Origin of the sequence: Bacillus sp. SIMBA_031 (genome assembly GCF_046535225.1) — a bacterium.
GTDB lineage: Bacteria > Bacillota > Bacilli > Bacillales > Bacillaceae > Bacillus > Bacillus velezensis.
Genome location: NZ_JAWRXC010000001.1, coordinates 114,805 through 229,255, shown reverse-complemented (window position 1 = coordinate 229,255; position 114,451 = coordinate 114,805). Strand labels below are relative to the sequence as shown.

The following is a 114,451-nucleotide window of genomic DNA, read 5'->3' as shown; positions in this document are numbered from 1 at the left end:
TGACAGACGGACCCGGAAGAATCGCAAAACTGTCGCCCGAATGGACGCCGGCGCGCTCAATGTGCTCTGTGTAAGTCGGCACGAATACTTCATGTCCGTCGGAAATCAGATCGATCTCCAATTCTTTTCCTGTAATGTACTGATCGATCAAAATCGGATACGGCATGCCCGCTTCATTTTCCAGCAGTTCTGACATTTGCGCTTCTGAATCAACGATGATCATGCCCATCCCACCGATGACATAAGACGGACGGATCAGCACGGGGTAGCCGATTCGGCTTGCTTTTTCCGTTGCTTCTTCTTTTGAATAAGCGGTTTCGCCTTTGGCATGTTTCAGGTCAAGGTCATCAAGCAGCTGATAAAACAGATCCCGATCCTCCAGCGCATCAAGGGTTTCAAAGGATGTTCCGAGCAGCGGAATGCCCGCTTTTTCCAGCGGTTCAGCGGCATTGATCGCGGTCTGTCCCCCAAACTGGACGATGGCAAAATCAATGTTTTCATGTTCCGCCACGTTTAAAATATGTTCTGTCGTCAGCGGTTCAAAATAAAGCCGGTCGGCGATTTCATAATCCGTGCTTACTGTTTCCGGATTGTTATTGATCATAATCGTTTCATACCCCAGCTTTTGCAGGGTCAGAACGCCGTGGACGGCGCTGTAATCAAATTCCACTCCCTGACCGATGCGGATCGGGCCTGAGCCGATGATGAGGGCGCGTTTTTTTTCTTTTCGGCTGATATCTCCGTCGCTTTCCCCGAGGTAGGTGGAGTAGAAATAATTCGTCTTGGCATCAAATTCAGCGGCGCATGTATCTACGATTTTAAACGACGGGACGATGCCTGATTTCTTTCTGAGAGCACGGATGTCTTCTTCCGTTTTTCCCGTGAGAGATGCGATCATGACATCCGTGAAGCCTTTTACCTTCGCCTGCTTTAAAAGCGGGGCAGACAGATGATCCCCTTCTTCCATCAGCTTGTTTTCCAATGTGATGATATTTCGGAACACATGGAGAAAAAACGGGTCAATTTTCGTTTTGGCATGGATGTCTTCTATCGTTTCACCGCGGCTTAACAGTTCCATGACGACGAAAAATCTCCGGTCATCCGGCGTTACCGCTAATTCCCACAGCTGATTGATCGTACAGCCGCCGAGTTCAGGCAGTCGGGTGCCGATCGTTTTCAGCTCAAGGGAGGCCGCCGCTTTTTGAATGGCCGCTTCCATATTTCTTTCGATCGCCATGACCTCTCCCGTCGCTTTCATCTTCGTTCCGAGCGTGCGGTCGGCATGTTTAAATTTATCAAACGGCCAGCGCGGGAATTTGACGATGACATAATCAAGCGCCGGTTCAAAGCTTGCATAAGTAGAGCCCGTCAGCGGATTTTTCAGTTCATCAAGCGTATAGCCGACGGCAAGTTTCGCCGCCATTTTGGCAATCGGATAGCCGGTCGCTTTTGACGCGAGAGCTGAAGAGCGGCTGACACGCGGGTTCACTTCAATGACATAGTACTGTTTGCTGAACGGATCCAGCGCAAATTGAATGTTGCAGCCGCCGACTACATCCAGCGCCGAAATAATCGCCAGGCTTGCTGAACGCAGCATCTGATATTCTTCATCCGTTAACGTTTGGGACGGTGCGACGACGATGGAGTCCCCTGTATGCACGCCGACGGGATCAATGTTTTCCATATTGCAGACGGTGATGCATGTATGATTGCTGTCGCGCATGACCTCATATTCGATTTCTTTAAAACCGGCGATGCTTTTTTCGACGAGGCATTGGCTGATCGGGCTTGCTAACAGCGCCTGTTTAATAAGCGTCTGAAACGATTCTTTCGTTTTCGCGATTCCGCCTCCCTTTCCGCCTAGCGTGTACGCCGGTCTCAGAATGACCGGAAATCCGATAGACTCAGCGAAGCGGAGGGCGTCTTCTTCGTTGTCGACGATTTCGCTTTCCGGAACGGGCTGATCGAGCTCTTTCATCAGGGCGCGGAACTGCTCCCGGTCTTCGCCTTTTTGAATAGTTTCCACCGATGTTCCCAAAAGCTTGACGTGATGCTTCTTCAGCACGCCTGCTTCTTCAAGCTTAACGGCTAAATTCAATGCCGTCTGGCCGCCCAAATTGGCAAGCAGACCGTCCGGTTTTTCTTTTTCAATAATAGCCTCGATGCTGTCGGTTGTGAGCGGTTCAAAATATATTTCATCGGCAAACGCCTCATCCGTCATAATCGTTGCCGGGTTGTTGTTGACTAGAATAACGCGGTATCCTTCTTCTTTCAGAGCCATGCAGCCCTGCGTTCCTGAATAATCAAATTCAGCCGCCTGGCCGATGATGATGGGGCCGGAGCCGATGACTAATATGCTGGAAATGGTTGTATCTTTAGGCATGAGCGATTTCTCTCCTTGCTGGTATCACTTTCTCTAGAAATTCATCAAATATCCACTCGCTCTCAGCCGGTCCGGGGTGAGCTTCAGGGTGGAACTGGACGCTTAATACGGGAAGGCGCTTATGAATGAGCCCTTCCACTGATGTATCATTGACATGATGAAATCTGATTGACAGCTCGTTTTCGTCAATTGATGCTTCATCAACGACATAGCTGTGGTTCTGGCTTGTCATAAACACCCGTTTCGTTTTCCGGTCAATGACGGGATGGTTGGCACCCCTGTGGCCGAACGGCAGCTTATACGTATTTCCTCCGAAAGCCAGGGCAATCAGCTGATGCCCGAGGCAAATGCCGAGTGCGGGGAAATCACTGAGTAATGATGTAATCCGGTTCATGTACGGCGCAATCGCTTTCGGGTCGCCCGGGCCATTTGAGAGCACGATTCCGTCGGGCTGAATGTCGTAAACAGCGTTCATCTGCTGATACGGAATGACCGTTACTTTACAGCCGCGCTTTACAAGTGACGAGGCGATTGATTTTTTATAACCGAAATCAATGAGCGCAATATGCCGGTCTCCGTTCCCCATTGACGTGATGTCTTCAGACTGCGCCAGCTCCGCCGGGTTTTCTGTTCCGGATGCTGCGGGAATCTCTCCTGTTGTTGACACGGCAGCGTTCATCGTGCCGCCGGAGCGGATGGTTTTGACGACGGCCCGTGTATCCACTTCGGTTAAGAGCGGGATGTTCCATTTATTTAAATACTCTCTCAAGCTTGAGACTGCTTCATGGTGAGAAAAATGTTCACACGCTTCATAGACGGCAACAGCCTTGACTTGAGGAATCTTACTTTCGAGGTCTTTTTCATTAATTCCGTAGTTTCCGATCAGCGGATACGTAAAGACGATGATCTGACCCTTATATGACGGGTCTGTAAGCACTTCCTGATAGCCTGTCATTCCGGTGAAAAAAACAGCTTCGCCAACACAGCGGGCCTCTTTTTCAAGTTCACCGCCGAATGATGTTCCGTCTTCCAATACTAAATAGCCTTTCATCTAAAGCCCACCTCTTGATGAATAATTAATTAAAAATATGAATTTTTATACTTTTATACCGAAAAAAAATTACCGTTTCACTGCCGAATGCGCTTCGATCGCTGCTTTCAGCATACTGACGGCCGACAGCATTTCTTCTTCAGAAACCGTAAGCGGCGGGAGCAGCCTGATGACATTCGGTCCGGCCGGAAGCACGAGAAGCCCGCGTTCCTGCAGATCTCCGATGATGCCGGACACGGGACCTGCGCATTCAATGCCGATCAATAACCCTTTTCCGCGGATTTCTTTTACAAAAGGCCCTGTCAGTTCATGGTTCAGCTGCGCTTTTAAAAATGATCCTTTGTCTGCCGCCGCCTGAAGAAAGTCCGGCTGAAACACAATATCCAAGGTTGCTTTCACAGCTGCCATGGCAAGCTTATTGCCGCCGAAAGTCGTACCATGCGTACCCGGCGTAAAGGCGTCTCCAAGCTTCTTTTTGCCGATCACGGCTCCGGCGGGAAAACCGTTTCCAAGCCCTTTCGCAGCAGTGATGATGTCCGGCGAGATGCCGAAATGCTCATAGCCGAATGCCTTGCCCGTCCGGCCGATTCCGGTTTGAATCTCGTCTGCGATAAGCAGCGCCTGTTTGTCTTTGCAAAATGTCTGTAAGGCTTCGATGAATTCCGGGTCGGCGGGATTGACTCCCCCTTCTCCCTGCACCGTCTCAAGCATGACGGCGGCGATATCATCCTCTTTTGAAAGCGTGCTGAATGCCGACGGATCATTGAACGGAAGATAGTGAAAGCCTTCAAGCATCGGTCCGAAACCGATCTTGATTTTGTCTTGTCCGGTGGCGGCCATCCCCGCATAGGTCCGTCCGTGAAAGGATTGATGAAATGTTACAATTTTTGTCTTTCCCGTTGCTTTACGGGCAAGCTTAATGGCGCCTTCATTCGCTTCGGCTCCGCTGTTGCAGAAGAAAACGAGATCTCCCGCGCTATGTTCGGCAAGCTTTGCCGCGGCTTTTTCCTGAAGATCATTTTCAAACAGATTGGAAACGTGCCATACGCTGTCAAGCTGTTCTTTCACTGCTTCTGTGACCTCATCATGACAATGGCCGAGATTGGAAACGGCGATGCCCTGAATAAAATCGAGATACGTTTTTCCGTTTTCATCCTCTGCAATTGTCCCTTTCGCTTTTTTGATATCGATGGGCCAGCGGCTGTAGGTTTGAAATAGACTGCTCATGACACGCTCTCCTTTTCTTTGACGATTTTTGTTCCTTGGAAGGCTTGATCGGTGAAAAACGCTCCTTTTCCGTTTACGATCAGCACTTCCTCGACGTCTTCACTCAGTGCCGATAATGCCGAGTTTACCTTCGGAATCATCCCTCCTGAAATCACGCCGTCATCTATGAGGGCCTGAATCTCTTGCGGCGTCAAAGTATCCAGCCTGTTCTCTCCGTCCATAATTCCTTCGACATCCGTGACAAATAAAAGTTTATCGGCGTGTAAGGCTGAAGCGACGGCCGATGCCGCTGCGTCTGCGTTGACGTTCAGCGTTTCGAAATCACTTGTCATGGAAAGCGGAGCGATAACGGGAATGATGCCTTCTTTCATTAATGCGTGAATGATTGACGGATCGGTTTTTTGTATTTCGCCGACTTCTCCGTATTTGTCTTGATTAAGGTAAGATGCTTGAAGGAGACCGCCGTCCTTTCCTGATATTCCCGCGGCTTTCAGCCCGTTTTTCGCGAGTTCGGTTACGAAAAATTTATTGATCGTCCCTGACAAGACCATTTCCGCTGTTTCCAGCACCGGTTTGGTCGTTTTCCGCTGTCCATTGACAAATTCCGTTTCAATCTGCAATGTTTTCAGCATTCTTGAAATGTCCGGGCCGCCTCCATGGACGACGGCAATGTTCCAGCCCGATTGCATAAGCTCTTTTACATTTTGAAAAAAATCGGCGGATAACTCGCGGATTACGCTTCCGCCGCACTTAAAAACGATGGTTTTCTTCATGCCGCTCCCCTTTGTTATGTGCGATAGCTCGCATTGATTTTGATATAATCATAGGTTAAGTCACAGCCCCATGCCCGGCCGCTGCCGGAGCCTTCCTGCAGGCGGACTGCAATCGTAATCTCATCACCTGATAAGTACTCCTTAGCATCAGTTTCCGAAAACGGCTGAGGTTCGTTGTTTTTAAACAGACACTGGCCGCCGAGGAAAACTTCCACTTGTTCGGCCGTTACGCTTGCCGCACTGTGCCCGATTGCGCCGATGATGCGCCCCCAGTTGGCGTCTGTGCCGTAAACGGCGGTCTTCACAAGGCTTGAACCGACGATTTTTTTGGCGATAATATTCGCCTCAAGGTTATTTTTCGCGCCTTCGACTCTGGCTTCAATTAATTTCGTCGCTCCTTCACCGTCTCTGGCAATATCTTTGGCAAGGTCTTCGCATACAAGCTTTAATCCCTTTTTAAAAGCCGGCCAGTCCGGGTGATCCTCCGCCAGGCAATCATTCCCCGCGCAGCCGTTCGCCATCACAAGCACCATGTCATTCGTCGATGTTTCTCCGTCAACGGTGATTTGGTTAAATGAAACATCCGTAATCTCTCTGAGCGCGTTTTTGAGCGCCTGTTCTTCCACGGCCGCGTCCGTTGTGACAAAGCCGAGCATTGTCGCCATGTTGGGGTGGATCATGCCGGAGCCTTTCGCCGCTCCGCCGATCGTGATGATGTCTCCGCCGATCACCAGTTCATAACACGTCTGTTTCGTCACTGTATCCGTCGTCAAAATGGCTTCTTCAAATGCTCCGGACACGGACGGCGCTTGACCGAGCTGTTCAATGCCCGCTTGAATTTTTTTCATATCTAAAAGCTCGCCGATCACCCCGGTTGACGAAACCGCAACAAGCTCCGGCTCAATGCCGAGCTGGCTCGCGAAGCCGTCCCGCATTTCATAGGCGTCCTTTAATCCTTGGTCTCCCGTACAGGCGTTGGCAATCGCGCTGTTGACAATAACCGCCTGAAGCACACCCTCTTTTTTCAAGCTGGCTTGCGTCACTTTCAGCGGCGCTGCCTGAAAATGGCTCTGCGTATATACCGCTGCACTGACTGCAGGCGCTTCGCTGATAATCGCTCCGAGATCTTTTTTTGAATAGCGCAAACCGCAGTGCACGCCCTTTGCCTCAAACCCTTTCGGCGAGGATACGCCGCCTTTTATTTTCGTGATTTCCTCACTCAGCTGAATCATATTTTCGAATCCCTCTTTCGTTCTATGGATAGACTGGCGTCATCGTAAGTCCCGTTTCTTCCTGCCAGCCATTCATGATATTTAAATTTTGAACCGCCTGCCCTGCGGCGCCTTTCATCAGATTATCTATGACAGAAACGATGGTGGCACGGTTTGTTCTTTCGTCCACAGTGACACTGATATCACAAAAATTGCTGCCGTATACCTCTTTCGTCGCCGGAAATTCACCTTCCGGCCTGATTCTGACAAAATATGAATCTTTGTAGAATTCGGAATACAATTCTCTTACCTGTGCAGCAGACATACCCGGGGGAGCCTCCGTATACATCGTCGCCATAATGCCCCTTGTCATCGGCGCCAAATGAGCGGAAAACGTGATCGGGCCTGTGCCGGGCTGCCAAGCCGCTAATTGCTGTTCAATTTCCGGAGTATGCTGATGCTCATTAACCTTATAAATTTTGAAATTATCATTCAGCTCAGAATAATGAGTGCCCATGGATGCTTTTCGGCCGGCGCCGGATACGCCTGTTTTCGCATCAACAATCAGAAATGAATCTTGTAAAAGCTTATTCTTCGCCAGCGGGGCGAGCCCGAGCAGCACAGCCGTCGGAAAACATCCCGGATTGGCAATCAGCTTTGCAGTCTGAATCTCTTCTTTTTGCAGTTCAGCTAAACCGTAAACCGCGCTTTGAATCGTTCCTTTCGGAGCGCCCTTCCGCTTATACCACTTTTCATACACGGCCGGGTTTTGAATCCGCAGATCGCCGGATAGATCAATGACCGGGATGCCCGCCTCCGCCAGCTTGGGCGACCACTCTCCGGAGACGCCGGGCGGCGCGGCTATGAACATGACATCAATTTCGTTTCGGATCGTTTCTATATGAAGCGGCTGAAGTGATTGTGACGCTATATTCCTCAAATGCGGATATGAAGCGGCATATTCTTTTCCTTCGTCGCTCGATGAATATAATATACAATCCTCTGCATAAGGGTGATGGTTAAGAATCCTGACAAGTTCGGCGCCTCCATAACCAGTAGCGCCTATAATACCTATTTTCAACGGGTTCACCTTCTTGGTTTTTGTGAAATTATTTAACATTATAACATGAATAAAAATTAATTCAATTGTATATTTAATATTTTTTCATTCATTTTCCATCTGTTTTCGCTGACAAAAAAACCCCCTCTCGTTCGAGGGAGTTCCATAAGAAAAACAGGCTGATCGGATCAGCCTGTTTTCTTCAGCATCATCAGCCCGCTTATAAAAAACAGCACGGAGCTGGCGTAAAAAATAATATAAACCGTAAAGAAATCAGCGAGAAACCCGCCGAGAATAATGGCAGCAGCTGAAAATACGGCCGTCCAGAAATGATAGCTGCCGACTTTTTTTCCCCGCTCCCCGCCGTCGGTGTAATCGGCGATCATGATTTTCTCGCCGTGTTTTTGCATCGCGCCAAACAGGCCCAAAAGCACCTGCACAACATAAACCTGGTGCACGCCGGTAATGTGCGGGAGCGTCAGAAGAAGCACCGCCATCCCCCACGAATTTGCCATAAGGAACCAGCGGGGGTCCAGTCTTGCCGACAGCCGGCCGAGCAGCGGATGAATCAATGCGCCGCTCAGGCCGAACAAGCCGTATGAGAGACCGAATTGCGTGTAGCTGGAACCGATGTTTTTAATAAATAAAATATAAAACGGAAAGATCAGGCTGCCGGCAAAAAAGACACTGCTCTGAGACAGGATCAGCCATTTTAAATGGTTGTGTTTCATGATTTGTACCTCTGATAAAAATAATTCATAAACAAGTCATCCGGATCATATTTGTGTTTTTTCTGAAAGAACATATCGCTTTTCGGATATGCCTCACGCATCTGCTCTTTCGTTTGATACAGCATATACGGGAGATAATAACTGCCGCGGTGGCGCAATGCCGTATCCGTCATTTTTCTGACAATCCGCGCCGCACTCGCCTGGCTGTCTTTTGAAAACCCTTCATTGATTAAAAGAACGAGTGAAAACATGTCTTCCTTTGCGTATGACAGATCGGCTTTTTCATTTTTTTGCACGTAGCGGATCGTAATATTTACGAGATTGAGATCTTCATGTGACAGCGTCTTGCGTAAGTCATGAATGTACGGCGCAAATTCGCCGACGGGTACGAAGTATTCTTGTAGCACGTCGGTGTTGTCCGTGTTTTCATATTCCAAAAATTTCGATTCTGACCGCATGACATTGTTCCTGGAGACTTTCACGCCGTTTTGGCTGAGAAAATAAGACTGCTGAGTTGACCAGAACCAATTTCTTCCCCAGTCATACCGGCGGGAGAGGCCGAGCGCGAATTTCGTCAGCGCCGGATGCTCATCTTCTTTCAGTTCATTGTGCCGCTTGAATTCTTTCTGATTGTCTGAGATTGTGTAATCAGTCACATACATGTCATGCAAAAAGCCTTTATCCCCTGTTGCGATCCGCGCGAGATGCATGCGCACGGCGGGGTTGCGCTGAACATGCTGCGTAAAATATTGACTGTATGTATCAGCGTTCATGCGTTTCGTTTTCATTTCATAAAGCTCATCATCCGTCAGCTCAATATCCGCGTCAAGGATGACGCCGAACAGGCCGTAGCCGCCGATGACGGCTGAAAACAGGTCATCTTTCGGAGTAACGGTGATGACTTTGCCGTCCGCCTTTAAAAGATGAAACGATTTGACCGTATCAATCAGCGAACCGTACCGGATATCCCGGCCGTGGGCGTTGGCGCTCAGTGAGCCGCCGATCGTAAAAATGTTTTGCGATTGCATGACTTTTACCGCGAGCCCGTACGGATTGACATAGCGCTGAATATCATTCCACGTCGCTCCCGCCTGCACTCTGATGATTTTTTTCTTTCGGTCGAGACCGAGTATTTTGTTGTAGCCCGTCATGTCGAGAACGATACCGTCTTCATAATACGTCTGGCCGCCCATTGAGTGCTGGGCGCCTGCGATTGAGATCTTCAGATGCTTTCTCTTTGCTTCCTTAATCGTTTCGACCAATGTTTCTTTCTCTTTTCCTTTGACCGTCTGCTTAATTTTCACGGGCATGAGACGGCTGACATCCGTCATTGTCCCTGCCTGCTGCTCCGGCTCTTTGTGAAAAGCGGAAACAGCGAACAGCGCCGTATAAACAAGAATGCTAAGGATAATGAGAAGTAATTTTTTCTTCATGGATTCCTCCCTCGCATGCAGCCGGTCTATTATATCATGCCTCACGTCCGTTTTTTTCCTTTTTAACCCGATACCGGAAAACACACGGCATAAAAATACACAGAAATCCTTAAAATGATTTTTTGGTCAGTATATAATCGATATATACGCAGATGTATTACCAAAGGGATTGTTTAAAACAAACATGTTAAATGAGGTGGGGAAAATAAACATAAAAGGAATCAATCATCTTCTTTTTTCTGTTTCAAATTTGGAAAAATCTATAGAATTTTATGAGAAAGTATTTCATGCACAACTCCTGGTTAAAGGGCAAAAGACAGCATATTTTGATCTGAACGGGCTTTGGCTTGCACTTAACTTAGAGGCGGATATACCAAGAAATGAAATACATAAATCCTACACACATATGGCTTTTTCAATTGATCCAAAAGATTTTGATGCAATACATCAAAGATTAAAAAATCTAAATGTAAATATATTAAATGGACGTCCAAGAGATAAACAAGATCAAAAGTCAATTTATTTTACTGATCCCGATGGGCATAAATTTGAATTCCACACAGGTACACTCCAAGACAGACTGTCCTATTACAAAAAAGATAAACCTCATATGAAATTTTATATATAAAGGTTTGTTTGCGATCCAAAACAAACCCTCACTGTCGCTTATATGCAGACAAAAAAAAGCACCTCCAAACTTTAGGATGTACCTAAAATCCGAGGTGCATTTTCTTATTACTGAATCCCTAATGCGATTTTTGCGTAGCGTGACATTTTGTCTCTTGTCCACGGCGGATTCCAAACGATGTGGACCTCCGTCTCTTTTACATCCGGAATGTCGGCGAGCGCTTTTTTCACCTCGTCGACGATGATCGGAGCGAGCGGGCACCCCATTGATGTCAGTGTCATCGTAACGTGCGTCAGACCGTCGTCATCCATATCAACGTCGTATACAAGGCCGAGATTGACGATATCGACGCCGAGCTCAGGGTCAACAACCTGCTCCAAGGCGCCCATGATGTTTTCTTTTAATGCTTCTTCCACGTTCCATCACTCCTTTTTCCTCAGTATAACGTAAAAGCGGGTTTTGTTAACACCTTTGTGCTTTATAAATGCTTATCGAACCAGGCGACGGTTTCTAAAACGGCGTATCTCGGGACTTTATGGTCAGCCCGTTCGTCTTTCAGAAACTGAAGATGGTCAGGCCGGCTGCTGTAATGAGGTTTAATCGTTTCATAAAAGCCGCGGGTCGGTGCATACGGAACGACTTTGTCTTGAACGCCGTGCCAGAACAGCAGCGGGCGGCTCCGGAGTTTTTCCGGTTCCAGACTGAGATCAAACGGTTTGAGCCGCGCAAACAGTTCATCGACCTGTTCTTTTGTGACGTCAATGTCGATGTCCTGCTTTTGAATGTGGTCAATCTGCTGCTGAAAAAACGCCGTATAGTTCGGGCTTCCCATCAGGCTGACACCGGCTTTGACCCAATCATATGCGGCCATCGCGCCGAATGTCGTAATTCCGCCCATTGACGTGCCCGCAAGACCGATCCGCCCGTCTTCAATCAGACCGCGCGCTTCAAAATCCTTTTTCAGCACGTCAAGCTCCTCGATTTCATTTAATACAATGTCCCAAAAATGGACGGCGAGCTCTTCTGCTGACAGCTGTTCAGCGCGTTCACCGTGGTAAAGAGCTTCCGGCAGCACGGCTCTGAAACCCTTTTCAGCAAGCAGGTAAGCGAAATGAAGATTATGCTCCTTCGCGCTTGTAAAACCGTGAATAAAGAAAACAAGGGGAGCGGGACGGTCCCGATTTTCTTCTTTTACAATATGTAAAAACGGAATGCCTGATACGGTTTGATGATCAATAAGAATCACGTTGACTCCCTCCTTAGGATAACCATAATCATAAGTGTAACATGTAGACAATAAAGATGGTAAAAAGCTACACTGTACATAAGAGAAAAACAGCAAATTATATGACAAAAGGAGTTATTTATGGAGACAAAACCTTACCTCATCGCCTTAGATCTGGATGGAACCTTATTAAAAGATGATAAAACCATTTCCCCTGAAACGGCACGGATGATTCAGACGCTGAAAGAAGCGGGCCATCATGTCTGCATCTCAACCGGCCGCCCTTTCCGTTCCAGTTCGATGTATTATGACGAGCTCGGGCTGACAACGCCGATTGTCAATTTTAACGGGGCGTTTGTCCACCACCCGAAAGACGAGTCATGGGGACGCTACCACACGTCTTTATCTGTCGATGTGGTCAGACAGCTTGCCGAACTTACAGAGACCTATCAAATACATAATGTGCTCGCTGAGATCATTGATGATGTGTACTTCCATTATCATGATGAGCATTTAATTGAGGCGTTTCATATGAATACGGCGAATGTCACATTCGGCGATCTGCGCGAAACGGTCCAAGAGGATGTGACGTCCGTATTGATTCACGCGAAGGAAGAGGACGTCGCGGACATACGCGCGCATTTATCCGATGTGCACGCCGAGGTCATTGACCACAGAAGATGGGCGGCTCCTTGGCATGTGATTGAAATTATTAAACACGGGATGAATAAAGCGGTCGGCCTGAAGAAAATCAGCGACTATTACCAAGTGCCGAGAGAACGGATCATCGCGTTCGGCGACGAAGACAACGATCTTGAAATGCTCCGATTTGCCGGGTGCGGCGTAGCGATGGGAAACGGCACGGATGAAGTCAAACAGGCCGCCGACCGCATCACGGGATCAAATGAAGCGGACGGAATCGCCGAGTTTTTAAAATCCTATTTCTCCCTGTGAGGTTTTGCCGCTCATAACACAAAGCCTTCCGCCCATACTAAAACAGACGACTCATCTCGTCTAAATATGGAAGGGGGACATTGCAATGGGTAAACGAAACAAATCAAAACGGTTTATTCAGCAAGGCAAGGACTCTGTCAGTCTTCATGACGCAAGATTTCCATATCGGTCTACATTAGAGGAAGCACAGCATGATGCAGCAAAAGATTCGGCTGAAAGGCAGGTTGACTTTTAATGAGAAACGAACTGTTTTCTCAAGCCAAGTCATTTGTCCAGCAGGCCGTCATGATTGCTAACGGTTTCGAAGACGGCGATCAGGAAAAAGCTGTCTCACGCGCCAAAAATGCCGTATCTTCCGCGTACGCCAATTCGACAGATGCAGAACGTCAGCAGCTGCACCAATTTCAAGATCAGCTGGAGAAATTGCAATAAAAAAAGGCGCCCCGTTTAGACGAGGGCGCCGCTTTTTTATTTTACTTCAAATGTTTTTACCGTTTTCAGCCTTTTTCCGATCTGATCGGACTTCCCTAAAAACGTCACCGTCACCGTGTATGTTCCCGGACCGGGCACGTTCTTCCACACATCTGAAAAGTCATACGTTTCATTCGGCATTAAGGTCACAGTCTGAAACGCCTGAGTAAACATTTTGTCTTTTGAATAGCGATACAGTTCTTTGTTATGTTGGTCATGTACGGTCAATTCGAATTTCTGCCCTGAGCTGAATGTGAAATCGATCGGGCTTTCGCTCTTGTTTTTTAAAGACATTTGAAATTCGATCTGCTGATCCGTCTGCACAGGGTTTACGGCTAATTCCGCTTGCTGTTCATTCATCTCTCCGGATACCTCCTCAGCGGGCTCCTTCTGCCCGGATTGACTGCTGCATCCGATCAATAAAATGACCGGTAATAACAGGCCAAACAGCCACTTCATTCTATCCGCTCCTATCAGTCTTTCCTGAAGAAACCAAAGATCCCCGTCGTTTGCACGATGTTTGTGAAGGCTTTCGGGTCGACTTCTTTCACGATTTTCTCAAGGTCATACAATTCGTACCGCGTAATGACGATGATCATCATTTCTTTCTGTTCGTTTGTGTAAGCGCCTTTTGCCGGCACCGTCGTAATGCCGCGGACCATTTTCCCGTAAATCGCTTCTTTGATTTCATCGGCTTTTTTTGTAACGATCATGGCGGTCAGTTTCATGTGGCGGGTGTGAATGGCGTCAATCACCCTTGTTGTGACATACAGAGCGACAAGGGTATATAATGCTTTCTCCCATCCTTGCAATAATCCTGCCGTCAAAATGATAATCCCGTTCAAAATGAAGAAATATGTGCCGACCGGCTTATCCTTCCATTTGGCCAGCACCATCGACACGATATCAAGACCGCCTGTCGAAGCGCCGAATTTCAGCGTTAAACCGATGCCGATAGCTGAGATGACTCCTCCGAATACGGTATTCAGAAGAATATCGTGCGACAGTCTCATTTCCGGGAGAATTCCCATAAAGACGGACGTCATCGCTACGCTTAATATGCTGTATACAGTGAATGATCTGCCGACTTTCAGCCACCCTAACACACCGATGGGAATGTTTAAGAGGAACATGAGAACTCCTGTCGAAATATAAAAGGGGGCGTATTGATCAACGACGCTTGACAGCAGCTGGGCGACACCGGTAAAACCGCTGGCATATACATTCGCCGGTATCAGGAATAAATTCAGTCCCGCCGCATACAGAAACGCGCCGATGACGACGATTGCTAATTTTTTTGCTTGTTCTAGTACCATGGCTTGCTCCTCCGCTCATTTTCATTATTAGCTTTTCCCTTAAAACAAAGTTTTGAACACTATTTTGCCACATTTATATGATATAGTTGGCATCACTCTCACCAATCGGAAAGAAGGGAATTATGATGACAGTTCACCTTATTGCTGACAGCGCCTCTGACCTGCCGAAATCTTATATTGAAGAAAACCGGATCGGGTTCATTCCGCTGCACGTAACACTTGACGGAAACGAATATGAGGACACGGTCACCATTCAGGCGGATCATATATTTCAAGCGATGCGGGACGGGAAAGTTCCGAAAACATCCCAGGCATCACCGGATACGATAAAAAAAGTATTTTTACAATACGCGGAACTGGGAGAACCGGCGATATACATCGCCTTTTCCTCAGGTCTTTCCGGCACCTATCAGACGGCCGTAATGATCGCCAATGAAGTAAAAGAGGAATTTCCCGATTTTGATTTAAGGATTGTAGATTCCAAATGCGCTTCATTGGGCTGCGGCCTCGCGGTGATGCACGCGCAAACACTCTGTGTTAACGGGAATACAATACAAGAAATCGAAACGTCTGTAAAGAGCTTTTGCGCACGGATGAAACATATATTTACGGTCGATGATGTCGCTTATCTCGCGCGGGGCGGCAGAATTTCAAAAACGTCCGCTTTTGTCGGGGGGCTTTTGAACATCAAACCGATTCTGCATGTGGATGACGGCAGACTCGTGCCGCTCGAAAAATTGCGCGGACAAAAGAAACTGTTTAAACGGATTATAGAAATGATGAAGGAAGAAGGCGGCGATTGGGCGGATCAAACCGTGGGGATCAGCTATGCAGATAACGAGGAGACGGCGCTTCGAATGAAGGAAATGATTGAAGAAGCGTTCCATCCGAAAGAGATTATTCTTCATTCAATTGGCTCTGCGATCGGCGCGCACTCCGGGCCGGGCACGCTCGCGATTTTTTTCCTGAAGCCATAATTTCAATGCGGGCGGGCATCCTAACGGACAGAAGGGAGGCTTTGCCGCATGAAAGATGATGACAAAAAACCGTTGGACAATAACGCCGTAAATCAGAAAAAGAACCGGCTTGCCGAAAAAAACCGGCAGGCGGGAAAAAACCAGAATTCCAAAAAACCGGACCATCTGTAAAAGCAAAACAGCCCTCTTGTCTTAGAAGAAAGAGGGCTGTTTTTTGTTCTATATGCGTCTAACATCACTTATCACGAATCCGCTTTCAGGCAATGCCGGCATTCTGGACAGGCTGAAGCTCAAATCTTGGGACGGAACATCGTACTCTATTTCATTGGCAAGAAACGCAAGGGAAGTTTTCATGACTTCCACGGTCATTCCCTCACCCGGACAGCGGTGGCCGTTAGCCGGATCACCTCCGCCCTGGGGAATGAAATCAAATTTATTTTCCTCCCGCCCCTGAAAACGTTCCGGGCGAAATTCATTCGGATTCTCCCAAAGCCGGGAATCATGGTTTGTCCCATATAGGTCAAGCATGACGGAGGCACCCTTTTTAAACTCACAGTTCTTCCATACAAAATCTTTTTTCACAACGGCTCCTAAAAACGGGGCAAACGGGTAATACCGCCGAACTTCATGTGCAAATCTTTCGGCCTCCTGATCATCTCTCGATCTCAGTTTGCCCCGATATTCAGGGTAATCATGCAATGCAAGAGCTGAAAACGTAATAAAGTAAGAAATGGCGGCAATCGGGCGCAGAACATTAATAAGCTCAACAGCAGCCATGTGAGAATCAAGTCTGTTCCCGTCAAGTTCTGTATGTAAAGCCATTTCATACAAGGCTGAGCCCTCCGGCGTTTGCAGCTTGTCGGACCGCACATCCTCAATGACCTCCTCTATCCATTTCTCCGTTTTCAGCCTCGCCCTTCTGCCTTTCCAATGACGCGGTCCGACAGCGCCGAATGCGTCTACCATATCGGTGAAATCCTCCGCCCGCTCTTTCACTTCTGAGTCTTTCAGCGGGACGCCGGCCCACTCACAGGCAGCCCGGCACAGCACTTTCTTCGCTTCATCAAAAAGGACAATTCGGTTTGAACCCTCCCACATTTCCGCAGATGCTTTCCACTGTTTTGCCACCGCTTCCGCAAGCCGTTTTTGCCGGGGCGGCGTCATCAGTGACATAAATAGAAGCTTCCTGTGCTTATGCCGTTCACCGTCCATTGCCTGGATTGCCCCTGTTCCGAATAACGTTTTCTGCACCCGTTTGGGGAGGGCCTGCTGCCGCTGAAATCGTTCTGTGTCATAAAAAAGCTTTGCGGCTTCCGCTCCGCTCATACAAATGAATGTCTTCCCTAATAAACGGGCGCGAAACACATCTGAGCGATAATTCTCCGCTCGTTTTTTCACAAATACATAACCATCGCGTAATAAAGCCAGACTATTATCAAGACCCTTTTCCTGCGGAATTTGTTCATCCATCCCGATTCCTCCCTTCTTTTTTCACCTTTCACGAAAAAGAATAAATATAAACACATATATATTCAGTATTTGTGTTTCATTCAGAAGTTACTCATGTCAGGCTGCAAAAATCAGGGGCGGGGCAAAAGCCCGTTACAAAGTAAACCGGCGGACCTGATCGTTTAACCGCTCTGTCAGGCTCACCAGATTATTGACGCTTTCCGCCATTTTATGAAAAGAAGACAGCTGCTCAAGCGCGGAGGCAGAAATCTCTTCGCTTCCCGCAGCCGTTTCCTGAACGACGGCGCTGATGCTTTCGGCATGATGCAGCACTTGCTCACCAAGCTGTTTCGATTCGATGATCCGTCCGTCCAATTGAGTAAGCTCCGCTTTAATATGGGCGGCTTTTTGTTCAATATGGGCGAATGATTCTGACGTTTTCTCCATCAGCTCCTGCTGTCTGTCCGCTAAAGCGACGCCGGTCGTGACAGCTCCGGTAATAGACGTGATGCCGTCTTCAATTTGCTTTACCATATCGAAAATCTGCGCGGTCGCTTTGGCTGATTCGTCTGCGAGCTTCCGTATCTCCTCGGCAACGACGGCAAATCCTTTTCCGGCCTCGCCTGCTCTGGCCGCCTCGATTGCGGCGTTTAATGACAGCAGATTGGTCTGGCCCGCAATGTCAGAAACGGTCTGCGCCATCATACTGATGCCTGCCGCATGCTCTATGAAGAGATCGGCGGCTTCGGAAATCTCTTTTGATGTCTCATTGCTTTTATCAATGGCTTGCTTGGTTTCGGCTAAAGCACCGCGCCCCGCAGCCACCGCCGCAATCGTCTCTTCACTGCTTCTCGTCGTTTGTTTTGAACGTTCGGCGTTCGCCTTTGAATGTTCATCCATTTGTTCAATGAATTGCACCGCATGCTGCAGATCTTCTGAAATGGTTTGGGAGCCTTGCGCCATTTCTTCCGTCGACACGGACACCTGCTCGGTCATGTCCTTCAGCGTCTGGTTTTCCTTCGTCAAACCTTCCGCGAAAGTCTCGACTTCACGGCCGACCTCTCCGATCGCCTGAATTAAGGTGCGGAGCTGTTCAGCCATCATTCCGAATGAGTCATTCAGCTCTTTCAGTTCGTCCTTCCCTTTATAATCAAGCATTTCAACAGCAAGATTCCCTCCTGCAATACGACGGGCATTTTCAGCCATACGGCGGATCGGCCCTGCGATTCTCTTCGTCAGCCTGATGGAAGATATGACGGTGACGGCAAGTATCACGATGGTCAGCACGGCTGCGCTGTAAACGATAAACTGAATCTGGTCAGCCGTCTGCTTCTGCATGTCTTCATAATAATCCCGGCTTTTCAGATTCAGCATATAAATATCATTCAGAAGACCGTTGATGCGGGCCGCCGTCCTTGTCGCTTCAGCCGGGCTTTTCGAATCAAGAGCAGCGTCCGCCTCCGCCTGCCATGTTTCGTATTTTTTGGCGAGTTTGTCATAAGCGGCTTTGTCCGCATCGTCCGTCATCGTTTTTTTGAGCGCCGCCAGTTTGTCTGAGCTGCTTTTCATATAGCTTCGCACATCTTCTTTCTGGGCGTCTGCGAGCGTATAGGAATAGCCGGTGATGCTTTCTTTTAACGTATTAAGGTCAGCTTTTGCTTCCTGGACGTTTAACAGCGCGTCCACTTCATCTTCATTTGAAGCCTGAATCTTCATCATGTTTACGATGGTAAAGCCGATGACGGCGGCGAAGCAAATCATCGTAACGGCTGCGTTAACGAGCAGCCTTGTCCGTAATGTCACTTCAGATCGCCTCCTTTTTCAATCAGACTGTTTTTCATATCCGTGATCTTTTTCGTCAGCCCGCCTGCGTTTTTGACAACTCTGATCTTAGCTAAGTCCATGCCGTTTTCCTTCAGTCCGTAAACGATCTCTCCGCTTTTGATCTCCTTGTTGTCTGTTAAATCTTTCGCCAATTCATAGATGACTTGGTCGACGTTTTTCACTAAAGAAGAGATAACGGCGTGCTCGGCGGTGTAATATTGATCGCTGTCAACACCGATGGCATATACTTTTTGCGCCTCCGCTTCTTTCAGAGCGCCGACACCCGTGAAGCCGGCCGCCGTAAACAGGACATCGGCTTTTTTTCGGATCATGTTTTGGGCGATGCCCTTCCCGAGCTTATCATCATCAAACGTCCCGCTGATGTCCGACAGCACGCGGATTCTCGGTTTGACTGATTCCGCCCCTTTCAGATAGCCTTTTTTAAACCGTTTAATGACGTCGGCATCTGAACCGCCGATAAATCCGATCGTGCCGGTTTTGCTCGTCATGGCCGCCAGCGCTCCGGCTAAGAAGCTTCCTTCATCCTCTTTAAACGTGACGGAGGTGACATTATCCAGGTCTGATACGGAATCAATCAGCACAAACCGCTGCTTCGGATATTTTTTGGCGACCTTTTCTAAATCCGCCTGCATGCTGTAACCGAGCCCCACCACAAGATCATTGCCTTCCCGGACAAGCTGTGTCAGTCCTTTTTCGTATGTACCGGTATCTTTTATTTCCCGATAGTCAAATGTGATGCCGAGCTCGTCTCTCGCTTTCATCAAACCTTGAAAGCCTGAATCATTAAATGATTGGTCGCCGAGGCCGTTGTCTGTCAGCATGATACCGATTGTTTTCGTTTTGTCGGCCGCCGGTTCCTCAGATTTGCCGGCACATCCCGCCGTGCTGAGCGCAAGCAGCAGTACAGCCGCAAATATCGCCATTTTTCTCATTGAAACTCTCCTTTTGTTTTTTTCTATAGTTATATATCGGTTCGGATGTCAGAATATTTTATTTCAATAAAATATGTATGTTCGGCAGGGTGATAAACAAATGAGGGCCATAGGAGCTTTTGAGAAAATAAAAAACATCGGTTTTGGTTCACCGATGTTTTTGCAGAACATTTATTGTTTTTCGTATGTCCAGCCGTCTTCCTGATACACTTTGCCGTTTTTCATCAGGTGCCCGAGCGCCCGCTTAAAGGCGGCTTTGCTTAAATGAAACCGTTCGCGGATATCGTCAGGATGGCTTTTGTCTCCGTATGGCATCGCGCCGTTTCTTGATCTCAGATAGGTCAGAATCTCTTCCGCGTCAACCGAAAGCGCATCCTGCTTTCTCGGCAGCAGAGACATGTTGACCGAGCCGTCTTCCTTCACCTCGATGACACGCCCTGTCACGCGGCTGCCGAGTCTCGGCTCATCTTTTCTTTCTGAAGGGTGAATAAACGCGCGGATGCCTTCATCGGTAATCAGAAAAGAGCCTGATGCGATCAGTCTGTACACCGTACCCGTCAGGTCTTTATTCATGACGTCTTCCTCTGCATCCGTAAATAATTCACTGATGATATCTTCAGGCGCCGGCTTGGCAAACATGCGCCCGCGGCTTGTCACCTTCAGCATGCAATACAGTCTGTCTCCTTTTTGCGGCCAGACGGATTTGTACGGAGGCAGGTGCTCCGTTGCGACGAGCGCGTCTTTTGACAGACCGACGTCGACGAATACGCCCATATCTTCCACAGCGTCCGTCACTTCCACCCATCCGTAGTCATAAAAGCTGATGAGCGGCTTTTTCATCGTCGCCGCGAGTCTTTCCTGATGATCGACGTAAATAAATACGTCCACTTCATCTTTGTCTTCGATATCCTCTGTGATTTCACTGTTATGTAAAAGAACCGTATCCTCGCCGTCGGTTAAAAAATAACCGAAATCGGTTTGGTGATCTATACTAAGCGTGAGCTGCTGCCCTGGTCTCATGTTATCGTCCTTCCTGATTCGCCCGTATGAGGCTGATGTTTTTCTCATTTTTTCCAATATGCATAAATTCATGCCTTATGCTGTTGGACATTTCTCTTTATTCTACTATAATCAACTCATAAGTGAAATGTTATAGGAGGTTTTCTCATGGCAAAAGAAAGTTCTTTTGATATTGTATCCAAAGTTGAATTTCCCGAAGTGCAGAATGCGATTCAGATGACGCTGAAAGAAATCGGCACGCGCTATGACTTTAAAGGATCGAAAAGCGATGTAACTTTAGAAAAGGAAGAACTTGTCCTGATTTCTGATGACGAGTTTAAACTGAATCAGCTCAAAGATGTGCTGAGCGGCAAGCTGATCAAACGGGACGTGCCGACGAAAAACATTGAATACGGCAAAATCGAAAATGCCTCGGGAGGCACGGTGCGCCAGCGCGCGAAGCTTGTACAGGGCATTGATAAAGACAACGCCAAAAAAATCAACGCGGTGATTAAAAACTCCGGCTTGAAGGTCAAGTCGCAGATTCAGGACGACCAAGTGCGCGTCACCGGAAAAAATAAAGATGATCTGCAGCAGATTATTGCAGCCGTCCGCGGAGCAGACCTGCCGATTGACGTTCAATTTATTAATTTTAGATAAATTATGTGATTCCTATTGATTATTGTCTCTATTTTCGGTAAATTTGGAGAAAGGGATTTTCACAGTTAAGTTTTGGAAACCCATGACAATTACATGAACGTTCTTATCAAGAGAAGCCGAGGGACTGGCCCGACGACGCTTCAGCAACCGGTGTAATGGTTTAACCCAAACCATGACCAAGGTGCTAAATCCAGCAAGCTAAAAACAGCTTGGAAGATAAGAAGAGAGACAAATGATTACAAAGTCTTCTTCTTAAGAAGACTTTTTTTATTTCTCTTTTTTCCTTGCTGAATGTGACGAAGGAGGCAAACAATGGGACTATTACAAGACTTAAAAGAACGGATTTTAATCGGTGACGGCGCGATGGGCACTCTCCTCTATTCCTACGGCATTGACAGATGTTTTGAGGAACTGAACGTATCAAAGCCCGAAGAAATCAAGCGGATACATAAGGCTTACGTGGAAGCCGGGGCAGACATCATCCAGACAAATACGTACGGCGCGAATTTTATTAAGCTCTCAAGATACGGACTTGAGGATGAAACGAAAAAAATCAATCAGGAGGCGGTCAGAATCGCGCGCGCTTCCTCAGGCGGCGCTTATGTATTGGGAACGATGGGCAGCATCCGCACCTTTAACAAAAACGCCTACAGCCTGGAGGAGATTAAACGCAGCTTTCGGGAGCAGCTTTATTTATTGCTGCACGAAGAGCCGGACGGCCTGCTTCTGGAAACATACTATGATTTAGAAGAGGCCCGCGAAGTGCTGAAGATAGCGAGAAAAGAAACGGAACTTCCGATTATGCTGAACGTATCCATGCACGAACAGGGCGTGCTGCAGGACGGAACGCCGCTTCGGGAAGCACTCAGGTCCATTGCCGATCTCGGCGCTGACATAGCGGGAATCAATTGCCGGCTCGGCCCGTACCACATGATTGAAGCGCTCACCGAAGTGCCGATTTTCCGTGACGCTTATTTATCGGTCTATCCGAACAGCAGCCTTCCGTCTTTAGAAGAAGGCCGGCTTGTTTATGATACGGACGATGCCTATTTCCGGGAGAGCGCCGTACAGTTCCGCACTCAGGGCGCGCGCATTATCGGCGGCTGCTGCGGTACGACGCCAAACCATATCAGAGCCATGGCTGAAGCGGTTCGCGGCCTTTCCCCCGTCACTGAGAAAGAAGTGAAAATCAGACGGGAAGAAGAAGTCATCTCAGTCCGCAACGAACGGACCGAGCCGGGTTTAAACGAAATCGCCGCTAAAAAACGGTCAATTATCGTGGAGCTTGATCCGCCAAAAAAATTGAATTTTGACAAATTTCTGCAAGCGGCGGCTGAATTAAAAGAAACCGGCATAGAAGCGCTGACGCTCGCTGACAATTCATTGGCGACACCGCGGATCAGCAATGCCGCCTGCGGTTCATTGCTGAAAGAGCGCCTTGATATCCGTTCTCTCGTTCACATTACATGCAGAGACCGCAACATCATCGGCCTTCAGTCACATTTAATGGGGCTGGATACGCTCGGGCTCACCGACATTTTAGCCATCACGGGCGATCCTTCAAAAATCGGCGACTTTCCGGGGGCTACCTCCGTCTATGATTTAACGTCCTTTGACTTGATCAGGCTGATTAAACAATTCAACGAGGGCATTTCTTTATCAGGGAAACCGCTCGGCAAGAAAACGAACTTTTCCGTAGCCGGAGCATTTAATCCGAATGTCCGCCATCTTGATAAAGCAGTAAAACGGCTGGAGAAAAAAATCGAGTGCGGAGCTGACTACTTCGTGTCCCAGCCTGTCTACTCGGAGCAGCAGCTCATTGACATTCATCATGAAACGAAGCATCTCAAAACACCGGTGTATATCGGAATTATGCCGTTAACGAGCAGCCGCAACGCAGAGTTCATTCATCATGAAATCCCGGGCATTAAGCTGTCAGACAGCATCCGCGAAAAAATGGCGCTCGCCGGCGAAGACAAGCGAAAGCAGAAAGCCGAAGGCCTCGCCATCGCCAAATCGCTTCTCGACACGGCGTGCGAACTGTTTAACGGAATTTATTTAATCACCCCGTTTCTCCGTTCTGATTTGACGTCAGAGCTTGCAGCTTATATTAAGCAAAAGGATGAAAAGCGGGCTGATGTATATTTGCATTGACGCGGAAGAGGCCGCCTGATATGACAGGCGGCTTTTTCATGGTACGATACAGAAAAAGAATCAAGCAAAGGAGGATTTTTTCATGGTTGAAGTAAAACCCATCACCGCAGAAGACACATACGCGATCAGACACAGCGTGCTGCGCCCCCATCAGACGATTGAGGATTGTAAATATGATCAGGACAGCGTCAAAGGAGCCTTTCATCTCGGAGGTTTTTACGACGGGACATTGATCAGCATCGCTTCTTTCTACCCGCAGAACCAGCAGGCTTTACAGGCAGCGCCCGCCTACCAGCTGCGCGGCATGGCGACGCTTGAGGAATACCGGACGCAAAAAGCGGGAAGCACGTTAATCGCCTATGCAGAACGGAAACTGGCAGATATGGGGGCGGCGCTTGTCTGGTGCAACGCCAGATGTCACGTAAAGGGATATTACGAAAAGCTCGGCTGGAAAAGCACGGGCAGCCCCTTTGACATACCCGGCATCGGCCCGCATGTGATCATGTATAAAGAACTCGCCTGAAACAGAAAAATGCCCTTGGGAACATGTCTCTAAGGGCATTACTTTTAATGTCACGTCTGCTTTTATATGCGACATTATTGACGCCCTCCCGCTTTTTTAATACCCTTTGTACATTACACAACAGCAAGGATGGCAGGCAGAAAACAATATCTGTCAATTGCCGTTTTCAGCTATTAATTCAGAAAAGGAAGTATGAGATGAATACGATCCAAAAACCGAAAATCCCGAAAGAATTGCCGGTGCTTTCTTTCACAGAAGCGCTTCAGGACGACCTCATCAAAGAAGTCGTCATAGAAAACGCCGTGATAAGCGGCAAACTGGACGGCCTGCGCGCCGAAAAAGTCATTTTCAGAAACACCGTTTTTACGGATGTCTCTTTCAGACATATGGAATATACGGATGTCCTGTTTGACAAATGTGATGTCTCAAACGCTGACTTCAGCGGAAGCATCATCCATAGAACGGCGTTTCAGCATTCAAAACTTCTCGGCTTGAATCTGGCGGATTCCGCCATGCGTCATGTACGGTTTGAAGACTGCCTCGCAAATTACAGCTCCTTCAGCTATTCCAATATGAAGCATGTCCGGTTTGACTCGTGCGGCCTTTCAGAAAGTGAGTGGAATGATGCCGTTCTTGAATACACAGATCTTGACGCCTGTGATTTGAACGGCTCAAATTTTATCGGCACGTCTCTTTTTAATATGGATATCAGCACGTGCACATTTGATCACCTGCACGTCTCACTTGAGAAGCTGAAAGGATGCCGCATCTCTCCGTCTCATGCCGTTACATTCGCAGAAGCGCTCGGAGCCATTGTGACGTGATCTTTTATTAAATGAAACGGCGGGCGATGTCCGCTATCGTTTGAATGCCTTTTTCCAAGTCCGGTAAGGATGCGTACGAATAGGAAAGACGCAGGCTTTGCCGGTCTTCGGGAAGATAGAGAGCTCCCGGATTGATCAGTACGCCGGCCTCCAAGGCACGGATGAAAAGCGTCTGAACGGTGAATGCTTTATGGAAGGTGACCCAGATATAAAAGCCCCCCTCCGGCACACGCCACTCCGCAATATCTCCCGCGTATCTTTCAAGAAAACGCAATGCCGCATCTCTCCTGATTTTGAGTTCCTTTCTGAGACGCAAAAGGCGCGCTTCATAGCGGCCGCTTGACAGCCATTGACATGCCGCCCATTGAGATAAAGCACTGGAGCCGTAATCCGTCTGCATTTTAATATCGGCGAGCCTGTCTGCAACCGGCTCAGGGGCGACGACCCATCCGATGCGCAGACCCGGGCTTACGGTTTTTGACAGCGTGCCGATATACAGTACATTCCCCTCACCGTCCATCGATTTTAACGGAGGCGGCGGTTCTTTATCGATCCATAAATCACCGTATGCGTCATCTTCAATGACAGGCAGGCGGTGGTTTCTTGCGAGCGCGATGAGTTCCTTCCTCCGCTTAAGTGACATTACCGTTCCGGTCGGATTATGGAATGACGGAATGGTGTACAGCAGCCCTGCTTCGTATTGCCGACGGTAAGCGGGAAGATGATCCGTTTTGATTCCGCTCCCATCCATCGGCACTCCCTTAAGCCTGACGCCCGCTGATTGAAACACACGCAGGGAATGGAGATACGACGGGTTTTCAGTCAGCATGACGGAGTTTGGTTTTAGCAGCCCGATTGAAATGAGCTGAAGCGCCTGCAGCGCGCCTGAGACGATTACGATGGATGCCGGGGACGCGTGAATCCCCTTTGTTTTCAAATGTTTCGCGACGCTTTGCCGAAGCTGCAGGCTGCCCTTCGGTTCTTCATAGCCGAGCGCAAAAATGTTAGTTCCACGGAACAGTTCGGCCATCTCCTGCTCAGGCAGCAGCTCTTGACTCAGCTCACCCGTCCCCAGCCTGATCAGATCCAGACGCGGCTCGTTTTGATTAATGGCCTGAATCAAGGATGAATTCGGCTGATGACTCCCCGATGTAACGTATGTGCTCCAATCAAGGGGCTTAACCGCTGCCATGATGCTCCACGTATTGTTGACGACCTTTGTGCCTCCCCCTCTTTTTCCTTCCAGAAGACCTTGGGCGATTAACTCATCAACTGCTGCCGTCACTGTGCTTCGGTTGACCTGAAGCTCCTCGGCGAGCTTTCTTTGTGAGGGAATTTTCGTGCCGATGGTCCATTCGCCATGAAGTATTTTTTCTTTTATATGCTGTTCGATCTGGAGATAAAGCGGTATGTGCGACTCCCGATCCGGACGCCAGCTGTTCATACGTCATCCCTCCTTCTTTATTTATTATACATTTGGCTGGTTCAAGTACCAGCCAAATGGCCGGAGACATCAGCACACAGTGCGGCTACAATAAGATTTAGTTGACGATTGGAGGGTTTTACGAAATGAATGCCATTCTTCACGGAGTGATGCTCGCTTTCGGCCTTATTTTGCCATTGGGCGCGCAAAACGTGTTTATTTTTCAGCAGGGAGTCTGGCAAAAACATGTGTGGCAGGCGTTCCCCGCAGTGATTGCCGCCGCGGTATGCGATACGATTCTCATCAGCGCGGCCGTCGCAGGCGTGTCAATGATTATTGCAGAGATTCCGGTTTTTCAGACCGTCATGCTTATAGGCGGCTTTTTGTTTCTCAGTTTTTTAGGCTGGCAGACTTGGAGAAGCAAACCGCAGGCCGAACAGGCGAAAAAAACGGTTTTCTCGGCAAAAAAACAGGCGGTCACGGCCGCCATGGTATCCCTTTTGAACCCGCATGCGATTTTGGATACCGTCAGTGTCATCGGCACAAGCTCCGCCGCCTATCCGGGAATTGATAAATGGCTGTTTGCCGGTGCTTGTATCGCGGTTTCCTGGGTATGGTTCGCCGGACTGGCATTCGCGGGACGGCTCGTTCAAACGGCGGATACAGGAGGCCGGCTCCTCGGCATCCTGAATAAATGCTCGGCATTGGTGATGTGGGGTGCTGCTTTTTATTTTGCGGCGCTTTTGTTTCGATAAAAGGAATTCGGCCAGGTCATGTTGAATGTACCGGAAGGAAGAGGGGGAATTGGAATGTCAGACATTTTAAAGCTGTATCACTACCACAGATGGGCAAATGAGCAAGTTATTCAGCATTTGAAGACCCTGCCCGCGGCAAGCTTACAGCAGAAACTGGATAGTGTTTTTCCGACTGTGAACGCCGTGCTTGTGCATATATACCGGGCTGATTACATTTGGCTTCACGTGCTTTACGGAGAAACTTTCGAACAAATCGTCTCGCAGTTTGATCAATTTGAAAAGCTTGACGGAGATTTTGAGGCGATTGAACATAGAATGACTGAACTGGACAAAGAATACAGCGAATTTTTAAGAGAATTGGAGAACTTGGAAGGTCCGATCTCCATTTCTCATCCGCGTATGGGAACGCTTCAGACGACATATGCCGATGTGATCCGGCATGTTGTGAATCACAGCACATACCATCGCGGCAATATCACCGCGATGCTTCACCAAATGGGCTATAAAGGCGTGCCGACTGACTACATTTTTTTCTCATACGAATCATAAAAAAGCAAAGGCCTCCCGGGCCTTTGCTTTTTTACTTCGAATCTATCATAATCCGGCATAGCCGGAGGCGCCCGGGGTGAGCTTTACAAGCCTTCCGGTTTTAAAAGATTCCGTCGCGGCGATCCCGATTTCTAAGTTAATCGCGGCATCGATGTCTGTCACAATCGGCGTTTCCCCTTTTTTTACACATTCGGCAAAGTGCTCAAGCTCCAGAGGGTAAGCGTCTTTAAAACGTGCTTGAAAATCCGGAATAATTTCGCAGCTGCTGCCGGACTCCGTTAAAACGGTGACATGGCTTTTCCGCAGTGTACCGACCAAGATGCTTCCCGCCGTCCCGATCACTTCGGCGCGGATAAACCGCCTCCTACTTTTTGTTCTCTGGTTTTAGGTCAGTCCGTTTTCCGGCTTACGAATTTGCGGTATTCAAGCGGCGAAATGCCTTCAATCTGTTTAAACAGTTTGGAAAAATAGGTCGGGTCTTCCATACCGATGGCATCCGCGATTGTCCCCATTTTGTCATTGGTTGCGGACAAAAGACGTTTCGCCTCCGTCATTCTGACTTTGTTCGTATACTGGCCGGGCGTGACGCCGAGCACCTGCTGCATACAGCGGGTCACGTAGTCTTGGTTGTAATGAAGAGCCGAAGAGAGCGCTTTAATGGTTGTTTTCTCCTGATAGTGCTCCTGCAGGTACCGGGCGGCCTCCCATGCGACTCTTTCCTTTGCGGACGGGATTTGGAACGCTTCCTTCTGAAGATGGAGCAGCAGCTCTTCAAACAGAATCTGCTTTCTGAGCGGCAGGTCGGAATTCTCGGCGCTGTCATCTGTCAGCACACTGAATTGCCCGGCCATAAACTGCGGACGTCTCACCTTCCCTTTTTGCGGCAGGGACAGGCGGTAGCGGGACGGCTCTTCAAAGCTCCCTTTTTTTCGCCTCAGCTCTGACCAGTTGTTCCCGGTTGTTTCCGTCACCTCGTAATCCGCTCCTTCAAAATGAAGCCACGAATAGGATGTCGTTTCTTCACTGCCTTTTGTCCCGTAATGTTCAAGGCCGGGAGAAAGCAGAATATATTCTCCGGCTTCAACGGAAAAGGCGTTTTCGTCTTCTGTAATGTAGAGGACGCCTTCTTTCACATACAGCAGATCAAACACCGGGAAGACCCGTCTCACATGGGTTTCGCCTTTTTTGAACACTCCTTCTCCCGCAGCGATAAAGACCGGGAACGGAGGAACTGTGAACTCGAGAAAGGACATATTTTCGGCCCTCCTTTTTAAGTCGGATTTTTGCAAGAAGTTTCGTTTCTCTCCCTTTTTATTATAAGGAAATGGAGGTACACTTTTAAACGTTGATTTTTTCAGGAAAGGGGTTAAAAGAAATGAAACAAGCGATTTTAAAACGGGCTGCATTCAAACAATCCTCTGATCACAAACTCTCATTATACGCGCTGACTTGGCCGATATTTATTGAGGTTTCATTATATATGTTTATGGGAAACGCCGACACTCTTATGCTTAGCCAATACTCTGACAACAGTGTGGCGGCCGTGGGTGTCAGCAATCAGATTTTAAATTTAATTATCGTGATGTTCAGCTTTATCGCAACGGGTACGACAATTGTGATTTCACAGTTTTTAGGATCTAAACAGAAAAAAGAGGCGCAGGAAGTGGCTTATGTATCAATAGGAGCGAACTTTGTCATCAGTCTCGCCATCAGCGCCGCCATATTTTTTGCGGCCGTTCCGCTGCTTCATGTGATGGGTCTTTCCAATGAATTGATGCCGGATGCCAAAGTCTTTTTGCAGGTGGTCGGCGGGCTGTCCTTCATTCAGGCTTTGATTATGACGTTCAGCGCCATTTTAAAAAGCTACGGTCATACGAAGGATACGATGTTCGTTACGATCGGGATGAATATTTTAAATATTGCCGGAAACTTTCTTGTCATTTTCGGGCCGCTCGGCCTTCCGGTGTTAGGCGTCGCCGGTGTTGCGATGTCAACGTCCTTTGCGCGGTTCATCGGGCTGATCGCGATGATTGTGATCGTCAAAAAACGCATCGGACTCGGTCTGACATGGCAAAAGATTTTTCACGTCCATAAAGAGCACTTGCGGAAACTCCTGAAAATCGGGATTCCGTCTGCCGGCGAACAGCTGTCTTACAACATTTCACAAATGGTTGTCACTTATTTTATCGCCATTATGGGCGCTCAGGCGCTTACAACAAAGGTTTATACACAAAACATCACCATGTTTATCCTGCTGTTCGGAACGGCGATCAGCCAGGGCACACAGATTTTAATCGGCAGATATATCGGCGCCAAACGGTTTGACGACGCTTATGACCGCTGCATGAAAAGTCTGTACTGGGCGCTTGGCATTGCCGCTTTGACATCCGTGATCATGACCTTGTTTTCAAAGCAGCTGATCGGAATTTTCACAAGCAGTCCTGACATTATTGCGACGGCGAGCATGCTGATCGCCATGACGATCATTCTTGAGCCCGGCCGTTCATTTAATGTCATTATCATCAACTCACTGCGGGCTGCCGGAGATGCAAAATTCCCCGTCTACATGGCGATGATTTCCATGTGGGGTATCGGACTGCCTCTCGCTTATCTGTTCGGCATCCATTTCGGATTAGGGCTTATGGGCATCTGGATTTCATTTATCGCGGATGAATGGGTCAGAGGCATTCTTATGTACAGAAGATGGCGGTCGCGGATTTGGATTCAAAAAGGGATTGCATAAACGCCCGAAGCTTCGTTATGAAGCCGGGCGTTTTTTTATGCTTGCGAAAGCTGTTTTCTCATGTCACCGAGCTCTGACCGGTAATGTGCCAGCAAACCGGTAACGGCGGGCCTTGAGTATAACGGAAACAGCTCCAGCTCTTCAGACGCCTCCTCGAAATACGCCTCGGCCTCGAATGCGATGTACTCCCATACATTCATAAAAGCTTTGTTGACGGTATAGCTCTCCAGCTCTTCTTCCGTATAGCCGAATTGCTTCATCACCTGGCGCGGGAGACGCTTTTTCGCCCGCTCGTCCGTATGGACCCCCAGAAGCACCCGGGTCAGCTGAATGGCTGCTCCTAATGAAACGGCTGCATGGCGGAGTTTCTCTTGGTTCCGGCGCGCACAAACCGGCAGCAGCAGCAGGCCGAGGGCTCCGCCTGTTTGGCCCGCATACATCAGCAGGTCATCAAACTCTTGATACGTTACTTTTTCTCTGTCAGAGATTTGGCCGGCGATAAACTCACGTAACGGCTCTTCTTCAAGCGCAAATTGCTGCCGCACATCGGTGAGCGCCTCCCACAAAAAGCCGTCGGCGCGTGCACCGTTCAGAAAGTCTTGTGCCGCCTGTTCAAATCCCCCAAGTTCCTGCACATCAAGCCGATCAGCTTCGTGAAACAAAGCAAGCACCGCCCATGCGGCCCGCCTGTTTTTTGGCGGCAGGGATGAGAAAGTCCGTTTATATAAAGGAAAGTGCGCCTCGGCAAGCTGGGCGCATGTTTCGTATTCGGTCATGGTATCACTCCTCTGTTTTTTAGTGTACCACATGTTTCACAATAAAAAGACCGATATCCTTCAGCGGAAACCGGTCGCGGCACTGTTATTCTTCTATATCGATACGGTACGCCTCAAACCATGTATGGATCTGGGCAAGATGGGCGATCAGCTGCGGGCCTTTCATCAGCTGGCCGAACCACGGAACCTGAAAAGATGAACCTTCTGTCTCCAGCAGCATTTCCAGCTTCTTTCTGTCAAGCAGGGTGTGAAGCACGGAATCTTTCTGTTGTAAAATCGTTTTCAGCCATTCTGTGACCCCCTGCGTGTATTTCGGATGATGCGTTTTCGGATAAGGGCTTTTTTTGCGGTACAAAATATCTTCAGGAAGCAGTCCTTCAAGCGCTTTCCGCAAGATGCCTTTTTCCCGGTTGCCATGCATTTTCATTTCCCAAGGAATATTCCAAACGTATTCCACAAGTCTGTGGTCGGCGAACGGCACCCGTACTTCAAGACTTGCGCCCATGCTCATGCGGTCTTTGCGGTCGAGCAGATTTGTCATAAACCAAAGCATATTTAAGTAGAACAGCTGCCGTCTCGCTTTATCTGTTCCCGTCTCACCGTCTAACAGCGGCGTTTCCGCAATGGTTTCTTCATATCTCGCATTCACGTATTCTCTAAGATTCAGCCGTTTTTGCCACTTTTCATCCAAGAGCGTGATTCTCTCCTCAGTCGACCTCATCCAAGGAAATCCGTCTTCTTCTGCCGCGGTGTGAAACCACGGATATCCGCCGAAAATTTCGTCCGCACATTCTCCGGAAAGGCTCACGACAAAATCTTTTTTAATTTCCCGGCAGAACCATAATAGCGAGGAATCAACATCAGCCATGCCCGGAAGGTCTCTGACGAGAACGGATTCCTCCAGATGTTCAACCAGCTGATCCTGCGTAATCACGCACTTATGATGCTGTGTGCCGAATGCATTTGTCATTTTATCGATCCACGGGCCGTCATCATTCGGCTGAAAGGCGCTCGCTTTAAAAAATTTGCTGTTCTCCTCATAATCAATTGAATAAGTATGAAGGGGATCTCTGCCTTGTTTCTCAAAATGAGCGGCGGCTATCGCGGTTATCGCGCTCGAATCAAGCCCCCCTGATAAAAACGTGCAAACCGGCACGTCAGATACGAGCTGGCGTGTCACTGCATCCTGAAATAAGTACCGAATGTGAGCCGCGGTTTCATCGAGGCTGTCTGTATGCTTTTCGCTCTTTACATTCCAATAACGCCATATGGACAAACCGTCCTTTGAGAAAGTGAACGCATGGGCGGGACGCACCTCGTGAATTCCTTTAAACACCCCGCAGCCCGGAGTTCTGGACGGCCCGAGTCCGAATACTTCCGCAAGTCCGCCGCTGTCTGTGCGGGCTTTCACATCAGGATGAGCAAGGATGGCTTTCAATTCCGACCCGAACAGAAAGGAAGAGCCGTGTTCTTTATAAAAAAACGGTTTGACGCCGAGCCGGTCTCTTGCCCCGAACAGCCGCTTGCGCTTTTCATCCCAGATGGCAAAAGCGAAAATACCGTTCAAGCGGTCCACGCACTCCTCCCGCCACTCAATATAGCTGTGCAGCAGCACTTCTGTATCAGAGGTCCTCTCAAAACGGTGGCCCCTCGCCTGAAGCTCCTTCCGCAATTCCTCCGTGTTATACAGCTCGCCATTATAAATGATGGTGTACGTTTCCTCTTGATGCGTGCAGGCCATCGGCTGGCGGCCGCCTTCAATGTCAACGACCGAAAGTCTTTTATGTCCGAATAAAACATGGGGCTCTCCCCAGACGTTTGAATCATCAGGCCCTCGTTTTGAAAGAGTGTCTATCATATTGTTCATAATATGTTTCTCTTGGACGAGCTGCTTTTGAAAATCGACCCAACCCGCAATTCCACACATGTGATATCAGCTCCAATCCCGTTTCTGTCGGTATCAAATTCGTTTCTATCAGCACTTTACCCAGTTTATGCAAAGAAACGCAGATAGTTGATTTGTCCCACTAAGAGTTGTATGAGACAAGCCCGATTTGGAAAGAACGGAAGAGAAGAAACAAACAAAGGAGACCGGCACGGTTATGAAACGAAAACAGCTTTTCTCAGAAAAAAACAAATGGGGGCGCGGCACCCTGATGATAGAGGACGGCATCTGCCTCGTCGAAAACGATGAAGGCGATATCCTGCTTGCAGACAGTCTAGGAAACGCAGACGTATTGATGAAACGCGGCGGCAGATGGCAGCCGGCACGGATTTGCGGCGGCGCGGCCGAAATCGGCGCAGACACCATCCCCCTGCTCGGCGGGGAAGAAATCCATTATGAAAAGGCGGTCAAACGGCCGCTGTTAACCTTGCTCGATTCGCTGGACGATGAAACGTTTCTGCTGTTTCTCAGCCATCTTCACGGGTTCGGCCTGTCTGTATATGATTGCGTATTTTCCTACAATCAGGCGCTGTTTTCCGGTGAAGGCGTTTCGTTTTATCACTTCTCGGCGGATGACGCACAATGCGCCCTGCAGCATTACCGCGGCAGCTCGGGTAAACACGACAGATTTGAATGGACGGCATCTGACGGGCGGCGCTCCATTATGTATTCAGCGGCAAAACAAGACGGCACCGCGTAACAAAAAGGCGGCACCTTTTAAATAGGTGCCGCCTGATGTATTCAGCTTTGTTTTTCACGCTGATTGACGGCCTGCGTTTGCTTTTACCCTTCACAGCCGTAGCTTTTGCGGTAACAAGAGTGATTGACGCTTTTGGCATCCTGCACATCACCTTCGCCTCATCAACATCCCCTTGTCACGGCATTTCTCATTCAGCGGCACAGTTGCGCAAAATGTATGCGCAACTAAAAAAACCCGGATACATCCGGGTTTTTCAAGCGATTGATTAAAATACGTGAAAGCCGATCGGCAAGTGAAGGCCGAGCAGCACCGTCAGGACGAGCACGATAATAAAACCGATCCACAGTCCGCCGGTTGATTTGCCTTTTTTCTTGCGGATGACGAGCATTTCCATCAGTCCGATGGTAATGATGCCGAGCAGCATTTTTCCGGCGTACTCTCCGTTCCAATTCGCAAAACGGACGAAAAGCTCAGCTCCGGTCAGAATAATAATAATGTAGAATAAGCGCAGAATCATATGCGTAATTTTTGCGCCCTTCGCTTTTCCGGAACCGTACAGCCCGTAGCTGACAAACACCAGGATAAGCGCAACGACCCATGAAGTAATATGCCAATGTGTCATTATGTTCAATTCCCCCTATCAGATCAATCTGCCTCACTTATGGTACCACAACAAGCCGCTCGGAGCATTATCAATCGTGCGAAAGACACACAATTATCCGATTTGGTTCGACAGCGTGCCGATCGGTTCAATTGTAATGTCAATGCGGTCCCCCGGCTTTAAAAATTTCGGCGGCTTAAATCCTTTTCCGACACCGGACGGCGTCCCCGTCGCTATAATGTCACCGGCTTCAAGCGTCATTCCTTTTGACAGCGTTTCGATTAATTCAGCTATCGGAAAAATCATGTCACCCGTTGATCCTGATTGGCGCAGTTCTCCGTTCACCCGCGTTTCAACTTTCAGGCTTTGCGGATCACTGACGGCCGACTTATGTACAATGACCGGGCCCATCGGGCATGTCGTATCCAGGCTTTTGCCGATAAAAAACTGTTTATGTTTTTTCTGCAGATCGCGCGCTGTTATATCATTTACAATTGTATAGCCGAATATATGGTCAAGCGCATGTTCTTTGGAGATGTGCGATCCGCTTTTTGATATGATTACCGCAAGCTCCCCTTCATAATCAAGCTGCTCCGTTACGTCCAAGTGGCTGTCCACTGTTTCTCCGTGTCCTGTAACGGCAGCGGGGGCTTTCGTAAAAACCATGGGATGCTCCGGTATATCCGCCTCACTCCCCATTTCAACGGCATGATCACGATAATTTTTCCCGATGCAGATCACGTTCTTTGAAGGTCTCGGAATAGGCGCACAAAGCTTTACGTCTGACAGCGCATACATAAATGAACCCGACTCGTCATTCGGTTTTTTCGCCCATTCCGCAAGCTGTCCGGCATGCGCGACAAACTTATCTCCTTTTTGAATGCACTCGATCAGCGAACCCGGAATCGTCTCAAGTTCAAACAATTTTTTTTCAGCCTTTTGCAGATCTAAGATTTTGTCATCATCAATGATCAGACCGACAAATGTTCGGCTGTTCAGTTCCCCTGTCGCAAATTTCATGTTAATCCCCCATCATTTTTAAATCTGGCATTCCTTTATGTATTCTTCCTCCGGCGGGAAATTCCTCTTTTAAACAGGCTGAAAATAAGTGTAAAAGAGTATCAAAAATTGTCACTTTTTTAGTCATATTGACGAAATAAAACCTTCTTGCGCAAAATGGGTTATACTATTATCATCCTATGTTTTCCAAAATAATCGAGAATTGGAGATCACACGATGAACAAAATTGAAGAAAAAAGATTAACTTTATTCGAGACAGCGCAAAAATTCGGAATCAATGCGACGGAGACCATCAGGTGCAGCCAGGAGCTGGACAGCCTTTTAAACGGGTGCCGGGGCGGGCTCATCCAACAAACGAAAGATAGCGGGCTGAACCCGTCCGCACAGATTGAGCACGGCCGCACCGCAGGAAAAAAAGAGGTTTTCTCATAAACGTGATATGTATATAAATCTGTATCATTTATGTATAAGACCCGGCATGCATAAAGCGCCGGTGTTTTTACGTCTAAAGTTTTTTCCGCTCACAAAAATGTGCATTTGTCATAAGCTATTTTAGGCAGGCAGCCCAGATAAGCTCCTGGAGTGCAGTCATGAAAATCTTCACGAAAAGGATGTGCTCGTATGCCCGCAATTGTCGGAGCGTTTAAAATTAATGCCGTCGGTACGAGCGGAGTCGTTCATATAGGCGACTGCATCACCATTTCTCCAAAAGCAGAGGTTAAGACATTTGCCGGAGCGGGCAGCTTCAATACCGGAGACAATCTCACACTGACGAATTACAGGAATTCAACGAATGTGTACGATAATGATGTAATCGATCAGCCGATGGCAGGAAATGCATAAAGGAGGCGCCGTATGAATTTTTACGTCAATCAGTCGATCCATATCAATTACATGCGTGTAGAATCTGTCAGCAATTCCTCCATACTGCAAATCGGAAGCGCCGGTTCAATTAAATCTCTTTCCAATCTGTACAATACAGGGAGTTATGTTGAGCCGGCGCCGCCTGTCACCGCGGGGCAGCAGACTGTAACAACAGGGGGAGGTCCCGGCACCTCATCATTTGTACCGCTCCAGCCGCCAAGCCGGTAGTTTTAATGAAGGAAACGAGACGCGAGGTGAATGTCATGTATGATCAATCCGTTTCATCCTACCTGCAGAATTTAAATTCTTTCGTCCAGCAGCAGGCGCAGCAGATTCAGGAGCTCGAACGGCAGCTGAAAGAATTCCAAAATGAAATTTCAACGCTGAAGCAGCAGCCTTCTACAAGAATCGATCGGCTCGAGTATAAATTTGATCAGCTGAAAATTGAACGGCTGGAAGGAACGCTGAATATCGGATTGAATCCGACTGATCCGAATGCCGTGCAAAACTTCGAAGTCGGCCAGACATCTCCGCAGGTCGGAATGATGCAGCAGGAACAGGCGGGCCAGCAAATGCAGCAAATCCGCCAAAACGTCGATATGTACCTGAATGAAGAAATCCCCGCGCTTTTAGAGCAGCTCGAAACTCAGTATGAGAGCAGGCTGGACGAAACGAACAAATATCATATTATTGAAGATATCAGAAAGCAGATGGACAGCCGGATTCAGTATTATCTGTCCCATGTCCCGAAAGAAGAAAACACGGCGCCCGCGCAATATGCCGAGCAGATTGCCGAACATGTGAAGCGTGATATTGTCAGGGCCGTTGAGCACTTTATTAAACACATACCTGGTGAAATGAAAGGTGATGATCCGTCATGATTTTTACAGTGATTAACCGGAATATTGAAGTCGGCGACATCCGGTCTACCGGTGTGTCCAGTTCTTCCTTATTATTAATCGGCGACACCGATTCCGTCTATCTGTCTTCCATCTTTGACACGCCTCCGGAATCTCTTATTATCGGGCCTTATGTGCCGCTGGCGCCGGAATAATGTTAAAGCGCATTTCACGCCTCCGGAACGCCAAAATCAATTCAGTCGGGATTGCGAGTGTCTTTCAAGCAGGCGATACGAATGAAATCAATATGCGGATCAAAGTATTGGCCGATCAGCGTACTATTGCCTTATACAGAGACGATGAAGGCTCATTTAACAAAAAAGAATACCAGATCTTTCGGCAGCCGGCCGTCATGCCGTTACCGGAAACGGGAGTCCAAAGCGCATTCTGCCATGAAAACCCTTCAATTCGGGTAAGGAATGTGAAAGTTCAAGGGGTATCGTCAGCGTCCGTGGTTCAAATCGGATCCACGTCGATCGTTCTGGGAGATTCGCGGCTGAAACATATTAGGCAGATTGTCACACCAAGCTCACAATCACAGCAGCCCTGACATATAATGACGGTGAGACTTCTATAAAGGGTGTCGTTTATGCCAGCAATTACCGGACCTATAGCTATCAATTCCATATCGGGCGGAGTCGTAAACTTTGGTGATTCCTTTTACCTTTCTCCAAAAAGCTCTTCTAAATCTGCGCTCGGTTCGGGAGCAGGCAATACCGGAGATTTCCTGTTATTAAACAACGTTGTCAATGCGACAAACTATATAGACCCCGATGTCAGCGATCAAAATGTGGTAGGAAACGCCTAAAAAGCAGCCGCTCTTTCAGAAGAGGGCTGCTTTTGGTTCAGCGTTATGTTCGTTCATTTGCTTTTTTTGTTTTTACAAGCTTTTCCGGCGGCTGTTTTCTGATCCATTTCACAAACCGCGCGAGTTTCGGGTCACGCCGCAGCTCTTCTATTCCCGCGAGCCTTGCCGCAAGCTCCTGATTCGTATAGAGCGCGTGAACCTGTTTATGACAAGGGGTGCAGAGCATTGCGGTCGGAAGGAATGTCCCGCCTTCTTCCTTAGGCGTTAAGTGGTGCTCCGTCAGCCGCACATGATGGCGGCCGCATAATTCACATGTGCCCTCGGCAGAATCGGCCATGATTCCTTCTCCTTTCTACATGATCTCCAATGTGACCCGGGTGCCTTTCCCGCCCGGTTCGGACGGATGAACGATTAATTTTTTCGGCAGACGCGCTCTCAGCTCCTGCACATGGCTGATCACCCCGACGGATAAGTTGTCCGATTGCAGCTTTTCGAGCGCTGTGACAACGGTGTCTAAGAGCCCTTGGTCAAGAGTCCCGAATCCTTCATCTAAGAAAAAGAATTGCAGCGGATATTGCCCCCGCAGCTGAATCTGGGCGGACAAGGCAAGCGCAAGCGACAGCGATGTCAGAAACGTCTCCCCGCCGGAAAGGCTTGATACGGGCCGTTTGACGCCTCCGTTAGCGTCATCACGCATGACGAAACCGCCTTCTGAATCGACTAATATGGCATACCGCTGCCTTGTCAGCGCTCCGAGACGGGCAGAGGCGTCTCGAGCCACGCTTTCCAGCTGTTCTTCCGCTAAAAATTCGACGAATGTATTGCCTTTACATACAGACTGGAGCTTATCAAGCCTGTCAATCTGTGTCTGCCAGCTTTTCAGTTCGGCTTCAATCTCTTTAAAGCGCTTATGCTGTTTTTGCATAACCGCGAAGGCTTTTGCCTGTGCTCCTTTTTCCTCCATGGCGGCGCCTGACTCAGCCTCTGCCTGCTTCAGCAGAGAAACGGATGCTGTCCATTCTTCCTCCGATATCCGGCGCTCGGCTAATTTATCAGTAACACGGCTGATATTTGCCGATAGCTGTTTTGAGGTGTCCAGGAACTCATCAATTTCTTTTTTCATTTCCTCTGCACGCCCTTGCGGAAGCAGACTTTTTTTGACTTGGTCCGGGTCGGTAAACCCGGTGTCTTTTGACCTCACGCGCCAGTCGTTTTGCGCTTTCTCAAGGGAGGTCTCAGCATCCCTGAGTGACATGAGACTGCCGGATTCCCGGCCTTTTGCGTCATTCAGTGATTGCTGCGCCTGCTTCAGCGCGTCGAATAAGGACTGTTCTTTCGATTTTAACAGCTGTAATTCCTGCCGCACCGCTTCAAGCTTTGCGGAAATTGATGTTTCTTCAGCTGCTGTTCCGAGCTCTTGTTCATATCCGTCAATCACCTGCTGCAGGCGCTCAGACGCATAGTGAAGCTCGAGCCGTTCCCGTTCAAGCCGATGCTTCATCTCCTGCAGGCGTTCTTTCTCCTCTTCATGTTCCTTGAGGAATGCGATGCTTGTTTCAATGCGCTTCTCACATTCTTCTGCCTGCCTGTCCTTCTCATCTATCGAAGCCTGCCAGGCCTCAATCCGGTTTGGCGGAATATCACCGCAGACTTCGTTGTACTGATTCAATCGGCTTTCTGACAGCGATTCAAGCTCTTCTAATGAATGTCTGAGACGGTCGGCTTCTTTTTCCTCGTAGCGGATTCGTTCGGCAAGCTGCTCAGCTTGTTTCACCGTCTGCTGATGCGCGCTGATCAGTCTTGTGACCTTCTCTTTTACCGACAGCATATCCTGTTTCATTTGTTTCCACTCCAAGCGGACGGCGCTGAACGCTTCATCAAGCGGGCGTCCGCTGATGGAGGAAGCGGCTTCCAGCTCCGGAACCCGGGCGCTTTGCAGAAACGGACATTCTTCGGTAAAACGCCCCGACTGTTCTTCTAATGCAACCTTGGCTGTCAGCACTTCCTGAGAAAGAGCCGCCGCCTCAGAAAGCAGCGCTTCAACCTGCTGCAACTGTTCCTGCACAGCTGTATCAGGCGAGAATGTTTCATGAGCGGAACGCGGGCGGTCATGCTGCGTTGAGCCGCATACAGGACAAGGCTTTCCTTCGATTAGTTTTTCCGATAATTCTTTTGTTAATGCAGCCGTTCTCGCTTCCTCTGAGCGCCTGCGGAGATCGGCTTGCGTTTTGTCAGCCCGTTCGGCTGCGGCTTTCAGTGAACGCTCCGTTTCACAGACCATATGGTAAACGGTTTGAAGCGTTTGATAAGCGTGCGTAATGTCTTCCTCTTCCGTTTTCGCTTTCGCTGTGAGCGACTCGCTTTCTCCGTTCAGCTTCTCCACGTTTTTCAGCTGCGTTGTCAGATTGGCCTGTTCTTTCGTGATTTGTTCCTGTGTCTGCTGAAAGCCCGCCGCCAGCTGTGCTGCGGTCTGGCATTTTTTCCGTTCATCGGCGGTCACTTGAACTGCTTTCAGCTCTTCTTTCAGCTCATTCTGCCTGTTTTGGCCGCGGGTCAGGCGGTCTTTCACTGCGGCCAGCTGTTTCGAGACGGCTTCGTATTCTTCCTCTTTTTTGCTGTGTTCCGCATTTGTTTTTTCCGCTTCTTTTTTCGCTTCAAGCAGTTTTTGTTCAATGGCTGAAAGTCTTTGATACAGCTCTTCTTCCTTGACAAGCTTCGGCTCCTGTTCGGCCTTATGGGCCCGCCATGCTTCATAGGCTTCATTTTGCCGGGTAAATGAAACGGTTTCCGCCTCTGATTTCCGTTTGGCCAGTTCGTGTTCCTGTTCGGCGCGCTGCTTCCGGCGGACGGCTTCTGTGTAGCGGTCTGCGTACGGCTCAAGGGCGAGAGCTGTTTCCGCCTCTTTAAGACGCTCAGTCAAATCCGTGATGTACGGGCGTCTTTCCTCAAGCTTTTTCTCCCGGCGCTCATATTCATCTCTTTCTGTCTGCAAGTTCCAAATTTCCTGGTGATTCTCAAAACGCTCTTTTGCCCGGACCCGTTTCTTCTCAGCTGCTTCAAGCCGTTCGTTCGCTTCGTGGAACTGCTGTTCAGCCTGCTTCAACGCATCTTCTCCTGCGTCTCCGAGGCTGGATTGTTCGGCCAGCATTTCATTTTTTTTCGCTGCCGCTTCCTGCGCCCGCCGCCGCAATTTTTTGACAAGCCTGTCCCCGTACTGTTCGAGATTAAACAGGCGCTGGAGCATATGTCTTCTTTCCGCGCCTTTAAGCGACAGAAACTCGGCAAACTTTCCTTGCGGCAGCACGACGGCTCTTGTAAAGTCGTCAATGGTCAGGCCAAGAAGCTCTTCCACCTTTTTGTTCACTTCATTCGCCTTATCGGCCAGCACTGTTTGTTCATCTTTGATTTCAATCAGGCGGCAGAGGGCGGTTTTTACTTTCGTTTCATCCGTTCTCTTAAAAACGCGCTCGACCTTGTAGGAAACCCGGTGGCCGGATTGAAGCGCGAATGTAAATGAGACGGCGAGCTGATCTTCGGCATGATTCAGGATGCCGTGCGTATTATTTGCGGCGCGCTCCACTTTTCCGTATAAAGCGAGTGTCATGGCATCAAGGATCGACGATTTTCCGCTTCCGGTCGGCCCGAAAATCCCGAACACCCCGGCTCCTGACAGTCCGGCAAAATCAATGGTCTGTTCCTCCCTGAAGCTGTGGAGCCCTTTTATCGTTAACAGAATCGGCTTCATGTCGCATCCTCCTCATCATCTGCTGACGCAAGCTCTAAAAACAGCTTGACCATCTCCTCATCCGGCACGCCGCCGCCCGTTTGTTTTTCATAAAACTTCTTAAATCGATCCTCAATTGATGTGTGTTTCACTTCAATCCGGTCATTTTCGGTCTCTTTTTCTTCAAAAACCGGCCTGATATGGATAAAGCCGGGATGCGCCTTTCTCAGCCGATGAATTTCCTCGAGAGAAAGCTGATCCGTCAAATGGATATCAAGATCGATCCAGGCATTCCGGTCACGCCCTTCATCGAGCCAGCCGTGAACTTCGCTCAGCCCCTGCGCTTTCCATTTGACGAGCGGTTTACCGGAAGACAGGAAAATCTCTTCCCACTTCGCTTCTCCGCCGGGCTTCGCTTCTACCACCGTCACCGATTTGGCATAACCGGCTTCTGAAAAGCTGTATGCGAGCGGAGAGCCTGAATAACGGGCAGCCGTCTTGGCGCGCTTGATCGTTTGCGGACGGTGGAGATGGCCGAGAGCCACGTAAGCCGCATCAGCCGGCAGGCTGTCAGCGGCAACTGTGTAAGCGCCCCCGACTTCAATCGGACGCTCTGAATCGGTCTGATTTCCCCCCGCGACATAAATGTGGCTCGCCGCGATTTTCACGGCATCGTCCCGGCACAGTCCGCACATGTGAGCAAACGCCTCTCTGATTTTGACATCGTAATGATCGCGAAGAAGCTTTTCCTCAAACGTATCAGAAAGCACTTCGTTTAATCTCGCCTCTGACGGATATGCCAGCGCGGCTACGGCTAACAGCTCGTCCGCCGACGGTACCTCAATATGCACGGGTTCTGTCCGCGGATAGCCGATTAAATGAATGCCGCGCTCATTTGTTAACGGAGAAGCCGCCGCCAGCCTGTCGGGATTGTCATGGTTTCCGGCAATGACGACAACCGGGCGCTTTCCGCCGTCAGAAAGCGCGGAAAGACTTTCGTAATACAATTGTTCAGCGAGCGCAGGCGGGTTGACCGTATCAAATACATCCCCCGCCATAACGACCGCATCAATATTTTCTTCCTTGACAATGGTATTCAGCTCTTCCAATACCTCGGCCTGCTCGCTCAGCCGGCTTCTGCCTTCCAGCGTTTTGCCGAGGTGCCAGTCAGCTGTATGTAAAATGCGCATACCGCATTCACCTCACTTTTTGATAGAAAAAAAGATCCGCTCCAAAAAGGAGCTTCGGATCTTGTTACAGTGTAAGAACGTGACCTCCATCGAAGAAATAGAGCGCACGCCCTTTCACTTTCGTTTTTGTAATTTGTTCAACCGCTTTTGTATACAATTCGATTTGTGTTTCATACCTTTTTTGCAGAATCGGAGCCGCGCCTTCAAATCCGTTCCGGAATTTCCCCTCTATCCGATCTGTTTTATAGTCCAGCAAATAGAGACCGTCCGCAGTTTCGTAGAGGCAGTCAATAATCCCTTGCACGAGCAGCGGTTCACCGGCCGTTTGGGCATCCTTGTACACCTCGCCGGCCGGAAGCGCCATACTGAACGGCACTTCCCGGTCAATCCGCAGCGCCCCGAGAAGGTCTTTACCGATTTCAGTTCCGAAAAACTGAACAATTTCTTCTATATCAATAGCTTCCTGCTGTTCTTCTGTCAGCAGCTCTTTTTCGTAAAGCATCCGGACCGTCCGCTCCGCTTCTTCGGCAGTCGGAACGTGCGTCAGCGGTATGTGCTGCATCACCGTATGCATCGCCGTTCCTTTTTCGGCGGCTGTCAGCCCTTTTTTCATCATAAAACCGGGACGCCTGTATAAAAGCGTGTCTCCTGATGGTTTGATGAGAGAGTGGCCGCTGTATTCATCCTCGTATTCTTGCTTTCTCTTCAGCTCAGAAACTGACTGCTTCGTTCTGATAGCCGTCAGCTCTCGGTACGGATATTCCCATTCAAGCAGACGGCGCGCCTGATCATCAAATGAAAACGAATCAGGAATCGGCTCGCCCTGCTGTATCGCTTTGAGACGTTTGCTCTTTTCTTCAGCACGTTCTTTTGGATTCTCTTCCAGCAATTCACTTTGCTGCAGCATCCGGATGTGAAAACGCGACGGGTCGCGCGCGATATCCTCAGATGAGGAAAGTCCCGGCGTCCTGTGCGCCTCCATGTCACGGTGGCGGATGAGCGCAGGCCCGATAAAGTCCAAATAAGATGACGCCTGATAGCGGTCGAATTCAGAAAGAAGCCAATCAGCCCGGTCTGCTTGCGCCTGCCATTTGGCCAGCTGTTTTTCCCGGTTTTTGCAGGAACCGACGAGAAACAGCTTTTCCTTCGCTCTGGTCAGCGCCACATACAATACACGCAATTCTTCGGATAAGAGCTCTCTGCGCATCTTTTTCTTCATCGCCACAAGCGGAAGAGTCGGATAGCTGATTCTGAGTTCCGGATGAATGTACTTCGTGCCGAAACCGAGCTCTTTATCAAGCAGGTATGATTTGTTGAGATCCATCATATTAAAACTTCTGCCGAGTCCGGCGGTGAAAACGACTGGAAATTCAAGTCCTTTGCTGCTGTGGATCGTCATCAGCCGAACGACATCCTCCTGCTCGCTGAGCGCCCGGGCCGTCCCCAGATCATCGCCGCGCTCCTGCATCCGTTCAATGAACCGCAAAAAGCGGAATAACCCGCGAAACGCCGTCGCTTCGTACGAGCGCGCCCGGTCATACAAGACGCGCAGATTGGCCTGGCGCTGCTTTCCGCCAGGCATGCCGCCTGCATAGTCAAAATATCCGGTATCGCGGTATACTTCCCAAATCAGCTCAGACACCGAATGATTCGTCGAAAATGACCGCCACTTTTGCAGACTGTCATAAAAGGTTCTCAGTTTTTGATACAGGTCACCATGCCTGTCACCGTTCGCTATATATGCTTTCAGCGCTTCATAAAACGGCGCTTTTTTCTTTTCGAGGCGTATCAGCGCAAGTTCATTTTCGTCACATCCGACGATGGGCGAGCGCAGCACGGAAGCAAGCGGAATATCCTGATACGGATTATCAATCACCTTCAAGACTGAAAGCGCCGCAGCCACCTCCACGGCTTCAAAGTAACCCGACGTCAAATTGGCGTAAACCGGAATGCCCTGGTTTTTCAGCTCTTCCATTAATTGCGGCGCCCACGGCATGGAGCGCAGCAAAATCACGATATCCCGGTACTGGATATTCCGGTGTGTTTTTGTTTTGCCGTCATATACCTTAAACGGAGATGAGACAAGCTTTCGGATCTCCCCGGCTATCGCTTTCGCTTCCCAATGCACGGTTTCAAAGTCTTCGGCATCCTCGGAGCTGTCTGCGTCATCAGCGCTGTCAATCAGCAGCAGTTCCGTTTTTGCCGCGTCATTCGGCGGATACGATGCGCCGAGCTTCAATGCCGCCTGTTCATCGTAGTCCACTTCGCCGATTTTTCCGCCCATCAGCTGCTTAAACAAGAAATTCGTACTGTCCAAAATATCGGAGCGGCTGCGGAAATTTTGGTTCAGGTCAATTTTCTGCCCCGCGCCTTCCCCGCTTTCTGTAAACCTTTTATATTTCCCGAGAAACAGCAGCGGCTCAGCAAGTCTGAAACGGTAGATCGATTGTTTGACGTCGCCTACCATAAACAGATTTCCCGCCTCTTCATTCCCGCTTTTAACAAGCTGCAGGATAGACTCCTGCACAAGATTCGTATCTTGATATTCATCAACCAGAACTTCATGAAACTGGTCTTGATAATAAACGGCCGCTTCGCTCGGCACCCGCCGGCCTTCTTCATCAACCGCAGTTAAAATCGCCAGGCAGTAATGTTCCAAATCTGAGAAATCAATAATTGATTTTTCTTGTTTCGCCGCTTCAAATCGTTTTCCGTACGATATCACGAGCTGAACGAGCGTTTCGATGACAGGCTTCATATCTGCTAAACTCTTTAAGTGATCTTGCGGACTTCTTGTAAAGTAATCTGTCTTTACCTTTTCGATCAGTTTCTTGGCGCCGTTTCGCAAATCGGTCGCTTCGTCCAAAAGCGCTTTGTCAAATTCATCACCCTTTACCGCCTTCGCCCGCTTAAATGAGACTGCGGGAACCCGTTCATACAGCGCATCGAAGTCATGCCGGCAGCTGATCAGCTCTTCTATCTGCTGAATGTCATCCAGAAAATTATCAGCGCGCGGGGCCGGCCCGCCGGGCGCTTTTGTCAGTTCAAGCGCCTTTTCAAGCTTTTGTTTTGCCCCGAAGAGCGCCATTTCAGCATCTTCTCTCACATATTGGTAAAACGGAAGCTCTTCCATTTTGCTTTCTTCCGTCACGTCATACAGGCGGACAAAGCTTTGCAGCCACGCTTCCGGGTCAGGATGCGACCGGGAATACTCGTACACCCGTTTGACAAGGTCTTGAAGATCCAGATCATGCCTGTCTGTCGTATATCTGTCCGCAAGCTCAAAAAACGCCTGATTCCCTTTTGCGTATTCATCTTCAAACAGCTCATCAAGCACTTCGTCTCCGAGCAATTCGCCTTCCGTCTGGTCAGCCATCCGAAAACCGGGGTCAAGATCAATCATATAATAATATTTTTTAAGCACTTGCAGACAGAAAGAGTGAAGCGTCGAAATGCTCGCCCGATTTAATAGAGAGAGCTGCCGTCTGATATGCAGAGATCCCGGATTTTTGGCGAGCTCTTTTTCTAATGCATCCGCGATCCGATGCTTCATCTCCGCTGCTGAGGCGTTTGTAAAGGTCACCACAAGGAGCCTGTCAACATCAACCGGATCTTCTTCCGCGGTTATCTTTCTGATCATCCGTTCCACGAGCACGGCCGTTTTACCTGATCCGGCTGCGGCAGCGACCAAAATATCGCGGCCGGAAGAAACGATGGCGCTCCATTGGTCATCCGTCCATATGCTGTCTTTCGGTTTAGGAATTTGCATCATCATCCGCCTCCTTCTTCAGCCAATCCAGTATGGTGCCGTCTTTTTCCGCTTTCAGGCTGCGGTATTCATTTTCCTTAAGCGACTCATCAAACTGGCACACCGACTTAAACGCACAGTACGTACAAGGCGTCTTATCTTTCAGCTTATACGGGGTAATGGACACAAGCCCGTCCGTTATCGCTTCGCCCGCCTGTTCAAATGTCCGCCGCACATGGTCTGTCAGCAGATGAAAGTCCTGTTCGCTGACCGCGGCTGAGTCCGATCTTAAAGAACCGTCCTTTTTCAAACCGGCATTGACGATATTTGAACGCCCTTCCTCCAAAGTCGTGTCCATCAGGCTGATCGCCTCCCGGTCACCGAGGAGAAGGCCTTTCATCTTAAATTTCTTAAAAATTTCCTGCTCGATTTCATCAAGCCCCATCGGCAGACTGGCCTGAATCATCGGATCATGGATATGGAAATACAAAACGCCTGCCGGGGTCGCTTTCATGCCGAGCCAATCCGCGGAATGTGTAATCGATAAGTCAAGATATGTGAGCATTTGCAGAGCGAGCCCGTAATACACTTCAGCCAGATCAAGCCCCCTGTCGCTTGATTTATAATCAACGATTCTCAGCAGCAGGCCTTTTGAACTTTCCGCTTTATCCACGCGGTCGATCCGTCCGACGAGTTCCATCGTACAGCCGTTTTTCAGCGTGAAAGTGAGCGGAGGCAGCGGCCCGCTTCCGCCGAAACCGAGTTCAAGACCGACCGGGACGAAACCGCTCGCCTTCGCATGCTCGCTTAATATGCCTGAAACACGCGTGACGATCTTCTGCAGTTTTTCCTTCACATAAAAGTGTCTGTTTGAGCTGAGCAGAATCTCTTTTTGCAGCTTTGGCGCAAGCCGTTCCACCGCTTCATAGGAGAAATTCCGGCACTGATCTTTCGTCAGATCGCGCCATTCCAGCTTCTGCTCACGAAGCCGGTCTGAAATCAGCTTCAGACTGGAGTGAAACAGCTGGCCGATATCCGGCGCTTCCAGCTTGAAAAACTGGCGCTCTTTTAATTGAAGCCCGTGAGATGCAAAATGAGAGAACTGGCAGGCATTAAACGCCTCCATCCGGGAGACGCTTCCTTTAATATGCTCGCCGTAAAGCTGGCGCGAAACAGGCCGTTCAAGACGTTTCGCCTCATTGCGGAAAAACAAGCTTGAAAACAGCTTTTTCGCGCGCCGGTGATCAGACTCTTTCATCAGCACATTGTATGCGCTCCACCATACGTCACTGATCTCGTACTCTCTTGTCCACAGCCTGAGCTGACTTGCCGTATATGTCTGAGCCACCTGTTTATTGACGAGATACTGAAGCTGCTCTTCTTCGCTTACCTGCTCGGGATCAGCCGCTGACAGCTTTTCCTGATGATCGGGAAACAGCTCGCCAAGCCTGTTTACAACGATTGACGGCAGGAGCGTTTTTCCTTCCGCATCGGCAATCGGGTATGACACATAAAGACGGTCAGACGGACTCGACAGCGCCATATAGATGAGAAAATGCTCATCAAGCAGCCGCTCACGCCCCGCGGAAGACAACTCCACTCCGACCGCTTTCAGCCACTCCCGGTCATCATCAGACAGCACGCCGTTCTCATCCGGGCGCGCCGGAAGAACACCGTCATTGGCTCCGATGACGAATGTGCAGGACGTGCCGTACATTCTTGAGAGATCCATATTCCCTACAAATACTTGGTCAAGCGCAGGCGGAATTAAAGAAAAATGAAGCGATTCCGTTCCCGTTTCAAGCATTTGCTGAAACAGCGCCAAAGATATTTCATCTTCACCCATCATGCCGGCAAACTCCTCGAGAAGCTGGATAACGGCATCCCACGCCTGGCCGTGCTGCTGCGCTTCGATCATGTTTCCGGCCTCTTCGGCCCGCTGCCTTTTCCGGTCCAGCTTCAGGGGAACATCGGTATCTTCCAAAAAGAGATAAAGAGCCTCCGCCATGCTTTGAACCGTTTTCGCTTTTTTCATCCGGTTTTGAAGCCGGACAAGGGGCGCGGCTATCCACTCTCTCGTCTCATTCAGCATGTGTTCCATCTCTATTTCCTGATCCGTCTGCGCGAAATCCTCATCGAGCGATACGAAGCGCCTGTATACAAACCGCTCGCCGCTCGTCCAGCGCTCCCCTTTAACGCCGTAGGCGATACAGTAATTTTCAAGCTGATCGACCTGCTCTCTTATTTTCTGCTCCGGCTGATCAAGCGGGAATAACAGTTCGGTTTTCGCACAGCGGAACACCGCTTCATATCTCCAGTTCCCCTTCACGACATCGAGGCTTGAACGGATGAATTCAATAAGCGGGTGATGCTGCATAGAAGCTTTTCCGTCAATAAAATAAGGAAGCCCGTAATCGGCAAACACTTCCTTCAGCAAATCTTTATAATCTTCCGGCTGACGGATGAGAATCGCCATATCTTTGTACCGGTATCCTCCGTCCCGGACAAGCGATTGAATTTCCCGGGCAATACCTTCAAGCTCAGCTCTTCTGTTTTGCGCCTGCATGACGGTAAAAGCTTCCTGTCCGCCGGTATACGCCGCGGCGGGACGCACATCGTACTGCGACTCTATACAGGCAAGCTCCGGCGCATGCTGATGCCGCTTCGTGCCATGCAGTTCCTTGCAGGAAATATCAGCATTCAATTCCTTTGCCGTCTGATAAAGCTTATAGTATGTGCTTCCCGTCATTCTGAACAGATCGAGCTCATCCGGTGCCTGTTCCGCCGAAGGGCTGTCCGCCGTCAGCGAGAATGTGACATGTTCAGCATGCATGATCAGCTGCTCCAGCACCCTTAATTCCTGCGGCGTAAATTGATAGAATCCGTCGACGTAAACACGGGCGCCTTTTACAACGTCCGCCAAAGGAATCTGCTGAGCGAGCAGCGTCAAATAGTCCTCTGAATGCAAATAGTGTCCGGCGAGGCTTCTTTCCATCTGCTGATATAAAATGCCTAAATCATGAAGTTTTTCAGACAGCATCCGCTCTCCGCGATATTCTGACGCCGTTCCGCTTTCCGCCATGCGGCGGACGTCTTCAGGCTCAATACAGTACCGCTTAAACTCTGTCAGCATCCGTTCCACCTGCTCAGTGAACCCGGTTTTGTCACTCGCTTTTTGATACACTTTAAACTCGTGCTTATATTCTTCAATCAGTTTCCTTAAAAGCATCTGCACACCCGTCGTCGTCACAAACGGGCGGTTCATGCCCCCGGTATGCTGAAGCACGCGCCACGCCAAACGCGAAAAACTGAACACTTGAGCGCGTATCATGCCGCCGATATCCGGCGTTTTAGCAAGCTCATATTCCATTAAAAACGTCATTTGATCCGGGACTAGAAAAATGATCGGTTTCCCGAACGGCTCCCGGCGCAGTTCATCTTGAATGCTGTCGATAATCAGCCTCGTTTTCCCACTCCCCGATCTGCCTACTAAAAACTCAACACCCAAATTAAAAGACCCCTCTCTTTTTATCTTTCTACATTTTATCGAAAGTTGACGAAAATGACCAATCTCATCTGCTGGTAAAAACGGGATGATTGTTTTAAAAAATTTCGTTTTTGACCAAAATAAAGAAAAAAGGACTAATGATGATGTCAGAATATCCCGAAGTAATTGTACGGACGGCTCTGTCGTTCAGCATTCTGTTTATCGGCGCCCGGATACTCGGTAAACAAACCATTTCACAGATGACGCTTTTTGATTTCATTGCGGCCATCTCGCTCGGCGCCATCACGGCAAATCTGTCGTTTAATACAAAGCTGCCGATTCATTATCATGTCATTGCCTACATTATTTTCGTGGCAATCATTTACCTTGTCGCATATCTTTCTATGAAAAACAGGGTCCTTAGGGGTTTCTTTGCAGGCAAACCGACCATTATTATTCAAAACGGTAAAATACTTGAGCATAATATGAAAACGATGCGTTATACCATCGACTACTTGAACCAGCAGCTGCGTGTAAATGACGTATTTGACATTTCTCAGGTTCAGACTGCCATCATTGAAACAAACGGCAGCATGTCAGTGGAGGTCAAGCCGGAATTTGCGCCCGTTACAAGACAGGATCTCGGCATCTTTGCCGGACATGAAAAGAACTTTGCCGTTGAGCTGATTATGGACGGCAGGCTGGTGATGAAGAATCTGGAAGAAAACCACGTATCGGAAAAATGGCTGAGAGAAGAATTGGACAAGAGAAACCTCAAACCGGAAGACGTCGTATACGCTGTGCGCGGAAGCAACGGCCGGCTTTTTGTCGACACATACGACGACCATATTACATCGCCGCTGGATCAAGAATAAAAATGACATCCGCACATGTCACGGGCTGCCGCCGTATAATACCCTATAAACATCCGGGGGTGAGTCCAATGCACGAGAATTTTTTTCATTATACAGCCATCTGCAGTGACGATTCTGTGCTTATCAAGGATCTGGTAAAATCCATAAACGGGGAATACAGCGCTGTGATTTGCTACTCAATATTAGCCGAAAAAGCGCCGACCGCAGAAATCAGAAGACGAATCGAACATATCAGAGAAGAAGAAGTGCGCCACCTGCACGCTTTTTCTTCACTGTATACGTCAATTACCGGAAAACAGTTGACGCCGAAACAGACGGAGCATTGTCCGCACACATACAGAGAAGGACTGAGGGCGGCGTTTTATGATGAGCAGAAAACGAATGATTTTTATTTGCAGGCATCCGATAGAGCGGTGCACCCTGAAGCGAAGCGGTTATTTGCCCGCACGGCATTTGACGAGCAGCGTCACGCCGTGTGGTTTTTATACGATATGGCCCACTCTCCTTCCCACCATACAGGGGGAACGGTATCAAACGCGCCGAACACAAGCTACACCGAGGTAAATACCGGAAAATAACGGTTCAGGCAGATCACGCTCCCCCGCCGGGAGTCTTCAGACCGCAGACAAACCCCGTTCTTTCAACATGAGAGAATGGGGTTTACTTTTCGAGCTGCGTGATACTCTCTAAAAAGCGGATAACTTCTTCATTGTATAATCAGCAAAAACCCTTTATAATAAAATAAACCAACCGGTCGGTTTTTAAGGAGCCGAACCTCATTTGGCGGAAAGGATCTGTGTGAAGTGACAAATACAAAAGGCGGCGCCGGAAAGAGCGAAAAGACGAAGAACAGGCTCGTATCCGCTTCGCGTGACTTATTTGCAAAAAAAGGATATTCAGAAACATCGATTCGGGATATTTTAGAGGCGGCCGAGATCAGTAAAGGCAATCTATATCACCATTTTAAAGGAAAAGAGTTTCTGTTTCTTCATATCATGGAAGAGGATCACCGCGTTATGATCGAGACGTGGAGGGAAATGGAAGCTGATCTGAAAGATGCTGCCGAAAAACTGGCGGGCTTTGCGGAGCTGCTCAGCCGGATGAGCATCAATTACCCGCTTATGAGAGCAAGTGAAGAGTTTTATGCGAGTGCGTTTACGTCAGAGGGGGTCGTAAAGCGGCTCAACAAAATTGATATTGAATATGACGATGTGATGAGAGAGATCTTAGAAGAGGGAAATCAAGACGGCAGCTGGTCCATTCATCATGTCGAATCAAAAGTAAAAATCCTGCTATCCGTTTTTTACGGATTGGATGTCTTATATAAAAACGATACCATTCAGCAAAGAATCGAATTGCAAAAAGAAGCCATCTCCGTGTTTATTCACGGGTCGATCAGCGCTGATAAACAGAATGACAGCTGACAAAGGAGAAACAACATGCAAAAACCGATCAGAGAACAAAAAGCTGTACTCATCATCTTATTAAGCAACATATTTATTGCGTTTTTAGGCATCGGATTGATCATTCCCGTTATGCCGCTGTTTATGAATGTGATGCACTTGACGGGCAGCACAATGGGATACCTTGTCGCTGCCTTCGCCGTCGCGCAATTAATTGCATCCCCCATTGCGGGGAGATGGGTTGACCGCTTCGGCAGAAAAATCATGATTCTCGCCGGACTGTTTTTATTCGCATTATCCGAACTGACCTTCGGATTGGGCACACATGTCTCCATTTTATATTTCGCAAGGGTGCTGGGGGGCATCAGTGCCGCTTTTATCATGCCCGCTGTTACAGCGTATGTCGCAGATATTACGACGGTGCAGGAAAGATCGAAGGCGATGGGCTATGTATCTGCCGCCATCAGCACAGGGTTTATCATCGGGCCCGGCATAGGAGGATTTATTGCCGATCACGGCGTTCGTATGCCGTTTTTCTTTGCGGCGGGAATTGCATTTATCGCAGTGATTTCCTCTGTCTTTATGCTGAAAGAGCCGTTAACTAAAGAAGAACGCGCAAAGCAGCTGGAAAGCGTCAAAGAATCAACCTTCTTAAAAGATTTGAAAAAGTCGATTCATCCAAACTACTTGATCGCCTTTATCATCGTTTTTGTTTTGGCATTCGGACTGTCGGCGTACGAAACGGTATTCAGCTTATTTACAAACCATAAATTCGGCTTCACGCCAAAGGATATCGCCATTATTATTACGTTCAGCTCCATTGTGGCGGTCCTCATTCAAGTGCTCGCGTTCGGCAGACTTGTCAACTTCCTCGGGGAGAAAAAAGTCATCCAGCTTTGTCTGGTCATCGGCGCTGTGCTGGCTTTCGTTTCTACGGTGATGTCAGGATTTTTGCCGGTGCTCGCTGTCACTTGCATCATTTTCCTTGCGTTTGATTTATTGCGCCCGGCACTGACTACTTATTTATCGAAAATCGCAGGAAATCAGCAGGGGTTTGTTGCCGGTATGAACTCAACATACACGAGTTTGGGCACCATTTTCGGCCCGGCTCTGGGCGGTATTTTATTTGATATGAATATTCACTTCCCGTTTCTGTTCGCAGGTGTGGTTTTATTTCTCGGTCTGGGATTGACCTTTGTGTGGAAAGGAAAAGCGGGCGAGGTTTCGGAGTAGGGTGCACTCACCCATCTCCGGAGCTTTTTTTGCGTTTGCGATAAGAAAAATGAATGGATTATGAGAAATAATTCATTATTTATTTATCTCAAAATCTATACTATAGTAATAGTAAGGTTAACGAGCTTAACAATTTAATATGAATGTTTCAGGAAGAAGGGTTTTCATTGAAGAAAGACAAACATCTCCTTACGGATATCTGGTTTATTCTCATCAGTGCGGCAGGGGGGTTTCTTCTTTCGCTTACAGGGATGTCGATCGCCTGGATGCTCGGAACGCTGGCCGGCGGCTGCATCCTCTCCATGACGAGGCCCCGCTGGCTGTTCATGGCGCCTGACAGAAGAGGGATTCACCGCAGATGGCTTGCGGCGGGACAAATGATCCTCGGTATCGAACTCGGCCAGAAACTGAACCTGTCCGTTCTGTCGGTTTTAAGGGAGCATTGGCTTCCGGTAGGCTTCATGCTGATTTTCTCTATCGTGATGGCGCTTGTTTCCGGATATGTGCTCTTTCGGTTCAGCCGGACGGACATGATGACAAGCTTTGTAGGCACGGCGCCGGGCGGTTTATCCGCTATGCCCGGTATCGCCCAGGAAGTCGGCACAAACACCGCTATTGTAAGCCTTATTCAGCTGACGCGCGTCCTTTTGGTCGTCATGACAATACCGTTTCTCGTCATTTTCTTATTTACCAAACAAAACGGTGCGGCTCAGACATCAGCCGGAGCCGTTTCAGCAGGAGCTTCACATCCGGGCCTTACTCCCGTCTTGTTAACAGCCGGATTTATTTTGGCTGCCTGGCTTGCAAGCAAAGGCGCAAAACGGCTGAAATTCCCCGCCCCTTGGCTGCTCGGCAGCATGATCGGCGTTGCTGCTGCGGAAATCGGCGTGTCCGCCTTGGCGGGCAAAGACATGCTGGCCTGGTGGCCGCCGGAAGCAAACCAGCTGTCACAAATTTTTCTCGGCGCCACAATCGGATCAAAAATGTACAAAAGCATGTTCACCGGCGTGACGAGAGTGCTGACCGTCGGATTTATTTCTTCCGTCGGATTAATCGCCGCCATGATTCTGAGCGCGGTTGCGGTTTCTAAATTAACGGGCATCTCCATGATTACATCTGTTCTCGCCTTTTCTCCCGGCGGGATCGCCGAGATGGCGGCGACTTCGATCACCCTGCACGAAGACTCGACTTTCGTCGTCGCGGTTCAGGTCATCCGGATCGTTCTCGTCATCGCCATGCTTCCTCCCTTCTATCGGCTGCTGCACCACCTTTCTCAGCTGAAACGGGCACACGGCGAAAGAGGCCGGGCAGAAAGAGGAACATGATCCGAATAAAAAAACACGCATCCATATGCGTGTTTTTTATTTGAACAGCTCTCCGCCGCCATTTACAGACCGCCAGTTTGCTGAAAGATCACGGAACAGCCGTTCAGCAAATAACAGTTCTTCATCTGTATAGCGGTCTAAAAACGCCAAGAGCCGCTTTTTTATCAATTCATGATATTCATGATGAAGGGAATGCAGCTCTTTCCCGGCAGGAGTCAGCCGGAAATAGACTTCTTTTTTATTGTCGCTCAGCCGAGTCCTGCGCAGAAAGCCGGCTTCCAAAAACTTCGCGCAGCTTCTCGACACGGTCGGCTTTGTCGTCTTCATTTTTTCCGCTATTGACGTGACATTGATCGGTTCATGATCTCCGATACACGACAAAATGTGAATTTCCGTCAAGGTCAACTGTAATTTTTTCCCATTTCCTTCACGGAGTTCGTCCATCCGTCCGGCCAACGACGCCCTGATGTCCTCCTGACACCTCTCCTGCTCGTGAAAAATATCTGTCAGCCCTTCAAGAATCATGTGTTTTGCATGGTCTGGCTGTCTTCTGTTCAACTGCTGAGTCACCCTTCCGTATTGATTGTTTCTTTTACTATAACGTTTTGTTACACAAGAAACAATCACACAGGCGCACAAAAGGGTATCAGATGAATCCCCATCTCTCCAAACCGGCCAGAACGGCTTCTTCTGCTTCGCGTCCCGAGCCGCCGGCTGCCCATGCCGCGTGGCCGTCCGGCCGGATCAAAACGGAGTGGACGTCATTCCAATCGGCACGTGTTTCAGCAAGCTCCGCTCTGACAGCTGCCACACTGTCCGTATCAATACCGGCGGGAATGCTTCCTCTTAATGACAGAAGCACAAATCCGCCCTTATGAAGAAAATCATACAGCCGGGCCGGCCGCCCGTCATGAAGGGTCAATTCGATATCCGGCAGACGTTTCCCGTTCAGGGTATGCGGCGGAAGCTCCGCATCCGGTTCATAATGCAGATCAAGCGCGGATACTTTCCCCGCCAATAAACGGTTGGACTCCTGAAAATCCAGCAAAGCGGCCATCGTTTCTCTTAATGCCATCCCCGACTCGGTAAAATCCATGAGCTTTATCTGCGTTTTGATATTGTGCAACACTTCTGTTCCTGTGCTGTGCCTTTCCTGATGATAGCTGTCCAGAAGGTGAGGCGCCGCTTTTCCCTTCATTTGCGCCGCCAGCTTCCAGCCGAGGTTGAAGGCATCCTGAAGCCCCGTGTTCAGCCCTTGGCCGCCTGCGGGAAAATGAATGTGCGCCGCATCCCCGGCCACAAAAATCCGGCCGGAGCGGTATCGTTCGGCCTGACGCTCGGCATTGCCGAACCGCGACATCCATACCGGATCACTCAATCCGAAATCAGTGCCGCATATCCGCTGCAGGTCTTCTTTCAGCTCATTTTCAGTGACCGGCTCATCCTTCCGCTTTTGCGGAGCGTGCGGAGAAACGATGAGGACGCGGAAAAGTCCGTCCGTAAGAGGGATAATCACAACCGATCCCTCCAGGCGGCACGTTGAAAAAAAGGAAGATTCGGGCGGGTGTTTCAAAGCGGCATCACAGAGGGCTCCTGTTAAGTCGGCATCAGTGCCCGAAAAAGCGATGCCCGCCTGTTTCCGGACAATGCTCCCCGCTCCGTCTGTACCCGCGGCATATAAGCTGTGAAGAGTGCGGATCCCGCTTTCGTCCCGGAACACCGTCTCCACTCCGTCATCCGTCTGGGTGACAGCCACCGCTTCCGCCCCGCGGATGATGTCTGCGCCGATACTTGATGCATACTCCTCCAAAATCCGCTCCGTTTCTGCCTGAGGCAGCATTAACGAATAATTCTGCTTCGTATCCAGCCGAGAAAAATCCAGCCGTGTATCCAGCATGGAAAAATGGCCGGAAGACACCTTCGTCCCTTTTTCCAAAAAGCGTTCCAATATGCCTCTCATGGCAAAAAGCTCAAGTGTGCGCGGATGCATGATAAGCGCTTTGGAATATGGCACCGTCTTCTTCAATCGTTCAATGACAGTCGTTTTCACTCCGGCCAGCGCCAGTTCTGATGCAAGCATAAGCCCGACCGGACCTCCCCCGATAATGGCAGCCTGTATTTTCATCTCATCAGCCCTCTTTCATATTTTTTGTTACACACGTAACAAAACCACCAAAAAATAAACGCCTCCTTTTTTTGTTTCGCGCGTAACAATTTTCATTATAGTCTTTCCTCTGCTTTTTTACAATCATTTCCGAAAAAAAGACGCCGTTCACTTGGCGTCTGATTCACTGATGACTCCGACAATGTCTTTATCCTTAATCGGACCGAAATGACGGCTGTCGAGGCTGTATATGCGGTTGTCGCCAATAACAAAGTATTGTCCCTTCGGTATGCTTTTGCGCCCGGTCGTTTCCTTCAGCGTATAATCACCGGTCACATGGCTCCCGGCGGACAATGATGACTTTAACGGTTTTAAAAACGGTTCCGCCACCCGTTTTCCATTCACATACAGCTGATCCTCCCTGTATGCGATTGACTCGCCGGGGAGCCCGATAACTCGTTTGATCAGCACTTTGCGGTGCGGGCCTTTAAACAGGACAATATCGAAACGGCGGATCGTTTTGTAACGATGGGAAAACTTGTTGACCAGCAGCTCATTTCCTTGTTTAAAGGTCGGATTCATGCTGATTCCTTCGACTTTATAATCAATAAAAATGGCATTCTTTAATTGTATGGCCAAAACAACGATAAGCACGCCGGCTATAAACCAAAATCGTTTTTTCAAGATTCCTGTCTCCCTCCGTCTTTCTCATGCTGACTGATTCTCGTCTGTAAACGCCGTTCGATATGCTTTCCGGCATACCACAGCACCCCGATCACCATTATGGCGCCCGCCATCCTGAAAGGCTGTGTCATGAGTGCGTGAAGATCATACCCGATAAAGCTGATCATAAAGATCATGACCATTTTCCCCAGGGCGGCTGCTGATATAAACTGCAGCGCCCCCACCCGTGACAGACCGGCAACGATATGAACCGCAGCGGACGGCGTAAAGGGGAAGCAAAGCAAAATAAACAGCGGACCGAAACCGTGCCGCTCAACCCAGAGCATCATCCGCCTTATGGTCTGATGCCTGCGGATGAAACCGAAAGCTCTTTTCTGTCCGAAACGGCGGACGGCATAAAACATCAGCATCGATCCTGCCGCAGACCCGAGCCATGACAGAAAAAAACCTTCCCACAAACCAAATGCATTCGTATTCGCCACCACAAATACAACAAGCGGCAAAAACGGAAGAAACGCTTCAATAAAAGGCAGTGCAGCCGCAGCCGCCGGGCCGAAAGCTCTATAGCTTTGGAACCATTCCGTCAGCTGTTCCTCAGTCAAATATGATAAAAATTGCTCCAACGTTTATACTCCTTAACGAGTTTGTCTATCCTTATTCTACACATTATCTCCAAAAAACGAAAATATTTACGAGATTTTCCGACTTGAAATATCGTGTAAGCGAGTATAAAATAGGAACAAACGTTCTCTTTTTTTAAGAAAGAAGGAGTATTTATGCCTGACATCCAGAGCGGCACCCGCGATCTCATCGAAAAAGGGCTGTTTCTGCCCATGGCGGCTGCCATCCTGAACCGGGACCTCGAAGCGCTTGATTCGTGCCCGTTTAAATTAAAACAACCCTATAAACAGCTTATCGGCTGCTCTTTAAAATTAGCACAAAAGGATTTGAGTGATGTTCGAAAAGAGTTAAGAAAGCGTAAAATTAAAATATACGAAGCGGAAAGAGACGAAGCATTTACGCTTTATATATGCACCATTAACGGCTATGAAGAAAAACACCGTTATTTCAACCCGAGAATACGGGAACAGGTAACCGCCTTATTGGAATATTACCTGTCTCTTGCGACCATTTAAAAAGCAGCCGGGACTGCTTTTCCTTTTCAGCTGGTAAATTTCAGACTATTCACACTATACATTCGACATGATTTTCTTTATAATCGGGACACGCTGTTTTCAATGAAAAGGAGGAATGTTATGAAACTGATTCATGTTCTCGCCGCCCTGCCCTTTTTCGGAATTCTCGCCGGCATTCCATTTGCCAACCGGGTGACGCCTTATCTTTTCGGAATGCCTTTCATTCTTGCGTATGTCGTCATCTGGGCGGTGCTGACTTCCGTTCTGATGGCCGCCGTTTACAAACTGGACAAAGAAAACAAGACGGGTGAGGCGGAATGAACGCAGCATTTCCCGTAATGGCCGCCGTGCTCCTGTTTTGTGTATATCTCGGAATCCGGGCCCGAAAAGGAAAAAATATGGACCTTGAACAATGGACGGTGGGCGGACGCGGCTTCGGCACGATGTTTGTCTTTTTATTAATGGCGGGAGAAATATACACGACCTTTACATTCCTCGGCGGAAGCGGATGGGCTTACGGAAAAGGAGGCCCCGCCTTTTATATTATCGCGTACGGCTGCCTTGCCTACATTTTGTCATATTGGCTTCTGCCAGCCGTGTGGACTTACGCCAAACAACACAAACTGATGTCGCAATCAGATTTTTTTATTTCAAAATACAACAGCCCGCTCCTCGGCATTCTCGTATCGCTCGTCGGCATCGCATCCCTCATCCCCTATCTCGTCCTGCAGCTGAAAGGACTCGGATTAATTGTTTCAGCAACGTCATACGGACAGATTCCGCCCTCAGCCGCTGTCTGGATCGGCGCTGTCTCCATCACGATTTATGTGATGATATCAGGAATCCACGGTTCAGCATGGATATCAGTCGTTAAAGATATCATGATTTTAGGCATCGTCCTGTATTTAGGCATTTATCTGCCCATTCATTACTATGGCGGGTTTACGGAAATGTTCAAACAAATTGACGCCGCAAAACCCGGATTTCTCACGCTGCCGGAAACCGGACAGAGCGTTTCCTGGTTCAGCTCAACGGTTTTGCTGACCGCCCTCGGCTTTTATATGTGGCCCCATACATTTGCCGCTTCCTATTCGGCGGAGCATCCGCGGGTGTTTCGGAAAAACGCGATCATCATGCCTCTTTATCAGCTCGTCCTGCTGTTTGTCATCTTTACCGGATTTGCGGCGATTCTGCAGGTGCCCGGTTTAAAAGGGGCGGACACGGATCTCGCCTTATTAAAGCTGTCTGTGAAAACCTTTGATCCCTGGTTTGTCGGACTGATCGGATCGGCGGGCATTCTGACGGCGCTTGTACCCGGTTCAATGATATTAATGGCCTCAAGCACGCTGTTCGCCAAAAATGTGTACAAAGCCATTCTGCCCGGCACCACTGACGAAAAAGTCTCACGGCTCGCGAAATACGCCGTACCCGTCATCGCGCTGATATCCGTATATTTTACGCTGAAAGGCGGAAATACCATCGTCACCTTGCTTTTAATGGGCTACAGCCTTGTCACCCAGCTTTTCCCCGCCCTCTTATTCAGCCTGCCGAAGCGGCGTTTCATCACAAGCCACGGCGCTTTTGCCGGCATAACGGCCGGGGTCGGAACGGTGGCCTTCATTACGCTGACCGAATCAACCATCGGAACCCTCTTTCCGTTTCTTCCGCAGATCGTTAAGGATATGAATACAGGCATCATCGCACTGGTTCTGAACATTGCCGTCATGTTTGCAGTCAGCGCCGCAGTCAGAAAAAAACAAATCGGCGCAGCCGAAAAGGCGGCTTAAATGGTAAGATAGCGGTAAGATACACGAAAGGGGAAAAACGCATGATCATGACAACGACCGAAACCGTCGCCGGAAAACAGATTACGGAAGTGAAAGGCTTGGTGACAAGCAGTATCGTCCAGTCCAGACACATCGGCAAAGACTTGCTTGCAGGCTTAAAATCTGTCGTCGGCGGCGAATTGAAAAGCTATACTGAAATGCTGGAAGACTCCAAAAAAGCGGTGAAAGAGCGGCTGATCAGAGAGGCGGAGCAGCTCGGAGCGAACGCCATCGTCGGCCTGAGGTTCGAACTGACCGCAGGACAGAACACATCCGAATTAATCGGATACGGAACCGCCGTCACCGCCGAATCCATTTAAAAAAACAAGCCTCTTTAAAGAGGCTTGTTTTTTTATTTCTCACATGCGATATAGTCTTTATCTCGGTCAAGTCTTTTATTTGCATTGTAAAGCGCTTTTGATACATACGGCTTGTACTTTGTTCTGCCGCCCTTGTTTTTCACTTTCGACGATTTGGCCACGCCGCCCTTATACACCTTATTCAGCGCCTTGCAGTTTTGATACGTTTTTACCTTTGTTTTCGCTTCTGCCGTCTGCCCCGCTCCGTATGAACAACCGAACACCAGACCGAAAGACAAAAGCACAGCTGCCGTCTTTTTCATTTCTATCCTATCCCCTTTCCTGAATCATGCTGTATTGCTGAACATATCATAGTTCAAATAATCTCCATTTACAAGATAAATAGGAAAATAGTTTTAATTTACGTCCGCCCGTATATCTTTTATGGAATTTTTCCCAAAACCTTTTATAATATGAATTGATAGCGCTATCTGACTATGATGATAGGAGGAGAAATGATGATGAAAAAAGGGCTTCTTGCGGGTGTTCTCACTTCAGCCGTTCTATTCGGGGCATGTACGGCGGATATTCCGGGGGTGATCAGTCCCAATACGGCGGAAGCGGCGTCCCAGCTCAGCAAAGGAATCGGCGGAAGGGCCTACCTGAACAGCACGGGCTCAGTTCTCGTCACGAAAATTCAGCTTCCAAGCTCGATTCAGGTGTCAAATGGGACAGCCTATATTTACTCAGGATTTACCGGAGGCACAGAGGCTGATATCGGGCTTCAGTACAGTGACACCTATCATGTATGGAAACCAATCATGAAAGTCGGTTCAAAGGGACAAGGCCAGGTCCGGTATCTGGAAGGAGAAAGCCAATTCACCTATACGAAAGGCTTCCGGCCCGGCAGCACCGTACAGCTGACCATTTACAAAAATCTGAACGGCAATACCCGCGCCACATATTGGGGCACGAATAATGACGGATACACCGGCCGCATCATCTCAGAACTCGCCCAAACAAATGTAGGCTCTGTCTCAAAATGGAAAGCGCTCGCCACCGTCGCGGTCACATCAGAGGATCAGCGCCCTTACATCAAATCAAACTTCTCAACAGCCTTTACGAACATCACGATCGACAATAAAGCAGTCACACCTGTGATTGATACACAGGATTTTGCCAAATTGACAGTGTCAGGCAGCAGCGTCAGCATGTCTGTCGTCAAATAAAGAATGTTGAACGCACGATTTCTGACATCGTGCGTTTCGTGAGGGTCTGCCGGATACGCAAATCCCTTATTTTTCGGATGACGTTTAATAAACAAACTCTGTTACATTCAAAATGTCGATTTCTATATAACAATTAGAGGAACCTCATTTGCTGAGGTTCCCCGTTATTCTCCAACTCACGCACCGGTTAACTTCACATACTGTCAGCCGGCTCAGGGCTGTCCAATTTTAGTTAGAATATAGCTTTAACAGGTCTTGTGCTGGAAAACGATCTGCATCGTTCGCCTCAACAAAATATGCCAACTGCCATTTTTGTGTTTCGATAGCTTGTTTGCTAGTGGGATTTTCCCATTCAGGGTAAACTCTAATTGCCATTTTCCCTTTTGCAGCGGCTGTTTTAAGGATATTTTGCTTTACAAGAACTTCTTTTGGAAAAACAAATTGTCCAAAATGATGATTACTGGCAAAAGTATTGATAACCAATAAATCAGCAGCTTTTTCATATGAAAAGGCTTGGTTTTTACCATCTCCGTCTTTTTCCCAAAAAGCAACAAACTGTCCTATCTTGTTTGGCGTTATTTTTGCGACTCTGAATCGAACTGATGTTGAATGCAGTTGAAACATACCGGCCCCATACTCTGAGTTTTGAGCTTCTTCTTGAATATCATGTATCGTTAAGTGATTTGGTTCATAAAAAATTTTATTTACATATGTTAACGCCTTATAAAATTCATTCACTGCTTCGTACTCCTTATTTTTTATAGTACGTCATCCATTGCTTCTTGATTAAAATGGGCTGATCATGTGTTTCCAATAAAAAAACAGCCCTCCTCAGGATTGTTTTTTTAACATTTCTTTCATTATTTCCGCCAAAATACTGAGCAGTCCGCCTTATCCTGAATATTGAATTGAATCATGCGTTCAAGCAGCTCATAATGCACCGGTTCAGTCCATTGAATTCTGAACAAACGGGAAGTGGCGCTGTAGCCGGCACGGGCAATGTCGTCGGCAAAATGCGCAATTCCCGCTTCTTCGGGGGAAACACTTACATGATGCTTTGCTGCCGCAAAGCCGATAATAAAGGTGCCGTGATCGGTAAACATCGGCGTGTTCCACTTGATCTGCGCTTCTAAGTTCGGAAATTGGTCAGCCGTCCACGACAGGATTTCCTCCATTCGCAGACGATGATCAGGGCTGTCGATACTTGATAAATAGTCTTTGAAAACGTCCATGTCTTCCTCCTTCAACATCACGTCCGCTAGCGCCAAAACCCCGGATTTTCAGCTTTTTCCTTGATGTTAAATTCGATGATCTTCTTAAGCAGATCATAGTGCACCGGATCAGTCCATCGAATTCTGAACAGGCGCGAAGAAGCGCTGTACCCGGCTTGAGCGATGTCATCGGCAAAATGCTCCATCGTCTCTTTTTCAGGCAAAATGCTCAAATGATTTTTTGCCGCAGCAAACATAATGATATAGGTGCCGTGATCGGTAAATGTCGGTTTGTTCCACTTGATCTGCGCTTCTAAATTCGGAAATTGGCCAGCCGTCCACGACAAAATTTCCTCTGCTTTGAGACGGTGATCCGGGTTATCGATTCCTGATACATATTTTGCAAACACATCCATGCCCATCTCTCCTAAAATGAAATATCATTACTCTTTACATCATCATAGCCAACAGACGGACACGATACAACTCTGCCCGGGCATGTAAATCGAAAAAAGCCCTCCCCAAAAGGAGAGGACCCGTCCCTTCACATCACAGCTTTCTCTAATATCTCTCCCCCAGCTCCCGCAAAATAAAGTCGTAGATCATTCTTGTCCGCTCTTCTTTCGGATACAGCATGAATTCCTGCCGCTTCGGGATATGACTGCCCATCCTGTCCTGAAAAGTGGTTCTGAGATAGGCGGTTCTGTAAACCTGATTTTCAAAAGAATGATAGGATACTTCCAGTTCCATCGTTTTGCCGTTTGAGAACGTGACCGCTGTGTCATCAAATGCCGTCGGTTGAAAATCTTTAACGTGCACATGCGATATCCAGCCGCATTGAGGCCTTGCAGAAGAAAGTGTAGGGAATAAAAAGATGTGATTTGAAGGGTCCACCATAATCGGCGGCTTGTGAGAAATTTTAATCGCTTCATATGTTCCCGCTTTTCTCCCGGCATAGCTGGAGCCAAAGTAGCGGCAGCTTCTGTCGATGATGTGAATCGGCTTCATGCTGACATACAGAATGCAGTCTTTTTCAATGACCTTCGACCCCATTTTACCGTCTATTTCCTCAGGCAAAACAGCGATGGTTGAACGATTTACTTCATAGCTTTCTAAGGGTGCGTGTGTTTTCTGGCACATGATGTGCAGCCTCCAATCCTTTTCTTGAAAATTTATACTAATAATCTATCATCTGTCATTGAAAAACGACAGGTTTTTTTTGAATATAGCTAAAAATCACCTTTTAAAGATGTAATTTAGTCTTAAATTACTATTTAAATATTATTTTTCTTTTTCATTTCATCTCATTTATACAATGATCATTTTCGTTTTTTCGTCAATTTGCAGGATATGTCGATATATTTCCAAGTATTAGTTGTCTAAAGATTATAAAAATTAATTGATTTTTCCGGCCGTTATCCATATACTATAAAAAAGGCATTGGGGGGATTCTTTATGAAAGAGAAAAAGTCGTACACTGAGCTCATGAAGTCCCGCAACACGCAAAAAGCAAACGAATTCGATGTGACAATGGCCGATATTTACATTCAAATGGTGCTTGATGAATCCTTGTATAAACGCCGGATCGCCATACTGACAATGCAGATTAATAAGGCGCTTGATGATAAAAATAAAGAAGCGTTCCTCACGCTTTCAAAAGAATATGCAGCACTCAAACAGAGTGAATAAGCCAATCCATATGGATTGGCTTTTTTTACATTATCCGTTTACGATGGTGCCGCCGTTCACATGAATCATCTGTCCCGTGACATAGGAAGAATCATCGCTTGCTAGGTACAAATAGCTCGGCGCCACTTCAACAGGCTCTCCCGGTCGCTGCATCGGCACGTCTGAGCCGAAGACTTCCACTTCCTTCGCCGAGAAGCTCGCCGGGATCAGCGGCGTCCAGATCGGCCCCGGCGCCACTGCGTTTACCCTGATGCCCTGAGTGACAAGAGATTGGGAAAGAGATCTTGTAAACGTGACGATCGCCCCTTTTGTCGCTGAATAGTCAATCAATGTTTTGTGGCCTTTATAGGCGGTAATGGAGGCCGTATTAATGATTGAACTTCCTTTTTTCAGGTGAGGGAGCGCGGCTTTCGTTAAGTAAAACATTGAAAAAATATTCGTCTGAAACGTTCTGATGAGCTGGTGGCTCGTGATTTTCTCAATCCCCGGCTGTACGTGCTGCTCACCTGCGTTGTTGACCAGGATGTCAATGGAAGGAAAGGCTTGGCCCGCCTGGCGGATGACATCGTTGCAAAAGGCTTCGTCGCCGACATCCCCTGCGATCAGCAGACACTTCGCCCCCTCTTTTTCTACATATTGCTTCGTCTCTTCGGCATCCTGATGCTCATCAAAGTAAACGATGACCACATTAGCGCCTTCCTTCGCGAATAAAACGGATACGGCGCGGCCGATCCCGCTGTCTCCGCCCGTGATGATCGCCGTTTTCCCTTCAAGTTTTTTCGCCGCTTTCGGTTTGTCAAAAACGGGGCGCGGGTCCATTACATATTCAAAGCCCGGCTGCCGGTTTTGATGCTGCGGCGGCAAGGTTTTCTTCTTCTGGTTAGCCATTTTTATCACTCCTTTACATTAATTACTATATTATGAGTAATTTGAGCATCTTATACGAATTTCATGTATGAATAGAGTCTTATTGGAAAAATTAAGAATATACAACAGAGGAGGTAAATCTGAATTGACTACTTTTTCAAACGAGGAACCGGCTTCCTATTGGAAAGCAACAGCTGACATTCCTTCCTTTCCCGCCCTCACTGAAGATACGGAATGTGACGTTGCGGTTATCGGCGGAGGAATTACGGGCCTGACAACGGCATACGAACTGACGAAAAGAGGTTTCCGTGTCGCTGTCATTGAAGCAGACCGGATTTTAAACGGGACGACCGCGGGCACGACCGCAAAAATCACCGCCCAGCATGATTTCATCTATGCCGATCTTATTCAGCAGATCGGCCTGACCAGCGCAAGGCTGTATTTCGAAGCCCATCTCCGCGCCATGGAAGACATGAAGCAGATTATGAAGGACCTTTCGATTGAATGCAGACTGGCTGAACAAGACGCATATCTTTACACCAATACAGAATCAGGCGCCAAAAAAATCCGCAGCGAGCAGGAAGCTTATACCAAGCTCGGCATTGAACACGAGCTTGCGAAAGAACTTCCCGTCCCCGTTGATTGCAGTCTCGGTCTCGCCATGAAGAATCAGGCGCAATTCCATCCGCTTTTATATGGTGCGGCGCTCGTCAAAGAGATCGTTAAAAACGGGGCGCGGATTTTTGAACAGACGGCTGCGATCGACATAAAAAAAGAACCGCAGCCGGAAGTGGTCACGAAAAACAGACACGGCATCAAGTGCAGCTACATTGTCTGCTCTTCCCACTTTCCTTTTTATGACGGAGGGGGGCTTTACGCCGCCAGAATGTATGCCAGCAGGTCCTACGTACTCGCGGTAAAACCGAAACAAGCCTATCCGGACGGGATGTATCTCAGCATAGACAAGCCGTCCAGATCACTGCGATACACCGATTTAAACGGTGAAAAACTGGTTCTTGTCGGCGGCGAAAGCCACAAAACAGGCCAAGGAAAAGAAATGTCCGAGCATTACGAAGCGCTGAAACAATTTGCGGAAAACACAATCGGGGTTGAAAGCATCCCATATCATTGGTCTGCACAAGACCTTGTCACCATTGACAAAATTCCGTTCATCGGTCCCATCTCAGGCGATGAAGAACATATTTTGGCGGCGACCGGTTTTAAAAAATGGGGTATGACAAGCTCAGCGCTCGCCGCGAAGCTTTTGGCTGATCATATTCAAAACAAAAAGAACCCGTTTTCCGGCCTGTTTATCCCGTCACGCTTCCACGCAGATCCGGGACTGAAAAAACTGATCTCCTATAATGCCGACGTGGCCAAACACCTTATCTCGGGCAAACTTGAGAGGCCGGACGCTTCACCTGAGACTCTTCGGCCCGGGGAGGGAAAAATCGTAACGGTAAACGGCAAACGGGCCGGCGCCTATAAAGATGAAAAAGGCTGTCTGCATCTTGTCGATACGACATGCACCCATTTAGGCTGTGAGGTTGAATGGAATGACGGCGAACGGACGTGGGACTGTCCTTGTCACGGGTCCCGGTTCACACCTGACGGCGGGGTTGCCGAAGGTCCCGCCATCAAGCCGCTGAAACGCCTCACCCAAGATTGACTAAACCATTCGTACAGAATGGTTTTATTTTTTTCTGCATTAAAATATTTTTATCAGATTCCTTCATTCAAGTTCCTTCCATACCGATAAAAAGAAAAAGAGAATATCTGGGGGAACTTATATTGTTATTTAAAAAAGACCGCAAAAAAGAAACAGCTTATTTTTCAGAAGCCGATGAAAAAAAACGCATCGCGCTTTCAAATCAATATGCAGATGTCCAAAAACAGCTGAAAATGGTCAAGCTCGGAAACGAAGAACTTCATGTGCTTGAAGAGCTGCAGCCGTTAATTAAAGAACATATCTCAACAATCGTCGATTCCTTTTACCGAAATCTGGATCATGAAAAATCATTAATGACGATCATTAACGACCACAGCACGGTCGAGCGCCTGAAAAAAACATTACGGCGTCATATCCATGAGATGTTTGCCGGCACGATTGATGATGAATTCATTGAAAAAAGACAGCGCATCGCTTCCATCCACTTGCGGATCGGCCTTGAACCGAAATGGTATATGGGAGCGTTTCAAGATCTGCTTCTGTCGATGATGAACATATATGAAGCAGCAATCCCGGATTTGCATGAGCTTTTAAAAGCGATCAAAGCGACGACGAAAATATTGAATCTTGAACAGCAGCTCGTCCTTGAAGCATTCCAGACTGAATATAACTGCCAGCGTGACGAACAAGAGGAAAAGAAAGCCCGTCTTCATCAGAAAATCCAGGAAACATCCGGATCACTCGCTGATTTGTTTTCAGAAACGAGCAGAGCCGTGCAGGAGCTGGTCGACAAATCCGAGGGCATTTCCGAGGCGTCAAAAGCCGGCACCGTCACTTCCGTACATGTCGAAGAAAAATCAATCGGCGGAAAAAAAGAGCTTGAAAGCCAGCAGAAGCAGATGAATAAAATCGACGCCAGCCTTCTGCAGATTGAAGAAGAAATGGACAAGCTGAATGACATCGCCCAGCAGATCGAAAAAATCTTCGGCATCGTGACGGGGATCGCCGAGCAAACGAATCTCCTGTCACTCAACGCTTCAATAGAATCTGCGAGAGCCGGTGAGCACGGCAAAGGGTTCGCCGTTGTCGCGACGGAGGTAAGAAAGCTTTCAGAGGATACGAAAAAAACCGTTTCCACCGTATCAGAGCTCGTGAACAATACCAATACACAAATCGACATCGTGTCCAAACATATTAAAGATGTAAACGGACTTGTAAGTGAAACGAAAGAAAAAATGGCGCAGATCAACCGTCTGTTTGATGACATCGTCCAAAGCATGAAAACGAGCAAAGACCAGACAGGCAAAATCGACGTTGATTTGCAGGCCTTTCTCGGCGGTCTTCAAGAAGTCAGCCGCGCCGTATCCCACGTTGCATCATCCGTTGATTCACTTGTTATCCTTACAGAAGAATAAAGATAAACCGACCGGCCTTTTTCATAAAGGGCCGGTCTTTTTAATGTTAACTAAAAATATAATATAGTTGACATATATAATGACTCGCTTTATTGTATAAACATATTTTGATAAGCTGGAGGAATACATAATGAAATTGACAGAAATGATGCATATTGCCGTGTTTACCGCCATTATGGGACTTTTGGGACTGCTCCCGCCGCTTTTCTTATCCTTTACGCCGGTTCCGATTACGCTCCAGACGATCGGTGTGCTCTTATCGGGAAGCATCCTAAAACCGAAAGCGGCGTTTTTAAGCCAATTGCTGTTTTTGCTGATTGTGGCATGCGGAGCGCCTCTCCTTTCAGGCGGCAGAGGCGGGTTCGGGGTTTTTTTCGGGCCGAGCGCCGGATATCTCATCGCATATCCGCTGGCGGCATTACTGCTGAGCCTCAGCATCCAAGGCCTTCGCTCAGCTGCTGTCCCCCATTTGTTTATCAGACAGTTCTTGTTCGGCGTGCTGTTTTTGTATGTCATCGGCATTCCCGTTCAGGCTTTTATAATGCACATTGATATCTTGACTGCCGTAAAGCTCAGCCTCATCTATGTGCCCGGAGATCTGCTTAAAGCGGCCGCAGCCTCATTCGCAGCCGTAAGAATCAGAAAAACTCTTCAAGCAAGCCGGCTTTTGCCGACGAAAGGAAGCTGATTTTAGTCATCATGATTACATCATCATATTCAGATACAGCCGGACAAGCGCCGGAACAGATCGCAATTCAGACAGAAACAGAACAGATCACCTATCAAACTTGGAACAGGCTAGTAAACCAAACCGCAAACTGGCTTGGCAGCCTTTCAGGTAAGCCGGAAAACATTGCAATATTACTGCCGAACGGCATCCCTTTTTTACAACTTTTCGCAGGCGCGGCGCATGCCGGCTGCACGGCGGTTCCGTTAGATCCCCGCTCGGCTGCGGCGGAACTCGCGGATCAGCTGCACATCAGCAAAACCGACCTCGTCATCTGTGACCGCCGGCTGAGCGGCAGACTGGACGGCGTCAAAACGCCTGTCATCCTGTGGGATGAATGCAGGCCTTTGATTGAGGCCGAAAAAACGGAAGGCGCTTTGATCAAAAACGCCGGCCTGCCCTTTTATACCGGGTTCACCTCGGGATCGACCGGTAAGCCGAAAGCCTTCACCCGCTCTCACCGTTCGTGGCTGGAGAGCTTTTCTTGTACGAAACGTGAATTCGGCATTTCCCCTGATGACAAAGTGCTGGTACCGGGCACGCTTCGCTCGTCACACTTTTTATACGGCGCCGTCAGCACTTTGTTTATCGGCGGAACCGTCATCCTTCAAAGAAAATTCAATCCGGCCGGAATGAAAGACCGGCTCAGACAAGCTGACGTTCTATATACCGTTCCGACAATGACGGACGCCCTGCTCTCACTAGAGGCGTTTCCGGATACACCGCTCAAGGTGATTTCTTCCGGTGCAGACTGGCCCGCTTCGTCAAAACAAGCGCTGTCAGAGCGCTATCCCCATTTGCGGTTGTACGATTTTTACGGAACGTCTGAGCTGAGTTTCGTGGCGTTCTTATCGCCTGAAGACAGCGCCCGAAAGCCTGACGCCGCGGGCCGTCCGTTTGAAAATGTTACAATCGAAATCCGCCGCCCCGGAGGAGAGCGCTGCATGCCGGGCGAAACGGGGAAGATTTTTGTGAACAGCCCGATGAAATTTTCCGGATACATCAACGGCGCAAAACCTGATGATTCCGGCTGGATAACGGTTGATGACATGGGATATATCGATCGTGAAGGCTATCTTTATATCGAAGGACGTGAAAACGGGATGATCGTATCAGGCGGCCTGAATGTATTCCCCGAAGAGATAGAACGTGTGCTCAACCGCTGTCCGGGCGTCAGAAAAGCGGCCGTCATCGGCATTCCTGATGATTATTGGGGCAGTATCGCCGTTGCGGTGATCGACGGACATGCAAATGTAAAGGAACTGAAGAAACAGTGCCGCGAGCAGCTGGCAGCATATAAAATCCCGAAAAAATGGCTGTTTTCAAAAATACCGGAAACAGCCGGCGGAAAGATCGCCCGTGCCGCCGTACAAAAGCAGGCAAAGGACATGATGGAATGGAAGCTGTAATTACGGATGCGAAACGGACGATTTTCGCCCGGGAAAACGGCCTGTTAAAAGACTGTCTCCCAGAAGATTTGGCAGCTCCGCTGATCCGCCATTTGAGCCGGAACATGCCCGAAGACATTGATGAAGTCCTGATCGGAAACGCGACGGGCCGCGGCGGGAATCTCGCCCGGCTGTCAGCCTTGGCCGCCGGACTTCCTTTGAGCGTGTCCGGTACGACCATCGACAGGCAGTGCGGCTCCGGACTGGACGCCGTGAGGGTCGCGTGCCACTTTGTCAAAGCCGGCGCGGGGAGCACGTACATCGCGGGAGGAGCGGAGAGCAGCAGCCGTTCCCCTTTCTCATCCCGGGCGCGCTTTTCTCCTGAACACATCGGCGATCCTGATATGGGCATAGCAGCCGAGTATACGGCACAGGCTTACGGCGTAACGAGAAAGATGCAGGACGAATATGCCCTTCTCAGCTATGAACGGAGCGTCAAAGCGCACGAAGACGGCTTGTACAGCCGGGAAATTCTTCCCTGTCACGGATTCGCCGCTGACGAAAACATGCTGAAAAAGCGGAACATGGAGCCTCTCATCTCCCGTGCCAAACCCGTCTTTCAGTCCGGAGGCTCTGTCACCGCCGCCAACAGCTGCGGAATTTCTGACGGGGCGGCGGCAGTTTGTGTGATGGAAGAACAAAAAGCGCGGTCTCTCGGTTTAAAGCCGGGATTGCGTTTTATCGGAAGCGCGGTAAGCGGCGTCCATCCGCATTATCCGTCAGCAGCCCCGGTTTATGCCGTCAAAAAGCTTTTGAAGGAACGGAACCTGTCACCGGATGATATTGATATATACGAAATCAACGAGGCGTTTGCCGTCAAAATATGCGTTTTTTCACAGCAGCTTCGAGTGCCGTATTCTAAAATAAATGTCCGGGGCGGCGCTCTGGCGGTCGGGCATCCGTACGGGGCTTCCGGGGCGGCGCTTGTCACCCGGCTTTTTTACGAAGCAAAAAGACGCCCGGATGCCCGCTACGCAGCAGCAGCAATCGGCAGCGGAGGGGGAGTCGGACTGGCGCTTCTCTTTGAAGTGTTAACGTAACGGCAGTATAATAGATGATATCGATAAAAAATTGATCGGAGTGGAGACTTTATGACTGCCGTTTGTTTAGTAAGACATGGAGAGACTGATTGGAATGCCCAAAAGAAGCTTCAAGGCAAATCGGATATTCCGTTAAATGCGACGGGAGAGCGTCAGGCGAAAGAAACAGGAGAGTACTTAAAGGGGTCCGAATGGGATGTCATCGTCTCAAGCCCGATGAAACGGGCCAGAAAAACAGCTGACATTATTAACGGGTTTTTGAATCTTCCCATTGTCGTCATGGAAGATTTCAGAGAACGGAGCTACGGTGATGCGGAAGGAATGTCTTTATCGGAACGGTCGAAGCGCTACCCGGATAAAAACTACCCGAACATGGAGACCGCAGAAGAGCTGACAGACAGAATGCTTGCCGGTTTAGTGAAAGTTCAGGAGCGGTTTCCTGAGCAAAAAGTACTGATCGTCGCTCACGGCGCAGCCATTCACGCCCTCTTGTCCGCCATTTCTGACGGTGATACCGACATACAAAACGCTAAGCTTGTCAATGCGTGCCTGAGCAATATAGAACGAATTGAAAATAAGTGGCGCATCAAAGATTACAATGTAAGCAGCCACCTGTCAGAATCATAACAAAAAGGCCCGAATTCAGTTTTGGGCCTTTTTGGCGAGCATTTTTTTCTGAAGATCATGTAATATGGCGTCCGCACCGTCAATGCTCCGGCGCTCCGTCCATACCGCCCTGTCCGCGCGGTAAACGTGTCCGTTTTTTACGGCCGTCAGCTGTTTCCAGAGGTGATTTTTTTCGGGTTCTTTCTCACCGTCCAACAGCACGATGTAATCAGGATCGATATGCAAAAGCTGCCCGGGCGTCATTTTGATACAGTCTGATTTCCCGCCGGAATCCGTCTGGACGGCATATGTAAACCCTGCAAGCGTCAAAAGCCGGGACGTAAAAAACCGATCATCCTTTACGGAAATGCTGTCATTTGCAGCGTCAATTAATAAAATCGTGCCGCCTTCTGCATCCAGCTTTCTTTTGATGTCATTCAGCTTTTCTTCCTGAGCCGACAATTGTTTCTCTATGATGCCCTCTTTACCGACCGCCTTTTCAATGGTAAGGGCAGCGTCAACCGCATCCTGATAATCCGCAGCTTCATTTTTTAAAGCGATTGTCGGAGCGATCTTTGTCAGTTTTCGGTATATCCCCCTGTGAAGGCTTGAGTCTGCAATGATGAGATCGGGTTTTAACGAAGTGATCTTTTTCAAATCGGGATATGACGGGGCCCGACGGACGGACTGCCGTCGTTTCGCTCTGACCGGCTATCCGCGGCGGCCGCCGGCTTTATGCCGAGATCATGGAGGGTGTCAATAAAGCCCTCATTCAATACGGCGATGCGCTGCGGGTGCGCAGTCACATGCGCGGTCCCCAGATCGTGCCTGACGGCGGTTTCATGTTCCTGTTCTGAGCATGCCGTTATGAAGAGAACGGATAAGATCATCAGCATACTGAAAATTGGTTTCATCTGTTCCTCCTCTTTCGTTTTTCCGCAATTATATCATTGACAATATAAGTATCAATGATATTCATTATCATTATTTTTATAAAATGGTTTCACAGCTTTTCTCCGTCAAGAAAGCCGAAGACTGATTCATGCCGGCCGCTTTATTTCATTCCGCTTTCGTTTCCATCAGACTTCTGCATTCAACAAAAGGTGACATTTATCCTGTTTTTGCCTCAGATTCCAAAAATGGAATCAAACCGTTCGACCCAGCAAACAAGAGAGCGATTGCGGCTGTGTACAAATACTCATGTCCTTCCATCGGTTTTTTCCATTAAAATTTAAATATTTCGGGTTCCTATTAAACGAAAGAGAGATGATATACCTAAATAGAAATAAAACAAACTGAAAAAAATTGGGTCTACTAAAATATTATTCCATGCTATACAATTAATCCACAGAATAATCTGTCTATTGGTTGTTCTGCAAATGAAAAAAGGAGTGGATAAAGAGTGAGAGGCAAAAAGGTATGGATCAGTTTGCTGTTTGCTTTAGCGTTAATCTTTACGATGGCGTTCGGCAGCACGTCTCCTGCCCAGGCGGCAGGGAAATCAAACGGGGAAAAGAAATACATTGTCGGATTTAAACAGACAATGAGCACGATGAGCGCCGCTAAGAAAAAAGATGTCATTTCTGAAAAAGGCGGGAAAGTTCAAAAGCAATTCAAATATGTAGACGCAGCTTCAGCTACATTAAATGAAAAAGCTGTAAAAGATCTGAAAAAAGACCCTAGCGTCGCTTACGTTGAAGAAGATCACGTTGCACAGGCGTACGCGCAGTCCGTGCCTTACGGTGTATCACAGATTAAAGCCCCTGCTCTGCACTCTCAAGGCTTCACCGGATCAAATGTTAAAGTAGCGGTTATCGACAGCGGCATCGATTCTTCTCATTCTGATTTAAAGGTAGCAGGCGGAGCCAGCATGGTACCTTCTGAAACAAATCCTTTCCAAGACAACAACTCCCACGGAACTCACGTTGCCGGTACAGTTGCGGCTCTTAATAACTCAATCGGTGTATTAGGCGTTGCGCCAAGCGCATCTCTTTACGCTGTAAAAGTTCTCGGCGCTGACGGTTCCGGCCAGTACAGCTGGATTATTAACGGAATTGAGTGGGCGATCGCAAACAATATGGACGTTATTAACATGAGCCTCGGCGGACCTTCTGGTTCTGCAGCGTTAAAAGCGGCAGTTGACAAAGCCGTTGCTTCCGGCGTCGTCGTCGTAGCGGCAGCCGGTAACGAAGGCACTTCCGGCGGCTCAAGCACAGTGGGCTACCCTGGTAAATACCCTTCTGTCATCGCGGTAGGCGCTGTTAACAGCAGCAACCAAAGAGCATCTTTCTCAAGCGTAGGTTCTGAGCTTGATGTCATGGCACCAGGCGTCTCTATCCAAAGCACGCTTCCTGGAAACAAATACGGCGCGTACAATGGTACGTCAATGGCATCTCCGCACGTTGCCGGAGCGGCTGCTTTGATTCTTTCTAAGCACCCGAACTGGACAAACACTCAAGTCCGCAGCAGTTTAGAAAACACCACTACAAAACTTGGTGATGCTTTCTACTACGGAAAAGGGCTGATCAACGTACAGGCGGCAGCTCAGTAAAACATAAAAAACCGGCGTCGGGCATGGCCCCGCCGGTTTTTTTATTATTTTTCTTCCTCCGCATGTTCAATCCGCTCCATGATCGACGGGTGGCTCCCTCTGAAAATTTTGACGAGAAACGGCGGGTTGACCCGGCTCAGTCCCGTATCGGCCAAGTCCTGAAACGTCTCAATCGCCGCTTCCCGGTTTCCGGTCAGCTCGATGCCGTAGCGGTCGGCGGCGTTTTCCTGATACCTGGAGACGGCATTCGTAATCGGATCAGAAGCAAAGCTGAGAACGGATATGAGCAGCAATAACAGCGGGAGGGCGGCCAGATCTTCAGGCCCCTTTATATGAAGCATTCGGCCGAAGAATTTGGACAGCCGCTTATAAAGCTTGTCAATGATATAGAACCCGGCTAATGACAGCAGCAGATACCCGGCCAGTCCGATGTACACGTGCTTCATCACATAGTGCCCCATCTCATGCCCCATAATGAACAAAATTTCCCGATCCTTCAGTTTGTTAAGCGTCGTATCCCACAAAACGATCCGCTTATTCGAACCGATCCCCGTCACATACGCATTCAGCGCATTCGTTTTCTCCGACATATTGACTTCATAAACATGGCTGGCCGGAATATCGGCCTTGTCGGCAAGCGACAAGATTTTGCTTTCCAGCTCCTTGTCTTTCAGCGGATAGAAATCATTGTATAAAGGATCAATCACGACCGGCTGCAGGAAAAACAAAAACAGGGTAAACGGCACAGTAAGACACCAAGCGTAAAACCACCATTTTTTTGTATGCTTTGTGATCAGCCAGTAAAACACAAGCACACACACGGCAAACAGCGGAAAACTGATCCAGAAATCAATGACATGGTCTCTTATCCAGCTTGCTGTTGTCTGCGTCGAAATATGATACGCAAGCGAAACCCGATATCCGATCCACTCAAGCGGAAGCGAAGCCGCCGTAACGATGAGTGAAATCACAAATACGAAGCTTACGATTTGCAGCACCCGAAAGCGCACCGCTGCTTCGAGCCAATGCTTTATTTTTTTGGCAAGCCCCGTAATGAGCAGCAGAAAAAATAAAAACCAATCTAACGGCGCTCCGATGAAAAATAAAAAATCCTTTACATTTGAAAAGTTTTCAGCGGCTGCCAGGCGGCCCGGGTCCATAAACGAGGACGGATCGGCTTTCGTTCCCTTTACGGCCTCCGGGACGGCGGAGTCTCCTGTCATAAAGAAATACCAATAGAAAAAAAGGCCGTACAGCACATAGGCAAGCCCCGCTGCCGCTATCCATTTGCGCATGGAAGTCTCCCTCCTTAGCCTTATGACTTACTCCTATTGTAAGCATAAATGCAAATAAATAGAACCAAGCCTCCGAAACGGATGTTAATCTTTTCACAACAGAAAAGAATGGAACAACAGGAAGCGGGAAAGACTAAAAGACGGAGTGATGAATATGAAAAAAATAATCGCGTTTATTGTAGTAATCGCCCTTTTGGTTATTGCTTTCTTCTATGTATACAGCCGGACCGGCGATGTGTTTCCATCAAGCAACGCAGATCTGATTATTCTGTCTGAGCACGGAAAAAAAGAAATCAAAATTAAAGACAGGCAGAATGTAAAAGATATGCTCGATATCTTGAACCAAGGAAAACAAGTCAAACTGACCAAAAGCGTATCTCCCGATTACGACGGAACGGTCAAATACCATGAAGACCGTTTTGATTCATTCAGCATGTGGCTCGAAAGCGGCAATTATATGATGTACAAGTATAAAAACACGTATTACAAACTGACCCGGCATGATACGAAGCTTGTGCAAAGCATCATTAAGGAAGAATCACAGAGCTGACCGGATCAGCATGTAAAAGCGAAGCCCCCCGGCTTCGCTTTTCGTCCGTCATTTCGGAAGCATGTCCCGGACCGCCCGTCTCAGCAGCTTTCCGGTCGCGTTCTTCGGAATCTCATCAAGAAAAACCACTTCCGCCGGCCGTTTATATTTTGCCAAATGTGTTTCACAGTAATCAAAAACCGCCTGCTCTGTCAGCTCACCGTCCCCAGGCACTATATAAGCATGCACCGCTTCCCCCGTTTTGGCGTCAGGAACGCCGATGACCACGGCTTCTTTAATGCCCTCATGGCTGTAGAGCACTTCTTCTACTTCGCGCGGATAGACGTTATATCCGCCGACGAGAATCATATCTTTTTTTCTGTCGACGATATAAAAATAACCGTCTTCGTCGCGCTTCGCCAAATCACCCGTGTACAGCCAGCCGTCTTTCAGCGCGTGCTCCGTCTCCTCGGGCATCTTGTAATAGCCTTTCATTACATTCGGCCCTTTCACGATCAATTCTCCCACTTGATGGTCAGGCAATTCGCGTCCGAGTGTATCGACGACTTTATTTTCGACATGTAAAATATTCGTCCCGATCGAGCCGGGCTTTCTCCCCCGGTCAAACGGATTAAAACAAGTAACCGGAGACGCTTCAGAAAGTCCGTACCCCTCCAGAATGGTGACGTCAAAGGTTTGTTCAAACGTCTGCAACAGAGCGACCGGCATGGAGGCCCCGCCTGAAATGCACAGTCTGACGGACGCAAAATCCTCCGCCTTGCCGTGCTCGTATTGATACAGATAGTTATACATCGTCGGTACGCCGGCAAAAATGGTTGCCTGACGGCTTTTAATCAGTTTAAACACAGAAGCCGGGCTGAATTGCGGCTCGATTAAGACACACGCTCCGCTCATCAGAGGCGCATTCATACAAACGGTTAAACAAAACACGTGAAACATCGGCAATGCCGCCACAATTTTGTCTTTCTCATTCATTCCTAAGTATCCGGCGACATCATTTGCATTGGAGAAAAGATTCTGATGGGTGAGCATGGCGCCTTTCGGTTTTCCGGTCGTCCCTGAGGTGTATAAAATGACGGCAGTATCATCTTTGGACAATGTCGGATAAGTTCTGCTGCGCTCCGCCGGGCGGAGCATTTTTGTAAACGTTGTCATTTTTAAGCGCAATTGAGGGTCTTGTGTCGATGGAGCGTTCTCTGCTGTCTGGCTGATAATGATATGCTCCAGCAGCGGCAGCGAGCCGTGCAGGCTTTCAAATACGGGAATTAAAAGGTCGATGCCGGCGATCGCTTTGACATCGCCGTTTTTCAGCATGTATGCGATTTCTGAAGGTGTATATGCCGGATTAACAGGTATGACGACAATTCCCGCTTTTAACGCGCCGAAAAACGCAATAACAAAATCAGGCGTATTTCCGAGCAGCAGTGCGAGATGATCCCCTTTTTTCAGTCCCCTGTCCTCCAAGCCGTTTGCAAATGCTTTGATTTTACCTGCCAGCTCCTCATACGTCATGTACTGATCTTGAAACAGACAAGCTGGTTTTTCCGGTTTCTGCGATGCCGTTTCTTCCAATTTGGAAACCAGATTCATTTTCCCACCCCTTTAAAAAAGTAATGAATGAATAGTCATTCATTTATCCGGAATAAACGTTCACTTTTATTATAGAAAAATATAGAAAAACACTCAAGGGCAAAAAGCCCCGAGTGCCGTAAAACCGGAAACTATAATTGTTTCAGCGCTTCACTGACCGGCGTGCCGCCCGCCGTCAGATCGAATGCTTTTTCATACGTATTCGGTTCATCAAGGGATGCGATAACGGTCTTGGCGACATCGTCTCTTGAAATGGAGCCTCTTTCTAAATCGGCCGCGGCTTTGATATTTCCCGTGCCGGGATCATTTAATAACCCGCCCGGCCGGATAATCGTATACGTCAGACCGCTCGCTTCAAGAATTTTATCCGCATAATGCTTTGCGGCGTAATACGGCTTCAGCGCTTCATTCCAATTGCCGCGGTTATGAGCCTGCAGGGCGCTTACCATAATGAACCGCTTGATGCCGGCTTTCTTTGCCGCTTCTATCGCTTTCGCCGCTCCGTCAAGATCAATCAAAAGCGTCTTATCGTATCCGGTGCTTCCCCCTGATCCGGCGGTAAACACAATCGCGTCACAGCCTTCAGCGGCTTTCGCGATGTCTTCCGTGCTTCCTTCCAAATCTGCGAGAACGGCTTCTGTTCCCGCGGCTTGAAGCGCTTCTTTCTGCTCTTGTTTCCGGACCATCGCCCGCAGCGTATGCGTGCCGTCTTTTTGAAACAGCCCGGTCAGCCGCTGTCCGATCTGTCCGTTTGCTCCGATGAGAAATACTTTCATCATGATCCCTCCCCATTCATTATGGTTCTATCATTTCACAAAAACGGGCGCTGATTCAAATCGTGCGTTCGGCAAATGTTCTAATAAATCAGCTCGAGGAAATCTTCCAGCTCTATTTTGCCGAAATACTGTTTCAGATCGATTCCGGCCAGCGCCTCCTTGATAGCAGTTCTGTCATACTGTTTTCCGGTCAGTGCCTGTTCGACTTCACTCACATCTTTCGCACCGAAGAAATCACCGAAAATTTTGCAGTCCTGAATGATTCCTTTTTTCACTTCAAGACGCAGATCAATCGATCCGACCGGATAACGTTTCGAATGCTGAAGATTAAATGCGGGCGACCTGCCGAAATTCCAGTCCCAGTTTTGATAGCGCTCTTCGGAAATCTTCCGGATCGCTTTCCAGTCTTCATCGGTCAGTTTATATTCCGGCACTTCGGAGAGATCATTTGTATTAAAAATATGGTGAAGCAGGTGCTTTTTGAATTCATCGGCCGTCATTTTGTCATCAAGAAACTCGCTGATGTTGGCGACACGGCTTCTGATTGACTTAATGCCTTTTGATTCGATTTTGTCTTTTTTCACTTTCAAGGCTGACACAACATGATCAATGGCGGAATCCAGCATTAATGTTCCGTGGCTGAAAATACGCCCTTTCGTCGAAAATTGAGCGTTGCCGGAAATTTTTCTGCCGTCCGCGACGATGTCGTTTCGGCCGCTTAATTCAGCTTCCACACCGAGCTGGCGCAGCGCCTGAATAACGGGTTCGGTGAATTTTTTGAAATTGTGAAAGCTGTCGCCGTCATCCTTGGTGATAAAACTGAAATTCAGATTCCCGAGGTCATGGTAAACCGCACCGCCTCCTGACAGCCTGCGGACGACGATGATTCCGTTATCTTCTACGTATTTCGTATTGATTTCTTCTATTGTGTTTTGGTTCTTCCCGATGATAATCGACGGCTGATTGACATAAAACAGCAGGTATGTCGGTTCAGGGTCGAGATGCTTCACGCAATATTCCTCGATCGCGAGGTTGATCCTCGGATCGGTTATGTTTTGGTTGTCGATAAATAACATGGTGCTCCTCCTTTATTTCTCCCACTTCAATCCGGAAGCGGCGATTGTCACTTCGCCCCCGAATACGGATTCCGCTTCTTCTTTCAGCTTCCGGTGCTCGCCGAAATGAGGCAGATGCGTGAGAATCAGCTCCCCCGCTCCGGCCTCCTTCGCGATACGTCCGGCTTCCAAACTGTTCATATGGCCGGCTGACGTGCCGTCCTGGTCTGCGTAAAAATTGCACTCGCAGATCAGCAGATCGGCATTTTCCGCAAACGGGATAAACGCGTCCTGGTAGCTTGAATCAGCCGTATACACAACAGAAGCTGAACCGTCAGTAATCCGCATCGCATAACAAGTGACCGGATGCACCGTTTTCAGAAAGGTAATGGTGAACGGCCCGGCAGAAAGCGGGCGGTCCGGCTGATAGGCCACTCCTTTTGTATGCGTTTTATATGTAAGACGCTCAAACTGTTCTATATCAGCATCATGCCCGTAAATCGGCAGTGCATGCGTCCCTTTTCCGAGAAAGGAGCCGACCTGTTTGGCAAATTGAAGCGGCCCGATATCAGCGATGTGATCATGGTGATAATGGGACAAAATGACGGCATCAAGCTCTTCTGCCGGAACATAGGCAAACAGCTTTGATAATACGGCGCTTCCGCAATCGACGAGCAGAGAATAGCCGCCGGACTGAAACAGATAGCCTGAAGTTGCTTCGTTTGCGGCCGGAAATCCGCCGCAGCATCCAATGACTGTAACTTTCATATAATCCTCCGAATGTTTAGGATAAAAAGATCCTTTCCTCCAATATACCTATTTTTCGTACAAATTGCATGTTTTAAACATTGTGCCAAAACAGCCGTTGATTTTCCAAAACTGTTATAATACAATATAGAGACAAAACAATGAAAGAGGGATGGGTATGTTGGAAAAGATGTCGGATTTTTTCAGAAATTTACCCGGTAAGAAATGCGAAGAATGCGGAAATGAGATTGTTGAGCAGTATGAGTATCACATTAATTTGTGCAATGACTGCTTGAAAATTAAGGATATGTGACAATAGGGCGCCGCACAATTCTAAGTTGTGCGGCGCCCGTTTTTTCGGCCGTCATCATACTTTCTGAATAGGGCGTTATTCACCATTATTAGCAATTATCTGTACGTTTTAAAAGATTCAGTATTTTCAATCTATATTTTTCTATAGACGGATTGTTTTCTTTTCTATTATAATTTGTTCTAATAGCTATCTTTTTAGATACTTATTGCACTTTTTTCTTCGGGAGGTAATCTATGAAAAAATTACGCTTTGGACTAGCGACGCAAATTTTCGTCGGACTCATACTAGGGGTTGTAGTCGGTGTCATCTGGTACGGCAATCCCGCCATTCCAACATATTTACAGCCTATCGGCGATTTGTTTTTACGCTTAATCAAAATGATAGTGATTCCAATTGTCGTCTCCAGCTTAATCATCGGCGTTGCCGGCGCGGGAAGCGGAAAACAAGTCGGAAAATTAGGCTTCAAAACGATTTTGTATTTTGAGATCATTACCACTTTTGCCATTATTCTCGGGCTGGCTTTGGCGAATCTGTTTCATCCGGGAACAGGCGTTAATATACATGAAGCTCAAAAGACAGATATCAGTCAATATGTTGAAACAGAAAAAGAACAAAATAACAAATCTATCGCAGACACATTCCTGCATATCGTACCGACAAACTTCTTCCAATCATTAGCCGAAGGAGATCTGCTTGCCATCATCTGCTTTACCGTGCTGTTTGCACTCGGCATCTCGGCAATCGGTGAAAAAGGAAAGCCTGTCTTGGCCTTCTTTGAAGGTGTTTCTCATGCGATGTTCCATGTTGTGAACCTCGTCATGAAAGTTGCGCCGTTTGGTGTTTTTGCGTTGATTGGTGTTACCGTTTCCAAATTTGGGCTCAGTTCCCTGCTTTCACTCGGTAAACTGGTCGGTTTAGTATATGTAGCTTTGGCTTTCTTTCTCATTGTTGTATTCGGAATCGTCGGAAAGCTTGCCGGAGTAAACATTTTCAAATTCCTCGCCTATATGAAGGATGAAATTTTATTAGCGTTCAGTACGTCAAGCTCCGAAACCGTACTCCCCCGCGTTATGGAAAAAATGGAGAAAATCGGCTGTCCGAAAGGTATTGTTTCCTTTGTTGTGCCGATCGGATATACCTTTAACTTAGACGGATCTGTGCTGTACCAATCTATCGCCGCTTTATTCCTCGCTCAGGTATACCACATTGACTTGTCCATTTGGCAGCAGATTACCCTTGTGCTTGTCTTGATGGTCACTTCCAAAGGAATGGCTGCCGTGCCCGGGACTTCTTTCGTCGTCCTGCTTGCGACATTAGGCGCATTCAACATTCCTGCAGAAGGCCTTGCATTCATCGCCGGGGTTGACCGGATTATGGACATGGCCCGTACGGTCGTCAATCTGACCGGAAACGCGCTGGCATCCGTTGTGATGTCAAAATGGGAAGGCCAGTATGATCCCGTTAAAGGCGCGAAGGTCATGAGCCTCGCCAAAACAGAACAAAACACAACCATCTCAGGTTAAAATGAAAACCCTGCACGGAATGATTTCCGCGCAGGGTTTTTTATGCCATCGGCGATAGAACATACCGGTGCAAAAGCTTCGCCGTATTAAGAAGCGATAATTCATGCGTGCGTTCAAAAGCGTGTGAAGCGTCAATTCCCGGGCCGATCAGCCCGTGGACGATGTCATGGCCCGAACGGATGGCTGCTGAGGCATCAGAACCGTAATACGGATAAATATCAAGCTGATAATCAATGCCATAGCGCTCCGCAAGCCCGGCCAGATGTTTTCTGAGCTGATAATGGTACGGGCCGCTCGCATCCTTCACGCAAATGGAGACGGTATATTCATCCGTAGACTGGCCATCGCCGATCGCTCCCATATCAACAGCCAAGTATTCGACGGTCTCAGGAGGAATGTTGGAATTGCCGCCGTAGCCGATTTCTTCATTATTAGAAATCAGAAAATGCGTCGTATACGGAAGTTCGATTTTCTCTTCCGTGATGCGGCGGATTAAATTCAAGAGCAGAGCCACGCTCGCTTTATCATCAAGATGCCGGGACTTAATAAAGCCGCTCGGCGTAATCTGCACGCGCGGGTCAAATGAGATGAAATCGCCGACCCTGATGCCGAGATCGGACGTCTCTTCCTTCGTCCGGACAGGCTCATCAAGGCGGACTTCCATATTCTCCTGATTCCGCTCTGCCTTGCCGGCGTCCTTGTAGACGTGCACTGAAGTCTGATGCATTAAGATGGTGCCTGTATAGGTTTTGCCGGAAGAAGTTTGGATCTCGCAATATTCCCCTTCAATCGAGTGATATCGGAAGCCGCCGATCAAGTCAATCTTCAGCCGGCCGTCCGCCTTTATCTCCTTTACCATCGCGCCGAGCGTATCGACATGCGCCGTCAGCAATCTGTGTTTCTTGTCATCACGGCCGGGAATTGTGACAAAAAGACCGCCTTTGCGGTTTCTGTAAGAGGAGACGCCCCATTCTTTTAAAAGACTTTCTGTATAGGCGATAACCTCGTATGTATTGCCCGTCGGACTCGGAATCGACACCAATTCTTTAATCAGTTCCATCGTATGTTTCATATTTTCCACAGGTCATTCCTCCTATCAATTTTATTCTTCTTAAAATATACTCTTTTGATCCACAACCCGTCCAATCTTTTCCTTCTCTTTTTTCATAGAATGAAGGGAGCATGAGCATAGGAGGGAAATGTATGATCAGCCGTAAACCGCACAAGCGGAAAAGATTTCATAATGATTGGTTTGAGGATTGGTTTGAGGATGATTGGTCTGGTGCAGCCTTCTGGGGCTGTAAAAAAGAAAAAGATCACTGTAAAAAGAAAAAAGAAGACCCTTGTAAAAAGAAGAAAGACAAAAAGAAGAAAGAAAAAAAGAAGCATCATCATTCATGCCGCCGCTGCTGCCGTCATTGGTAATCGTTCACACAAGCCCGTTTTACAAATAGATTCTCATGCTCCCCAAACAGCGGATGCTGCTTGGGTTTTTTTATTAAAATTAGTACCAAGTAATAATATCAGGTGTTATAATCTGATATAAAGGAGTGATTTTTTCATGTCAAAATCTAAAATTACAGCAATCGGTACATATGCTCCGGCACGCCGATTAACAAACGCGGATTTGGAGCGCATCGTCGATACATCTGATGAATGGATCGTCCAGCGCACCGGTATGAAGGAAAGACGCATTGCCGGCGAACATGAATTCACATCGGATTTGTGTGTGGAAGCGGTGAAAAACCTTGCAGAACGATACAGCGGAACTCTTGATGATGTCGATATGATCCTTGTCGCCACAACGACGGCGGACTATGCGTTTCCAAGCACCGCGGCACGCGTGCAGGCTTACTTCGGCTGGCCGCACACGGGGGCGCTTGATATTAACGCCACATGCGCCGGACTCACTTACGGCCTTCAGCTCGCAGACGCATTAATTACCGCCGGTTCCCATCAAAAAGTGATTGTCATTGCCGGTGAAACATTATCAAAGGTAACGGATTATACTGACCGGACGACCTGCGTTCTTTTCGGAGACGCTGCAGGCGCCCTATTGGTGGAACGCGATGAATCAGCGCCGGGCTTTTTGGCAGCCGTGCAAGGAACAGCGGGAGGCAGCGCGGACGTGCTGTATCGCACGGGACTGAGCGCAGAATTAAACGGCGAGCCGCTTAAAGGCGGAGGAAACATGGTGCAAAACGGGCGCGAAGTATATAAATGGGCGGCCAGAACCGTGCCTGAGGAATGCAATGCCCTTTTAGAAAAAGCCGGCTTTTCAAAAGACGATCTGGATTGGTTCGTTCCTCACAGCGCCAACATGCGGATGATCGAATCCATCTGCGAAAAACTGCCCTTCCCGCTTGAACGGACGTTGACAAGCGTTGAATATTACGGCAACACTTCATCGGTTTCTATTATTCTCGCATTGGATGAAGCTGTGAAAGCAAAAAAACTGTCGGAAGGCCAGACGCTGGTATTATTCGGGTTCGGCGGAGGATTGACGTATACCGGACTGTTGGTGAGATGGGGATTTTAATGGTACGACGATCGAAATCTAAAAAAAGAGGCCCTGAGCATCTGCTCAGAGCCTCTTTTTCTTATGCTGTTATTTCTTCTTCCGTTTTGTGTTCTTTTTTGCTTTGCACCGTAAAATACACGATGGTCAGCGCGATCATGACAACGGCGATGCCCAACAGAATGGATGCCTGCTGCCACATATAGCCGTAATCGCCATTTGAAATGACGGCGCGGAACCCGTTGATGCTGTAAGTCATCGGCAGTGCCCCGTGAATCACTTGATAGAATCCCGGCAGGAGTTCAAGCGGGAAGGTTCCTCCGCTTGCCCCGAGCTGGAGCACCAGAATGATGACAGCGATAAAGCGTCCCGGATTTCCCATCGTTGTCGCCAATAATTGAATCATGGACAGGAACGCGATGCTGGTAATCATCGTAAAGAGATAGAATCTCCAAGTGCTCTCCACATCAAGCCCGATTCCTTTTAACAGAACCGTGGCGACTATAACGGATTGAATCAGTCCGACGAGCAGAATGACGCTGAATTTGCTGAGGAACCATTCAAAACCGTTTCTCGGACGCCCTGAAGCTTCACTCAGAGGGAATACGACCGTCAGCATCAATCCGCCGACATACAAGCCCATAGAGAGAATATAAGGCGTCAGTCCGGTACCGTAGTTAGGCACGGAATGAATCGCGTTATCGTCCGTTTTTACCGGATCGGCAAACATGCTGTACGTTTTGTCATCTGTCTTAATGTCCCCGGTTTGATCGGCCGCATCTTTCAGCTGGCTGGACAATTGTCCGGTGCCGTCTAAAAGCTTGCTTAAACCGGTGCCGAGAGACGCTTGCCCCTGCTCAATTTTGGACGAGCCATCATGGATTTTGTTTTGCGCGTCCAGCAGTTTCGTTAAGCCGCCTGATACTTGGCCGCTCCCTGACACTAACGCTTCTGATCCTGATTTGAGCTGTCCGAACTTGCTGTTGTATTCGCCGATGCCGGCCGTCAATTTGTTTTGGCTTTCAAAAACGGTCTGCGCTCCGCTGTATAATTTATCAGTTCCGGCCGTCAGCTGGTTAATCGCGTCTTGTACCGCCGCTGCGCCGTTATACAGTTTCGATGTGGACTGAGGCAGTGCTTTCAGCTGATCAGCCTTCGCTTTTACATCTTTGAGCGCGCTTTTTATGGCTGACATATCCGGAAGCTGAATATCTCCGCCGGACGGAAGCTGGCTGACGATATTGTCTAAATCCGGAAGGTCGGCCTTCGGAAGCTTCTCATTCAGAAGCTGAACAAGTTTCGCTTTTTGCTCATCCGTTAAGAAATCACTGTCCTTAATCACCTTTTTGACCGCGTCATCCCGGGCATCCAGGTTGTTTTTCAGATCAGAAAGCTTCTTCTTAAACTGCTGCAGGTCCTTTTCAGTCTGCTCGAGCTGCCCAACCGCGTTTTCAATGTCTGACAGGTTGACTGAATTGATCGCATCTTCAAATGCCGCCGCTTTTTGCGACACTTCCTGCGCCTTGCTGTTTAACGCGCTTAATCCATTCGTTAAATCCGGAAGCTTTTGCTGGAGCTGCTTTTGTGCGTCAAGGCTCGTTTTCAGCCCGCTGGCCACTTGGCCTCCTCCTGAAGCAATCTGTCCTGATTTATCTTGAATTTCGGCGCTTGCGCTCTGAAGTTTTGCGATAGAGCTGTCAAGCGTTTGAATTCCGCTTGTCACTTTCGCCGCTCCGTCTGCAAGCTGCTGCGTTTTATCGCTGATGGTAGCGGTGCTTTCAGTAAGCTTCGCTAAATTTTCCTTCAGCTTGGCGCTGCCGTCTTTCGCGTTTTTCGTGCCGTCGTCTATTTTCTTGGCTCCGCTGCTGGCTTTGCCGAGCCCTTTGGCAATATCTTTAAAGTTATCAAAAATGACTTTTGCGTATTGCTCCGTCACTTCTTTCGACACGGAGGCTTTCAGTTTGTCGATCGCCTTTTCCCCGATTGTCGCGCCGACATAGTTTGATCCGGCATTCGTATGATATTTCAGATCCAGCTTCTTCGGATTTTTATCCATTACCGTGCTGGCGTTTTTAGAAAAATCTTCAGGAATCTCGACCAATAAATAATATTTAGCATTTAATAAGTCCTTTAACGATTGATCAAGATCGCTTGAAAAATGCCAATCAAAATTATCATTTTTCTTTAACTCTTTCACAAGATCGTCACCGATCTGAAGATGTTTCCCTTCGTAGTCCGCCCCTTTATCCTGGTTGACAACGACAACCGGCAGCTGATCCACCGTGCCGTACGGGTCCCAGTACGCCTTCAAAAACACTCCGCTGTAAATCAGCGGAACGAATAATATGGCAATGATGGGGATTAACAGTTTCTTGTTCGTTACAATGTCTTTCCACTGGCTTTTTATTGTATTCAACCCTGTTGCCTCCTTCCGCAAACTGACTCATTTGACAAAACGGTCACGGCACCTAAAAAGTGAAGGATCATCTATTATTTAGATAATCCTTGACCAACATACATTTCCAGCAATTCAGCGATCGTCTCTTTTTCAAGAGGCGGATGGTTTTTTTCCCAGTCAAATATCAGCGCGATGTAGAGCTTGAGCATCACAAAAGCGGTCAGTTCCGGATCACACGGTTTAATGCTTCCGTTTTCAATGGCTGTTTCTATCTTTTCTTTAATGTATGACAGAATGGCCCGCTCCATTTTCACAATGACATCCTGAACGGCTATTGTACCAATCTCGGCGTTCTCCTGAAAAATTTTAATAGTCAGCTGGTGTGTTTTTCTGAATTCCAAAATCGCGACAAGCGCCCGGTGGACATTTTCGTGAAATGAAAGCTCCGGTTTCATCGCTTCGTCTGCGTGTTCCTTCATTTCTCTTAAAATAGTGGTGAAAATATCATCAAACAGTTCTTCTTTGTTTTTGAAAAACGTGTAGATGGTTCCCTTCCCCACATTTGCAAGCTTTGCCACCAGATCCATTGTCGTTGCTTTGTAGCCGAATTGTGTAAAAGACTTAGTTGCCGCTTCCAGAATGAGCTTTTTCCGATCGACGGACATGTTTCCCACCTCGTTAAATTGACCGTTTGAACGTTTTAGTCATTTTGTACATAAGATAACTTATCACAGTCGCAAAGAAGATTCAAATGTTTTTTCTCATTATTGGTGTTCCCTTTACAGAACGGGAACATGCAAAAAAACCTCCGTTTTACGATAACGGAGGCTGGTACGTTTCAAATATATAAGCCAGTGAATCATATACGGCGGCTTTTCCCTGGTCGATACAGTCGGGGATGCCCACCCCTTCGAAAGACGCGCCCGTCGCGTATACGCCCGGATAGGAAGCTTTCAGCGCATCTCTGAACTCTTTGATGCGCTCCTTATGGCCGACATGGTATTGCGGCATGCTTTCGTTCCAGCGGGTCACACAGGTCATTTCCGGTTCGCCATTTATTTTCATTACTTTTTTCAAATCTTCCATTACGATTTTAATGATCTCGTTATCTGAAAGATCTACGATGGATTCATCTCCGGCCTTTCCGACGTACGCTCTGAGAAGCGTTTTGCCCTCCGGCGCCGCGTGCGGCCATTTTTTATTCGTCCATGTGCAGGCCGTGATGGAGAAGTCGCTGTTTCTTGAGATAACGAATCCCGTACCTTCATGCACCATTTTGACGGCACCCTCAGGAAAACCTAAGGCGACGTTGGCAACGGACGTAGAATGCATGTCTTTGAGACATGAAACCGCCGGCAGATCAGAAAGCATTTTCGCCGCGGCTTTATGCGGGGCTGTCACTATGCATCCTTCCGCATAGAGCACTTTGCCGTTATCAAGCGTCACGGAATATCCTTTCTCCTCGCGGCCGATATGGGTGACTTTCGTTCCTTTCATCACCTTTGTCAGCGTAAGCTGCTTTTCCAGCTCCTCCACCAACGTTTGAAGCCCTGTCGTCAGCGTTAAAAACTGGCCCTGCTTTTTGGCCGTCAGCTGCTGTCCCGAAGGCTGCGGACGTGATTTTTTCATACCGAGAATCAGGCTTCTGTGCTTCTGCTCAGTCTGATAGAATTGCGGAAACGTGGACATGAGGCTCAGCTTATCAATATCTCCGGCATAAATCCCTGATAATAGCGGTTCTATTAAATTCTCAACGACTTCGTCACCGACGCGTCTGCGGAAAAATTCACCCAGAGACTGATCTTCCTTCGGTTTGCTCGCAGGCAGGACAAAGTCAAGCGCCGCCCGCGCTTTTCCGGGAACAGAAAATAAACCGGTGGAGATGAACGGAGCGATTTTGGTAGGAATACCCATCACCGCGCCCTTCGGCATCGGATGAAGCGTCTCGTTGACGAGCACATAAGACTGGCCGGTCGCATTGTTGACGAGCAGATGCTCAAGCCCCAAATCCTTGACGAGCTGCGGCGCGCTTTTTTTCCTTTCCAAAAAAGAATCCGGGCCCCGCTCAATGATGTAGCCGTCTTTATGCGCCGTCTGAATTTTGCCGCCGGCTCTCGGGCCTGCTTCGATCAGGGTGACCTCAAGCGGCAGCTGTTTTTCTTTGATTTCTTTTTCCATGTAGAAGGCGGCGGCTAATCCCGTTATGCCACCGCCGATGATGACCAGATGTTTTTTATCGCCACTCATTTTTATCGCCTTCTTTACCGTTTAATTCTACTTGTCCAGCTCTTTCAGCACGACCGCTGCAAGCGCGTCGATAAATTCAGGCTGTGCGTTCGGCATAGCCGGACGATAGTAGCTTGCGCCGACTTCTTCGGTCACAGCTTTGCATTCATAATCATTATCGTAAAGCACCTCTAAATGATCGGCAACGAAGCCTGCGGGCACGTATACAAATGCTTTATAAGGATGCTTTTGATACAGCTCGCGCGTGAGATCCTGCACATCCGGCCCGAGCCACGGATCAGGGGTGTTCCCTTCGCTTTGCCAGCCGACTGCGTAATCGGTAATTCCGGCGCCTTCGGCAATCAGTTTTGCGGATTCCTCCAGCTGGTCAGGATACGGATCGCCGTATTCTTTTATTTTTTCAGGAAGGCTGTGCGCTGAGACGATCAGCATCGCGTCATCCCGTTCTTCTTTCGGCATTGATTCATATGTTTTCTTCACCTGGCCGACCCAATAATCAACGAATTTCGGTTCATCATACCAGCTTTCAACAGACTTGATGGTCAAGCCGCCGAGCTTCTCCGCTTCTTCTTTCGCGCGTTTGTTGTATGACTGGACGCTGAATGTTGAAAAATGAGGGGCGAGCACAAGGCTGACAGCTTCTGTAATGCCGTCTTTATGCATGTCCGCCACCGCGTCTTCAATAAACGGTTCAATATGTTTTAATCCGATGTACACTTTGAATGTTACGTCATCCTGGATTTCATTTAAACGCTGTGCGAGCTTCTCCGCCTGCTCCTGCGTAATTTTTGCAAGCGGCGAAATGCCTCCGATCGCTTCATATCTGTCTTTTAAATCTTGAAGCATATGAGGCTCCGGCTTTCTTCCGCGTCTGATATGCGTATAATAACGTTCTATGTCCTCTTCTTTGTAAGGCGTTCCGTAAGCCATGACAAGAAGTCCCATTTTCTTTTTGCTGCTCATTTTGTTAAACACCTCGTTTGATGGTCTGTCTACCTTGATTTTGACAGGAAAATCTTCTTATAACCAACGATCTGCTCAGGAAGATTGTTCCGTTTTTTTGGCCGCGGAATATTCATGTACAAACGCCGTCAGCTTTTTCAGCGTTGCCGGATTGACATCAGGGAATACGCCATGCCCTAAATTGAAAATAAACCCGTCCGTTTTCATGCCTTGATCAAGTATCGCTTTCGCTTTTTTCTCGATGACTTCCCAAGGCGCAAGAAGAAGCGACGGATCAAGATTGCCCTGAACCGTTTTTGTAATGCCTTGTTTTCTGGCGTCATCTATGCCGAGTCTCCAATCAAGACCGACGACATCAAGAGGAAGGTCATGCCAATCCCCGGCCAGGTGGCTTGCGCCTACGCCGAACATGATCAGCGGAACTTGCTCTGCTGAAAGCTCCCGGAAAATTCTGTCCATCACCGGTTTTATAAACTGCCGGTAATCTTCGCGGTTCAGCGCGCCGACCCATGAATCAAAAATCTGAATGGCTTTTGCGCCGGCGTTAATCTGCGCTTTCGCATAAACGATAATCATGTCCGCGAGCTTGTCCATCAGCATTTGCCACGCTTGCGGCATACTGTGCATAAACGCTTTTGTTTTGTTGTAATTTTTAGAAGGCCCGCCTTCAATCATATAACTGGCCAGCGTAAAAGGCGCTCCCGAAAAACCGATGAGCGGAACATTCAGCTGTTCGTTTACGAGTAATCGGATCGTTTCCAGCACGTAAGGAACATCCTGTTCGGGATTCAGTTCGCCGAGCTTTTCAATATCCGCAGCAGAGCGCACCGGCTGATCGATCACCGGGCCGATTCCGTTTTTTATTTCAACATCCACTCCGATATAAGGAAGCGGCGTCATAATGTCTTTATATAAAATGGCAGCGTCCACTCCGTACTGCTCGACCGGGAGCCTCGTCACATACGCGCACAGCTCGGGCTGATGCGTAATTTCGACTAAGCCGTACTTTTCCTTCAGCTTGCGGTATTCCGGCTGAGACCTCCCCGCCTGTCTCATGTACCAGACAGGGACGTGATTTGTTTTTTCTCCCCGTGCCGCTTTTAAAAACGTATCATTAAACGCTTCTCGTTTACTCATCTGAATTTCCACCTTTCCTCCTGCAACCATACGTTCGTGTTCTTCGCCCATTACACTATACCTTGTTTTTTCAAAAGCGTATAGAATTGAGGCTTAATGTTCAAAAAATCGCCGAATTCATGATTAAGAAGAAAAAAGCTTCGGCTGAACGTATTCCGTTCCCTCTCCTTCTTGATCCGTCTGTGAATTATATGGAACGACTTTGTATGAAGCCCCTGAAAACAGATTGGCGTACGGTATGTCAAAGCTGCCTTTTCCTTTCACAGAATCCAGAAGCTTGTCTTTTCCGTCTTTCTTCTCATATATTCGGTAAACAACCCGATCATCCTTTTGAATATCCCATTTTAATTGAACCGTAATCAGTCCCATCGCCTTAAATGTATAACGGGCCGACAGGGACTTTACCGCCTCCAGCTCAATCGGGCTGCCCAGTTCCTTCACATTTTCAGGCTTTTTGAATGTCCGGCCGTTTTCCCCCGCTTTTGTGACGATATCTTTAAAGAGTCTGACCGGGTATTGGCTTCCGCCGTTCAGGTAATGGGTTTTATCCGTTTTGTCATAGCCCATCCAGACGGCTCCCGTCAGTCCGGGAGTGTATCCCGCAAACCAGGCGTCCTTTGTCGCGCCGGGGACGCCGGGAAATGTGGTCGTGCCGGTTTTCCCCGCCAGGTCACCTTGATAGCTGCCTTGTGAAGCGGTTCCTTCTTTTACGACCTGCTGAAGCATTCTCGTCATATTCCATGCCGTCTGTCCGCTGAAGACGCGCGTTTTGCCGTTTTTAGGCCCGGACAACGTTTCTCCGTCTTCGTCCGTGATGTTCTCTATAAAAAATGGCTTCGTATACATTCCGTTTGCCGCAAAGGTATGATAAGCTCCGGCAAGCTGAAGCGGGGTGACGCCTTCAGACAGACCGCCAAGCGCAATCGCGAGTCCGTTGTCAGAAACGTTCATGCCGTTTTTCTCAAGATACGATTTTCCCGTATCTACGCCGATCTGCTTCAATGTCCAGACAGCGGGCGCATTTATGCTGTAAGTGATCGCATCCTGCATCGTCACTTCCCCCTTGTACTGTCCGTCATAATTTTTCGGTTCATACCCGTCGTAGGACGTCAGTTTGTCTTGGAGAAGCGAATACGGTTTGAACTTGTCTTCCTGCATGGCGGGCCCGTATACGGCAATCGGCTTAAACGTTGAGCCCGGCTGCCGCTTCGCCGTAACCCTGTTGTATCCTTTTGTCACGTAGTCGCGTCCGCCGACCGCCGCGCGCACGCCTCCGGTTTTATTATCAATAAAGACGGCGCTTCCCTCTGCCGCCTGATCCGTCCCCGGAAAATAGCCGCTTTCCTTCATGAGGGTGTATGCCGTTTTCTGCAGCTTGGAATCAAGTGACGTCCGGATCGTATAGCCGCCTTGAAGCAGCTGTTCACCTGACATCGAATAACGGTCTTCCGCCTCCTTGATGACAAGATCAATATAACTGTCAAACCAAGGCGTTTCTGATGTTTTCTTGACATGAAGCCCCAATGTCCGGCCCTGGGCTCTGACGGCTTCCTTAGCGCTGATATAGCCTTGGTCGTTCATCATTGCAAGAATCGTATCGCGGCGTTCTTTATTTTTATCCGGATGCTGAATCGGCGAATAAAGAGATGGCGCCTTCGGAATCGCTGCCAGAACGGCTCCTTCCGCAACGGTTAAATCTTTTACTTCTTTATTAAAGTAGTAGTGGGACGCGGCTTGAATGCCGTAAACGCCATGGCCGAAATAAAGCTGGTTCAGGTACATTTCAAGCAGCTTGTCCTTGCTGTAATCACGCTCAAGATTGATGGCGATAATGACTTCCTTCGTCTTGCGCAAAAATGTTTTATCATGAGTCAGAAAAATGTTTTTCGCTAGCTGCTGGGTGATCGTGCTTCCGCCTTCCACCTTGCCGCCTGCTAAAACATCCCGGAACACCGCCCGGCCGACAGACTTCACATCAATGCCGTGATGTTCGTAAAACCGTTTATCTTCAACGGCGATAAAGGCATCTCTCACATCTTCCGGAACCTGCTGAATGGATACCGGCTCGCGATTTTCCGTATAGAGGCTCGCGATTTCATCACCGTTTTGATCGACGATTTTTGAAGATGCGTGCAGTATTAATTTCTTTTCATCGATGACATAATGACCGAGAAATATGATGATAATGTATCCGATTAACGCGAGAAAAGCGGTTGCCGCCGCAATTACAGCCGGAATAAAGAATCTTTTTTTCTTTTTCAGCATAAGTCACCTCGCCTTTCTTAACTTGTAGTATGGGAAATATTGTTTCGAATTATGTCAGAATGAGTCGCCAATAGAAACTTATACCACTCTTTTGATATACTAGCAAGCAGGAGGTGGCTGATATGAAGGTTTATATTACATACGGGACAGCCGATTTTTTAAAGACGATTGCAAAGAAACACCCGAGTGAGAATATGGTGCTGATGCAAGGGGAGGAAAATGCGGTCTTAATTCATGAAACAAATGGAGAAACCGTTTTTCAGGCGCCCCATTCATATGAGAGCATCGACAGCGTCGGGGAAATCAAAAAGCCGGGCTACGCCGTCCTCAACAACATCGCCGTTACCCAGGAAGGCCGTCCGCTGTTTGAAAACCGGTTTAAAAACCGCGCCGGCAAAGTGGAAAATGAACCCGGTTTTCAAGCCATCCGCGTATTAAGGCCGCTCGAAGGCGATACGTATGTCATCCTGACCCTGTGGGAAGAAGAAAAAGCCTTTCAGGACTGGCAGCAGTCAAACTCTTATCAGGAAGCTCATAAAAAACGCGGAACATCTGCCGGCATCGACACGACGTCTATTTTCTCCCGTCCGTCTTATGTAACCGCTTATTACGCAATAGACTGAAAATCGCCGGAGATTCTCCGGCTTTTTTAATGTCCCGATTTTACGCTTCGTTCTTGCACCTTCCGCCCGCCTATGAATACCCTGTATCAATCCTATTTATAAACGGAGTGGTTCAATTGGGGATCGGCGTCTACTCGGTACATCTGCTTTATGTTGCTTTTATCGCGGCCATTATCGTTTTTATGCTTCTCAGAAAAGATACAACCTTTATTTCACTTGCCGGCATTTTTGTGATTGCGCTATGGACGACGCATTCATTCTCCGCTTCGGTCAGCAGCCTGTTTCACAGCTTCACGTATGCCGCCGGAGAATTGCTGCCGACGATTTTTATCATTTGTTTTATCGTGGCGATGAGCGGCCTTTTGACCGAAACCGGTATTAATGAAGCGATGATTTCTCCGTTTGCAAGGCTGATGAAAGGGCCGGCTGTCGCGTATTGGGTTATCGGCTGTCTGATGTTTGCCATCTCTCTTTTTTTCTGGCCGTCACCCGGGGTGGCGCTGATCGGCGCTGTGCTGCTTCCCGCAGCGATCCGGGCGGGCCTTTCTCCGATCGCCGCGGCAATGGCGATGAACCTGTTCGGCCACGGATTCGCTTTATCGGGGGATTACGTCATTCAGGCGGCCCCGAAATTAACGGCCGATGCCGCGGGCATTCCCGTGAGCGATGTCATGCAGGCAAGTATTCCGCTCGTTTTGATCATGGGGTTAACGACGACAATCACCGCTTTCTTCCTCATCATGCGGGATCGAAAAAAAACGAAGGCCCCCCTCTCCTTGGACAGCTCCGGTTCTTTGGACACAAGTATGTATCTGCCGAAAAAACTCAGGGTGATCCTGGCGGTTTTCATTCCGCTTGTTTTTCTCGCCGATATTATCTGCATGATCGTATACCGTCTGCAAGGAAACGATGCGACGGCACTCGTCGGAGGAACCGCGATCGGCATTCTCCTGATCATTCATTTCATTGTATATAAAGAGCGGCATTTAGAAAAGATCACCGAGTATTTTATCGGCGGTTTTCAATTCGGCTTTAAAGTATTCGGCCCCGTTATTCCGATCGCGGCCTTCTTTTATCTCGGTGACGCGGGGTTTAAAAGTATTTTGAACACCCCGCTGCCGAAAGGATCTGCGGGGATCGTCAATGACCTCGGATTGGCCCTGTCCCATTCTTTTCCGATGTCCGGAGAATTCGCCGGCATCGCCCTGACCGCAGTCGGTGCGATTACCGGGCTCGACGGGTCAGGGTTTTCCGGTATATCTCTTGCAGGCTCGATGGCAAAGCTGTTTTCCGCCGCGCTTCATACGGACCCGGCCGTTTTAACGGCGCTGGGACAGATTTCAGCGATCTGGGTCGGGGGCGGAACATTGGTCCCTTGGGCACTGATTCCCGCTGCGGCTATTTGTAAAGTTGACCCGTTTGAGCTTGCCAGGAAAAACTTTATCCCGGTTGCGGCCGGACTTGTGGTCACAACGATCGCCGCCATCATCATTCTCCCGTAGCAAAAGGATTGAAATCTTCTGACATTTTCTATACAATCATGGGAAAAGCAGACGAGGGGGCATCGCTTTTGACGTTAACGACACTTCAAAAAAGCTTAAACGCTCAGCTTGACGGGCTGTATGAGGAAATGGTTGAAATCAGGCGTCACCTTCACATGAATCCCGAGCCATCCTTTAAGGAGAAAAAAACACCGGCGTTCATTGCCTCATTTTATGAAAAGCTTGGCGTTCCCATCCGGACGAATGTCGGGGGCAACGGTGTCACAGCCTGTATTGAAGGGAGTGAACCAGGACCGGTCGTGGCACTCAGAGCTGATTTTGACGCTTTACCGATACAGGATGAAAAAGATGTGCCCTATGCTTCACAAATTCCCGGCGTCATGCACGCCTGCGGGCACGACGGCCATACGGCGGCTCTGCTTGCGGTCGGAAAAGTGCTGTACCGCAACCGGGAAAAACTGAAAGGGTCATTTGTGATGATCCACCAGCACGCCGAGGAATTATCTCCCGGCGGAGCAAAAGCAATGATTGAGGATGGCTGCCTCGAACATGTCGATGCCATTTTCGGCACACACCTATGGGCGACTGAACCCGTCGGAACGGTCTTATGCCGCCCGGGCCCAGTGATGGCCGCCGCTGACGGCTTTACGATTAAAGTCATCGGCAAAGGCGGCCACGGCGCGATTCCTCACGATACGAAGGACGCCGTTTTAATCGGCTCACAAATCGTCACGGCTCTTCAGCATATCGTCAGCCGGCGGGTAAATCCGGTGCAGCCGGCCGTCATCTCAGCCGGCTCGTTCATCGCTGAAAATCCGTTTAATGCGATTGCCGATCAGGCAGTCATATCAGGCACCGTCCGCTCGTTTGACGAAAGTGTGCGCAGCCTGCTCGAAGCAGAAATAGAAGCCGTCGTAAAAGGAATCTGTTCCATGCACTCCGCTTCCTATGAATATCGTTTCAAGCGCGGTTATCCCGCCGTCGTTAATCATCCTGAGGAGGCAGCGCACGCGGCGGCAGCCGCAGCGGAAACAGAGGGCGTCACGAAGGTCATTGAAGGAGAGCCGCAGATGGCCGGAGAGGATTTTTCCTATTATCTGCAGCATACAAAAGGCGCATTTTTCTTTACGGGCGCCGCTTTAGAAAACGCGGAAACCATTTATCCTCATCATCATCCGAAATTTGATTTTAATGAAAAAGCGATGCTGACGGCCGCCAAGGTGCTTATCGGTGCGGCGGTGAGCTACCCCCGCTGACATAAAAAAACAGCCGGTACATTACGTACCGGCTGCTGTGATTCTTAAATGAAAAACGTGCCTTGCCGTCTCACCGAGCTGTGACAGCAGTTTATAATTGGCCGCTCCGCCCACGGCGGCTCCGACGACCGGCAAAAGCTGAAACAATTTCACCACGTCCAGATAATCGCGGTATTCCTGCTGAAAAACTCTCCAATCGACATCATGCTTCTTCGAATCCCATTGTTCAATCATTGAGTATATGCGTTTCCGCTGTTCACCGCTTGAGAAAGCCAGCTGAAAAATAAACAGCAAAAACAATCGCTCATCCCTGTCTTTCACATCATAGCCGTAAATAGAGGCAAGATCGAACAGACATTTCATTTTAATGGATAGCAGCAAAGGAAAATCAGCCATCCCTAAAAAAATTCCGCCGGCCCCCGTACCGATACCTTCGGCTGCCGCGACCTTTTGGTACGATACGATGGTTTGTCTGGCGAAGGCATCTTTTTCAGCAAGCGTCATACCGTGTGTATCCCGCTTGCTTTTCACCAGATTTGAACCCGCCATTGTTGCTTCGGTCATTTTTTTTATGCTTTCTGTGATGACGGCATGAATTTTATCGGGAATCCGCTCATTTATTTTCGCCTGCATTCCTTTAGAAAAACGTTCAAGCATAGAATCTTTGCGCAAAAAACGCGCTTTCCATTGCAGTGCTTCCTGTATCAGCTGCTGATCGTCGGTCATCTGTGTCTCCTTCTTTCATTGAGGTTTCAAAAACCCGATTGATTACAGCTTGCCGTACTTTTTCAATCTTCCGCCCATATACGAAGGCATGATCACAAAAATCAGAACGGCTGAAGCAACAGCCGCATACAGTGCCCCGCTGACTCCCGCGGCATAGGCTGACGCTGCACAGAACAGCAGCGCCTGCACGGTTAATGCCGATTTCATCAGCGAAAAGAAACTTTGCAGCTTCGCTTTCTGATTGACCGGGTAAAGCTCCTGCAGAGAAAGGTGATGAAAATGCCCGAACAGCGGCAGAAGCTGTATTCCCGTAATAAAGACGGTAAATACGGTTAACGCCGCCGTGATCCACGGATTGGCGGAAACGAGCATAATAATCAGGATAAAAATAATCGTGAGCCTGACCTGAATGCCAAGATAATCATTTGAACGCAGAAAGGCCCGCGCATACATATAGGAGAACGTTTTCCGCTGTTCAAACGGAATCATTCTGAGCAAAAAGTCGAGATACGCCCGGCGTTTTGCCTGTTTTTTGAGGTGAGGCACATCGGTAAACAGATTGGCGATTCTGTAAAACCGCTGCTTCCTTCTTAATTCATATTCAATATGAGCTTCCCATTTTAATGATTTATGTTTTGCGGCCGATGTAAAATACACATAAAGGCCGGCCATCACAATGTAGACGGCGGCAGCGTACACATAAAACGACTGTAAGACGAAGTATAAAAGCAGCATATTGCAGATAAAGCGTATAACCGCATCCATCATTTTCATGCTTCTGTCATTCATAAACGTCATCCGCCACTCCATGGCCTGATTCCACGCTTTTACCGCCAGCATCTGAATAAATACGGCGGCATACGACGCAAGCGACGCCCCCGGACTTACAGCGAAAAACAGAGGCATGCATACAAGCGACAGAGCAAGAAGCGGAAACAGCTGTGACAGATAGCTGTACTTAAATGAATGTTTAAAGTATGTCCCCATTTTCGGTTCAAGCGGCAGCAGAAACACGAGGTCCGCTTCCTTTAACAGCGTCCGGACGTATGAACCGGTCAGCACAAATGAAAAGAGCACCGCCATCACCCAAAATGACGGAAAATGAACGGGAATGTCTTTGACCCACTTGCTGTACCAGCTTGCCGCGCCGGCAATAAAAAAGATCAGCACAATGACGAGATGATCATTGAGCATATATTTCATATACATTCTGGTTTCCTTTATATGCTCTTCAAGCCGGGACTGCCAAATAGTAGACATATTATTCATGGCCGGCGTCTTCCTTCGTCAGTTCAATATACAAGTCATCAAGAGCTGCGTCTTCCATGCCGAACTGCTCTCTCAGTTCTTCCAGTGTGCCGCTTGCCCGCACTTCGCCGTTATGTAAAATAATGAAAGCGTCACAGTAGCGCTCTGCCGTAGCCAGGATATGTGTTGACATCAGCACGCTTGATCCGGCTTTTTTCGCGGCGTCCATCCGCTCCAGCAATGCATTGATCGCAAGCGGGTCAAGGCCGAGAAACGGCTCGTCAATGATATAAAGCGAAGGCTCCGCGAGAAACGCGCACATGATCATGACCTTCTGCTTCATCCCTTTGGAAAAGTGAGCGGGAAACCATTTCAGCCTTTTTTCCATTCTGAATTCTTTCAGAAGCGGAGGAAGCCTTTTTTCAAGCGTTTCTTTGGAAAGGCCGTACGCCATGGCCGTCAGCTCCAAATGCTCCTTGAGCGTCAGTTCTTCATACAGCACCGGCGTTTCTGGGATGTACGTAAATTGCGAGCGGTAGCTTTCCTTATCCTCCGAAAACGTCTTGCCGTTCAGCTCGATCGAGCCTTTATGCGGGTCCATTAATCCGATAATATGCCGGATCGTCGTGCTTTTGCCCGCGCCGTTTAATCCGATGAGTCCGACAATCTGGTTCGGCTCAAGGGTGAATGAAACATTTTTTAAGACCGGGTTTCTCGTATAACCGCCGGTTAAGTCTTTTACCGATAGCAGAGACATAATTTCTCCCCTTCTGATTCGTTTTTCTTCATAGTACCAAAAATAAAGTCTGATTTGAAACGATTCCCTTTTTTTCTCACGTGAAAAGTGTGCATAGTTATCGTTTTGGCGGACATCATAATGTATGTAGAAGGAAACAGCTTTAATCAACTGAAAATGAGGTGTTTATAAAAGACGTCTTAGAACAGTTGGATGAAAATCAACATGTCCTGTGCTTACAATTTCTTCACACACTGCTTTGATGATGTTCTTCATTCATGATGAAATAATCAAATGAGGTGTTTGTCCCAGGAATGATTAAGCAGACCCATAAGTCTTCATTTTAAAAACAAATGAGGTGCTTACAAAAGGCATATTCAATTTTCTGTGATAAAGCTCGTACTTCTGCATCAGGGTGAACGCGCAGCCGTTCATCCTGTTTTTTGTTTTGGCCGTTTTTGTGGTACGATGAGAATATACATATATTTCTTTTCAGGGAGGAAACCCATCTATGCACAAAGCGGACGATTGTATTTTCTGCAAAATCATTGCCGGTGACATTCCGTCTTCAAAAGTATACGAAAATGAACACGTCGTGGCGTTTCTTGATATCAGCCAGGTCACAAAAGGCCATACGCTCGTGATTCCGAAAACACATATCGAAAACGTGTACGAGTTTACGCCTGAGCTTTCTAAAGAATATTTTGAAGCGGTGCCGAAAATCGCACGCGCCATCCGCGATGAATTCGAGCCGATCGGGCTGAATATTCTCAATAACAACGGTGAAAAAGCGGGCCAATCGGTGTTCCATTTTCACATGCATATCATTCCGCGTTACGGAAAAGGCGACGGTTTCGGGGCTGTCTGGAAGACCCACGCCGATGACTATACGCCTGACGATCTTCAGGAGATCGCTTCAACCGTCAGAAAACGGCTTGCCTCATCTTAAAGATGAGGTTTTTTTGCGTCCGGAAACACAAAAAACATAAATTATATTTTTTTATATCAAAAAAATCAAAAAATTGTGATAGGATAATTGTATTATTTCTTACACTAAAGCGGAAAACAGGGAGAGATCGTAAACATGGATCGTACAACGAATTTCAATGCAGGACCCGCAGCCCTTCCACTGGATGTGCTGCAAAAAGCACAAAAAGAATTTATCAACTTCAATGATACCGGCATGTCCGTCATGGAGCTGTCCCACCGGAGCAAAGAATATGACGCGGTGCACCAAAAAGCCAAAAGCCTTCTGAAAGAACTGATGGATATTCCCGACGATTATGATATTTTATTTCTTCAAGGCGGCGCAAGCCTTCAATTCTCCATGCTGCCGATGAACTTTTTAACGCCGGAAAAAACGGCGCACTTCATCGTAACGGGCGCATGGTCTGAAAAAGCACTCGCCGAGGCGAAACTGTTCGGAAACACATCCGTCACGGCAACAAGCGCAGATTCAAACCACAACCACATACCGGAAGCGGACCTCTCAGGAATCAAAGACGGCGCCTACCTGCATATTACGTCCAACAACACGATTTTCGGAACGCAGTGGAAAGAGTTCCCGAATTCACCGATCCCGCTCGTAGCCGACATGTCAAGCGACATCCTGAGCAGAAAAATTGATGTCAAAACGTTTGATGTCATCTATGGCGGAGCCCAAAAAAACCTCGGGCCGTCCGGCGTCACGGTCGTCATCATGAAAAAATCATGGCTTGAAAACGAAAACGCCAACGTCCCTAAAATTTTGAAATACTCCACTCACACAAAAGCCGATTCACTGTATAATACGCCGCCTACATTTGCGATTTATATGCTGAGCCTCGTCCTTGAATGGCTGGCTGAAAACGGCGGTGTCGAAGCGGCTGAACGGCGCAATCAGGAAAAGGCCGACGTCCTGTACGGCACAATCGACGCAAGCGGCGGGTTTTACGCTGGGCATGCCGCAAAAGACAGCCGTTCTCACATGAACGTCACGTTCACCCTCCGCGACAGCAGTCTCACGAAAAAATTCGTTGAAGAAGCGAAAGCGGCTAAAATGACCGGACTCGGCGGCCACCGCTCAGTCGGAGGCTGCAGGGCGTCTATCTACAACGCCGTCAGCCTGGCTGATTGTGAAAAACTGGCTCAGTTTATGAGAAAGTTCCAGCAGGAAAACGAATAAATTTCTTCTAACATAACGGTTCCTTTGATATACTGTTTGCATATCAATTTTTCCGGCCATCGCAATAAATGACGAGCATATTATTGGATGGCGAAAAAGCTTAGCAGAGGAGAGCTTAGTATGAAAACAAAAGAATTAGTCATTATGGCCCTGTTTGCGGCAATCGGAGCGGTGCTTCATTCCATTATGCCGCCGGTATTATTCGGAATGAAACCCGATATGATGCTTGTGATGATGTTTATGGGTATTCTGTTATTCCCCCGTGTGCAGAACGTGCTGATGATCGGGATTGTAACGGGAATCATTTCCGCACTCACGACATCTTTTCCAGGCGGACAGCTTCCGAATATCATTGAAAAACCGATAACGGCGTTTCTGTTTCTCGCGCTGGCGCTTTTGGTGAAAAAGAGCGTGAAAACAGCGGCCGCCGCCGTCATTACGATAGCCGGCACCTTCATCTCCGGTTTGCTCTTTTTGGCGCTGGCCCTTCTGATTGTCGGCCTGCCGGGCGGATTCACCGCATTGGTGCTCGCGGTCGTCCTTCCGGCGGCTGCGCTGAATACGATCGCCATTATCATTATGCATCCGATTGTGCAGACGATCTTAAAACGGTCCAATATGATTGAAACGGTGTAATAACCGCATACCGAAACCTCTTCCGGCCGGAAGAGGTTTTTTAATGTGTTTCAGCATGTTTTATACGAGAAGTTTTGTGAAAAAGATAAGGAACAATGCGAGGGCGGTTCCTGCTGAGCAGACAATGGCCTTTTGGCGGACGACCCGCTTCGGCGGATAAGAAGCGGCCTGGCCGAGCAGTTTCAGATAATAAACGGCGCCCGCCGCAAAGACAAGAGCCATACAAGATAAAACAATCATAAAGACAGACAACCTTCTCCCTCCTTTTCCCTTAAAAAATATGCTAAAATAAAGCAAGCTATGTATAGAAGTTTATTCTTCTGAACAAAAATGATAAAAGTTATGAGAAAAAAAACGGGGTGATTTCAAATGGCTGACGGACGTTCCCTTTTAACAGGCCTTTTCGTAGGCGGATTGATCGGAGGCGCAGCGGTGTTACTCTCGGCTCCTTCATCCGGAAAAGAGCTGCGGGGCAAAATCAAAGCGAATTGCAATTCAATTGAGGACACAATCAAACGGTTAAAAAAAGACGGAATGGCGCTTAAGGATCAGCTTGTCCAAACGGCGAAAGAAAGCGCAGAAGTCATTAAAGACGTAGGCGGAGAGCTTCAGACCAGCATTAAAAGGTGGCAGGAGGAAATCAAGCCGCACCAGCAGGATCTCCAAAAGGAAATCGCTGATATCGAAGAGAAAATCAGACAGCTGGAGAAAACCTTACAAAACTAATATCCTATACAACCAAAAAAAGTGCGGACATATTGCGTTCCGCACTTTTTTTTGCGGTTTAAAGCCTTTCCCAGCAACGGATTAAGAATTTATTATAAAATTCTTAAATTTTCATCTTTATTAATCTTTATTTTATTGGCATAATAGAGGAAAAGAAAATGTGAAGCAGGTGATCTGTATTGAATCGTGTTGAACCGCCTTACGATCTAAAAGAAGCTTTAATCTATACCCAAAAAATGGCGCAGCTGTCCAAAGCGCTCTGGAAATCTATCGAGAAAGACTGGCAGAATTGGCTGAAGCCGTACGATCTTAATATTAATGAGCATCATATATTATGGATTGCCTATCAGCTTAAAGGAGCTTCTATTTCAGAAATCGCCAAATTCGGCGTTATGCACGTATCAACTGCATTTAACTTTTCAAAAAAGCTTGAAGAACGGGGATATCTGAAATTTTCCAAGCGGCTGAATGATAAACGGAACACGTACATTCAGTTAACAGAAGAAGGGGAAAATGTATTCGAAAGCCTGCTTGAGGAGTTTGATCCATCGAGAAACGCTGTGTTTAAAGGCTCACAGCCGATCTACCACTTATTCGGGAAGTTTCCTGAGGTTGAAGAATTAACCTGTGTCATCCGCCACATTTACGGCGAAGATTTTATGGAGATATTCGAGAAATCATTGACAAACATAAACAATGATTTTGATAGTGAAGACGGAAGGCTGAAGAAAAAAACAGACGAATCGGCTGCCCATGAAACGGCTGAAGAGCTGGAACCGATCAACAGTTAATCAAAGTGCTTCATAATCTCAATAAATTCTTCCATCAGCGCTGTATAAAGCCCCTGCTCATACAGAGCAAAAATCGTTTCATGAACATCTAATTTTTCGTTCAGCTGTCCCGCAAAAAGCGCAAGGAGCTTGTCAAACGTCACAAAGCCTTGCGCTTTTTGCGACTCCAGCTCGTCCTCCAATTCGCGGCAGATCCGCCCGACCTCTTCTCCTTCTTCTTCGGTCAGCCCTTTTTCAATCATCATCGCATAAAAAGGGTACTTATCCATATCCACCGTTTTCACCAGCAATTGTATGTAATATTCTAAACGCCCGATACGCTGATCCATTGAATCCATCCGTTTCACTTCTTTCTATCTTTAATCTTATTTTAGCTGATAATGAATGGAGAAGAAAGGTTAAACCGTACATTTCCATGTTTCACCGAGCTCTTCTGTTCTTCTCTTTCCAGGTTTATTTTTTTCTTTAAAAAAGGATTGATTTTTTCTCCTGAAGAGAGTAAATTATTTTGAGATTGTATTCCATCTTTGTACGGAAGGATGACTCTGATGAATTGCTGGAAAACCATTAATCTGATCAAAGATTATGGTGCGGTTCGTTTATTATTGACTGCTGTAGGTTTTATGATCCTGTTTTTTATATGCAACTTCTTGGCATTCGGGCTGCTGCGTCCGAATATCAGTTTAAGTGACGGGCACGTGTTTGCTTTTTGTGTTCTGCTCGTTGTTACTTTATTTGTACATAAAGTCATACATGTCCTGCCGATGATCTGTAAAAAAAGAAAAAAGGAAATGAAAATGTACTTCTTGCGGATGCCGACATGGAAAGGCATACCGAAAACGACGATGCTGATTTCAACGATCAGCCCGTTTTTATTCATTACGCCGTTATTGTTTTATGCCGGACTGGCTTTTCCGAGACACGCTCATTACTTTTATATGATTTCGAGCATTCATGCGGGGTATTGCCTGCCTGATCTTCTGTTTGCGCTCCATCTGGTCAAAGCGCCCAAATCATGTCTGATTGACCAGGAATCCGACGGTTTTGATATTTTAGTAAAAAAAGTGCCGGAGTCTTGATGTCCCGCTGATTTTTCAGGTTACATTCTATCTTTTTTAATAAATATTTGGTAATGTAATATGGGAGCAGTTCAGAGAGAGGGGGAATCTCCCATCATTTTATTCTATTTTATCGTGGCTGCCCTGTTTATTCTTTATTTCATAAACAGGCTCACAAATACATTATGCCTTGTCAGAGAGATTCCTGAAGACCGGCAGGATAAGGTATTCCGTTTTATTAATGTATCTATTTTAATTTTACTGATCTCTTCATTCGTCGAGATCTCCTTTACTGTGTAAACAGGCAAAAAAATATGGCTGACGGAGGTCTGACCCCCGACAGCCATATTTTTTTCTTAATAAAGCCAAGAAGCGCCGATGATGATCAATAAGATGAACAGAACAACCAATAATGCAAAACCGCCTGCAAATACTTCACCCATCTCCAAAAGCACCTCCTACAAAACGTTTTATTTTTCCAATTACATCATATGCAATTTACTTCTGAAACGATTAGGCGCCCGGGTAAGAAAACGGACCGCTTTTGGAAAAAGCGATCCGTTTCGCTTAACAAATGTAAGCTGCACCTACGATAATAAGCAATATGAACAGTACTACGAGCAGTGCGAAACCGTTTGAATATCCTCCGCCCATGGTTCATTACCTCCTTTTCATGATCAATATATTTGTATGTATCAGGAAAAAGTTTGACTAGACGAATGCCCTTTATTTAAAATCTTTTTACAGAAAGCCACAATATGTTATGATACGCATATGCAATTTAATTTGGATGATTAGGAGTGTTTAATGGAATGAAGAAAATCGCGATAGCAGCTATTACAGCAACGAGCGTCCTGGCTCTCAGCGCTTGCAGCAGCGGCGACAACGACGTGATTGCCAAGACGGATGCCGGAAATGTAACAAAAGGCGAGCTCTACACGAATATGAAAAAAACCGCGGGCGCAAGTGTGCTGACACAGCTCGTACAAGAAAAAGTATTAGCAAAAAAATACAAAGTATCGGATAAAGAAATCGATACCAAGCTGAAAGAGTACAAAACGCAGCTCGGCGATCAGTACAGCGCCCTTAAACAGCAGTACGGCGAAGATTACCTGAAAGATCAGGTGAAGTACGAACTGCTTGCGCAAAAAGCGGCGAAAGACAACATCAAAGTGACTGACTCCGATACGAAAGAATATTACGACGGCTTAAAAGGTAAAATCCGCGCGAGCCACATCCTTGTCGCTGACAAAAAGACAGCTGACGAAGTGGAGAAAAAGCTGAAAAAAGGCGAGAAGTTTGAAACGCTTGCGAAAGAATATTCAACTGACAGCTCAAAAGACAACGGCGGCGACCTTGGCTGGTTCGATAAAAAGTCAATGGATGAAACATTCAGCAAAGCTGCATTCGGCCTGAAAGTCGGACAAGTCAGCGATCCGGTCAAAACAAAATTCGGTTATCATATCATCAAAAAGACAGAAGAACGCGGCAAATATGATGACATGAAAAAAGAACTGAAAGAAGAAGTTCTTAAGCAGAAATTAAACGACAACTCAGCTGTACAGGCGGCGATTCAAAAAGTCATGAAAAAAGCTGACGTAAAAGTTGAAGACAAAGACTTAAAAGACACGTTTAACACTTCAACATCATCATCTTCTCAATCTAAATAAAAAAAACTGTGCGGGCTCTCGGCGAGCCGCACAGTTTTTTTATGCGATCGAATGATTGGAGTTTTCTTCCGCATCCCCGTTTTCACTTGCGGGCGCCGCCATACGGCGCTCGCGTTCCTGTTCCATCCGTTCAATATACACCCTTCCTTCTTTTTCAATAAACGACTGATCAAGCTTTTCCTCTTCTTTAGCTGTTGTGAAAAGCTTATAAGCGCTGAAAATAATTCCGATAATGCAAAGGTATACCCACCAAGGAAAAAATAGCACGTCGGTTTCCTCCCTTTTTCACCCAGAGTCTTTATTCTAAGCTATGCTTGATAAAGACAAGTTATGAGAGCTGAACGTAAAAAAGACCGATCATAGAGAATCGGCCTTTTTATCTTATTGATGGAAAGTCGGTTTGTAGAAAGAACGGTTTTCAAGCGCAAATACACGCTCTGTGTATTCGCCCGGCTTCACCCGTTCCAGCGCTCTGTCCATCATGATCATTTTTGCATCCAGATTATCAATGTAGTGCAGAATTTCCGCTTCTTTCACCATCGGCGGTTTCGGGCTTCCCCATTCCGCTTTTCCGTGATGGCTTAAAATCAAATGCTTCAGAATCAGCACTTCTTCAGCGTCAATCTGAAGCTCTTCGGCTGCTTTTGAAAGCTCTGTCACCATGATCGAAATGTGCCCGAGCAGATTCCCTTCCACGGTGTACGTTGTGGAGACGGGGCCCGAAAGCTCTTTTACTTTGCCGAGATCATGCAGAATGACTCCGGCATACAGTAAATCCCGGTCAAGAGACGGATACAGATCGGCAATCGCTTTTGCCAGGTTCAGCATGGACACTACATGATACGCGAGCCCGGAGACGAACTCATGGTGGTTTTTAGCCGCAGCCGGGTAATCCATAAACTCAGCCGCATATTTTTTGACCAGATGTCTCGTGATCCGCTGGATGTTTGGGTTTTTCATTTCAAAAATGTATTGAGTGACGGTTTCCATCATTTCATTTTTCGGAATCGGCGCCGTTTCCAGAAAATCATCAATGCTGACATTTTCATTTTCGCCGGCCGGCCGGATGTTTCTGAGCTTAAGCTGGTTTCGTCCGCGATAGTGATGGACATCTCCGATCACCTTCACGATCGTCTGCGCCGCGTACGTTACTTCATCAGTCGGCTTGGCATCCCACAGCTTCGCTTCGATATCTCCCGATTGGTCCTGCAGCATTAACGTCAGGAATGGTTTTCCGTTGCTTGCGATTCCCTTAGTCGAAGATTTAATCAGAAAGTATTGATCGACCTGCTCGCCGACCTCGTGCAGCATAATACCTTTTGCCATTCTATTAAAAGCTCCCTCCATATCTTACATAATACCAGTATAGCACATACCTCTTTTTTGAAAATAAACTCTTTTATGACAGGAGCCGCATGACTTGTCCGCTGTGAAAAGACCGGCTGACATGCTCATGGCAGGTGAAATAAAGTATCTGCCGCCCGCCTTCTGAAAGCTGATTCAGCACATCAAACAGCCGCTGCAGCCGCTGCCTGTCAAAATGGACAAAACTGTCATCAAGTAAAAACGGCAGTGATACCGCAGATTCCCTCTCTGACGCAAGGGCAAAACGAATCGCCGCATAAAGCTGCTCGCATGCCGCCTGTGAGAGTTCGCCTGCAGAAAACACCGTTCCGTCTTTCCGCATGACCATAATGGAATCATCAGCCTCGGAGAAATACAATTTGTGATAGCGTCCGTCCGTAAGCGGTCCGTATAAGGCACCGGCGGTTTCTAACAGACGGGGAAGCGTCACTTTTTTATGCCGCTCCATTTTTTCCCTTATAATGTGTCTGACCGTCTGTAATGCAGCCCACTCTTTTGCGGTTTTTTTCACGCGCTCCTTCTGCATTTCTGTCTGCTGTTTTAAATCGGATACAAGCCCCGAGGACTCCAGCTGCTCTTGTTTCACCGTTAATAAAGCGGTTTGCTCACGGAGCTGGGCGCTTTTTTCCTCAAGCGTTCTTTTCTCTGTTTCCTTCTGAACGACTGTATGTTCAAGTTCGGACACTGTGCGGCTCATGTACGTCTCCAGCTGTTTTCCGCCTATGCCGGACAAGTGCGTTTTGATTTCGCGCAGCTGCCGCTCTGTTTCCCGGCGGCTTTCATTCAGCCTGGCGAGTTCACAAAAGTGTTCGCGGTTTTTTGCGCCTGCCGCCATGAAAAGCTGTTTGACCTGCTGTTCGTAGTAATGAACTTCTTCGTTTAATTCACGCATTTGCTCTTGTGCATGCAGCAGATCCGTTTCGAGCGTCTGTTTTCGTTTTGCTTCCTCACGGGCCCGTTCCGCCTGTGCCAGCAAAACGTGCAGTCTTTCTTTTACGGACAGCTCCCTTCCGTCTGAAGGACTCAGCTTTTTGACCCGGTCCTCAAATGCTCTTTGCAGCTTTTGCAGCCTGCCCGCTTCAATGGTCAGCTCATGCTTGTTAAGGATTTCTTTTTTGACATCTTTCATCACATGATATGCGTCAAGAAGATGGGCAGGACTTCCTGAAAACCCCAGTTCCTTCATAAAAAGTTCCGCCTGTTTTTCAGACGGCGCCATTTCGGCCTCCCATTCTTCATATTGGCGGATGACCCTTTCATATGCCGATTCTTTCTGTTCAAGCACGGCTTGATCCGCAATCAGCTGCTGCCGGTGCCGGCCGTCACGCCAAAGCTCTTCCTGCAGAAGATCAGCCGCTTCTTTGGAGATCGCCGGCTTCTTTTTCTTGTGTCCGGGCCTTCCTCTTTCTGACGGCAGCGGTTTTTGCGTGCCGGACAGCATATACAGCAGCAGAGCACCGGTAAAAAGGGCGGCGGGCAGCCATTCCTTTAACATAGCGAAAATCGCAATGAACAGAATGCCCGCACCGAGAAAGAGCTTTTTTTGTTTGGCGCGCTGTTTTTCCAGATGCTGAACATGTGCCTGCCATTCGTTTCCTTCTGTATCAGCCGTTTGCTTATATGCTTGTAAAGCGGCTTCTTTTTCTTTCCTGACAGCGGGGTCCAAAATGTTTTCCGCCGTCACGGCATGTTTTCGTTCGGCTTCTTCCAGCTCCAGCCGCGCTTGTTCGAAAATCGCATCAAGCTGTGTCTTTCTTTCTCTAGCCTGTCCGGCGCTCTGCACGGCTTCCTGCAGCCGCCATTCATATTCATAATCGGTGTTCAGTGAAAGAATGCCGTCTTCCTCATGTCTTCCGAGCTGCTGCAATCCTGACGAAACGCGGGCAGATGTCTGCCGGATCTGTGATTGGATGGCGGCAAGCTGTTCGCCGCGCGATTCATACATATGCTGCTCGCCGGAAAGCTCCTGCAGCTGCCGCTCTTTTTGCAGCAAGTCCTCATTTGGAGCGAGCAGATCAGCCTGCCGTCTGAGTTCAGCCGCTTTTGCCCGAAGTCCCTCAAGACGGGCCGCTTTCGGATGGAGATGCGATTCGTATTTTTCAAGCTGATGCATTCCGTCCTTCGGGAATTGCTTCAATGCTTCCGGATAAGAAGAAAGTTCGCTTTCCAAGGCTGTTTTTTTGTCTGCGAGCGGCTTTGCTTCTATCGCCGATTTTACTGTTTTGATTTCTTCAGTTATGTCTTTCAATCGTGCTTCGGCATCCTGCAAACGGCCGCCGGCGCTTTTTTTCTCTTCCAGAAGGCTGTGATAGCCCGCTTCCGCAGCTTCCGCCTGTTTCAGCTGGGCGCTGAGCCGCTTTAATGTATCCAACTCCTGATTTAAGCGGGGGTTCCGCCCGTTCGGCTTATACATCCTGTCAAGTTCTTTTGCCAGTCGCCCGTCAAGCTTTGCCGCCGCTTCCGACCCGAATAAGCTCGAATACAGGAGAAACTCGCCGATTTTGTCCCGGTTAAAAGCTTGAATCTCCTGCAGTCCGAATACATCGAACGAATAGATCGCTTCGTACAGCGCCCGGTCTGTATCGGAGAGAAGCTGTTTGAGCCATTCTCCGTCCTTGATTTCGCCTGAAGCCGTATACACTCTGACTTTTTCGGCAGCGCCTTTTGTCCGTTCGATTTTGACGGCACCGTGATCGCCATGCTTCAATTCCACAGTGCCGCCGTAAACCCCGCCGTTTTTCGGTTCGTATTTTTTTGATTTCGGAAAACCGAACAGCACGCTTTTGATGAAGGACATCAATGTCGTTTTCCCCGCTTCATTTAATCCGTAGATCACTTGCACGGGAGAATCTGACAGCTGAAAACTTCGGTCAGAAAATTTTCCATATTGGTAAATATGCATCGCCGTTATTTTCATCGCTGAAGCTCCTTCATTTGGCGTCTTAAAACGGCTTGAGCCTGCCGCTTAATATCCAGTATCTCTTCATCTGTAAATGAAGCCATCTGACGCCGGTATACGGGATGACGCTCAAGGGCTTCAAATACACCGCTCATGTCCGCGCATTGTTCTATGTCCTGAAGCAGCCCTTTAAAAAACGGATCGGGCGGCACGCTGTCTGTTTCGTCCGTCCGATCCTCAAACGCAAGCGGCCAGATGAAACATTCCTCTTCGGCCTCTTCCTCCTGTAAAGCGGAAAGAAGCTCCTCCGCGATGCCTGCGGGCGCCTCCGTCCAAAAGCGGGGCGCTGCGCCGCGAAGCACCAGCCTGACACATGCCGGACGGCCCGCCGCGCGCAAGCCGGAGAATGTATCTGATGCGGCTTTCAGAAGTGAAGTCATATGTTCAGCTCCGGAGATATCAAGATCAATTTCCTCCCATAACACATCATGCGCTTCTTTGAATTCCCAAGACATCTCACCGTTTGCCGCCCGGACGAGATAATATCCCTTAGGCCCGGTTTCTTTTAAATGCCGTGCTTGAATATTCCCGGGGTAAATGGCGGCGGGATGCTGGGCGGACAGAACCTGCCGTTTATGAATGTGTCCGAGCGCCCAGTAATCCATGCCGCTTTTTTCAAGGTCTTCTTTCGTAAACGGGCAGTACGGGTCATGCCCTTCCGCTCCTGATAACATGCCGTGGAGCATGCCGATATGATAAGGCGCGCCGGTCATTTTGCGGTAACGGGCCGCCTGATTGACCGTTACGCTTCTTTCCTGATAGCTGCATCCGTATATGCTTGCCGCAAGCTCTCCGTTTTTAAAGAAAGATTTTTCCTCCGGTGTATCCGAGGTGAAGATATGTACATTTTCCGGCCATTCAATCGGCGTCCACTTACCGCCCAAATGATCATGGTTGCCGAATATGACGAACACTTGGATATCCGCTTCCTGTAATCTCGCAAACTGTTTTCTCAAAAACAGCTGGGCTTTTAAACTTCTGTTGGCTTCGTCAAACAGATCCCCCGAAAGCAGCACGAAATCTGCCTGCTCCCGGAGTGCCCCGTCCGCCAGTCGGCGGACGCTGTGAAATGTGCTTTCTTTAATACGCGCATATACCGGTTCAGGCAGATTCGAAATGCCGTAAAACGGGCTGTCCAGATGCAGGTCAGCGGCATGAATAAACGTCAGATCAGCCATCTCGCCCTCCCCTTTCTGCAAATTGAATTACCCTTATTTTAGCACCGTTTTTATACGAATGCTCGTTCTGCAAAATAAAAAAACAGCCCGGCTGTTCCGGGCTGTTTCACTTATTTTTTGGAGATGCGCAGCGCTTGTTTGATCGCTTTGAATCCGCTGGCGTTTCCGTAAATCAAAACGCCGCCTTTGTAAATTTTCGCGCCGACCGCCGCAAAGATCACGATAGTGAGCAGTGTCAGGGCGATTCCGGCCGCAGCCTGCCAAAACGGGATATCGAGCATCCCGACGCGTAAAAACATAATCATCGGCGTGAAAAACGGAATGTAAGATGTAACGGTAATAAAACCGGCGTCAGGATTGCCGATGCCGAACATGGCGATCATAAAACCTGCCACGACTAAAAAAACCATCGGCTGAATCGTCTGCTGTACGTCCTCTATCCGGCTGACAACACTGCCTAGAAACGCGGCAAGCGTCGCGTAAAGAAAATAGCCGAGTAAATAGAAAATGACGGCATAGACTATCGTCGAGACGGGAACATCCGTAAAATTGAGAAATGCACTGATCGGCGACGACGCATCATTTTGAGGGTTCAGCTTCAGTGAGAGATAACCCGCTGCAATCAGCACCGCAAACTGTGTGATCCCCACGAGCGCGATACCGAACAGTTTGGCAAACATCTGCTGAATCGGCGGCATGCTTGAAATTAAAATTTCCATGACGCGGGACGATTTTTCCGTCGCCACTTCCATCGCAATCATGCTTGCGTACATGATAACTGAGAAGTAGATGACAAACAGCATGATGTATACAAGCCCCATTACCTGACCGAGCTCTTCCTCAGACTTCGCCCCTTTTTCCAGCGCGTCTTTGCTGACTTCCGGCGGAGTGTAGAGGCTGCTGACTTTTTCTGCCGAAATGCCGAGCTTGGCGGTTTCGACAGCGGTTTTTGTCTGGGTTAAAGCCTGCTTGAGCAGTTTATACGCTGATTCATCGGAAATGGTCAGCGCCTTGTAGGCTCCTGTTATCGTTCCTTTTTGA

Annotated in this window: 117 protein-coding genes, 3 pseudogenes and 1 riboswitch (2 of these 121 running past the window's edge); of the genes and pseudogenes, 57 read left to right on the top strand and 63 right to left on the bottom strand. The window is 48.2% G+C overall.

Going from position 1 to position 114,451, the window contains the following annotated elements; translation table 11 throughout:
- From carB to SB724_RS01175, 8 genes are all read right to left on the bottom strand, one after another.
- A protein-coding gene (carB, locus tag SB724_RS01210) for a carbamoyl-phosphate synthase (glutamine-hydrolyzing) large subunit (protein ID WP_061581905.1) crosses the window boundary here: on the bottom strand, positions 1-2,383 show its 5' portion. Its footprint begins 713 nt before the window's first position; the window shows 2,383 of its 3,096 coding nt (coding positions 1-2,383); it begins with the start codon at positions 2,381-2,383; its stop codon lies beyond the left edge, outside the window.
- On the bottom strand, positions 2,376-3,434 hold the full coding sequence (locus SB724_RS01205; RefSeq protein WP_012117273.1) for a carbamoyl phosphate synthase small subunit: 1,059 nt from the start codon (positions 3,432-3,434) through the stop codon (positions 2,376-2,378). The genes carB and SB724_RS01205 overlap by 8 nt, the downstream gene beginning before the upstream one ends.
- 69 nt (positions 3,435-3,503) lie before the next feature.
- Positions 3,504-4,661, bottom strand: coding sequence for an acetylornithine transaminase (argD, locus tag SB724_RS01200; protein WP_265972227.1), 1,158 nt, complete (start codon positions 4,659-4,661; stop codon positions 3,504-3,506).
- Complete coding sequence (gene argB / locus SB724_RS01195; RefSeq protein ID WP_265972228.1) at positions 4,658-5,434, bottom strand: acetylglutamate kinase; 777 nt, start codon at positions 5,432-5,434, stop codon at positions 4,658-4,660. Before argB ends, argD begins: the two co-directional genes overlap by 4 nt.
- Positions 5,435-5,448: 14 nt before the next feature.
- Positions 5,449-6,666 carry a bifunctional ornithine acetyltransferase/N-acetylglutamate synthase gene (gene argJ, locus SB724_RS01190; protein ID WP_032874440.1) on the bottom strand — a complete coding sequence of 406 codons (1,218 nt, stop codon included), beginning with the start codon at positions 6,664-6,666 and terminating at the stop codon, positions 5,449-5,451.
- A 22-nt stretch (positions 6,667-6,688) separates the two neighbouring features.
- Complete coding sequence (gene argC / locus SB724_RS01185; RefSeq protein WP_061581901.1) at positions 6,689-7,726, bottom strand: N-acetyl-gamma-glutamyl-phosphate reductase; 1,038 nt, start codon at positions 7,724-7,726, stop codon at positions 6,689-6,691.
- Between the two features lie 167 nt (positions 7,727-7,893).
- Complete coding sequence (locus tag SB724_RS01180; RefSeq protein ID WP_003155082.1) at positions 7,894-8,436, bottom strand: MFS transporter; 543 nt, start codon at positions 8,434-8,436, stop codon at positions 7,894-7,896.
- Complete coding sequence (locus SB724_RS01175) at positions 8,433-9,869, bottom strand: FAD-binding oxidoreductase (protein WP_410569806.1); 1,437 nt, start codon at positions 9,867-9,869, stop codon at positions 8,433-8,435. The genes SB724_RS01180 and SB724_RS01175 overlap by 4 nt, the downstream gene beginning before the upstream one ends.
- A 184-nt stretch (positions 9,870-10,053) precedes the next feature.
- Between SB724_RS01175 and fosM the strand changes: the two genes are divergently transcribed.
- Positions 10,054-10,497, top strand: coding sequence for a FosM family fosfomycin resistance protein (fosM, locus tag SB724_RS01170; RefSeq protein WP_038457588.1), 444 nt, complete (start codon positions 10,054-10,056; stop codon positions 10,495-10,497).
- A gap of 107 nt (positions 10,498-10,604) precedes the next feature.
- Here the strand turns inward: fosM and SB724_RS01165 are convergent, their stop codons facing one another.
- Positions 10,605-10,913, bottom strand: coding sequence for a metal-sulfur cluster assembly factor (locus SB724_RS01165; protein WP_003155088.1), 309 nt, complete (start codon positions 10,911-10,913; stop codon positions 10,605-10,607).
- A 62-nt stretch (positions 10,914-10,975) separates the two neighbouring features.
- Positions 10,976-11,743 carry a prolyl oligopeptidase family serine peptidase gene (locus tag SB724_RS01160; RefSeq protein WP_007409140.1) on the bottom strand — a complete coding sequence of 256 codons (768 nt, stop codon included), beginning with the start codon at positions 11,741-11,743 and terminating at the stop codon, positions 10,976-10,978.
- A 120-nt stretch (positions 11,744-11,863) separates the two neighbouring features.
- Between SB724_RS01160 and SB724_RS01155 the strand changes: the two genes are divergently transcribed.
- The 3 genes from SB724_RS01155 to SB724_RS01145 all read left to right on the top strand — a co-directional run bounded on the left by SB724_RS01155 (position 11,864) and on the right by SB724_RS01145 (position 13,108).
- Positions 11,864-12,676, top strand: a complete 813-nt coding sequence (locus tag SB724_RS01155) for a Cof-type HAD-IIB family hydrolase (protein WP_410569803.1) — start codon at positions 11,864-11,866, stop codon at positions 12,674-12,676.
- 85 nt (positions 12,677-12,761) lie between these two features.
- The gene (locus SB724_RS01150) at positions 12,762-12,911 is read left to right on the top strand and encodes a hypothetical protein (protein WP_003155094.1); all 150 of its coding nucleotides are present in this window, start codon (positions 12,762-12,764) and stop codon (positions 12,909-12,911) included.
- Complete coding sequence (locus SB724_RS01145) at positions 12,911-13,108, top strand: DUF3813 domain-containing protein (protein ID WP_003155097.1); 198 nt, start codon at positions 12,911-12,913, stop codon at positions 13,106-13,108. The genes SB724_RS01150 and SB724_RS01145 overlap by 1 nt, the downstream gene beginning before the upstream one ends.
- Positions 13,109-13,144: 36 nt before the next feature.
- On the opposite strand, the gene SB724_RS01140 is transcribed toward SB724_RS01145, so the two are convergent.
- Positions 13,145-13,606 carry a BsuPI-related putative proteinase inhibitor gene (locus SB724_RS01140; protein WP_105937880.1) on the bottom strand — a complete coding sequence of 154 codons (462 nt, stop codon included), beginning with the start codon at positions 13,604-13,606 and terminating at the stop codon, positions 13,145-13,147.
- A gap of 14 nt (positions 13,607-13,620) precedes the next feature.
- Positions 13,621-14,463: a YitT family protein gene (locus SB724_RS01135; protein ID WP_007610547.1), complete on the bottom strand. Its 843-nt coding sequence runs from the start codon at positions 14,461-14,463 to the stop codon at positions 13,621-13,623.
- Positions 14,464-14,588: 125 nt separating this feature from the next.
- Between SB724_RS01135 and SB724_RS01130 the strand changes: the two genes are divergently transcribed.
- Both SB724_RS01130 and SB724_RS01125 read left to right on the top strand, forming a co-directional pair.
- Positions 14,589-15,440 (top strand): DegV family protein, encoded by an 852-nt coding sequence (locus SB724_RS01130; protein WP_029325952.1) that lies wholly within the window; start codon positions 14,589-14,591, stop codon positions 15,438-15,440.
- 48 nt (positions 15,441-15,488) lie between these two features.
- Positions 15,489-15,611: a hypothetical protein gene (locus tag SB724_RS01125; protein WP_003155105.1), complete on the top strand. Its 123-nt coding sequence runs from the start codon at positions 15,489-15,491 to the stop codon at positions 15,609-15,611.
- A gap of 48 nt (positions 15,612-15,659) precedes the next feature.
- On the opposite strand, the gene cypC is transcribed toward SB724_RS01125, so the two are convergent.
- The 4 genes from cypC to SB724_RS01105 form a co-directional block, all read right to left on the bottom strand.
- Positions 15,660-16,910: a CYP152 family fatty-acid peroxygenase CypC gene (gene cypC, locus SB724_RS01120; protein WP_410569800.1), complete on the bottom strand. Its 1,251-nt coding sequence runs from the start codon at positions 16,908-16,910 to the stop codon at positions 15,660-15,662.
- A 132-nt stretch (positions 16,911-17,042) separates the two neighbouring features.
- A complete protein-coding gene (locus SB724_RS01115; protein WP_410569798.1) occupies positions 17,043-18,692 on the bottom strand; it encodes a methyl-accepting chemotaxis protein in 1,650 nt (549 codons plus the stop codon).
- Complete coding sequence (locus SB724_RS01110) at positions 18,689-19,666, bottom strand: BMP family lipoprotein (protein WP_410569796.1); 978 nt, start codon at positions 19,664-19,666, stop codon at positions 18,689-18,691. The genes SB724_RS01115 and SB724_RS01110 overlap by 4 nt, the downstream gene beginning before the upstream one ends.
- Positions 19,667-19,837: 171 nt before the next feature.
- The gene (locus SB724_RS01105; RefSeq protein WP_180960760.1) at positions 19,838-20,734 is read right to left on the bottom strand and encodes a CvfB family protein; all 897 of its coding nucleotides are present in this window, start codon (positions 20,732-20,734) and stop codon (positions 19,838-19,840) included.
- Positions 20,735-20,833: 99 nt separating this feature from the next.
- On the opposite strand from SB724_RS01105, the gene SB724_RS01100 reads away from it, so the two are divergent.
- From SB724_RS01100 to SB724_RS01085, 4 genes are all read left to right on the top strand, one after another.
- Positions 20,834-21,325 carry a YajQ family cyclic di-GMP-binding protein gene (locus SB724_RS01100; RefSeq protein WP_012117263.1) on the top strand — a complete coding sequence of 164 codons (492 nt, stop codon included), beginning with the start codon at positions 20,834-20,836 and terminating at the stop codon, positions 21,323-21,325.
- 100 nt (positions 21,326-21,425) lie between these two features.
- A riboswitch (SAM riboswitch) is annotated at positions 21,426-21,548 on the top strand.
- A gap of 89 nt (positions 21,549-21,637) precedes the next feature.
- Positions 21,638-23,479 (top strand): bifunctional homocysteine S-methyltransferase/methylenetetrahydrofolate reductase, encoded by a 1,842-nt coding sequence (locus SB724_RS01095; protein WP_410569794.1) that lies wholly within the window; start codon positions 21,638-21,640, stop codon positions 23,477-23,479.
- An 82-nt stretch (positions 23,480-23,561) separates the two neighbouring features.
- Positions 23,562-24,002 carry a GNAT family N-acetyltransferase gene (locus SB724_RS01090; RefSeq protein ID WP_007409151.1) on the top strand — a complete coding sequence of 147 codons (441 nt, stop codon included), beginning with the start codon at positions 23,562-23,564 and terminating at the stop codon, positions 24,000-24,002.
- 197 nt (positions 24,003-24,199) lie between these two features.
- Positions 24,200-24,826: a pentapeptide repeat-containing protein gene (locus tag SB724_RS01085; RefSeq protein ID WP_061581892.1), complete on the top strand. Its 627-nt coding sequence runs from the start codon at positions 24,200-24,202 to the stop codon at positions 24,824-24,826.
- A 7-nt stretch (positions 24,827-24,833) separates the two neighbouring features.
- Here SB724_RS01085 and pdxR read toward each other — a convergent pair whose 3' ends face one another.
- Positions 24,834-26,270, bottom strand: a complete 1,437-nt coding sequence (pdxR, locus tag SB724_RS01080; protein WP_410569791.1) for a MocR-like pyridoxine biosynthesis transcription factor PdxR — start codon at positions 26,268-26,270, stop codon at positions 24,834-24,836.
- 125 nt (positions 26,271-26,395) lie between these two features.
- Between pdxR and SB724_RS01075 the strand changes: the two genes are divergently transcribed.
- Together SB724_RS01075 and SB724_RS01070 are read left to right on the top strand one after the other, a co-directional pair.
- Positions 26,396-27,004, top strand: a complete 609-nt coding sequence (locus SB724_RS01075; RefSeq protein ID WP_410569789.1) for a LysE/ArgO family amino acid transporter — start codon at positions 26,396-26,398, stop codon at positions 27,002-27,004.
- Between the two features lie 54 nt (positions 27,005-27,058).
- Positions 27,059-27,553, top strand: a complete 495-nt coding sequence (locus tag SB724_RS01070) for a DinB family protein (RefSeq protein WP_410569787.1) — start codon at positions 27,059-27,061, stop codon at positions 27,551-27,553.
- A gap of 45 nt (positions 27,554-27,598) precedes the next feature.
- Here SB724_RS01070 and iolX read toward each other — a convergent pair.
- Positions 27,599-27,907: pseudogene (gene iolX, locus SB724_RS01065) on the bottom strand (scyllo-inositol 2-dehydrogenase); the annotation flags it as partial.
- Between the two features lie 35 nt (positions 27,908-27,942).
- A complete protein-coding gene (locus SB724_RS01060) occupies positions 27,943-28,806 on the bottom strand; it encodes an AraC family transcriptional regulator (RefSeq protein WP_032874405.1) in 864 nt (287 codons plus the stop codon).
- A 122-nt stretch (positions 28,807-28,928) separates the two neighbouring features.
- On the opposite strand from SB724_RS01060, the gene SB724_RS01055 reads away from it, so the two are divergent.
- A complete protein-coding gene (locus SB724_RS01055) occupies positions 28,929-30,296 on the top strand; it encodes an MATE family efflux transporter (RefSeq protein WP_032875187.1) in 1,368 nt (455 codons plus the stop codon).
- Between the two features lie 35 nt (positions 30,297-30,331).
- On the opposite strand, the gene SB724_RS01050 is transcribed toward SB724_RS01055, so the two are convergent.
- Positions 30,332-31,072 (bottom strand): squalene/phytoene synthase family protein, encoded by a 741-nt coding sequence (locus SB724_RS01050; RefSeq protein WP_265972248.1) that lies wholly within the window; start codon positions 31,070-31,072, stop codon positions 30,332-30,334.
- A gap of 85 nt (positions 31,073-31,157) precedes the next feature.
- On the bottom strand, positions 31,158-32,999 hold the full coding sequence (gene asnB / locus SB724_RS01045; protein ID WP_265972249.1) for an asparagine synthase (glutamine-hydrolyzing): 1,842 nt from the start codon (positions 32,997-32,999) through the stop codon (positions 31,158-31,160).
- Positions 33,000-33,174: 175 nt separating this feature from the next.
- Between asnB and SB724_RS01040 the strand changes: the two genes are divergently transcribed.
- On the top strand, positions 33,175-33,717 hold the full coding sequence (locus SB724_RS01040; RefSeq protein ID WP_265972250.1) for a DUF2777 family protein: 543 nt from the start codon (positions 33,175-33,177) through the stop codon (positions 33,715-33,717).
- A 35-nt stretch (positions 33,718-33,752) separates the two neighbouring features.
- On the top strand, positions 33,753-33,986 hold the full coding sequence (locus SB724_RS01035; protein ID WP_410569784.1) for a hypothetical protein: 234 nt from the start codon (positions 33,753-33,755) through the stop codon (positions 33,984-33,986).
- Here SB724_RS01035 and SB724_RS01030 read toward each other — a convergent pair.
- Together SB724_RS01030 and SB724_RS01025 are read right to left on the bottom strand one after the other, a co-directional pair.
- Positions 33,983-34,339, bottom strand: a complete 357-nt coding sequence (locus SB724_RS01030; RefSeq protein WP_007409161.1) for a YisL family protein — start codon at positions 34,337-34,339, stop codon at positions 33,983-33,985. The genes SB724_RS01035 and SB724_RS01030 overlap by 4 nt on opposite strands.
- A 93-nt stretch (positions 34,340-34,432) precedes the next feature.
- On the bottom strand, positions 34,433-35,338 hold the full coding sequence (locus SB724_RS01025) for a fumarylacetoacetate hydrolase family protein (protein ID WP_031378473.1): 906 nt from the start codon (positions 35,336-35,338) through the stop codon (positions 34,433-34,435).
- 216 nt (positions 35,339-35,554) lie between these two features.
- Here SB724_RS01025 and SB724_RS01020 point away from each other — a divergent pair, with 216 nt between their 5' ends.
- From SB724_RS01020 to SB724_RS00990, 7 genes are all read left to right on the top strand, one after another.
- The gene (locus SB724_RS01020) at positions 35,555-35,770 is read left to right on the top strand and encodes an aspartyl-phosphate phosphatase Spo0E family protein (protein ID WP_007610516.1); all 216 of its coding nucleotides are present in this window, start codon (positions 35,555-35,557) and stop codon (positions 35,768-35,770) included.
- A 189-nt stretch (positions 35,771-35,959) separates the two neighbouring features.
- Entirely contained in the window at positions 35,960-36,181 is a 222-nt protein-coding gene (locus tag SB724_RS01015; RefSeq protein ID WP_003155135.1) for a spore germination protein, read from the top strand.
- A gap of 12 nt (positions 36,182-36,193) precedes the next feature.
- A complete protein-coding gene (locus SB724_RS01010) occupies positions 36,194-36,430 on the top strand; it encodes a spore germination protein GerPB (RefSeq protein ID WP_007409164.1) in 237 nt (78 codons plus the stop codon).
- Between the two features lie 35 nt (positions 36,431-36,465).
- Positions 36,466-37,083, top strand: coding sequence for a spore germination protein GerPC (gene gerPC, locus SB724_RS01005; RefSeq protein ID WP_003155139.1), 618 nt, complete (start codon positions 36,466-36,468; stop codon positions 37,081-37,083).
- The gene (locus tag SB724_RS01000) at positions 37,080-37,256 is read left to right on the top strand and encodes a hypothetical protein (protein ID WP_003155141.1); all 177 of its coding nucleotides are present in this window, start codon (positions 37,080-37,082) and stop codon (positions 37,254-37,256) included. Before gerPC ends, SB724_RS01000 begins: the two co-directional genes overlap by 4 nt.
- Positions 37,256-37,651, top strand: coding sequence for a spore germination protein GerPE (locus tag SB724_RS00995; RefSeq protein ID WP_007610514.1), 396 nt, complete (start codon positions 37,256-37,258; stop codon positions 37,649-37,651). The genes SB724_RS01000 and SB724_RS00995 overlap by 1 nt, the downstream gene beginning before the upstream one ends.
- Before the next feature lie 39 nt (positions 37,652-37,690).
- Positions 37,691-37,909, top strand: coding sequence for a spore germination protein (locus SB724_RS00990; RefSeq protein WP_003155143.1), 219 nt, complete (start codon positions 37,691-37,693; stop codon positions 37,907-37,909).
- A gap of 43 nt (positions 37,910-37,952) precedes the next feature.
- Here the strand turns inward: SB724_RS00990 and SB724_RS00985 are convergent, their stop codons facing one another.
- From SB724_RS00985 to addB, 5 genes are all read right to left on the bottom strand, one after another.
- On the bottom strand, positions 37,953-38,246 hold the full coding sequence (locus SB724_RS00985; protein ID WP_410569781.1) for an HNH endonuclease: 294 nt from the start codon (positions 38,244-38,246) through the stop codon (positions 37,953-37,955).
- Positions 38,247-38,261: 15 nt separating this feature from the next.
- Positions 38,262-41,654 carry an exonuclease subunit SbcC gene (sbcC, locus tag SB724_RS00980; protein ID WP_410569779.1) on the bottom strand — a complete coding sequence of 1,131 codons (3,393 nt, stop codon included), beginning with the start codon at positions 41,652-41,654 and terminating at the stop codon, positions 38,262-38,264.
- Complete coding sequence (gene sbcD / locus SB724_RS00975; protein WP_137987991.1) at positions 41,651-42,823, bottom strand: exonuclease subunit SbcD; 1,173 nt, start codon at positions 42,821-42,823, stop codon at positions 41,651-41,653. Before sbcD ends, sbcC begins: the two co-directional genes overlap by 4 nt.
- A gap of 64 nt (positions 42,824-42,887) precedes the next feature.
- Positions 42,888-46,592: a helicase-exonuclease AddAB subunit AddA gene (addA, locus tag SB724_RS00970; RefSeq protein ID WP_410570525.1), complete on the bottom strand. Its 3,705-nt coding sequence runs from the start codon at positions 46,590-46,592 to the stop codon at positions 42,888-42,890.
- The gene (gene addB, locus SB724_RS00965; RefSeq protein WP_410569776.1) at positions 46,579-50,079 is read right to left on the bottom strand and encodes a helicase-exonuclease AddAB subunit AddB; all 3,501 of its coding nucleotides are present in this window, start codon (positions 50,077-50,079) and stop codon (positions 46,579-46,581) included. Before addB ends, addA begins: the two co-directional genes overlap by 14 nt.
- A gap of 140 nt (positions 50,080-50,219) precedes the next feature.
- Here addB and SB724_RS00960 point away from each other — a divergent pair, with 140 nt between their 5' ends.
- The 5 genes from SB724_RS00960 (at position 50,220) to SB724_RS00940 (ending at position 54,894) form a co-directional block, all read left to right on the top strand.
- Positions 50,220-50,933: a DUF421 domain-containing protein gene (locus SB724_RS00960; protein ID WP_079891472.1), complete on the top strand. Its 714-nt coding sequence runs from the start codon at positions 50,220-50,222 to the stop codon at positions 50,931-50,933.
- Between the two features lie 68 nt (positions 50,934-51,001).
- Entirely contained in the window at positions 51,002-51,511 is a 510-nt protein-coding gene (locus tag SB724_RS00955; protein WP_007409173.1) for a ferritin-like domain-containing protein, read from the top strand.
- A gap of 225 nt (positions 51,512-51,736) precedes the next feature.
- The gene (locus SB724_RS00950) at positions 51,737-52,357 is read left to right on the top strand and encodes a TetR/AcrR family transcriptional regulator (protein WP_265972262.1); all 621 of its coding nucleotides are present in this window, start codon (positions 51,737-51,739) and stop codon (positions 52,355-52,357) included.
- A 15-nt stretch (positions 52,358-52,372) separates the two neighbouring features.
- Positions 52,373-53,569, top strand: a complete 1,197-nt coding sequence (locus SB724_RS00945; RefSeq protein WP_252052727.1) for an MFS transporter — start codon at positions 52,373-52,375, stop codon at positions 53,567-53,569.
- 167 nt (positions 53,570-53,736) lie between these two features.
- Entirely contained in the window at positions 53,737-54,894 is a 1,158-nt protein-coding gene (locus SB724_RS00940; protein WP_410569773.1) for an AbrB family transcriptional regulator, read from the top strand.
- 36 nt (positions 54,895-54,930) lie between these two features.
- On the opposite strand, the gene SB724_RS00935 is transcribed toward SB724_RS00940, so the two are convergent.
- The 4 genes from SB724_RS00935 to SB724_RS00920 all read right to left on the bottom strand — a co-directional run bounded on the left by SB724_RS00935 (position 54,931) and on the right by SB724_RS00920 (position 58,305).
- The gene (locus tag SB724_RS00935; protein ID WP_410569771.1) at positions 54,931-55,452 is read right to left on the bottom strand and encodes a MarR family transcriptional regulator; all 522 of its coding nucleotides are present in this window, start codon (positions 55,450-55,452) and stop codon (positions 54,931-54,933) included.
- 88 nt (positions 55,453-55,540) lie between these two features.
- Positions 55,541-57,019: a monooxygenase gene (locus SB724_RS00930; protein ID WP_410569769.1), complete on the bottom strand. Its 1,479-nt coding sequence runs from the start codon at positions 57,017-57,019 to the stop codon at positions 55,541-55,543.
- A gap of 147 nt (positions 57,020-57,166) precedes the next feature.
- The gene (gene lepB, locus SB724_RS00925; protein ID WP_007610493.1) at positions 57,167-57,682 is read right to left on the bottom strand and encodes a signal peptidase I; all 516 of its coding nucleotides are present in this window, start codon (positions 57,680-57,682) and stop codon (positions 57,167-57,169) included.
- Positions 57,679-58,305, bottom strand: a complete 627-nt coding sequence (locus SB724_RS00920) for a TVP38/TMEM64 family protein (RefSeq protein ID WP_410569767.1) — start codon at positions 58,303-58,305, stop codon at positions 57,679-57,681. The genes lepB and SB724_RS00920 overlap by 4 nt, the downstream gene beginning before the upstream one ends.
- A gap of 153 nt (positions 58,306-58,458) precedes the next feature.
- On the opposite strand from SB724_RS00920, the gene SB724_RS00915 reads away from it, so the two are divergent.
- The 4 genes from SB724_RS00915 (at position 58,459) to SB724_RS00900 (ending at position 60,964) form a co-directional block, all read left to right on the top strand.
- Entirely contained in the window at positions 58,459-58,818 is a 360-nt protein-coding gene (locus tag SB724_RS00915; protein ID WP_044802775.1) for a YhjD family protein, read from the top strand.
- Positions 58,819-58,938: 120 nt separating this feature from the next.
- Positions 58,939-59,139, top strand: coding sequence for a DUF3311 domain-containing protein (locus tag SB724_RS00910; RefSeq protein ID WP_265972268.1), 201 nt, complete (start codon positions 58,939-58,941; stop codon positions 59,137-59,139).
- Positions 59,136-60,605 (top strand): sodium:solute symporter family protein, encoded by a 1,470-nt coding sequence (locus SB724_RS00905; RefSeq protein WP_029325959.1) that lies wholly within the window; start codon positions 59,136-59,138, stop codon positions 60,603-60,605. Before SB724_RS00910 ends, SB724_RS00905 begins: the two co-directional genes overlap by 4 nt.
- A 41-nt stretch (positions 60,606-60,646) precedes the next feature.
- The gene (locus tag SB724_RS00900) at positions 60,647-60,964 is read left to right on the top strand and encodes a YbjQ family protein (protein WP_003155166.1); all 318 of its coding nucleotides are present in this window, start codon (positions 60,647-60,649) and stop codon (positions 60,962-60,964) included.
- A 32-nt stretch (positions 60,965-60,996) separates the two neighbouring features.
- Here the strand turns inward: SB724_RS00900 and SB724_RS00895 are convergent, their stop codons facing one another.
- Positions 60,997-61,266 carry an excalibur calcium-binding domain-containing protein gene (locus SB724_RS00895; protein WP_003155168.1) on the bottom strand — a complete coding sequence of 90 codons (270 nt, stop codon included), beginning with the start codon at positions 61,264-61,266 and terminating at the stop codon, positions 60,997-60,999.
- A gap of 195 nt (positions 61,267-61,461) precedes the next feature.
- Here SB724_RS00895 and SB724_RS00890 point away from each other — a divergent pair, with 195 nt between their 5' ends.
- Positions 61,462-62,172 carry a YrpD family protein gene (locus SB724_RS00890; RefSeq protein WP_082997804.1) on the top strand — a complete coding sequence of 237 codons (711 nt, stop codon included), beginning with the start codon at positions 61,462-61,464 and terminating at the stop codon, positions 62,170-62,172.
- A 228-nt stretch (positions 62,173-62,400) separates the two neighbouring features.
- Here SB724_RS00890 and SB724_RS00885 read toward each other — a convergent pair whose 3' ends face one another.
- The 4 genes from SB724_RS00885 to SB724_RS00870 form a co-directional block, all read right to left on the bottom strand.
- Positions 62,401-62,910, bottom strand: a complete 510-nt coding sequence (locus SB724_RS00885) for a MepB family protein (RefSeq protein ID WP_410569764.1) — start codon at positions 62,908-62,910, stop codon at positions 62,401-62,403.
- 122 nt (positions 62,911-63,032) lie between these two features.
- Positions 63,033-63,404, bottom strand: a complete 372-nt coding sequence (locus SB724_RS00880) for an iron chaperone (RefSeq protein ID WP_044802770.1) — start codon at positions 63,402-63,404, stop codon at positions 63,033-63,035.
- 26 nt (positions 63,405-63,430) lie between these two features.
- A complete protein-coding gene (locus SB724_RS00875; protein ID WP_012117235.1) occupies positions 63,431-63,799 on the bottom strand; it encodes an iron chaperone in 369 nt (122 codons plus the stop codon).
- A 145-nt stretch (positions 63,800-63,944) separates the two neighbouring features.
- On the bottom strand, positions 63,945-64,523 hold the full coding sequence (locus tag SB724_RS00870; RefSeq protein ID WP_003155179.1) for a competence protein ComK: 579 nt from the start codon (positions 64,521-64,523) through the stop codon (positions 63,945-63,947).
- A gap of 315 nt (positions 64,524-64,838) precedes the next feature.
- On the opposite strand from SB724_RS00870, the gene SB724_RS00865 reads away from it, so the two are divergent.
- Positions 64,839-65,072: an IDEAL domain-containing protein gene (locus SB724_RS00865; protein ID WP_032874382.1), complete on the top strand. Its 234-nt coding sequence runs from the start codon at positions 64,839-64,841 to the stop codon at positions 65,070-65,072.
- A 30-nt stretch (positions 65,073-65,102) separates the two neighbouring features.
- Here the strand turns inward: SB724_RS00865 and SB724_RS00860 are convergent, their stop codons facing one another.
- On the bottom strand, positions 65,103-65,960 hold the full coding sequence (locus tag SB724_RS00860) for an SDR family oxidoreductase (RefSeq protein ID WP_410569761.1): 858 nt from the start codon (positions 65,958-65,960) through the stop codon (positions 65,103-65,105).
- Between the two features lie 124 nt (positions 65,961-66,084).
- Between SB724_RS00860 and SB724_RS00855 the strand changes: the two genes are divergently transcribed.
- The 7 genes and pseudogenes from SB724_RS00855 to SB724_RS00825 all read left to right on the top strand — a co-directional run bounded on the left by SB724_RS00855 (position 66,085) and on the right by SB724_RS00825 (position 72,865).
- Positions 66,085-67,608, top strand: coding sequence for an FAD-dependent oxidoreductase (locus SB724_RS00855; RefSeq protein ID WP_410569759.1), 1,524 nt, complete (start codon positions 66,085-66,087; stop codon positions 67,606-67,608).
- A pseudogene (locus tag SB724_RS00850) lies at positions 67,605-68,264 on the top strand (protoglobin domain-containing protein); the annotation flags it as partial. The gene SB724_RS00855 and the pseudogene SB724_RS00850, both read left to right, overlap by 4 nt.
- Before the next feature lie 243 nt (positions 68,265-68,507).
- On the top strand, positions 68,508-69,023 hold the full coding sequence (locus tag SB724_RS00845) for a methyl-accepting chemotaxis protein (protein WP_369878811.1): 516 nt from the start codon (positions 68,508-68,510) through the stop codon (positions 69,021-69,023).
- Positions 69,024-69,153: 130 nt separating this feature from the next.
- Positions 69,154-69,711 (top strand): biotin transporter BioY, encoded by a 558-nt coding sequence (locus SB724_RS00840; RefSeq protein WP_014304743.1) that lies wholly within the window; start codon positions 69,154-69,156, stop codon positions 69,709-69,711.
- Between the two features lie 11 nt (positions 69,712-69,722).
- Positions 69,723-71,159, top strand: coding sequence for an acyl-CoA synthetase (locus tag SB724_RS00835; RefSeq protein WP_410569756.1), 1,437 nt, complete (start codon positions 69,723-69,725; stop codon positions 71,157-71,159).
- The gene (locus SB724_RS00830; protein WP_410569754.1) at positions 71,147-72,238 is read left to right on the top strand and encodes an acetyl-CoA C-acyltransferase; all 1,092 of its coding nucleotides are present in this window, start codon (positions 71,147-71,149) and stop codon (positions 72,236-72,238) included. The genes SB724_RS00835 and SB724_RS00830 overlap by 13 nt, the downstream gene beginning before the upstream one ends.
- Before the next feature lie 51 nt (positions 72,239-72,289).
- Positions 72,290-72,865 (top strand): histidine phosphatase family protein, encoded by a 576-nt coding sequence (locus SB724_RS00825; protein WP_410569752.1) that lies wholly within the window; start codon positions 72,290-72,292, stop codon positions 72,863-72,865.
- 15 nt (positions 72,866-72,880) lie between these two features.
- On the opposite strand, the pseudogene SB724_RS00820 reads toward SB724_RS00825, so the two are convergent.
- Positions 72,881-73,758: pseudogene (locus SB724_RS00820) on the bottom strand (ABC transporter substrate-binding protein).
- A 488-nt stretch (positions 73,759-74,246) separates the two neighbouring features.
- Between SB724_RS00820 and SB724_RS00815 the strand changes: the two are divergent.
- The gene (locus SB724_RS00815) at positions 74,247-75,395 is read left to right on the top strand and encodes a S8 family peptidase (RefSeq protein WP_410569750.1); all 1,149 of its coding nucleotides are present in this window, start codon (positions 74,247-74,249) and stop codon (positions 75,393-75,395) included.
- A gap of 44 nt (positions 75,396-75,439) precedes the next feature.
- Here SB724_RS00815 and SB724_RS00810 read toward each other — a convergent pair whose 3' ends face one another.
- Positions 75,440-76,690, bottom strand: coding sequence for a M48 family metallopeptidase (locus SB724_RS00810; RefSeq protein ID WP_007409200.1), 1,251 nt, complete (start codon positions 76,688-76,690; stop codon positions 75,440-75,442).
- A gap of 154 nt (positions 76,691-76,844) precedes the next feature.
- Between SB724_RS00810 and SB724_RS00805 the strand changes: the two genes are divergently transcribed.
- Positions 76,845-77,240, top strand: coding sequence for a YhfM domain-containing protein (locus SB724_RS00805; RefSeq protein ID WP_003155199.1), 396 nt, complete (start codon positions 76,845-76,847; stop codon positions 77,238-77,240).
- Positions 77,241-77,288: 48 nt separating this feature from the next.
- Here SB724_RS00805 and SB724_RS00800 read toward each other — a convergent pair whose 3' ends face one another.
- The 4 genes from SB724_RS00800 to SB724_RS00785 form a co-directional block, all read right to left on the bottom strand.
- Entirely contained in the window at positions 77,289-78,830 is a 1,542-nt protein-coding gene (locus SB724_RS00800) for a fatty acid--CoA ligase family protein (RefSeq protein WP_061581878.1), read from the bottom strand.
- Between the two features lie 131 nt (positions 78,831-78,961).
- Positions 78,962-79,606, bottom strand: coding sequence for an SDR family oxidoreductase (locus SB724_RS00795; RefSeq protein ID WP_044802762.1), 645 nt, complete (start codon positions 79,604-79,606; stop codon positions 78,962-78,964).
- A gap of 80 nt (positions 79,607-79,686) precedes the next feature.
- Positions 79,687-80,682 carry a lipoate--protein ligase gene (gene lplA, locus SB724_RS00790; protein WP_410569748.1) on the bottom strand — a complete coding sequence of 332 codons (996 nt, stop codon included), beginning with the start codon at positions 80,680-80,682 and terminating at the stop codon, positions 79,687-79,689.
- Between the two features lie 12 nt (positions 80,683-80,694).
- Entirely contained in the window at positions 80,695-81,429 is a 735-nt protein-coding gene (locus SB724_RS00785) for an MBL fold metallo-hydrolase (protein ID WP_017417389.1), read from the bottom strand.
- Between the two features lie 151 nt (positions 81,430-81,580).
- On the opposite strand from SB724_RS00785, the gene yhfH reads away from it, so the two are divergent.
- Entirely contained in the window at positions 81,581-81,721 is a 141-nt protein-coding gene (yhfH, locus tag SB724_RS00780; protein ID WP_410569745.1) for a protein YhfH, read from the top strand.
- A 233-nt stretch (positions 81,722-81,954) separates the two neighbouring features.
- Positions 81,955-83,244: a glutamate/proton symporter GltT gene (gene gltT / locus SB724_RS00775; protein WP_003155211.1), complete on the top strand. Its 1,290-nt coding sequence runs from the start codon at positions 81,955-81,957 to the stop codon at positions 83,242-83,244.
- A gap of 40 nt (positions 83,245-83,284) precedes the next feature.
- On the opposite strand, the gene SB724_RS00770 is transcribed toward gltT, so the two are convergent.
- Complete coding sequence (locus SB724_RS00770) at positions 83,285-84,316, bottom strand: M42 family metallopeptidase (protein WP_007409206.1); 1,032 nt, start codon at positions 84,314-84,316, stop codon at positions 83,285-83,287.
- 131 nt (positions 84,317-84,447) lie between these two features.
- On the opposite strand from SB724_RS00770, the gene SB724_RS00765 reads away from it, so the two are divergent.
- Both SB724_RS00765 and fabHB read left to right on the top strand, forming a co-directional pair.
- The gene (locus SB724_RS00765; protein WP_044802760.1) at positions 84,448-84,669 is read left to right on the top strand and encodes a hypothetical protein; all 222 of its coding nucleotides are present in this window, start codon (positions 84,448-84,450) and stop codon (positions 84,667-84,669) included.
- 136 nt (positions 84,670-84,805) lie between these two features.
- On the top strand, positions 84,806-85,783 hold the full coding sequence (fabHB, locus tag SB724_RS00760; RefSeq protein ID WP_003155217.1) for a beta-ketoacyl-ACP synthase III FabHB: 978 nt from the start codon (positions 84,806-84,808) through the stop codon (positions 85,781-85,783).
- Positions 85,784-85,844: 61 nt separating this feature from the next.
- Here fabHB and SB724_RS00755 read toward each other — a convergent pair whose 3' ends face one another.
- The 6 genes from SB724_RS00755 to SB724_RS00730 all read right to left on the bottom strand — a co-directional run bounded on the left by SB724_RS00755 (position 85,845) and on the right by SB724_RS00730 (position 94,772).
- A complete protein-coding gene (locus SB724_RS00755; RefSeq protein ID WP_088462329.1) occupies positions 85,845-88,178 on the bottom strand; it encodes a YhgE/Pip domain-containing protein in 2,334 nt (777 codons plus the stop codon).
- Positions 88,179-88,252: 74 nt separating this feature from the next.
- Complete coding sequence (locus SB724_RS00750) at positions 88,253-88,825, bottom strand: TetR/AcrR family transcriptional regulator (RefSeq protein ID WP_007610428.1); 573 nt, start codon at positions 88,823-88,825, stop codon at positions 88,253-88,255.
- A 148-nt stretch (positions 88,826-88,973) separates the two neighbouring features.
- Positions 88,974-90,407, bottom strand: a complete 1,434-nt coding sequence (hemY, locus tag SB724_RS00745) for a protoporphyrinogen oxidase (RefSeq protein ID WP_410569742.1) — start codon at positions 90,405-90,407, stop codon at positions 88,974-88,976.
- A 27-nt stretch (positions 90,408-90,434) separates the two neighbouring features.
- Positions 90,435-91,370, bottom strand: a complete 936-nt coding sequence (hemH, locus tag SB724_RS00740) for a ferrochelatase (RefSeq protein WP_003155221.1) — start codon at positions 91,368-91,370, stop codon at positions 90,435-90,437.
- Between the two features lie 75 nt (positions 91,371-91,445).
- Positions 91,446-92,507, bottom strand: a complete 1,062-nt coding sequence (gene hemE / locus SB724_RS00735; protein ID WP_029325967.1) for a uroporphyrinogen decarboxylase — start codon at positions 92,505-92,507, stop codon at positions 91,446-91,448.
- Positions 92,508-92,630: 123 nt separating this feature from the next.
- Entirely contained in the window at positions 92,631-94,772 is a 2,142-nt protein-coding gene (locus tag SB724_RS00730) for a transglycosylase domain-containing protein (RefSeq protein WP_265972303.1), read from the bottom strand.
- A 122-nt stretch (positions 94,773-94,894) separates the two neighbouring features.
- Between SB724_RS00730 and hmoB the strand changes: the two genes are divergently transcribed.
- The 3 genes from hmoB (at position 94,895) to SB724_RS00715 (ending at position 98,153) form a co-directional block, all read left to right on the top strand.
- Positions 94,895-95,395 (top strand): heme-degrading oxygenase HmoB, encoded by a 501-nt coding sequence (gene hmoB, locus SB724_RS00725; RefSeq protein WP_038457497.1) that lies wholly within the window; start codon positions 94,895-94,897, stop codon positions 95,393-95,395.
- A 116-nt stretch (positions 95,396-95,511) separates the two neighbouring features.
- Complete coding sequence (locus SB724_RS00720) at positions 95,512-96,897, top strand: hypothetical protein (protein ID WP_265972304.1); 1,386 nt, start codon at positions 95,512-95,514, stop codon at positions 96,895-96,897.
- Between the two features lie 68 nt (positions 96,898-96,965).
- Positions 96,966-98,153: a M20 family metallopeptidase gene (locus tag SB724_RS00715; protein WP_410569739.1), complete on the top strand. Its 1,188-nt coding sequence runs from the start codon at positions 96,966-96,968 to the stop codon at positions 98,151-98,153.
- A 21-nt stretch (positions 98,154-98,174) separates the two neighbouring features.
- On the opposite strand, the gene SB724_RS00710 is transcribed toward SB724_RS00715, so the two are convergent.
- Genes SB724_RS00710 through SB724_RS00700 form a run of 3 tightly spaced genes read right to left on the bottom strand, consistent with a single transcriptional unit; the run spans position 98,175 to position 100,884 of the window.
- The gene (locus SB724_RS00710; RefSeq protein ID WP_410569737.1) at positions 98,175-98,879 is read right to left on the bottom strand and encodes an EcsC family protein; all 705 of its coding nucleotides are present in this window, start codon (positions 98,877-98,879) and stop codon (positions 98,175-98,177) included.
- A 42-nt stretch (positions 98,880-98,921) separates the two neighbouring features.
- A complete protein-coding gene (locus tag SB724_RS00705) occupies positions 98,922-100,148 on the bottom strand; it encodes an ABC transporter permease (RefSeq protein ID WP_069007019.1) in 1,227 nt (408 codons plus the stop codon).
- Positions 100,141-100,884 carry an ABC transporter ATP-binding protein gene (locus SB724_RS00700; RefSeq protein ID WP_025284506.1) on the bottom strand — a complete coding sequence of 248 codons (744 nt, stop codon included), beginning with the start codon at positions 100,882-100,884 and terminating at the stop codon, positions 100,141-100,143. Before SB724_RS00700 ends, SB724_RS00705 begins: the two co-directional genes overlap by 8 nt.
- 490 nt (positions 100,885-101,374) lie before the next feature.
- Between SB724_RS00700 and SB724_RS00695 the strand changes: the two genes are divergently transcribed.
- From SB724_RS00695 to SB724_RS00685, 3 genes are all read left to right on the top strand, one after another.
- Entirely contained in the window at positions 101,375-101,812 is a 438-nt protein-coding gene (locus SB724_RS00695; RefSeq protein WP_045207064.1) for an HIT family protein, read from the top strand.
- Positions 101,813-101,947: 135 nt separating this feature from the next.
- Positions 101,948-103,027: a 3-phosphoserine/phosphohydroxythreonine transaminase gene (gene serC, locus SB724_RS00690; RefSeq protein ID WP_410569735.1), complete on the top strand. Its 1,080-nt coding sequence runs from the start codon at positions 101,948-101,950 to the stop codon at positions 103,025-103,027.
- A 120-nt stretch (positions 103,028-103,147) separates the two neighbouring features.
- On the top strand, positions 103,148-103,663 hold the full coding sequence (locus tag SB724_RS00685; RefSeq protein WP_406527332.1) for a tryptophan transporter: 516 nt from the start codon (positions 103,148-103,150) through the stop codon (positions 103,661-103,663).
- 60 nt (positions 103,664-103,723) lie between these two features.
- Here SB724_RS00685 and yhzF read toward each other — a convergent pair whose 3' ends face one another.
- A complete protein-coding gene (gene yhzF, locus SB724_RS00680) occupies positions 103,724-103,915 on the bottom strand; it encodes a membrane protein YhzF (RefSeq protein ID WP_007409223.1) in 192 nt (63 codons plus the stop codon).
- Between the two features lie 117 nt (positions 103,916-104,032).
- Here yhzF and SB724_RS00675 point away from each other — a divergent pair, with 117 nt between their 5' ends.
- Positions 104,033-104,389, top strand: coding sequence for a YtxH domain-containing protein (locus SB724_RS00675; protein ID WP_007409224.1), 357 nt, complete (start codon positions 104,033-104,035; stop codon positions 104,387-104,389).
- A 179-nt stretch (positions 104,390-104,568) separates the two neighbouring features.
- Positions 104,569-105,180: an HTH-type transcriptional regulator Hpr gene (locus tag SB724_RS00670; RefSeq protein WP_007610395.1), complete on the top strand. Its 612-nt coding sequence runs from the start codon at positions 104,569-104,571 to the stop codon at positions 105,178-105,180.
- On the opposite strand, the gene SB724_RS00665 is transcribed toward SB724_RS00670, so the two are convergent.
- On the bottom strand, positions 105,177-105,518 hold the full coding sequence (locus tag SB724_RS00665; protein ID WP_003155243.1) for a YhaI family protein: 342 nt from the start codon (positions 105,516-105,518) through the stop codon (positions 105,177-105,179). The genes SB724_RS00670 and SB724_RS00665 overlap by 4 nt on opposite strands.
- Positions 105,519-105,728: 210 nt before the next feature.
- Between SB724_RS00665 and SB724_RS00660 the strand changes: the two genes are divergently transcribed.
- Complete coding sequence (locus SB724_RS00660; protein ID WP_007409225.1) at positions 105,729-106,259, top strand: DUF3267 domain-containing protein; 531 nt, start codon at positions 105,729-105,731, stop codon at positions 106,257-106,259.
- Between the two features lie 60 nt (positions 106,260-106,319).
- The gene (locus SB724_RS00655) at positions 106,320-106,538 is read left to right on the top strand and encodes a hypothetical protein (RefSeq protein ID WP_003155245.1); all 219 of its coding nucleotides are present in this window, start codon (positions 106,320-106,322) and stop codon (positions 106,536-106,538) included.
- Between the two features lie 56 nt (positions 106,539-106,594).
- On the opposite strand, the gene yhzE2 is transcribed toward SB724_RS00655, so the two are convergent.
- Positions 106,595-106,681, bottom strand: coding sequence for a sporulation protein YhzE2 (gene yhzE2 / locus SB724_RS00650; protein WP_003155248.1), 87 nt, complete (start codon positions 106,679-106,681; stop codon positions 106,595-106,597).
- A 124-nt stretch (positions 106,682-106,805) separates the two neighbouring features.
- Positions 106,806-106,892, bottom strand: coding sequence for a sporulation protein YhzE1 (yhzE1, locus tag SB724_RS00645; protein WP_017417375.1), 87 nt, complete (start codon positions 106,890-106,892; stop codon positions 106,806-106,808).
- A gap of 158 nt (positions 106,893-107,050) precedes the next feature.
- Between yhzE1 and SB724_RS00640 the strand changes: the two genes are divergently transcribed.
- Positions 107,051-107,908 (top strand): peptidylprolyl isomerase, encoded by an 858-nt coding sequence (locus tag SB724_RS00640; RefSeq protein WP_007610390.1) that lies wholly within the window; start codon positions 107,051-107,053, stop codon positions 107,906-107,908.
- Positions 107,909-107,947: 39 nt separating this feature from the next.
- Here the strand turns inward: SB724_RS00640 and SB724_RS00635 are convergent, their stop codons facing one another.
- The 5 genes from SB724_RS00635 to SB724_RS00615 form a co-directional block, all read right to left on the bottom strand.
- Positions 107,948-108,175, bottom strand: a complete 228-nt coding sequence (locus tag SB724_RS00635; RefSeq protein ID WP_012117207.1) for a sporulation YhaL family protein — start codon at positions 108,173-108,175, stop codon at positions 107,948-107,950.
- Positions 108,176-108,289: 114 nt separating this feature from the next.
- Positions 108,290-109,234, bottom strand: a complete 945-nt coding sequence (gene yhaM / locus SB724_RS00630; protein ID WP_003155251.1) for a 3'-5' exoribonuclease YhaM — start codon at positions 109,232-109,234, stop codon at positions 108,290-108,292.
- A gap of 73 nt (positions 109,235-109,307) precedes the next feature.
- Entirely contained in the window at positions 109,308-112,190 is a 2,883-nt protein-coding gene (locus SB724_RS00625) for an ATP-binding protein (RefSeq protein ID WP_410569732.1), read from the bottom strand.
- On the bottom strand, positions 112,187-113,410 hold the full coding sequence (locus tag SB724_RS00620) for a metallophosphoesterase family protein (protein WP_410569730.1): 1,224 nt from the start codon (positions 113,408-113,410) through the stop codon (positions 112,187-112,189). The genes SB724_RS00625 and SB724_RS00620 overlap by 4 nt, the downstream gene beginning before the upstream one ends.
- 110 nt (positions 113,411-113,520) lie before the next feature.
- On the bottom strand, positions 113,521-114,451 hold the 3' portion of the coding sequence (locus SB724_RS00615) for an ABC transporter permease (protein ID WP_007610385.1). The gene runs 329 nt beyond the window's last position; the window shows 931 of its 1,260 coding nt (coding positions 330-1,260); the start codon falls outside the window, past its right edge; the stop codon is at positions 113,521-113,523.

Bases quoted from the DNA above. Each gene is read 5' to 3' on its own strand.
- yhzE2 (WP_003155248.1), bottom strand. From the start codon at position 106,681: ATGGGTGAAGTATTTGCAGGCGGTTTTGCATTATTGGTTGTTCTGTTC.
- SB724_RS01205 (WP_012117273.1), bottom strand. From the start codon at position 3,434: ATGAAAGGCTATTTAGTATTGGAAGACGGAACATCATTCGGCGGTGAA.
- SB724_RS01175 (WP_410569806.1), bottom strand. From the start codon at position 9,869: ATGAAGAAAAAATTACTTCTCATTATCCTTAGCATTCTTGTTTATACG.
- SB724_RS00995 (WP_007610514.1), top strand. From the start codon at position 37,256: ATGTTAAAGCGCATTTCACGCCTCCGGAACGCCAAAATCAATTCAGTC.
- SB724_RS00875 (WP_012117235.1), bottom strand. From the start codon at position 63,799: ATGGATGTGTTTGCAAAATATGTATCAGGAATCGATAACCCGGATCAC.
- serC (WP_410569735.1), top strand. From the start codon at position 101,948: ATGGATCGTACAACGAATTTCAATGCAGGACCCGCAGCCCTTCCACTG.
- asnB (WP_265972249.1), bottom strand. From the start codon at position 32,999: ATGTGTGGAATTGCGGGTTGGGTCGATTTTCAAAAGCAGCTCGTCCAA.
- SB724_RS00700 (WP_025284506.1), bottom strand. From the start codon at position 100,884: ATGTCTCTGCTATCGGTAAAAGACTTAACCGGCGGTTATACGAGAAAC.
- SB724_RS01095 (WP_410569794.1), top strand. From the start codon at position 21,638: ATGGGACTATTACAAGACTTAAAAGAACGGATTTTAATCGGTGACGGC.
- SB724_RS01090 (WP_007409151.1), top strand. From the start codon at position 23,562: ATGGTTGAAGTAAAACCCATCACCGCAGAAGACACATACGCGATCAGA.
- SB724_RS01135 (WP_007610547.1), bottom strand. From the start codon at position 14,463: ATGGTACTAGAACAAGCAAAAAAATTAGCAATCGTCGTCATCGGCGCG.
- SB724_RS00805 (WP_003155199.1), top strand. From the start codon at position 76,845: ATGAAAAAAATAATCGCGTTTATTGTAGTAATCGCCCTTTTGGTTATT.
- SB724_RS00730 (WP_265972303.1), bottom strand. From the start codon at position 94,772: ATGCTGAAAAAGAAAAAAAGATTCTTTATTCCGGCTGTAATTGCGGCG.
- SB724_RS00890 (WP_082997804.1), top strand. From the start codon at position 61,462: ATGATGAAAAAAGGGCTTCTTGCGGGTGTTCTCACTTCAGCCGTTCTA.
- SB724_RS01140 (WP_105937880.1), bottom strand. From the start codon at position 13,606: ATGAAGTGGCTGTTTGGCCTGTTATTACCGGTCATTTTATTGATCGGA.
- hmoB (WP_038457497.1), top strand. From the start codon at position 94,895: ATGAAGGTTTATATTACATACGGGACAGCCGATTTTTTAAAGACGATT.
- SB724_RS00620 (WP_410569730.1), bottom strand. From the start codon at position 113,410: ATGGCTGATCTGACGTTTATTCATGCCGCTGACCTGCATCTGGACAGC.
- SB724_RS00860 (WP_410569761.1), bottom strand. From the start codon at position 65,960: ATGGCTAACCAGAAGAAGAAAACCTTGCCGCCGCAGCATCAAAACCGG.
- SB724_RS01040 (WP_265972250.1), top strand. From the start codon at position 33,175: ATGAAACGAAAACAGCTTTTCTCAGAAAAAAACAAATGGGGGCGCGGC.
- SB724_RS00785 (WP_017417389.1), bottom strand. From the start codon at position 81,429: ATGAAAGTTACAGTCATTGGATGCTGCGGCGGATTTCCGGCCGCAAAC.
- SB724_RS00895 (WP_003155168.1), bottom strand. From the start codon at position 61,266: ATGAAAAAGACGGCAGCTGTGCTTTTGTCTTTCGGTCTGGTGTTCGGT.
- cypC (WP_410569800.1), bottom strand. From the start codon at position 16,910: ATGGATGAACAAATTCCGCAGGAAAAGGGTCTTGATAATAGTCTGGCT.
- SB724_RS00770 (WP_007409206.1), bottom strand. From the start codon at position 84,316: ATGAAACATACGATGGAACTGATTAAAGAATTGGTGTCGATTCCGAGT.
- argD (WP_265972227.1), bottom strand. From the start codon at position 4,661: ATGAGCAGTCTATTTCAAACCTACAGCCGCTGGCCCATCGATATCAAA.
- SB724_RS01130 (WP_029325952.1), top strand. From the start codon at position 14,589: ATGACAGTTCACCTTATTGCTGACAGCGCCTCTGACCTGCCGAAATCT.
- SB724_RS01070 (WP_410569787.1), top strand. From the start codon at position 27,059: ATGTCAGACATTTTAAAGCTGTATCACTACCACAGATGGGCAAATGAG.
- yhaM (WP_003155251.1), bottom strand. From the start codon at position 109,234: ATGGCAAAAGGTATTATGCTGCACGAGGTCGGCGAGCAGGTCGATCAA.
- yhzE1 (WP_017417375.1), bottom strand. From the start codon at position 106,892: ATGGGCGGAGGATATTCAAACGGTTTCGCACTGCTCGTAGTACTGTTC.
- SB724_RS00945 (WP_252052727.1), top strand. From the start codon at position 52,373: ATGCAAAAACCGATCAGAGAACAAAAAGCTGTACTCATCATCTTATTA.
- fabHB (WP_003155217.1), top strand. From the start codon at position 84,806: ATGTCAAAATCTAAAATTACAGCAATCGGTACATATGCTCCGGCACGC.
- SB724_RS00870 (WP_003155179.1), bottom strand. From the start codon at position 64,523: ATGTGCCAGAAAACACACGCACCCTTAGAAAGCTATGAAGTAAATCGT.
- SB724_RS01105 (WP_180960760.1), bottom strand. From the start codon at position 20,734: ATGAGAAAAACATCAGCCTCATACGGGCGAATCAGGAAGGACGATAAC.
- SB724_RS00830 (WP_410569754.1), top strand. From the start codon at position 71,147: ATGGAAGCTGTAATTACGGATGCGAAACGGACGATTTTCGCCCGGGAA.
- yhfH (WP_410569745.1), top strand. From the start codon at position 81,581: ATGGGTATGTTGGAAAAGATGTCGGATTTTTTCAGAAATTTACCCGGT.
- SB724_RS00810 (WP_007409200.1), bottom strand. From the start codon at position 76,690: ATGCGCAAATGGATAGCGGCAGCGGGGCTTGCCTATGTGCTGTACGGC.
- SB724_RS01085 (WP_061581892.1), top strand. From the start codon at position 24,200: ATGAATACGATCCAAAAACCGAAAATCCCGAAAGAATTGCCGGTGCTT.
- SB724_RS00865 (WP_032874382.1), top strand. From the start codon at position 64,839: ATGAAAGAGAAAAAGTCGTACACTGAGCTCATGAAGTCCCGCAACACG.
- hemE (WP_029325967.1), bottom strand. From the start codon at position 92,507: ATGAGTAAACGAGAAGCGTTTAATGATACGTTTTTAAAAGCGGCACGG.
- SB724_RS00695 (WP_045207064.1), top strand. From the start codon at position 101,375: ATGCACAAAGCGGACGATTGTATTTTCTGCAAAATCATTGCCGGTGAC.
- SB724_RS00915 (WP_044802775.1), top strand. From the start codon at position 58,459: ATGCCTGACATCCAGAGCGGCACCCGCGATCTCATCGAAAAAGGGCTG.
- lplA (WP_410569748.1), bottom strand. From the start codon at position 80,682: ATGTTATTTATCGACAACCAAAACATAACCGATCCGAGGATCAACCTC.
- SB724_RS00655 (WP_003155245.1), top strand. From the start codon at position 106,320: ATGGGAGCAGTTCAGAGAGAGGGGGAATCTCCCATCATTTTATTCTAT.
- SB724_RS00835 (WP_410569756.1), top strand. From the start codon at position 69,723: ATGATTACATCATCATATTCAGATACAGCCGGACAAGCGCCGGAACAG.
- SB724_RS00800 (WP_061581878.1), bottom strand. From the start codon at position 78,830: ATGAATCTGGTTTCCAAATTGGAAGAAACGGCATCGCAGAAACCGGAA.
- SB724_RS00985 (WP_410569781.1), bottom strand. From the start codon at position 38,246: ATGGCCGATTCTGCCGAGGGCACATGTGAATTATGCGGCCGCCATCAT.
- SB724_RS01150 (WP_003155094.1), top strand. From the start codon at position 12,762: ATGGGTAAACGAAACAAATCAAAACGGTTTATTCAGCAAGGCAAGGAC.
- SB724_RS00990 (WP_003155143.1), top strand. From the start codon at position 37,691: ATGCCAGCAATTACCGGACCTATAGCTATCAATTCCATATCGGGCGGA.
- SB724_RS01060 (WP_032874405.1), bottom strand. From the start codon at position 28,806: ATGTCCTTTCTCGAGTTCACAGTTCCTCCGTTCCCGGTCTTTATCGCT.
- SB724_RS01030 (WP_007409161.1), bottom strand. From the start codon at position 34,339: ATGACACATTGGCATATTACTTCATGGGTCGTTGCGCTTATCCTGGTG.
- SB724_RS00905 (WP_029325959.1), top strand. From the start codon at position 59,136: ATGAACGCAGCATTTCCCGTAATGGCCGCCGTGCTCCTGTTTTGTGTA.
- gerPC (WP_003155139.1), top strand. From the start codon at position 36,466: ATGTATGATCAATCCGTTTCATCCTACCTGCAGAATTTAAATTCTTTC.
- SB724_RS00825 (WP_410569752.1), top strand. From the start codon at position 72,290: ATGACTGCCGTTTGTTTAGTAAGACATGGAGAGACTGATTGGAATGCC.
- fosM (WP_038457588.1), top strand. From the start codon at position 10,054: ATGTTAAATGAGGTGGGGAAAATAAACATAAAAGGAATCAATCATCTT.
- SB724_RS00665 (WP_003155243.1), bottom strand. From the start codon at position 105,518: ATGGATTCAATGGATCAGCGTATCGGGCGTTTAGAATATTACATACAA.
- argB (WP_265972228.1), bottom strand. From the start codon at position 5,434: ATGAAGAAAACCATCGTTTTTAAGTGCGGCGGAAGCGTAATCCGCGAG.
- sbcC (WP_410569779.1), bottom strand. From the start codon at position 41,654: ATGAAGCCGATTCTGTTAACGATAAAAGGGCTCCACAGCTTCAGGGAG.
- SB724_RS00710 (WP_410569737.1), bottom strand. From the start codon at position 98,879: ATGACCGACGATCAGCAGCTGATACAGGAAGCACTGCAATGGAAAGCG.
- gltT (WP_003155211.1), top strand. From the start codon at position 81,955: ATGAAAAAATTACGCTTTGGACTAGCGACGCAAATTTTCGTCGGACTC.
- SB724_RS00930 (WP_410569769.1), bottom strand. From the start codon at position 57,019: ATGAAAATACAGGCTGCCATTATCGGGGGAGGTCCGGTCGGGCTTATG.
- hemH (WP_003155221.1), bottom strand. From the start codon at position 91,370: ATGAGCAGCAAAAAGAAAATGGGACTTCTTGTCATGGCTTACGGAACG.
- SB724_RS00660 (WP_007409225.1), top strand. From the start codon at position 105,729: ATGAATTGCTGGAAAACCATTAATCTGATCAAAGATTATGGTGCGGTT.
- SB724_RS00765 (WP_044802760.1), top strand. From the start codon at position 84,448: ATGATCAGCCGTAAACCGCACAAGCGGAAAAGATTTCATAATGATTGG.
- SB724_RS00960 (WP_079891472.1), top strand. From the start codon at position 50,220: ATGATGTCAGAATATCCCGAAGTAATTGTACGGACGGCTCTGTCGTTC.
- SB724_RS01155 (WP_410569803.1), top strand. From the start codon at position 11,864: ATGGAGACAAAACCTTACCTCATCGCCTTAGATCTGGATGGAACCTTA.
- SB724_RS00795 (WP_044802762.1), bottom strand. From the start codon at position 79,606: ATGAAAGTATTTCTCATCGGAGCAAACGGACAGATCGGACAGCGGCTG.
- SB724_RS00840 (WP_014304743.1), top strand. From the start codon at position 69,154: ATGAAATTGACAGAAATGATGCATATTGCCGTGTTTACCGCCATTATG.
- SB724_RS01010 (WP_007409164.1), top strand. From the start codon at position 36,194: ATGAATTTTTACGTCAATCAGTCGATCCATATCAATTACATGCGTGTA.
- SB724_RS01075 (WP_410569789.1), top strand. From the start codon at position 26,396: ATGAATGCCATTCTTCACGGAGTGATGCTCGCTTTCGGCCTTATTTTG.
- SB724_RS01145 (WP_003155097.1), top strand. From the start codon at position 12,911: ATGAGAAACGAACTGTTTTCTCAAGCCAAGTCATTTGTCCAGCAGGCC.
- SB724_RS01110 (WP_410569796.1), bottom strand. From the start codon at position 19,666: ATGAGAAAAATGGCGATATTTGCGGCTGTACTGCTGCTTGCGCTCAGC.
- SB724_RS01035 (WP_410569784.1), top strand. From the start codon at position 33,753: ATGTATTCAGCTTTGTTTTTCACGCTGATTGACGGCCTGCGTTTGCTT.
- SB724_RS00685 (WP_406527332.1), top strand. From the start codon at position 103,148: ATGAAAACAAAAGAATTAGTCATTATGGCCCTGTTTGCGGCAATCGGA.
- SB724_RS01055 (WP_032875187.1), top strand. From the start codon at position 28,929: ATGAAACAAGCGATTTTAAAACGGGCTGCATTCAAACAATCCTCTGAT.
- SB724_RS00900 (WP_003155166.1), top strand. From the start codon at position 60,647: ATGATCATGACAACGACCGAAACCGTCGCCGGAAAACAGATTACGGAA.
- SB724_RS01025 (WP_031378473.1), bottom strand. From the start codon at position 35,338: ATGAAATTTGCGACAGGGGAACTGAACAGCCGAACATTTGTCGGTCTG.
- SB724_RS00955 (WP_007409173.1), top strand. From the start codon at position 51,002: ATGCACGAGAATTTTTTTCATTATACAGCCATCTGCAGTGACGATTCT.
- SB724_RS00705 (WP_069007019.1), bottom strand. From the start codon at position 100,148: ATGAATAATATGTCTACTATTTGGCAGTCCCGGCTTGAAGAGCATATA.
- SB724_RS01125 (WP_003155105.1), top strand. From the start codon at position 15,489: ATGAAAGATGATGACAAAAAACCGTTGGACAATAACGCCGTAAATCAG.
- SB724_RS01015 (WP_003155135.1), top strand. From the start codon at position 35,960: ATGCCCGCAATTGTCGGAGCGTTTAAAATTAATGCCGTCGGTACGAGC.
- hemY (WP_410569742.1), bottom strand. From the start codon at position 90,407: ATGAGTGGCGATAAAAAACATCTGGTCATCATCGGCGGTGGCATAACG.
- SB724_RS00910 (WP_265972268.1), top strand. From the start codon at position 58,939: ATGAAACTGATTCATGTTCTCGCCGCCCTGCCCTTTTTCGGAATTCTC.
- SB724_RS01020 (WP_007610516.1), top strand. From the start codon at position 35,555: ATGAACAAAATTGAAGAAAAAAGATTAACTTTATTCGAGACAGCGCAA.
- SB724_RS01180 (WP_003155082.1), bottom strand. From the start codon at position 8,436: ATGAAACACAACCATTTAAAATGGCTGATCCTGTCTCAGAGCAGTGTC.
- SB724_RS00625 (WP_410569732.1), bottom strand. From the start codon at position 112,190: ATGAAAATAACGGCGATGCATATTTACCAATATGGAAAATTTTCTGAC.
- SB724_RS00880 (WP_044802770.1), bottom strand. From the start codon at position 63,404: ATGGACGTTTTCAAAGACTATTTATCAAGTATCGACAGCCCTGATCAT.
- SB724_RS00845 (WP_369878811.1), top strand. From the start codon at position 68,508: ATGAATAAAATCGACGCCAGCCTTCTGCAGATTGAAGAAGAAATGGAC.
- SB724_RS01100 (WP_012117263.1), top strand. From the start codon at position 20,834: ATGGCAAAAGAAAGTTCTTTTGATATTGTATCCAAAGTTGAATTTCCC.
- SB724_RS00750 (WP_007610428.1), bottom strand. From the start codon at position 88,825: ATGTCCGTCGATCGGAAAAAGCTCATTCTGGAAGCGGCAACTAAGTCT.
- argJ (WP_032874440.1), bottom strand. From the start codon at position 6,666: ATGATTCAGCTGAGTGAGGAAATCACGAAAATAAAAGGCGGCGTATCC.
- sbcD (WP_137987991.1), bottom strand. From the start codon at position 42,823: ATGCGCATTTTACATACAGCTGACTGGCACCTCGGCAAAACGCTGGAA.
- pdxR (WP_410569791.1), bottom strand. From the start codon at position 26,270: ATGAACAGCTGGCGTCCGGATCGGGAGTCGCACATACCGCTTTATCTC.
- SB724_RS00640 (WP_007610390.1), top strand. From the start codon at position 107,051: ATGAAGAAAATCGCGATAGCAGCTATTACAGCAACGAGCGTCCTGGCT.
- SB724_RS01000 (WP_003155141.1), top strand. From the start codon at position 37,080: ATGATTTTTACAGTGATTAACCGGAATATTGAAGTCGGCGACATCCGG.
- SB724_RS01050 (WP_265972248.1), bottom strand. From the start codon at position 31,072: ATGACCGAATACGAAACATGCGCCCAGCTTGCCGAGGCGCACTTTCCT.
- SB724_RS00675 (WP_007409224.1), top strand. From the start codon at position 104,033: ATGGCTGACGGACGTTCCCTTTTAACAGGCCTTTTCGTAGGCGGATTG.
- addA (WP_410570525.1), bottom strand. From the start codon at position 46,592: ATGCAAATTCCTAAACCGAAAGACAGCATATGGACGGATGACCAATGG.